This window comes from Vibrio sp. 2033 (assembly GCF_033339735.1).
On the sequence record NZ_JAWOVC010000006.1, the window covers coordinates 1 to 115,343 of the forward strand.

The following is a 115,343-nucleotide window of genomic DNA, read 5'->3' on the forward strand; positions in this document are numbered from 1 at the left end:
GAAGAACAGGCTTTGGGGTAATCACTTTTGGCAAAGAGGCTATTTTGTCGATAGTGTTGGAATCAATGAAGAAATAATACGCCGATATGTAAGACATCAAGAGAAGCAAGAGCGAGTAGAGCAGCAGCAATTGGCGCTGGACTAAACAAAGGCCCCCTTTTAGGGGGCTCACACAAAGCCACCTTCTTTAGAAGGTGGTAATTTACTATTATGTACCGTATTAAAAAGCGAGTGGGAAGAGCGACGCTTACTCATCTATTTGAGGATGAGAGTATTGCTGATATTCAGGTAACTCTTTTCTTAAATTACTAAATGTCGCCCATGCACTTTCTTTTGAAAGTTTGTTGATCAGCCAGTTTGGCAATAGACCTCCGGGGTCAGCAAACGCCTTGTATTCCACGAGTGTTGTATCGTTTGTGAGTTTTTGTAATTCCCAAGTCGCATCAACCGAGCGAATTCGAACATAACCATTTTGTTCAGCAAGATATGAGTCAGGTGCGCTTTTGATTTCTATGGTGAATCCCAGCTCATCGACCCAGTACTTTGAGTAGGTGACCATATCCCGATTTTTGGCAGGCCATGGTGCTTTAAACTGGGTGTAAACGATGTTCTCGGTGGCCGATATTTGATTTAAAACCCGGCTATGACTGGTATTGTCAATCCAGTTCGGGATATTGTCACTGTCTTCTAGTAGCGTTAAAAATGCACCATAGCTGGTGGGTGTGAACATCCGGGCACGGATCTCAACTAAACCGTCACTATGTTCTCGGGAGTAAATTGTGATTCCATTCTTGTCACTCTCGAACTGCCAGTTCTCGTTGGCGCTCGCGTCAGTACCAGCGGATATCAATGTGGCGAGTGTTAAGGCGCCAATTCTTAAATGCAACATCATGTTAGTATCCGCCAACTTTTCCTAAATTTAAGTTTATACTATTTGTTGTAGCTATAAGGACAATAGTATGTTTTTTGTTATTGTTCTGAAGGTTGCTCTGCACTGAAGCCACGTTGAATGTTGGTGAAGGTAAGCGATGCAAATATTACGATAACGATCGCTAGATGCCATGCTTGACTCAATCCAAGCTGCACCAGAGTTAAGCTGACCAATGAGGAGACGACCATTTGTCCACCACCAGACATTGCCGCTGCGGCACCTGCTTGCTTTTTATAAGGTTGCATTACCATCGCTTGTGCACAAGGTAGGGCAATACCATTACCCAAGATCATTAATAGCTGTCCTAGCATCAGAAATAGAGGCTCAACAGGGCAGAAAAATAACCATATTGCGGCAGCGAGGTGAAGAAATGGGGTGCAAAGCAGCATTTTTTTATTGCCAATAATTGGCCTTACTCGGTTACAAATCGTGGTACCACATAACATACCCAAAGCGGGAATGAGCGCCCACATCGCGTATTGAGCGGAGGTCATGCCAATTTGATCTTGCATGATAAATGGCATCACAGAGACTGTCGTAATCATTAAGCTGAAGTTTAACCAACTGATACTGGCGAAACTCATAAAGTAACGAGATGTAATTAAGCTCTTGTATTGGAGCAACATTTTTCGGGGTGACGGAATGACAGAACGTTTTGTGATGGTTTCTGTGAACTTAAAGGCGATGATTACCCAGGCCAGCGAGACATAGCCCAATAGAGAAATAAACACCATACTCCAACCGAAGTGGAAGTTGATAAAGCCGCCAATCACAGGTGCAATAAGTGGCGTGATTGAAGCCGCCATGGCGATGTAAGACATTGCCACTGGGAGTTCATCCCCGCTAAATCTATCTCGAGTCGACGCTCTCGCGAGTACCGCGCAGCATCCTGTACCTAACCCTTGTAAAAAGCGCCCCATCACCATCCCTGTAAATGTGTCACTGAAGAAAATAATCATCAGCAGACCAGACATCGCGATGAGTAAACCGGTAAGTAATACTCTTTTTCGTCCTAAAGCATCTGACACTGGCCCGTAGATAAATTGAGAGGGGCCAAAGCCGAGCAAATAAATACTCACAAGTAGTTGAGCTTGGTCGAGGGAGATGGAAAAGTCTTTTGCTATCCATGGCAAAGAGGGCATGACTAGCCCCATGCTCAACTGGCCAACGCTAATAATAAGACAGGCGAGTAGTATAGTATGAAAGTTGATTGGGCGACTCATGACGGGTCTCCATTCAAACAACTTTTTTGGCGTCGTGATCTTAAGCCACCTTCGTCATCCACTTCATTTAGCTTTGCTTTGACCCGCTTCACAGTCGATAGACTGACTTCGCATTGCTCTGCTACGTTTTGCAATGTGTAGCCTTCTAGCAGTAACGTTGCGATCTGTTGGTGTTTGGTTTTGTTTGCGGGGCGGCCGCGAAACTTCTGTTTCCATAATTCTGGCTGCTCTTTAATGGCCTGTCGCCCTTGCTCTGCGGCAAACAGGCGATGTTCAGTCTGCACTTTCCCATATCCAGATAACACTGTGAGTAGTGTTTGAGTTTGAACAGAACCTGGCTCAAAAGTTATTGATTCACATACGGTTTTCAATGTTACCCCTTTATCGAGTAGCATTTTTATCGTGTTCAATGCTTGACTAAAGTCGCGACCAAATGCGGTCAGCCACCAGAGCACAATCGTATCCCCAGCTCTGACGGAATCGAGCAGTCGTAAGAATGCCTCTCTCTCGGTTGGAGGCATGCAACCACGAACCTTATCCTCAAAATGCTGAGCTTCGGGCGCAAAAGCTTTTAGAGTATTAAGGTGCTCTTGGTAAGCTCGATTTTTTGGCGAATAACGAGTGTAAAGATACGTGGTCATAAGGATTATGAGCCTTTTTTTGTTTGGTTCATATAGTGTAATAGCTCATAAATATACATGGGTTCATTAATGCTTACAACACTAAATGAGCCGTTTGGGAGTCACAGGCAAATAAAAAAGCCAACCGAATGGCTGGCTATAGCTATTTAAGCTTTTGTTGTCTGGCGCTCGATTAACTTCACTGGCACCATCATTTTTACTAGGCTGCCGTTTTTCGTATTAATTTGATCAACAATGATCTTCACGCACTCGCGAGCGAGGCGACGGAAATCCTGGCGGAACGTGGTTAATTGATAGCTTAACCATTCTGTCTGAGGAATATTATCAAAACCAATGACTTGTAAGTCCTGAGGAATCCTCAACCCGCATTCTATACGGGCGATATCCATGACCGCCATCGCAAGGTTATCGGTTGCACAGAACACTGCTTCAGGCCGATTTTTGTCTGCCAGTATGGCACGGACTTTATCAAGTGAGCTCGCGTAGTCATAGCTGGCTTCAATGATGCGTGGCGTCTTGCCGGTTAGGTCTTCAAATTCAGAGCAGAAGCCGCTTTGGCGTTCGTCATTCGTAAAGGTTGGCACTTCTCCCGTCAAATAAACCGCGTTCTTCACGCCACTTTTGTGCAGAAGTTGCGCGGCTTGTTGGCCTGCTTCGTAGTTGTCACTGATAACGTAGCTACTCCTAGTACCTTCAACAACTCGTGCGTATTGAACAATTGGGATATTAAACTCTTCACATTCTTCATAAAGGGACTTATTGAAGGTTGCGGAAGCAGCAATGACACCATCGACGCGATACTGGAAGATATTTGGGATTGAGTGGCCCTCTTCTTCATCCACTTGCCATGGAATCAATACGGCAGAATAACCTTTTTTCTGTAACTCACTGGAAATTAACTGCAGTGTTTTCATATGGATAGGGTAATCCGCATCAGGAAACACCAAACCTATCAATTTCGATTCGTTTGTGGTCAGGCTACGTGCAAAGGCGTTAGGGCGGTAGTTAAGGGCTTTAGCCGCTTCAAAGACTTTTTGCTTGGTCTTTTCGGATACTGAGCTACCCGGAACAAACACGCGCGATACAGTAGATTGAGAGACGCCTGCCATCTTTGCCACATCTTTTGATGTGACTACGTGTTTAATTGATTTCATGAATAAAACTTAGTTGCCAGTAATTGAGGTCATAAGACTAGCATAAATAGGTACGTATTCATAAATGTTCTGACGGGGTATCCTAAGTAGAATAATGGCTTTGGAGTGTTAAAAAGCAAAATGTGGGTTAACCCATTCGATTTGCTTTGAGCTAGCACTAGATCTAGAGCGTAGATACTGTCCGTTTGTTGGACGTACAGTATCTACGTAAAGAACATTAATTTGCTTGTTTGACTGCAACTTTACGTTTCGGGGAGAGGAGTGAATACCCCATGTATCCGATGCAAGCGGTAGCGACAAGAATAGAGCAGCCACGCATAAAGTTAATCAGCATAGGAGCGTTGTCGGTAAACGCGTTGATCCCCCAAAGCATCACGATCGAGAATACAAACATCACTAGTAAGCCATAACATGGAGCATCGATTTTGCCGGGAACGACATACCAACCATCTTCCTTGATTGGTTTATTTAGACGAGCATATTCCGCTTGCTGGCCTTTCACTGTGTAAAGATGCATTTCATCTTGTTTACCCGTCAGGAGAAGGCTAGCAATGTAAGCGACAACGGCATTCACAAGGACGCCAATCACGCAATACCAAGGCCACGCAATATCGGTCGCAACGGCTACATACCAGATCACCAAGAAGCTAGCAGCAACGCCAATTAACAAGCCTTTTTCCGTAATGTGTTTTGAGTAGAAACCAAGGACGAACATACAGAAGCTCGCACCGACAAAGTAAGAGCCTGCCTTACTCAGCACTTCCAGTACCGAGCCTGTGCTGGTGGCAAACATGATCGCTGGAATGATGACCAAAATCGCCCACGCCACCGTGAAGAAACGCGATACCTTTAAGTAATGCTCTTCCGACTCGTTTTGCTTGTAGAAGCGTTTGTAAAAGTCAGCCACAGAAACGGTCGCCATTGAGTTAAATGCGGAATCGAGACTCGACATACTTGCCGCCAGAATCGCAGCGGCAATGATGCCCATCAAGCCTGGCATTCCATATTCACTCGCATAATGAAGAATGATGGTGTTGCCGTTTTCAAACTCTTTACCGTCGTAATAAGCGTTGAACAGGACGCCAAGCAAGATAAAGACAAAGTAAATAAAGAAGGCCACGTAGCCCATCATCAACATTGCCTTTTTCGCATCGCCCATGTTTTTCGCGGCCATACAACGTTGTACCATCATCTGGTTACCGCCATACACGGTGGTGTGGAACATCGTCATTGCGATAACGCCGGCCCATACAGTCGTTACTTGGCTTAGGTCAAAACTTGTTTGTAGGGCATCGGTCATTCCTTTCGCTTTGAGCTCTGCCATGACCTCCGTCATTGGAGCAGGCATGCCATTCCAAACGGCTTCAATGATGATGAATGCGCCAATAAATAAGATTACTGCTTGAATCACATCGGTCCAAATGACAGCCGCGATACCGCCCATTACGGTGTAGATAAGGGCAATTGCAGTGACGATCATGATGCAGTACATCACGTCGATACCAGTAATGAACTCTAAAATCATTGCTGTCGCGTAGAGTACGGCTGCCGAGCTCAATGCTTGTTTGATAAGGAAGATAAACGACAAAGTCAGTCGTGAAGCCTTACCGAAGCGTCGTTCTTGATACTCGTAGATGGAGGTTAAACCGTTGTTGTAGAAAAACGGCATAAACACAGCCACGATGAAGAAGATCACCAGCGGATAATTGAGGTGAATCGCGATAACCGACAGGCCTTCTTTGTAAGACCAAGCTGGCCCACCAAGGAAAGACATGGCACTCACGTAAGTACAAACGACAGAAATACCGATCGCCCACCAAGGGATGCTCTTATCACCCAAAGCGAATTGGCTAGCTGAAGTGACTCGCTTACCAATCACCGCACCCAGTACTAGCGTTAGGGCGATGTATCCCCCAAGGATGCTCCAGTTAAGTGCGCCAAACTCATGCATAATTAGGTCCTTCTAACTGTTCTTTCATTTGTGCAAACACGTCATAGCCAAGTTGCAGCAGGATATGAACGATGTCGATCGCCACCCAGTTTTCCTTCAGTAAATCGCCTTCGCGTCGCCAAATGTCCATAACGCGAAGTTCGATGTGTTTTCCGGTTGGGGCAAGACCGAGCCAGCCACTGTGACCAGTGTGAGAACCATGCATATGTGGCCAACCACCTGTGGATACGTAGTCATTTTTGGCCAAAAAATTGACCTCAATATCGACACTTCGATCTGGGAACGCAAACACAAATGGCGCTTGATGGTGGTTACGGAAACCTTTGATACCGCGCGTAGTACCAATACCAGCAGGGCCGTACCACATGAAGTCATTGTGCCAGTAGTTTTCTAAATCCATCGAGAAAAGATCTTTGCCATCAAAACGACCCAAGCAAGACAGCATATCTTCAACCAGCTGGGCGCTCTTTTCACTTTCTTCCAAAGACACAACAGATTGTTGAATACCGTTAGAAGTTGCAGGAGAAGGAACCAAGCCATCGTGACCTAAGCTTTTACGAAGAGGGTTGCAGCCTGCTTGATTCATCGCGTCGATGAAGTCTGGGATCATGTAAGATTCGGTGATTTGGTCGTTCTCCACACACACCATTTCGGTGTAACGCAAGTAGAGTGTTTTCCCTGTTGCTGGGATGCCAAACAGTGGTTGTTCAAATGTACCGATAAAGTAGCCGGTAGAGTTGTACCAAGTGCGGCCTTCGTATTCGCCGTGCATAACAATTATTGGTCGGCGCTCGGCGTCAGGCAAAGCATTAACAAGTGGTGAGAGGAAAGATTCGTGGGTTGCATCTGGGCCATTAAGATCGTTCACAGGGTGCGCCACGCACCATTTTACGTCAGGGTTCAAAGTTTGCAGAGCGGCCTGTTTTTGCTCGATGTCTGCGGCTTTGAAGTAGTTCTGGTAGAACTGTTCGATGATGTTGAGTGACATGTTGCTTCCTTACTGTCTGTGATTTTAATAAATAGTGTTTAGTCAGCCGTTAGCCTTGCTGAAGCAGGATTTGCTTCCAGATTGCGGTCTCGTCAAACAAAGTGAATTCGCGACGAAGACCCCAAGGGCCAAACTCAGCGTGGCTGATCCCCATGATGTAAACCTCTTTTCCTGAAGGCTTACCAAACATCCCATATCCCTCATGCTTACCGTGCAAAGACCATCGAATTGCCGCGCGTGGTGACATCATGTCGTCATCTCGGCCAATACGATGGTGAACGGTAAATTGAGCATTTGGGAAAGACGCACGAAGTGCCATCCAAAAATGATCGACTTCCGAGTGTGATAGGGCAGTTTGACCGCCAGTGTATTCGCCGATGCAAGCGCGGTCGTACTCTTTCGGTACTATTGAGAACTCGGCATTCATAAGGCTTCTGAGAATTGCTTCGTATCGCTGACCATATTCGTTGTCGTTGCCTACGCCCAAATAAGGTCCAGGAATGTCGACTTCAGGTGTGAACGGAAATGGGCTTGATTCCACGCCACCTTCAAATTCGATTTGTTGGCGTGCAAACTCTTCTGACGTCATGCCCAGTTGCTTCGCGATATCGGCTTGATCGCGAACCAACCATTCGTCATTGATTTGGTTATTGATAGCGTGGCAATCTGCGATAATACGGAAACGAAGTTTGCGGTTCGAGGCTTGCCCGTAGAAGCCGTTGCCACTGTGTGTTGCAGTAGAGATGATTCGATGAGAAGAAAGCATGCCTTGTTCCGGGGTGCCTGACCAAATGACGTCTTCGCCATATAGCGTGCGATCGGGAAACTCGGCCAGTGTCGCCATTGTTGCACTGATCACCCCTTCGTTTCCTTGAACGATAGAGAGTGGAGTACGCACAACAATGTCGGGAGAGTAGTAGTGTTCTAAGGTGTTTAAACCTCGGTCTTCCCAAATCTCTTTTGTGATACCAAGAATGTAGTCGGGAAAATCACGCCACTTTTCATCGAAGCCAACCATGGCCATAAATCACCTCCGTAATTGAATAATTATGTTTGAATTATGTTTTGATTACGTATTCAAAATATATCATGTTGCCATTTTGTCAACGGATTGTTTTTCGATTGTTTAAATAGCGTGCTGATGATCAGGTTTTTAACAATTGAGCGGAAAATAAACTAAAAAAGTACAGGAGAGATGGAAGCTATCTCTTATCGAGACGTGTTAATAAGAAAGGAGGTCAAAGTTTTTTGTATGAATTTCATAATATCTTATTGTTTTTTTAATCGCTTAATTTATTTTGATCTGTTTGAATGGAAACAAATGATTAAGCCAAAACTGATAATCATGCAGATCAAGGCACCCAAATAGACTTTATCGCTAATATTCAGCTATTTTGGTGTCAATTATCCTTATATCTTTCAAATTTTCCTTTTGCATACGAATGCTTAAAGGCTTTTTTATTAAATCGGAAGTAGATAACGAATAAGCCACTAGAAAGGTGTTTATCTAGTGGCTATAACAGTCATAAGCGCTCTATGAGTGCAACGATCAGGATAAAAGCGCAGGTAACGATAGCGAGATGGCAGGGATGAAGGTAATCAACATCAAGGCCACTATCATTGCACCAATCCAACCCATGATGGCTTTAGAGAGCGACTCTATCGGTACTTTGCCTACCTGACTTGCCATAAACAGGTTGGCACCCAGAGGAGGCGTAACAAAGCCAATGGCTAAGTTCACGATCATCACGATACCAAAATGAACTGGGTCCATGCCGAGTGCTGACGTAATGGGTAACAGAATTGGTGTGAGAATAACAATCGCTGCCAGCGTTTCCATAAAGGTACCGACGAGCAACAACAGGACATTGATGCAAAGCAGTATCAGAAGTTTGTTTTCGGTAATCGATAGAATGAACTGAGCGATCTCAGTCGGCAGACGCTCTAGCGTCAATATGCGGCCAAACGTCACGGACGCACCCACAATGACGAGCACTGCGCCAACTAACAGTGACGACTCTAGAATGATTTTCACAACTTGCGCTGGTTTGAGCTCTTTATAAACAAACATGCCAAAGAATAAGCCATAGAGCACGCCAATCGCTGCGGATTCGGTAGGCGTGAAGATACCGGAATAGATACCGCCGAGAATGATTACGGGTAGTAGCATTGCCCAACTGGCTTCTTTTAGTGCATCAAGACGCTCTGACCAAGTGGCTTTGCGTTCGTTACCTGTGTAGCCCCGCATTTTTGACACAATTAGACAATAGCCGATCAATACCATACCGACGACCAAGCCAGGAATGATGCCTGCCATGAACATTTTAGTTACCGAGACTTCAGCTGTGATCGCGTAGACGATCATCACCACAGAGGGTGGAATAATGACGCCAATTCCGCCGGAGGACGCGATTAAAGCACCTGCAAAGCTGCGGTCGTAGCCTTTCTTCACCATCGAAGGAATCATCGTCAGGCCGATAGCGGCAACAGTGGCAGACCCTGTACCAGAGATGGATGCGAAGAACATACACGCCACAATGGCCACGATACCAAGCCCGCCAGTAAAGTGGCCAAAGAAGACCTCCGCCACATGCAATAATCGTTTTGAGATCCCTCCTTGGCTCATAAGGTTACCTGCTAAGGTAAAAAGAACGACGGCGAGGAGAGGGAAGGAGTCGAGCCCTGTCACCAAGCCTTGTACTAAAAACTCGATGTTAAGGAATGGCAGGCTTAATATCGCGACCATACTGGCTGCCGCCAGAGCAATACCGACCGGAACGCCAATGAGCAGAAGCAGACCAAAGCTGCCAAACAAAAGTGCAGACGTCATGCGTTAAACTCCAATAGTCGGTTAGAAGTACGATACTTTGCTTTGATATGGCGATAGCGTTGGCGAGAAAAGCGAACTCGTTCATTGCTGGTGGAGCACGCGTTCACACGTTGATAAATGCTTGTCACTAGGCGCGCGCAGCTTAATAGTGCGCAAACTAAAACAGAGGCATACAAACACGCAATAGGAATTTCCATTGCGGGTGCAATCTGACCGAGTTGCAGGCTGCGGTTTATAACCTTAAATCCAAACCAGGCGACAGTTGCACTAAAGGCAAGGTAGATAAGATCAGAGACAATCAAACTGAATTGCGTCCAATTGCCCGGAAGTTTATCGATGAACACACGAATGCGGATGTGTCGATCATCTCGGATACAGTAGCTGATGCTCAGGTACATCGCCCATACGAATAAATAACGAGCCAGCTCTTCAGCCCACGCGATCGTTGCATCGAACAGGCGTAGGGCGATTTGCAAGCACAGTAAAGTTGTCATCGTTGAGATCGCGATAACGATAAGGGTTGGTTCTAGGTATTTGTCTAGTAAGCGAAACCACTTCATGTTCACCTCCAAAACGAGAAAGCACGACCTGTTGCCAGATCGTGCAAAAGAGTGGGAGTTATAGGCGTTCTATCTCGGCCATCACGTTGTCAAACAAGTCTTTACCCGTTTTACTGCGCAAGTCCTGGTACACGGCCGCATTCATTTTCTCTTTCATGATGCTGCGTACCTCGTCTGGGACGATGTTAACCGTCATGCCTTTTGCTTCGAGCTCTTTGATTACTTCTCGGTTTTGCTGCGCGGCGAGCTCACGCTGTTTTGCGATGGTTTCTTTGCTTACTTCACTGATCAGCGCTTGTTGTGCGGCCGGCAGTGAATCCCAAAACGATTTGTTCATGAACAACACGTAGTTGGTGTATATATGGTTAGTTAAAGAGAGATACTTTTGTGCCTCGTAAAAACGTTCGGCATAAATAGAGTAGATAGCACTTTCTTGAGCGTTAATCAGGCCTTGTTGTAACGAGGTGAAAATTTCTCCCCAAGACAGAGGTGTTGGCGCAGTACCAATAGATTTCCAAGCGCTTATTTGAGTGGGGTTAGATGCCGAGCGAATCTTTAGCCCTTTCAGGTCCTCAATACTATCAACTGGCTGTTTGTTGTTGGTCACGCTACGAAAGCCGACCTCCATAAAGCCAAGTCCATGAAAGCCTTTTGATTCCATAGCATTCAACAATGGTTGTCCGATCTTCTCACTGTCGAGCGCTTTGTGTGCTTGCTCTTCGCTATCAAAAAGGTAGAACACGTCGAGCACGTTAAACTCTGGGACGTAGGGAGAGAGTAAAACTGACGCACCAAACGTCATTTGTAAGTTGCCTTGCTGTACGAGTTCAGTCGTCTCACGCACATCGCCTAGTTGTCTTGCCGGATAGATTTCAACTTCTATCTCACCGTTTGAGCGAGCTTCCACTTCTTGTTCGAAATAGAGCATTGCTTTGTGTACGGGAGAGGTTTCTTGACTGTCATGAGCAAGACGAATAACACTGGTTGCAAACGTATTCATACTGCTAAATGCAAGCCCCAGTGCGGTAAGTGAAGTAAGGATTGCTTTCTTCATCGTTCTTCCTTGTTTCTGGTATGACATGCCATGGGCATTCGTTGGCAAGTCACACAACTTTTTATGTTTTTATAAATTAGTTGAGCAATTCATATCCATTTTGCATACGAATCCAAAATAAAACATTAAAGTAACAAGTCAATAACAAGATTGATGAATTGATGAGGTATTAAATAACGATTGGTGAAAATTTAATCGTGATCACAGAAAATGCCTTACTCGAAAGCAAGGCATTTTGTTTTATGAAGAATGAATAAAAATGGATTTATTAAATGGTGCTACTACGTTCGATCAAGGTGCCTTGCTCGAAAAGGTATTCGCCAGTTGCATCCAGGTTGCCGTTGATTCGATTCATCAAGTCTTCAACCGCTCGTTTAACAATTTTGTCGACTGGTTGAGCAATGGTGGTCAAATCATAGCTCGGCCATGCAGACATCGGAATGTTATCTACACCCATCACAGAGAAGTCTTGGGGGATCTTTGCTCCGGCTTGTCGCAAGCCATCCATCACACCCATGGCGAGGATGTCGTTTGCACAAAAAATTGCATCGGGTTTGCTAGTGTGCGACAAGATCGCTTTCGCCGCTTCTAAGCCTGCTTCAAAGCTGTACTTGGCTTGGATAAAGGTTGGTGACGGGGAGCCGAGTTCTTGCAATTTTGAAGAGAAACCCAGCCAACGCTCTTCACTGGTCATGGAGCCAGCATCGCCACTGATATAAGCACACTGTTTTGCGCCTTTCTGCGTTAAATACTCGGCTGCTTGTTGGCCCGCCAATCGGTTATCAATACCAGAGCTATTGGCATTAATACCCTCGGCGTAGCGGTTAATCAAGCTTAAATGAACGCCAAACTTTTCGCATTGGGCAAACGCGCGTGAGGTTAAACGGCTGGTGGCGATAACGAGTCCGTCCACTTGGTATTCAATGGCGCGTGAAATGGCGAGATCGAGGTCGTCCTTGTCGATAGGGCAAAGCACAACTTGTCCGCCTCGCTTTTGAATTTCGACAGCCAAAGCACGAGATTGCATGTCGTACATTGGGTTTGATTCGCTATCTAACGCAATCGCCACTAAGCCTGAACGATTCGAAATCAGACCTCGGGCGATGGCATTCGGTGTGTATCCGAGCTTAGCTGCGGCATCCATCACCATTTTGCGTTTCTTCTCGCTAATACTCGCAGTCGGGCTGAATGCTCTAGATACCGTCGATTGAGAGACGCCGAGCATCTTCGCGACGTCGATCGAAGTTACTTTCGCTTTAATGGTGATACTCCTTATTTAAGGCCATTGAACCTTCTCATACGTGCTGAGTGTATGGGCTAGGGGATTTCTGTGTCTAGAGCATTACATTGATAAGGCGTAAATATCAGAGAAAACTCAAGAATTCATCACATTTCTCTCTTGTTTGAAGCCATCAATGATCATTTTGTGTTCAGACCCAACACAAAAGAAGCTAACGCCGAGTTCACGCCATTCCCGAGCTTGTTGAGCCGTCGCGACAAACATGCCAACAGGTTTATTGGCGGCTCTGGCCGCTTCGATTACTCGCATACTTGCTTGTGCGACTTTCTCATCATGAACGCTATCAGCACCATAAGCGACAGTGAGATCAACTTGGCCAATGAAGAGCGCATCAATTCCTTCAACATTGGCAATCGCTTCAACATTTTCAACCCCTTGAGGGTCTTCAATTTGTGCAATGACAATCGTATTCGCACGGCTGTCTTTTAAGTGTTCAACCATGGGCTTAGTGGCGTATTGCGCTGCTCGACTGGAACCAGCATACCCTCGGCCACCTTCTCCGTAATGGCAGATTTTCGCCAGTTGCGTCGCTTGCTCAGCAGTACAAACATGGGGAATTTGTACACCCGCCGCGCCACAGTCAAGCGCGTTCAAAATGGTTGAAGGAGCGCTGTCTTGTACTCGTACCACGCACGCGAGGTCATTCGCTCTGGCCGCCATGATGCACAGATCAAGCGAGGAACGATCGAAAGGTGCGTGCTCTGCATCCAGTACCACAAAAGGCAACTCTGCCAGTGCCAATACCTCGATAATGTGAGGATGAGGGGTTTTAACAAATGTACCTAATAGCGTTTCTTTAGTCAGACGTTGCTTAAAATTGCTCATAATTCTCTCCTTTGCAAAGGTATGCAAAAACTAACATGTAGAAATATAAATGATGAGTAAAAATGATGTGATCTAAAACTCATTTTTGATTAAAAATTAAACTCAATCAAGGTGCTTATTACTTGATTTTATTTGTTTAAATTAATCAATACAAAGGCTTAAGGATTATTTTTGTGGTTTGTTGACTTAACTTGTCAAATGTTAATTAAGTGTTTAATCTGATTTTGCATTCGTATCCAAACGCATAAAAATAACCGTTCGTCAGCCTCAATGTTCAAGGAGAAACCCAATGGCACGCATTTTAAAAAACGGAATCACTGAAGAAGCATCAGCATCAAACGACGCAAAAGTGCGTCAGATTGTTGAAAACATTCTTGCTGATATTGAATCGAAAGGTGATAGCGCTGTACGTGAGTTGTCTGAAAAGTTTGATAACTGGTCGCCGGAGCAATTCCGCCTGTCAGAAGAGCAAATCCAAGCCTGTGTGGATGCGCTTGATGAATCGACTCGTCATGATATCGAGTTCGCTCAGCAACAAGTTCGAAAATTTGCTCAAATTCAACGTGACTCAATGAAAGACGTCGAAGTAGAAACCATGCCTGGTGTGGTACTGGGGCATAAAAATATTCCAGTCAACAGCGTGGGTTGTTACATCCCTGGCGGTAAATACCCATTGGTTGCATCCGCTCACATGAGTGTACTGACGGCGAAAGTCGCGGGCGTAAAACGTGTTATTGCTTGTGCACCACCGTTTAATGGCCAGCCGAATGTGGCGATTGTCGCTGCGATGGCAATGGCGGGTGCGGATGAAATCTATTGCTTCGGTGGTGTTCAGGCGGTAGGTGCAATGGCTCTGGGGACGGAGACTATTGCACCGGTCGATATGATTGTAGGGCCGGGTAACGCATTTGTGGCAGAGGCAAAACGTCAGTTGTTTGGTCGCGTCGGTATCGATTTGTTTGCAGGGCCAACGGAAACCTTGGTCATTGCTGATGAGAAAGGCTGTGACCCGGAATTGGCTGCGGCAGACTTGCTTGGTCAGGCTGAGCATGGTTACAACTCTCCCGCTGTATTGTTGACCAATAGCGAAACATTTGCGCAAGAAACCATCAAAGAGATCGAACGTCAGTTAACCATTCTCCCAACGGCTGAAGTTGCGGGTAAAGCGTGGGCAGATTACGGACAAGTTATTGTGTGTGATAGCTACGAAGAAATGGTGGAAGTGGCAGACGATATCGCTTCTGAACACGTGCAAGTGATGACGGAAGATCCTAAATACTTCCTAGATAACATGACCAACTACGGTGCCTTGTTCCTAGGTCGTGAAACCAACGTTTCTTACGGCGATAAATGTATTGGTACCAACCATACACTGCCAACGAAGAAAGCGGCGCGATACACCGGTGGTCTTTGGGTAGGTAAATTTATCAAGACCTGTACTTACCAGCGTGTAACGGAAGCTGCGTCGCTAAAAGTCGGTGAGTACTGCTCTCGCTTGTGTGCACTCGAAGGTTTTGCTGGCCACAAAGAGCAAGCGGATATTCGTGTGCGCCGTTACAAAGGCAAAGTGGAAGAGGCGTAATATGTCGAAACTTGCCTTAGTCACAGGCGGCAGTGGCGGACTGGGTGCCGCCATTTGTCGCAAGCTAGCTGAATCGGGATATCGCGTAATTCTGACTTACAACAGTAATCAGAAAGCGGCCGAGGATGTGCTTTCCTCGCTGCCACGTAACGAGCATCTAGCATTCAAATTGAACGTGGCAGATTCTAGTGCGATTGAACAGCTTAAACATCAAGTCAGTGAAATAAGCGACAAGCTGGATTTGTTGGTCAACTGTGCGGGGATGACGAAATTCGTCGCGCACTCTGATTTGCAAAGTTTAGATGACCAGCTGTTTGACCAAATTTTCCAAGTGAACGTCCGTGCGCCTTTTGCCATGGTTCGAGCGTTTGAGCCTTGGCTTAAGCAAGCCAATGGTTGTGTGGTGAACATTACTTCTATCGCGGCACAGACTGCGATGGGGAGCAACATTGCTTACTGTGCAAGTAAATCTGCCGCGGAGAACATGACCCGTTCTTTAGCTCGCGCTCTGTCTCCCGAGGTTCGAGTTCTGGCTGTTGCTCCAGGGCTTGTCGACACTGAGTTTGTCAAAGGCTTGGATGACGCATGGCGTAATCAACAAGAACAATCCACACCGCTTAAGCGTTTAGCCAATGATGAAGAAGTCGCTCAAGCCGTGTACGCCGCTGCAGATCTTCTGACCTTCTCGACAGGCAATACCATCGCGGTTGATGGTGGGCGACCTTTAGGTCTGTAACACACTTTAGGTTTGTAACTAACTTTAGGTTTGTAACTAACAATTCAAAGGCTAGGTCCAAACAAGGACAACAAGGATTTACAATGACTCTACAATCTAAAATGAATAATAACCTGGTCCGCTACATGGAACTGATTCCGGGTACGAGTGCGTTTATTGATGCGCGCACGCCAGGCAGTGATCTCAAAGATAACTTTTGCATTATCGGTGCTGGGGTGGCAGAGAGCAGTCGTCAGCATGTTCATATTCGCGATACGGCGGGCTTTAATATTGGTGCTGCAGGCCAACCGCCGGGCATCAAAAATTCGTTGCACTCTCATCGTACCGCTGAGCTTTTCTTGGTGTTCAAAGGTCAGTTCCGTTTTTATTGGGGGAACGATGGAGAGCATGAGGCGGTGTTGTCTCACGGTGACGTCATCTCGATTCCAACCAATCTCTTCCGTGGATTTGAAGTGGTTGGCCGCGATTACGGCTTTATGTTCTCGGTACTTGGCGGCGACGATTCAGGTGGCGGCGTTATTTGGCATCCAAACGTTATTAAAGACAGTCAAGGTTATGGTTTATACCTCAAAGCCGATGGCACACTCGTGGACACCATTAATGGCGACCCGGTGCCACAAGAATCAGAATTGATGCCGCTGCTTACCGAAGAAGAGCTCGCGACCTTCGATACCTACACCGCAGAAGAGATGATGCCATTTGTCGCTCTGCAAAAAGATTATCGTGAAATCAAAGGCGATTTCGGCGGAAGCAACGTGAAACAATACGCCTTAACGGGTCATCCTTTGGCGAGTTATGACTTCCAAGTAAAGAGTGAAGATGAAGTGAGCATCATGGCTTATGAGCTTTCTGAAGGTGGCTCGATTCCTCAACACTGCCGAGAAGAAAAACAAGTGCTTATCAACTTTGATGGCGATACTGAAGTGGTCCTCACGCATCAAGGCGAACAAGCGAGTGTTGTTTTAACGCGCGGTGATGTGCTGAATGTTCCAGAAGGTGCGTCTTATTCACTGACGAACTTGCGTGGTAATAGTTTGACGTATTGCATTCTTGGGTCTGATCAACCAAAGCCGCTGGCAGGAGAATAAAATGACGCAACCCACCTCGTTAGTTTGGCTACCCGGACTACTTTGTGATGGCACATTGTTTGAGGAAGTCAACCGAGCGTTGCCAAGTTGGGTTGAGCCTTCATGCCCGACGCTGGCCTCATTGCCGTCAATGGAACAGCTGGCGCAGAAAGTGTTGCAAGACGCACCGCAGGAGTTTGTCTTGGGTGGCCTATCAATGGGTGGGATTCTTGCCTTTGAGGTGTACCGTCAAGCGCCAAACAGAGTCAAAGGCTTGATCCTCATGGATACCAATGCAGCAGATGAAAAGCCAGAGGTGACACAAAAGCGTGATGCACTGGTTAGTCAGGCATTAAATGGTGAGTTTGAACGCATTACGCCTGACACTCTGATGCCTGTGCTGATTCATCCAAGCCGTTTGCAAGACAAAGCGTTAACTGAGCGTATAGAAGGCATGGCGGTCAATGTAGGTTTGGAGGCATTTGAAGCACATGCTAAAGCGTTAGCAACTCGCCCGGATGCTCGACCTTTATTGGCGGACATTCAAGCTCCTACGTTGGTGATAACAGGTAAAGAAGATAAGCTTTGTCCGCTAGACAATCATCTGCTTATGGAGCGATGCATGCCAAACGTCACGCTTCATGTTATCCCTGAGTGTGGGCATCTATCTACGCTTGAGCAGCCTTTAATTATTAGTGAAGTGATGACTACTTGGCTTCAAGATAACTTTGCTTAGTGTTGATAAGAACTTCATCACTCACCACCTTAAGGTTACTTGGGTATAGGTGGTGAGCGATGAGTATTATCAGAAGTAGTAGCGAATACCTGCCGCGAATTGATCATCACGGTTTTCGAATTTGCTGCCATCGTACTGATCTTTACCTAGGTCGAACTGGTATTCAGTCCAAACTAGGAATTTGTTCTTCTGGAAGTGGTATTCAAGACCAGGAATCAGCAAGTTACGCTCGTAGCCTTGTGTCTCGTCACCGCGATCTTCCATGTAGTTGTAGTTCAACGTTGGGCGTAGGCCGTTATCGAAGTGGTAGTAAGTGTAGATTTCGCCACCTAGGGTATCGAACATTACGTCCGTACCGCCTTGGCTCACTGCTTCCCAGTTTTCGCCAACGTGGAAAGTCGCACCTGCGTAGAAGCCACCGTTGCTGTAGTTTGCGCCCAATAGCATGATGCGCATGTTGTCGCCGTTTTCTACGCCAACCACGCTTGCGTCTAAATCAGCAACTTCATTTTGATGGTAAGCCGCACCCAGTGTTACGCCATCAACGGGTTTGTAAGTGATCGACGCACCCATGCCGTTTTTCAGTGAGGCTGTCGCATTGCCTGCTAGAGCAACATCTTCACGCGTGGTTTGGTAAGTAAAGCCGTAGCTCACTTTTTCATTGATTGAATTACGGTACGTAATTGAGTTTTCTGCACGACCAGCACCGGATGCGATACCCCAGTCAGCTAGGTTGTAAACACCTGAGCCACGAGTACCGAATACACGACCTAAATCGGTGTACCATGCTACGTCGTAGAAGGTAGACCACTGCTTAGTACCCGCAGCAATCTTGCCGTATTTTTCGTGATCAACACCTGCGTATAGCAAGCGGTCGTAAATGTTGTCGCCGTTCGCGCCAGAGTTGTAGCCCCATTCCGCGTGACCGAAACCAGTCCAGCCGTTATCCAGACCCATTTGGCCTTTCAAACCGAAACGTGAGCTGCCGCTGTTCCATTCGCCGTTGTCATCACCGCCACGGTCTTGGTAGCGAAGATCGAAACGGCCATCGATGGTTAGGCTGTCGCCAGCGTCATTAACAAAAGTGTGTGCAGCAAAGGCTGAGCTAGAAGTAAGCGCTGCTAAAATCACTGCAGAAAGGGTCGACTTTTTCATCATCAATCTCATTATTCAGGGCGCAGAAAGCCACCGTGCGTTCATGCCCGTTTTGAATAAGGGTTCTATCTTGAGGTTGTGCCCCATCCTTGAGGCACGAGTTGGGAGCATGTCACCTGAACCGAGAGGGGATTCAGGCAACATAAAGGCGGGTTGACAATCCGCCCCTAGGACTTCTTATAGAGAAGGGTTTAGGATCTGTTGAGTACGCTCGAACACGTCTAGACCTTGCTGTTTTAGCCAGTAAGGAAGGTCGATCAGTACCCAGTTCTCAGATAGCTTGTCGCCGTCACGGTAGTAAACGTCAACCACTTGCATGTCTGCACGTACTTCACCACCTGTCATACCTAGGAAACCACCGATTGGCGTGTTAGATAGGTTTGGCCAGCCGAAGAAACAAGAGAAGTTACCTTCTGCGAAACGACATACGTGGCCGTTAAACTTCTTGTCTTTCAGGTTGTTACGGAACGGCAATTGGTGCTGCTGTTGGTAACGAGGAATTGTGTAAGACGCACCGATACCACATGGACCGTACCAGATCATGTCTTTAGACCAGCTCTTCTCAAGAACTTCTGGTGGGCAACCCATAGCGCCGCTGTCGTTTAGTGCAGATAAGTCATCAACCATCTTGTTCACTAGTGCTAGTGTTGCTACGCCTTCTTCTGGTGCTGCGTCTTCGAACAGTAGACCGTCGTGGTTACGAGGACCAGGGTATACGAAGTGCTTACCTGTTGATGGTGGTAGTGGGTAACAACCCGCTTGGTCCATCGCGCCTAGAAGGTCTAGGAATAGGCCAGTCTTAGTGATCTTGCCGTTTTCAACACAGTTAAATTCTGCGTAACGGATGTTCATGATTTTGCCAGTTGGGCGCATGCCTAGGTATTCAGCGTCGAATAGACCCATGAAGTGACCCATGCTCATTACCCAGATTTCACCTGATGTTACTTCGTTCTCACCACCGATGAAGATGTCTTGACGACGCTGCATGCGAGTCATTGATTTCATCAAAGGAGCCCAGAAAACGTCAGCCGCTGCTTGAGCGCCTTGTTGTTCACGGAATGGGTAAACACCACGCCATAGGTAATCTTCTGAAGTGTGTGCTTTTAGTACTTCTGCCACGTTCTCGTGAGTTGCGTTTTCCATTGCGCTGAAGTATTCACGTACAACGCGTTTCGCTTCTTGATATTTAGACATAATAAACTCTCTTATTTGCTGTCGAGTCGGCTTTGGGAACAGGACTCGAAATTAAGTTTTTTCATCCGGCCGGGGAGCCAGCCGGAGTTTTTGAAATTCAGTTACGCTTTTGCTGCTTCGGCTTTTTTGCTCTTATCGAACACGCCGCCTTTTAGTGTCTCTGGCAGTGATAGCCATAGAAGACCAGCAAGGATCCATACGATTGGTGAACCCCACATTGCGGTTTGTAGGTCGGTACGCTCTTGGATGAAGATAAGTACCATTGGTGCCCACATACCGAGGATACGACCGCCGTGGAATAGCGCTGCGCCGTAGCTACGTAGGTGTGCTGGGAACAGTTCTGAGAAGTAACCACCCCATACCGCTGAAGAAGACAGACCGAAGTTGTAAATCAGACCAAGTAGAGCCAGCATGTTTAGGCCGCCAATCACCATGTCGCCAGGTGCAACAAAGAAGATTGAAACCATGATGCCCGCTAGGATGAAGCCAAATGCGTTCACCTTACGACCGAACTTGTCAGCTACCCAACCCCAGAACCACGCACCAAACAGTGAACCAAATGCTGAGATAGAGAAGATGAGACCGATGGTTGCACCGTCGAACATACGTACATCACGTAGGTATGTGGTTACGAAGCCACCAAAGAATTGGAAACCGTAGAAGTTAAGGCCAGCCAGTAATAGACACGTTAATGTGATCTTACGGTAAGGCTTGCTTAGCATTTCGCCCCAAGAGCCTTTTTTCGCTGGTGCATCTGATTCTTCTGCTTTTGCTTGCTCTTCTTCACCGTAAGCGATCACTTTGCTGTCGCTAGGTAGTACAAAGATCATGACCACAGCGGCTGCCAATGGTGGGATACCACCAACAAGCATTAGGCTTTCCCATGGTGCATCGATGCTTGCAATAAATGCTGCATACGCACCCATTACCATCAGTGCTACAGAGAACATAGAAGACGCGAATGCCGTCAACTTACCACGTACCGTTGGCGTAAATAGGCCGATCATTAGGCTTACTGCCACGGTGAAGTAACCACCCAGTGACAAACCAATGATGAAACGCATTGCTGCCCATGTTGTGTAGTCGGTGAACATCATATTGATGATCGTTGCGCCACCGTTTAGGGCTGTGATGGTAATAAGAGTGGATTTCTTACCAAATTTTGTTGCGAACCAAGCACAGCTCAATGCACCGATAAGTGCACCAACCGACTGCCATGTATAGAACTGGGCAGTGTCTGACAGGCTAATACCATCATACGCTTCAACGATGTATGGGCGTACGTAGTCAATAATTACAAAGTTATAACAATAGAAAAAGTAACCAACCAGTATCGCTAGATAGGCAGCTACCCTTTGAATCATAGGAACTTCGCTCATGTGTCTTTTGGCATTCATGACCGATAAACCTCTATTTCACTTAGGATTTGTTGCTATTCAAACTTAAAGAACACGATCTTATTGGGATCATCTTCGATTTCGTGTCGTGGTGAATCATAGTTTTTTTAAGGTCATTAGATCCGTGATCAATATCAATTTTAAAATGAATGCGTACCCAATTAGTGGTTTTTAGTGATGGGAGTCTCATTAAATCGGTCTTTTTGGCATTTTTGAATATATAACCGTCTATATTTGTGATTATAGTCACAGTTATGGCGGGATTATCGTTTAGATATGCTTTTTTAAAGTAATATCCAAGCACAAATAATTAGCACCCAGAATTATGGAAACCCTGAAATGGTTACGTACTCAAGTTTTGTGGTGATTGCGTTATACGTGTTAATCACCATATTAATCAGCTATTTAGTGAATAAGCGCTACAGCAATGGTGGCGACTTTTCTACGGGTGGAAAGCAATTTGGCTGGTTTACGGCGGGTGTTTCGATACTTGCGACTTACATTAGTGCGATGACGTTTGTAGGGATGCCTGGTTGGGTTTATAGCTCTGGCATGGAAGCGATGAGTATTCACCTTAACTATCCCATCGTTATCTTTTTCACCGTCATTTTCTTTGTGCCTGTCTTCTATAAGCTGGGTCTGACTTCGATTTATGAATACCTTGAGCACCGCTTTGGGGTGTATGCAAGAACCATCAACTCGATTGTGTTCATTGTGGTTCAATGTATCTCTGCGGGTGTGATTTTGTATGCCGTGGCGCTGATCTTAGTGCAAGTTCTGCCTATCAGTATTTCTGAAGCCATTATCTACATTAGTATTTTCACCGCTTGCTATACCTATGCGGGCGGAATTTCCACGGTTATCTGGACCGATATGTTGCAATCTGCAGTATTGGTAGCAGGCAGCATCGCTATCTTTGCCATTCTAATGACAGAGATTAATGCGGCAGATTACCTTTCTCGTAATCACCTGAATATCATCAACTTAGACTTTGATTTAGGCGTAGATACCACACTCTGGGCTGGCGTGGTTGCCGTGAGTTTTTTGCATTTGAGTGTGTACGGCACCAACCAATTGATCATCCAACGCACGTTAGCGACGAGATGTGAAAAGACGGCGCAGAAGTCAATGCTGTTGTGTGGTTACGGTGCGTTTTTTGTGTACTTATTCTTCGCGGTACTCGGTGTTCTTCTGAGTGTTTTCTATCAAGATCAATCGTTTGAAAACAGTAACGAAGTGATTTTGGATTTCGTTTTCAACCACACTAACCCAATTGTGGTTGGTTTGATCATTTCCGCATTGGCAGCGGCCGCAATGTCGACCTTGGACTCGACCTACAACTCAATGGCGACCGTCGCAACGTTTGATATCTACAAGCGTTTCGTTCGCAAGAGTGCCGATGATGAGCACTACGAAAAAGTCGCAAGAAAGATGAGTTTGCTCGCTGCGGCTATGGTGGTAGTGCCAGCTCTTCTGGCGGTATCGAATGAATCGGTACTCAAAACCATCGCTAGCCTGACTTCCATCTTTGTTGGTATCCGTCTTGGGTCATTCGTGCTTGGCTTATTCTGGGCAAAAGCCAATGAGAAAGGCGTGATCGTTGGCAGTATCATGAGTGTGATTGCGGTGTTTACTGCCATGTATCTCGACGTGGCTTGGCCGTGGTTCGCGCCAATTGGTACGTTTGTCTTCCTTTTGTTTGGTGTGTTAGTGAGCCGTCGTTGGGGCGCTGTGACTGCCGAGCAACAAATTTTTATCAATAATCAAAAACATCTTTTTGCAAAGCCAACCGCAAGCCATTACGGGCTGTTGGTGTTCGCCGTGGCGACCATCGCTGCTTGTATGGTTCTCCCTGATTGGCTTTATGCTGCATTGTCGTAATAGGTAAGTTTATGCTGTCCATCTTTGATATTTACAAGATTGGTGTGGGTCCTTCTAGCTCTCACACCAATGGTCCAATGATCGCGGGTTACCACTTCACTCGTTTGATTGAATCTAACTTGGCAAAAGTGGTTCGTATTCAAGTTGATTTATACGGTTCACTTTCGTTAACGGGGATTGGTCACCATACAGACCGTGCGACCATTTTGGGTCTGTTGGGTAACAAACCAGATACCATCAAAATCGCTTCTGCGAACAAAGCGATGCGCAAGGCGATTGAAGAGGGCATGATGTCTGTCGATGGCCGTCATGAAATCGAATTCAACTACAAAACGGACATGTTGTTCCATGAAGAGAACCTTCCTCTGCATGAGAATGGAATGACGATTACTGCGTTAGATGCGCACGGCAATCAGGTTGGGTTTGAAACTTACTACTCTATCGGTGGTGGTTTCATCGCAACGGCGGATGAACTGCAAAATGGCAGTGCGACTGCTCCCGTAGAAGTTGAGTTCCCATTCTCCAGTGCAGACGAAATGTTGGCACAGGCAGAGAAGAATGGCATGAGCCTTGGCGGCATGATTCTGAAAAACGAACAAGCGTTTCAGGATATGGAAGCCATCAATCAACGTGCAGAACAGATCTGGCGTGTGATGACGCGTTGCATGGAGCGTGGTTTCGAAACAGAAGGCATCTTGGATGGCGGCTTGAATGTGACCCGCCGTGCGCCTAACTTACTGAAGAAGCTTGAAGCAAATGAAGCAATCGAAAACGATCCGATGGAAATCATGGATTGGATTAACCTGTTTGCTTTTGCTGTGAGTGAAGAAAACGCGGCTGGTGGACAAGTCGTAACGTCGCCAACTAATGGTGCGGCGGGTGTGATTCCTGCGGTATTGATGTACTACCATCGCTTCATCAAAGAGCTTGATACTAAACAGCTTAAAGACTTCCTTGCTGTGTCCGGTGCGATTGGCATTTTGTACAAAACCAATGCGTCTATTTCGGGTGCCGAAGTAGGTTGTCAGGGTGAAGTCGGTGTTTCTTCTTCTATGGCGGCAGCTGGCTTGACCGCGCTACGTGGTGGCAGCAATGAGCAAATTTGTATTGCGGCTGAGATTGCCATGGAGCACTCACTAGGCATGACTTGTGACCCAATCGGTGGCTTAGTGCAAGTACCGTGTATTGAGCGTAATGCAATGGGCGCAATGAAAGCGATCAATGCATCTCGCATGGCATTAAAGCGTAATAGTAAATGTCTGATCTCGTTGGATAAGGTAATTGAAACCATGTACCAAACGGGCAAAGACATGAACAAGAAATACCGTGAGACGTCACTGGGTGGGTTAGCTTTGATTCACCTAGCGCCGCCTTGCGAATAATGAGTTAGGCACATCTAACCAACAAAAAAGCCGAAGCACTGAGATGCATCGGCTTTCCTTTTTTGGAGCGTTTATAACTTAGCTATGCGTTTGCTCACCTTTTGGTGTGCTTTGGTTTGGTTGATAGTGCAAAATCACCATCGAGGTGGGTGACAGCAAGACTTCGCCTTCAGCATGTCCTGGGTTGAGGTTACGTACGTTTGTATCACAGATCGTCACCCATTCTTGCTTTCGCTCATTGGGGAGCTTAAAGCGCGCTGTGGCGTTAGTTTGGTTGATGAGGTAAACCAGCTCTTGTCCTTCTTTACCGATACCAAGGTGAAGTGCGACAGAGCTTAAACGGTTCCAATCATCGTGCTCCATTAAGCGACCGTCTGTACGGCGCCAGAAAATACGGTTGTTATTGCGATTCTCGCCACTGAAAGCTCGGATAAATGGCACCATGTATTGATTTCGGTTGGCGACCATTTGTGACATCCATGCTTTGAAATGTTGCTTACGTTCTGTCTCTTCCCAGTTCAGCCAACTGGTTTCGTTATCTTGGCAATAGGCATTATTGTTACCGCCTTGGGTGTGAGACAGAACATCAGCAGTGAGAATGTGTGGGATACCGAAGGCAAACAGCAAGCTAGCAATAAGGTTGCGTTTTTGCTTCTCACGCGTGGCGATGATCATCAGATTTTCGGTCTCGCCTTCAACACCGTAGTTTTCTGAACGATTGTCACCGTGACCGTCGCGATTTTCTTCGCCATTGGCTTCGTTATGTTTGTGCTTGTAAGACACTAAATCTTGCAGTGTGAAGCCATCGTGATACGTGATGTAATTTACGGTGAGTTTGTATGGCCAGTTCGCTGCACTGTAAATGTCACGAGAGCCCATTAATCGAGTGGCAAACTCTTTTAAATAGCCTTGATCACCGCGCCAAAAACTGCGGGAAATATCACGCAGTTTGTCATTACATTCGTTCCAACCAAATGGAAAGTTACCCACTTGGTAGCCATTTGGACCAATATCCCAAGGTTCGGCAATCAATTTGGTTTCACGCAAAATTGGGTCTTGCGCAACGGCTTTAAAGAAAGCTGCTTCTGGGTTGTAATCATCGCCCTGTCGACCTAACGTTGCAGCCAAGTCAAAACGGAAGCCATCGACTTTAAATTCGCTAACCCAGTAGCGCAATGTATCCATCACAAGGTTTAAGGCTGGTTGGTAGGTGAGATCCACTGTATTTCCGCAGCCAGTGTAATTGGCGAAGTGGTTGCCATGTTTGATGTAAAAACAGGAATCGAGGGCCTTCAGGTTGAAAATTGTAGGCCCTTCACCACCTTCAGCAGTGTGGTTGTAAACCACGTCGAGAATCACTTCGATGCCGTTTTTATGCAATTCGCGAATTGTTGTTTTTAATTCCGTAACGGCGTCTTGTTCTGCGTAGCGCGGATCGGGCACCATAAAGAGATAAGGGTTGTATCCCCAATAATTGACCTTTTCCATCTCTAGTAGGTGAGGCTCATGCATGCATGCTGCGACAGGTAGCAATTGCAGCGTGTTGATGTTTTGTTGTTCGTAAAAGGCCAGCATTTCAGGTGATGCAAGACCTAAATAGCGCCCCCTCAGCTTGTCCTCAACCTCTGGGTGGCGTTGGGTAATCCCTTTGACGTGCGTCTCAAACAACACCATCTCTTCTCTGGGTATACGCGGGTGATCCGTGTTTTGCCAGTCAAAATCATCTTCGATAACGACGCACTTCGGCATATCGAAACTTTTGGCTGGAGAGTACGGAGGGTGATAGTGGAGGGCTTTATCTATTGATTTTGCGTACGGATCAGAAATTAACAGTGGCTCGTCCTTGTGGGAGACAAGATAACCGTATTTTTGCCCCGGCTTAATATCTGGAATAAAAGTATGACGTATGCCAGCGTATTCATTCGGTAAACCGTGAAGCTCGTAGCTGCCATCGTCTGCAAACAATGCCAGTTGAATGTCTTTTACGCCTGGAGCATGAATAGAGAAGTTACAGCCTTCTTTATTCAATGTTGCGCCCAGGGGGTAGGGGCGAGAGAGAAGTCGTGTCATCGGAGATACTTTATTTAATATTTATTGCTACCTTTAGGAAACTATAAGTTAAAAACTTTGTCTTACTAAGGTCAACCACCCTAAATATAAAAATATTCGTGTAATTTAATTACTTTATGTGACGGCTTAGAGTCAAAAATATGAAATGGCTATCACTTTGTAGCGGCTCAAAACCGAACAAACTTACTAATTCCTCCCTAGATTGGTGATCTGACTCGAAAAAACACCATTCGGTAAATTTTCTACTCCCTTCTCATCCCCCTTAAATTAGTTTAGGGCGGAGGAAGTCATCCTTGTACGCCTCGGGTAATCTCACAACTGTTGAAACAAACGGGGATTCGTTCCCATCTTACCTCTCTTTCTTTAGGTGTGTTTTTACTGCCTATATTCACCTAAAAGAGTGAGCAGGGAAGACAGAATTATAAATACCCTTAATGGAGTTAAGAATGAAAAAAGTAAGTGCAATTGCTGCTGCTGTAGCTGCAACTTTAGCTGCTGGTTCTGCATTCGCAGTGGATTTCCACGGTTACATGCGTGCTGGCGTTGGCGTGAACGCTGACGGTGGTCAACAATTAACATTCGAAAAGAACAAGATCGGTCGTCTAGGTAATGAAAGCGATATCTACGGCGAGATTCAACTAGGTAAAGAAGTTTACAACAACAACGGCAAAACGTTCTACGTAGACTCTATGGTTGCAATGACTTCTAACGGTTCAAACGACTGGGAAAGCACTTCTGCTAACTGTGGTTTGGATAACGGCGAAGTGAAATGTGTAGACGATGCACAATTCGCACTACGTCAGTTCAACGTTCAAGCTAAAGGCCTACTAAACTTTGCTCCTGAAGCAACGCTTTGGGCAGGTAAACGCTACTACCAACGTCACGACATTCATATCTCTGACTTCTACTACTGGAACATCTCTGGCGCGGGCGCTGGTGTTGAAGGTATCGAAGCTGGTCCTGGTAAAGTTTCTTTCGCTTGGGTTCGTAACGACCGCGGCGATATCGCAGACCCAGGCAACGATGGTGGCGCAACAAACGTAAACACTCTAGACGTACGTTACGCAGGTCTTCCTCTATGGGACAACGGTTCTCTAGAAATGGGCTTGAACTACGCAATTCTTAACGAAACTGACGCTGCGCCAAACGGCACTAAAGATGCGAAAAACGGTGTAATGTTCACAGCAGAATTGACGCAAGGTCTAGACGCTGGTTTCAACAAAACAGTGCTTCAGTACGGTACTGAAGGTTACTCAAAAACAATGGCATTCTACGGCGACGGTAGCTGGTACGGCGCAGAAGCTGACAACGGTGCATCTGGTTACCGCCTAATCAACTGGGGTGTAATCGGCATGGGCGACAGCTGGGAAATGGGTCACCAGTTAGTGTACGGTGTTGGTGAAGACATGTGGGCTGGCCAAGACAAGTGGGAAACAATGTCTGTTGTTGTTCGTCCAATGTACAAATGGGATGACAACCACAAAACTATCTTCGAAGCTGGTTACGCTATCGACGATAACGACGGCGAAGAAAACAAATACGGTAAGCTAACTGTTGCTCAAGCATGGTCTGCTGGCTCTAGCTTCTGGGCTCGTCCTGAAATCCGTGTTTACGCTTCTTACCTAACGGCTGACAAAGAAGACAACTCAAACACATTTGACAACGGTCGTTCAGACGATACGTTCCAGTTCGGTGTACAAGCTGAAGCTTGGTGGTAATCATCTAACCACTAAGTCCTAAATTGTCCTAGAATGATACAGCCAGAACTTATCTGGCTGTATTTATTTAAAAAACAATAAAGAGTCGAGGTAGACAGTAATGAAAAAATGGCTTGCTCCCGTACTGCTGGGCATGTTGGCTACTGGTTGTGCGTCTGTAGAACAAGTAGAGATGAGTCCAAAAGGTCAGCAACAAGTGATCACGCAATCGGGTGATATTCAATGGGTACCGCTTAACGTGCCTGTGGTTACTGAATTCGCTTTGACTGATAAAAGCCAAATGTTGTTGGATGGTAACAGTGCTGGCGCTATTGCAGCGTTTGCTCTTCCAGGTAACCGTGGCAGTCTCGATATCAAATTAGAGACATTCGTAAGTAAAGAACTTCAATTTTATGCTCCTAATGTCGCAGTGATGAACTCGGCAGGAGAAACCATTTACCAAGCAGATTTTTCAAAGTTTAAGTACGAACCAGCAAAACTGTTGGACAACGATAAATTCGTACTTGATCTCAATGTGATTCCAGACATGACAGGTAACGATCTGCATGTGTTGGTTTACACGACTTCCGCCGATCTAAAAGGAAGTACACAAGTTTTACACCCTGCAAAAGCCTTCGCCATGGCGCGCCACACTCAGCCGCCAGATATTGCAGACCCTCTAGCGAAACATAGCCCACTCGGTCAGTTCCGCTTTTCGGTATCCGCGAATGATATTGTGAATACTAAGATTGTTGCGAAAAACGACAACATTCCCCAAGGTACGGACCTTACTAGCTACTACTACAGCTCAATTGAAGCAGCAGTCGCAGCGAATGATATTCCGAAAGCGCTCACTTTGCTTGATGAAGCAAAAGAGCTGGGTATCGAAGGTGCACAACAAGTGTTTGTGAAAGCCGTAAATAGAAAATAATCAGATAAAAAAGGTCAGCGAAATGCTGACCTTTTTCATAGAAAATAAACCAATAAAAATACCCCTACATAGAGTTACCTTATTCACATAATTATTTTTATTACTTTGTTTTTTATATAGGTTGGATCAATAATTAATGGCAGTTCCTAACTTATTTTTTGTACTTAGGAAATAAACAAACTTCTCGAAGTGATTTAAATTCGCAATCTGACGATATTTATTTGGCGTTTGATATTTCCATTTTAATAACGATTAATATTTCTTTTAACCGTTGAGTTTATTTTGCTTTGGATATACTAAAAAGGAATTACGTGAAATGAACATGATGAAGACCTCTCTTGCTGCTGCCCTACTTGTTGCCTTAGTAGGTTGTCAATCGACGGCAGAACCTGAAGCGGCCACAGAGCCAGTTGTTAATATGTCTCAAGACGAAGTGGTTGCTTTCATGAAAGCGTGTGACAACCCAGACAGCACGGCGAAAGGACCTATTTCTAAACCACTATTTGTGGTGGGTACTTTTGCGGATTCCGATTGGAAACACGTGCCTCAGCGTCAATACACCTACAAAGGGAATAATTTCTACCAAGCCGTGGTTCAAGAAAAAGTAGGCTCCTACAAAATGCAGTATGCGACCGAATTATGGTTCCCACAATTTACCGCAAAAGGTAATCGAATGAACGTTGGTGAATTAACACCATTAACATTTGGTGGTTACGGTACGGATACTTCGGTTGATATTAAAGAAGATGGTAAATATGTATGGAGTCTTCAGTTTGAAGGAAAAGGCAAACCTGTTCATGTCATGGTAAATAAGTGCCAATAATATTCCATTCAATTATTTAAAATCTATTTTTATTTATTAACCCCTGCATGAAACACATGTCGGGGTTAATTTTATTACTCAAATTTCCGTAGTTTATTTGAGTAAGTTAGGGAGAATAAAATGCGTAATATCCTACGTAACCATCGCCTGTCTCGATCGTTGCTTGCGTTAAGTGTGATTGGTGCTTTATCTGCGTGTAATTCTTCTGGTGGTGGCGACACTAATAGTAGCACTCCGCTACCGGATACCAGTTATGCTTGCCAAGCCAATGTCATGGCGCAAAGTAACCAACTTCGTACTTATCAAATCATGGTAGAGAGTTTTGTAGATGGTGATGCGAGCATTGGTCACGGTACAGGTTATGGCACCAGCCATCATAACGGCGATTTGCAAGGAGTGATTGATTCACTCGATTACATCCAAGATTTAGGGATGAACGCGATTTGGTTGACGCCAGTTTTTGAATCGGAAGCGATAGCGGGCCAAGAACACTGGGCCGATCGTCTGGATGCCACGGGCTACTTTGCTACGGATTACTTCACCATTGATCCACGTTTTGGTGATTTAGAAACGGCGAGAACCTTGGTCGATGAAGCACACAAACGCGGTTTGTACGTGTTTTTTGATGGCGTATTTGGCCACCATAAGAATGGTTTGATCAAACCATCTCCCTCCGGTTTGTTGCCATCGGGATCGAGCAACCCCGTTGATTACCCAGCCAGTCTCGATTTCTACAAAGAAGTGGCAACGTATTGGATCAAAGAACTGAAGATTGACGGCTGGCGTTTAGATCAAGCCTATCAAGTTCCGACAGACGCTTGGACACAACTTCGTAAAGCCGTCGATGAAGCCTCACAAAGTGTGACGTACACCAATAGCAAAGGCGAACAAGTGAATCCGTTGGGTTACATGGTGGCAGAGATTTGGAAAGGGGAGTCTGAAATCGCGAATGAGGCGTATGGATCGAACAGCGATCCAGCATTGTGCTCTGCATTTGATTTTCCTATGCGATATCGCATCGTTGAAACTTTGGCCGTGAATGAGAGTGGCGTGGGTGGTCGCGGTGCGGATTGGTTAGACAACGGCTACAGCACACACAACCAATATCCAACACATGCGCAGCCGAATTTGATGATCGGCAACCATGATTTAGTGCGCTTTGGTGACTTGTTACAGCGCGGAAATTTAGCGGATGTGAATGATGTGGAATATTGGTTACGCCATAAAGCCGCATTTGCTTTCCAAGCGGCGTACACCGGGCCAATCACGTTGTACTACGGTGATGAAATCGGGGATCAAGTGGATGGTTTTGCCGCAAAAGAAGACAACAGCACCTGTGCCATTCAAGGCTTGTGCGATGATCACGTTGCGCGCAGCAGTGCGAAAATTGAAGGCGTGACGGCGACGCTTGATGCAAACCAAGCCGATCTCAAATCTTATGTGACATCGCTGATGACAATGCGCGATGCGCATCCTGCACTTTATCAAGGGTCACGCACGAATTTAGTTGCGAGTAACGGCAGTTATGTGGACTTGAAACAATCTGGTTCGGACAAAGTCTTGTTTGCGCTAAATACCTTAGAGAGCGCTAGAAGCGTCACTCTTACTCAGGAGAGTGTTGGTACTGGTGAGTTGGTGGATTTGCTCACGAATGAAAAAATTACTCCGAGCAATGGTCAATATCAGATTCTGATGTCGCCACTACAAGGACGATTCTTTGCGGTAAAACCTTAAGGAATTATCCAGAATTGATGCTCACCAGTTGAGCTGACCACAAGCTTTCTTATAAACAAGCCAAGTGTTGTTGCTGACCCCCATAGGCGCACACTTGGCTTTTTTCTGTCTGTTTTACTTTTCCCTTAATGGTTTTACGACGATGTAGCCAACAAGTTGCTTCGCTTTTTGTATTGGCGTTTGTTTTCAGCAGATGGATATTTGTGAGATAAGCTGCACATTAAAAAGTAAATTAACACTTGTGCAACGTAAAAATGTGACTGAAGAATTATTTATGCCCCACTAATATGTTTATCGTGTCTGGGATTTATATAACTAATGGAAAAGTATAATGAAATCCATAACGAACTCCCTCTGTCTCCTTGCTGCTGTTAGCTCTCCGTTTGCATATAGCCAAATTATCAACGGTGACTTTGAACAGTGGAATGGCAATGTACCTACGCAGTGGTCAGAGATTGACGCGGGCATTACAGTGTCGCCAAGCAGCGAGCAAATCAAATCGGGTGGTCTGGCTGCCCAGGTCGTCGTGAATACAGGTACCCAAAGCAACACCGACTTTTTGCAAACCATTAATGTGGAGCAAGGGAAAACCTATCCGTTTTCTGTCTCGGTTTATCATACCGAAGGAAATGTAAAAGCACGTCTGGTGGTTGATGGTTATCACAATTACTCGAACCCACAACAGATAAACCAGTGGCAAGAGCTCGCGCACAACTACACAGCGAGCTCGAACAAGACCATCAACGTCGGTTTGCGTTTTTACGATGAAGCCAGTTTTGATGGCTCAGAAGTTGTCTACGTCGATAATTTTCAACCGACTGAGACGAGTACACAACCTTCTGTAGAAAGTTGTAGTGATCACCAAGTGGTCTTGACTCTCACAACCGATAATTATGGTTCAGAAACTAGCTGGACGTTAAAAAACAACCAAGCTGAAGTACTGTTTTCTGGTCAGGGATATGAGTCAGCAATCACCATTGAAAAGAGCATGTGCTTAGCTGACGGTAACTACCAATTCACGATTCAAGACGAGTATGGTGACGGCATTTGTTGTGGCAGTGGCGCGGGGTCGTACACGCTGACTGAGGGAGATAAGACTCTTGCTTCTGGCGCTGAATTCTCGAAAAGTGAAACCACCGATTTTACGTTAGGTGACTCAACCACGACCCCACCAGTGGTTGATGGTTACTATCAAGCGGCATCTGGTAAGACGGGATACGCTCTAAAAACAGCGTTGTTTAACATTATCAATAATCACTCCAGCCGAGGCTATTCTGCGGTCTGGACCTTGGTAAAAGATGCCGATATTGATCGTTATTACGAAAATGATGGCTCTATTCTCGATATGTATTCTGAAAAGCCATCTGGTAGCGATACAGTAAGCTTTACCAAAGTCACAGACCAATGTGGCCAATACAAAACGGAAGGGGATTGCTACAACCGTGAGCACTCTTTTCCGAAAAGCTGGTTTGGCGGTAAGGTTGAGCCGATGAACTCAGACGGTCATCACTTGTTTGCGACTGATGGTTATGTAAACGCGAAGCGCAGTAATTGGCCATTTGGTGAAGTGGGCACCGCGACCTACGTGTCTAGTAATGGCTCTAAACTTGGCCAAGCAAGCACTAATCTGGGCTACTCCGGTACGGTGTTTGAGCCGATTGATGAGTTTAAGGGCGACTTCGCCCGTGCTTATTTCTACATGGCAACCCGCTATGAAAATGTTGTAGGTAACTGGGAAGGCAATTCAAGCAATGCGGATGCTGTCCTTGATGGTTCAAGTTCAACGGTTTTTGAACCTTGGATGTTAAACATGCTGAAACGTTGGCACAAAAATGATCCCGTTAGTGAAAAAGAACGAAACCGCAATCAACAAGTGTTTGATTTTCAGGGCAATCGTAATCCATTCATTGATCATCCTGAGTTTGTTGAACAGATTTGGGGAAACTAACACCTTTTTGATTTTGGTATCCACCATTTAGTGACGCCAACAAAACAAAGGGGAAGCGTGATGCTTCCCCTTTTTCATTACGGATGTTTTTAAATGAAATTAGTTTTTCGTTACCGTCACGATTGGCGCCGACTTGTCAGCCGCGTTGAAGTGGAAGTTGTAATTTCCTGCTTCTGCAATCGCAATTTTCAGGTTTGCACTACCGCCACCGACTTCCATCGTTAGCGCTTTACCAAGCTCAACACTGCCTTCGCCACCGAAGTTGGTGTCTGCTGCCCAGTCTGCGCTCGCAACTTTCATTTCGTAGTTGCCCGCCGCTAGGTCAATGTCTAGCGAATAAACGTCATTTGCAACATAGCTGAACTTCGCTGTTGAGTCTTGTGCTGGAGCATCCCATGTAGTGATAGTGCCACGTAAGTAAAGTGCTGTTTCACCGAATGTTGGTGCATCTGCTGATTTGGTCACTGACACGACCGGTTTTTCTACGCTTTCATCTTGAACATGCAGCGCGTTCAGAGTGAAGTTGTACTTACCTGTTTCAGCAACAGACAGCTTACAGTTACCTTCTGAACCTAAGTCTAGTGAACCAGAAGCTATATTCGCAATATCACAACCGATGTTTGGATTTGCCCAACCAGAGTCCGCGAATTTGAACTCGTGTTCACCAGCTTCAAGAACGCCAGTTACAGAGTACATACCGTTGCCAATAAAGGTCATCGCCCAATCACTGCTATCAGACCACTCGTTCATCGTGCCTTTCACGTAAACAACGGTTTCGCCGTAAGGAGGAATGCTCGATACGTCTTTGTTATCCGTGTTTACTGGTAGGCCAGCACCTTGTGCGCCGTTTTGTGGCTGCACGAATACCGCTGTTGTCAGTGCTGGTACTGTGAACGTTTCATTGGTGAAGCTTGCACCTTTGACGATGTCATCCGCAGAGTTTTGTTGAACTTCATGCAGTTCGAAACCAGTTGCGCCAGCAACTTTGAAAGATTTCTCAGTTGATGTTGAGTTCACAACGGCCACGACAGCATCGTAGTTCGAATCTAAATCGGCACCCGCTGATGTACCATCGTCGATAGACATCACAATCAAGCCTTCCACTTGGTCTTTCCCTACGTTGCGGAAGTCCACACGGTTCATCACTTCTTGCGCGGTATCTAGGCGGAACAGTTCGCTTGTGCTGCGGATTTTTAGTAGCTCTAGGAATTGTTGCTTAGTCAGCTCGATGTCGGTTGAATCTGGTTTCGCCGTGCTGTCACCAACGATGGTTTTGATCAGCTCCCAGTTTGCACCGTCTTTGTCTTCACGTGGTAGACCAACGTTCCAGTTATTGTCGCTTCCGTCGAAGAATACACGGTTGAACCAGTCACCAGAATCGTACGAGTCGCGCTGCATAGATTTAGAGCGCAATAGCTCAGAACCCATGTGGATAAATGGAATGCCTTGACCAAGCATCACCGTTGATAGGGACACAGACTGCATACGTGCACGCTCGGCAGATGAAGTGCCTGTCGCAATCTTGTAGGCGTTGTTATCCCACAATGTTTGGTTGTCGTGCTTAGACACGTAAGAGATGTTCTCTGATGGCACTTTTGTGTAGCCTGCAGGCGCACCATTGTAATCAACGTTCTTACCCAGTTTGGTTTCGCCTTTGTAATCAAGAAGGATGTAATCAGCCAAGTTACCAGCCATACCTAGACGAACCAGATCTTGGTTGTGTAAACGACCATTCACCGACTCTGCGTCAGTTTTGGTTTCTTCGTTAGGATAAGCGGCGTTACCAAAGCCTTGGTTAAAGCGAAGTGGGTGCTTACCTTCAGAATCTACACCGCCATCAAACGGGCTTCCGCCACGAACTGCGTCACGCAGACGATCAGAGAAAGTACCGATTTCTGTCCCCGCCATGTTGACTTGTGTCGCCTGATCGAAGCGAGCGTTTTGCGCGACTTCACCAAAGTCCCAACCTTCGCCGTAGAACAAGGTATTCGGGTCAATTTCACGGACTTTTTCAAGTGCGTAAACCATCACATCTTTCGGCTGGTGGCCCATAAGGTCAAAACGGAAACCATCGACTTTATAGTCATCCGCCCATACCATCAATGAGTCAACCATTAGTTTACCCATCATCAAGTTCTCGGTTGCGGTGTTATCACAACAGGTTGAGTTTTCGACGCCGCCAGTGTTGACGTTTAGGCGGTGGTAGTACCCAGGGACAATCTTATCCAGTACTGATTTTTCGTTCACACCAGATGCATTTGTGTGGTTGTACACGACGTCCATGACCAGTTTCAGATCCATTTTATGCGTCGCTTGAACCATTTCGCGGAACTCAAGAATACGCTTAGACCCGTTAGGATCGGTCGCATAACTGCCTTCTGGCACGGTGTAGTGGTAAGGGTCATAACCCCAGTTGAAGCTGTCTAGCATGCGAAGATCGTTCATCAACGCTTGTGCTTTGCCCGTTGTTGGGTCGTAGCTATTTAATACCTCTTCAATTACTTTGCCGTCATCTTCGGTCTCACAAATGGAGGCTTCTGGCTTGATGCCACAAAGTTTACCCACGGTGTCGGTGATATCGACTCGCTTGTCAGCGTCTTCATCCACGGTTGCAATATCAAACGCAGGCAGGATATGTAGCGTTGTTAGGCCAGCATCTTTTAAAGCTTGTAAGTGAGATACAGACTCACGCTCAGGTTCTGTAAGCGCCAGATATTTGCCATCAAGACTTGGTGTGCCTTTGCTGTCGTTAAAGCTGAAATCACGAATGTGTGACTCGTAAAGGACGTGGTCTTCGTCTTTTTTAACCGTTGGGCGTGCGTAGTTTTTCCAATCTTGAGGCATTAAGCTTGGATCATCTAAATCAACCACTTGCGAGTATCGTGAGTTCTTAGACAAGCTCATTGAATATGGGTCTGTTACCAAACGCGTTTCAACGACGCCAGTTGTTGGGTGGTATACCTTAACTTGGTAGCGATAATATTTGTTGACAACGTTGCTTTGTGCCTCAGAAACCCAGATACCTGTTGCTGGGTCTTCCGTCATGGCAACGGTCGCTTCTTCTGCTAAGTTTTCATCGTAGATTATCAGATCAACATCTTGGGCAGTTGGTGCCCATAGTTTGAAGGTTGCGGCACCGCCTTCCACAATCGCACCGAGTTCTTGACCGATCGCGTTACCTGCCTTGGAATCGGCAAACACCGCATCCAAAACGCCCGGTTTTTGCACTTCAGTTGCAGAAATGACGTCACCATTTGCGTTGTAAGCCACCATAACGATTTGTGACTTCAGGATCGTACGCAAGGTCGCGTCATCGACATCGATACCCGCAGCTTGAAGGCTAGCAAGGTGACGGAAGCGTGATTTCAGACCATCAGACAACTCACCAGCTTTTGTCAGCTCAACCGCTGTACCGCCAGAGATTTGCTTATCTTCATCCATTTTGATGTCATTGCTAAGGCTGTAGAACAGCTTCATGGAATCCGCACTGGTCGCCGCTTCCCATGCAATGGTGTTGGCGTCTAACCAATGGGCTTTTTGACCATCAATATCAACAGGGCGCTCTTCTATTGGCTCGTAGTAAAGTTCACTGCTGCCGTGGAAGCCAAACAAACCTTTCGATTCGCCGATTTTCGTCAACTCTACTTTTGAGTTTGCGCTGCCGAACGCTTTCTCATCACCTTTGTGCAGAATGAAGTTCATGCATTCGTGTGGGTCAGAGGCGTCTGGGTTTATTTTCAGTACGTAGTAAGCACCGTAGGTGTCGTTGATGCCATCGAATGGGTGTGGCGCAGACCAATCCGTTCCTGTTCCCGGAATGCCCATTGCGTCTAAATCTGTGCTGGTACAGCCCTCACCGTTCCATAGGTGCAAGCCCCAACCTTCGTAGTCGCTTGCTGTTGAAGCTGATGCTACGTCACGTTTGTAATAAATGACGACTTCGTTCTCTCCCGCAGGGTACAAGCCTGAGCCAGGGTTCGTCGTATCTTCGTTCGTGCTATCACTACCACAACCGCTGATTACCGCGACGGAAATCAAAGGCAGTACGGTTTTGGCAATTGTTGATAATTTAAATGTCTTATTGTCCACGTTTACAAATCCATTGTTATTGAATTGATATTGAGCTGCGCGCTGCCTTCGCTGACTCAATCATCAAGAAGGTTTTGCACACGCTAGAAAGGCAGATGCCAAAAAAGGAAATGTTCAATTAGATGCTAATACACTGAATCATCAGCAAAATGTGAGAGCAGGCAGTTAAGTTTTTTACAAGTGAAAATTTTCTGTCACAGTCGATTTTGTTCACAAATTAAATAATAAAACAGACGCATAGTGAGAGGTTCTGCACATCATTAAAATGTAAATTTTTATGGGATGAGTAAGGGGGGATGATAGGGGATGAGAATGTCTCAGCCCCAAAACCGTGATTAAGTTCTATAAAAATGAGGGCTATATTTTTCTTTTAAAAATAAGTTGCAGTGATGTTGAGTAAAATACCGCCATTAAGTATTCGCAAGCTTCAGATTTTCGCTAAGTGGTCGTTATATAATGAAGGTAGTCGGCATTACGTCGGCGCGTAATCATAAGATTTCCCTGAAAGGGAGTTGAATTGGGCCCTGAAACCAAAAGAGGCTATTTATGAGTAGTATGGGCATTGCCATTGCGGCAACTGGCCTTTCACTCGTCCTGATATTTGTGTGGATGATCTCGTTGTCGATGCGGAAACAGAGACTCGAGGCAGAGAGGAAAGCTCGCGAAGCCGCTTATCGAAAGGCGATGCATAAAGCGCGAGAGCAAGAGCGTAAAGAGCGAGAGTTCAAAGCAGAAACCGGGCATATCCCCACCATTTTATTTCTAGCGAAAGAAGCCGAAAAGGACAACATTCGTCAAGCGCTGTATTGGTATGATAAAGCCGCTAAACTGGACAATGTGACGGGGATGTACGGCATTGTTCGCTTAAGTGAACGCATGCGCGAAGATGTGATTTTAAAAGAGCAGGCAAACTTCTGGCGTACCGCAATTGCGGGAATGGAAGGGGATACCGAAGCGAAATTTTCGACGGGCAAGGCCTTGGTCTTTGGTCGAGGAACTGAAAAAAATATCCCAAAAGGTAACCAACTGATTGAAACTGCCGCCGAAGAAGGCTGCATTGATGCCATGATTTATATGGGGGAATGGCAGCTTTCACCAGACAATAGTGCAGGACGCAGTGCAGATGCGCTTTACTGGTTTATGAAAGCGGCGGAAAAAGACAGTGCGGATGGCAAAATCCAAGTCGGCTTATGTTACCTAAATGGCATTGGTACAGAAAAAAGCATGGTTAAAGGTTGCTACTGGCTGGAACGGGCCGCGGAAGGTGGCAGTGCTAAAGCGATGTATCATGCTGGCGAAGCGTGGAAGGATAAAGGTAAAACGGGTAATGCAATTGCTTACGTTTGGCTGTTTCTTGCTGCTAATATGGGCTACCAACCTGCACGTACGTTGCGTGATGAAGTGGCAACCAATATTGGTGTTGATGTTGTCGTTGGATTGCAGTCCATAGCGAAGCCGTTGCAAAGAAAGCTGGCCTCAGGAATGGTTAGAAAGCACTCTATTATTCGAGCCCTTAACAAAGTGTACAAACGCGAAGCGTATTTTCCTGCGGAAGAGGAGCTCAATGCGGTGTTGAATGATGAGAATAAAGACGCCTCCGAAGCTTGGGAGGAGACATCAACACTAGATTTTCAGCCTAAGATGACAACGGTAACAGCAGAAGACCAGGCAAGCACATCGCCTAACGAAAAAAAACTCTCTAAAGAGGCGCTCGATTTCACTCAAAACTTCCTTCAGCCATAACCTATCTTATCCAGAAGCCTCAAGATTGAGGCTTTTCTTTTGTCTTTAAAATGTTACGCCAAACCCAAGTCAGCTTAATGTATTTGAGGCTAGACATCCAATGACGTGAAAACTCATTTTCGACATTTGGAGGACGAAAGATGATAAGTCAACCTGTTAAAATCGGTGACGACACCGCCGTAGTCATTCCAAGCGTAATCCTGGCTCAGCTCGGGATAAGGGAAGGAGATACCCTAGAAATCGCACTGAATAAAGACAAAATGGAAATTAAGAAGATGGTGTTGAAAACCAACGCTCCAACTTACTCTGAAGATATTGAGGAGAATTGAGTTAGAGAATCTTGGTTTGTCGGATACACTACTGGTTTCGCAAAACTGGCGCTTGCCGCTGTCTTTGAACTATCGATAACTACAATAAGAGGTAAGGTACTATGCAAGGTATCCTCTCTATACAATCTCATGTTTCTTTTGGTCATGCTGGTAACAGCAGTGCTGTTTTCCCAATGCAACGCATGGGTTTCGAAGTATGGCCGATTCATACCGTTCAATTTTCTAACCACACGCAGTATCAAGAAGGCTGGACTGGGCGAGCGTTTGCGGCTGAAGACATCAGCGAGTTAGTTCGTGGACTTGGTAACATCGGCGCGCTGGAAAAGTGCCAAGCGGTATTGACGGGCTACCAAGGTAGCGCAGAGCAGTGCCTTGCTGTTGAAGATACCGTGACGAAAGTGAAGCAAGCGAACCCGAACGCACTTTACGTTTGCGACCCTGTGATGGGCGCGCCAGACAAAGGCTGCATTGTGGCTCCGGGCATTGCTGAAAATCTTCTAACGCGTTTGATGCCAATGGCGGACGTGATCGTTCCGAACCAATTCGAGCTAAGTCAATTTGCTGAGATGGAAATCCACTCACTAGACGATGCGATCACCGCATGCCAACGTGCGCTAGAGAAAGGTCCAAAAGTGGTGCTAGTTAAGCACCTTTACTGCCTAGAAAATGGCAGCTTTAACATGCTATTGGCTACGCAAGAAGGTATTTACCTTGCGAAGCGTCCTCAATTTGAGTTTGCTAAACAACCTGTTGGCGTGGGCGATCTTATTTCAGCTATCTTTACCGCGGGACTCTTAAAAGGCTGGTCTCCTAAACAAGCTTTCCAACATTGTCACGACGCGTGTTACGGTGTGTTGAGTGCAACGTACCATGCGGGTGAGTGGGAACTGCAAACTATTGCTGCGCAGCAAGAGTTTGTTGAACCAAGCAAACACTTCCTGATTGAAGAAGTGGCTTTGGTCACCGCGTAATTGAGCGCAATTAAACAAAAAAGGGGAGCCATCATCGGCTCCCCTTTCTATTTGTTCTGTCAGTCTTACTGAGCTTTTTGCTGCTCTGATTTACAAACTGCTGCCGTAAAGACAACGTCTGTTGAGCTGTTTAGCGCAGTTTCTGCAGAGTCTTGAATCACACCGATAATGAAGCCAACCGCTACAACCTGCATTGCTACGTCGTTTGAGATACCAAACAGGCCACACGCAAGTGGGATAAGTAGTAGAGAGCCACCTGCAACACCTGATGCGCCGCATGCAGAAACCGCAGCTACAATACTTAGAAGTAGCGCAGTCAGTAGATCAACTTCGATACCCATAGTGTGCACAGCTGCAAGCGTTAGCGTTGTGATAGTGATTGCAGCACCAGCCATGTTGATGGTCGCACCTAGAGGAATAGATACTGAGTATGTATCCTCGTCCAGTTTTAGCTTCTCACATAGTGCCATGTTTACTGGAATATTCGCCGCACTTGAACGAGTGAAGAACGCTGTTACACCACTTTCACGCAGACAACGGAATACAAGTGGGTAAGGGTTTTGTTTGGTTTTAACGAACACGATCGCCGGGTTTACAACGAGTGCGATGATCATCATTGCGCCAAGAAGAACCGCCAGAAGGTGTGCGTAGCTTGCTAGCGCGCTAAAGCCCGTTGTCGCAAACGTTGAAGCAACCAAGCCAAAGATACCAAATGGTGCAAGACGAATGATAAAGCGCACAATGTGAGACACGCTGTGGCTTAGATCTTCAAATACGGCCTTCGTTGTTGCCGATGCGTGGTGTAGTGCAAGACCCAGACCCACACCCCAAGCAAGAATGCCGATGTAGTTTGCTTCTACTAGTGCATTTACTGGGTTGTCGACCAGTTTAAACAACAATGTGCGTAGAATTTCAGCAATACCTTGAGGAGGCGTTGTACCTTCAGCGCCGGTGACAAGCGTTAAATTGGTCGGGAAAAGGAAGCTTAGAACCACTGCTGATAGCGCCGCGAAGAATGTACCCATCAGGTACAGTACAACGATTGGGCGCATGTAAGTGTGTTGGTTTTTCTTTTGGTTTGCAATTGAAGCGGCAACCAAAATAAACACAAGAATTGGCGCGATCGCTTTAAGCGCACCGACAAAAAGGCTACCAATTAATCCCGCGCTTTCGGCATGGCTTGGAGAAATTGTCGCGAGCAAAATACCAAAGACGATACCGACAAGGATCTGGACGACGAGGTTACCACGAGCATATCGGGCAACGAGGCTGTTGTGTTGCATACATCATTCCTGCAATTTTATGCCAGAGTGGCAGGGCAATAGTCCATCATTACACGGCGATAATGCCCTTATATTACAAGGGGTGAGCATTGCTTCTGGTCACTAAGACACATGATTATCAATTATCCTGTTTTTATAAATTCAGCCATTTTCTTGCTGAATATCACATATCTTAGCTTGGTAATATATTGTGTCTAGTTTTAGTTTGTTTTTGGATTAAATGTTTGCTCAATGTTATTTAAATAAGATTTTTATGTTGAAAATTATCATTAGTTATGAGTAATGGTTTTTAATAAAGTTGTTAAAAAGGAGACTTTCGTCTCCTTTGATTTTATTGACAACTCAAACGCAACAAATTAATAACTTTGTTGGCGCCTGCGCTTATCACTCATGGCATTGCGAGCAAGTTTACCGAATCGTCGACTTTGTGCTCGTTGCTCTGCCAAAGTCGCGCCGTTAAAGGCTTGTTCTCGCAATAGTTTTTGATAGTTATTGAAACGACGAACCTCCAGTTTGCCATTTGCAATCGCAGTTTGAACTGCGCAGCCTGGCTCAGTTTGGTGCTTACAATTGCCAAAGCGACAACGCTGAGCGAGCGCCTCAATGTCAGAAAACGCCTCACTGACCCCCGATTCACAATCTGCTAGTTGAAGCTCGCGCATTCCCGGAGTATCAATCAAGATGCCGCCATCAGGTAATAGATGGATAGAGCGCGATGTAGTTGTATGTCGACCTTTGCTATCGTCTTCACGAATATGCCCAGTTGCCTGTTCTTGTTGCCCGAGTAATGCATTAACAAGAGTTGATTTGCCAACGCCTGAAGAACCGATAAAAGCGAGGGTTTGTCCTTCTTGGCACCAGGTCATGAGTTTAGAAGCACTCTCTATTTCTAAGCCGTTGACTGTCTCTATAGCTAATAGAGGATCGAGCTTCTGTACTTGGCTTTTTAGTTCATCAGTATTGTCACACAAATCGGCTTTGGAAAGCACGATGACGGGTTCGACTTCGGCTTCATGAGCCAAGGCAAGATAACGTTCAATACGACTTAAATTGAAGTCGTCGTTAAGGGAACAGACGATAAACACTGTATCCACATTGGCTGCGATGAGTTGCTCTGCCACTTTGCTGCCAGCGGCTTTGCGGCTAAAGAGGCTCAAGCGATCCAGTAAGCGAACAAATTGCTGATCTTCATTTAAGATTACCCAGTCTCCGACGGTCATGTTGGGTAAAGAATGGTGGGCATTAAGATGAACTTGCCCAGTTTCTGTTGCCAATAAATAACCACTTCGGTGGTGCGCAATCACACGAGCAAAGATAGTGTTGTCGTAATCGTCTAATGTCAGTTGTTGCTGAAAAAATGGTTTCCAACCCAATTGTTTTAGAGGGTTTGAAGTTAAAACTAATGTGTCACAAAAAGTATGTGTTTGATTCATTATTGAATTATCCCAGACGCAACAAAGCGCCTTAATACAAATCGCATTAGGGTCTAATTCGGATAGAGTTGACCCCGGTGAAGACCGGGCAGAGAAGGGGAAGTTGTGGTTATGCCACAGAGTCGGTGCTGTTAGGGTTACCCTTGCGATGCCCAGTTAGTGTTATTCAATACAATCATCTTGTGTCCTCTTCGTTGGTTAATAAATAAGTGAGTTAATTAAGCCAAAAGAGTATAGCCGCCGTTTTTTAAAGAGGGTAGCTATACTGCAAAAATATTAACTTTGTTTTGTGATGCGCTCTTCCATAATTTGCGAATACGTGTTGGCTTTTAAGCCGTATATGATTTGGACATGACGATCATCCAATATCACGACGCCATGCGCGCCATGATTTTTGAGTGCGTTCTTATCGATGACGGACGTCGCTCTGAGGGTAAGACGCAGCCGAGTCGCACATGCACCAGTTTCTAGCAGGTTCTCTATGCCCCCAATGGCGTCAATGATCGTATCGACGTCTTGTTCGACATTGGGGTTGGTATGAGTTAGGAAATTGAAAAATTGCTTCAGCACTGACTTAACCGTCATTTGAAGAGCCTTCGGTCGTTAGTTTTGAAATGGCTTCAACAATCGGTGCCGGCGAGAGCGTATGCGGTACTTTAGTGATTAACGTGCCATCCGGCTTCAAGAAGTAAAAGTAAGAGCTATGATCCAGCGTGTACTTTAGTTCCGAGCCTTCCAATTCTGTCTTGCGGAAAATGACACCATAGTTGTGTGCCAAAGGTGTCGTTACATCAAGTGGTGCCGATAGGCCTTCAATCATTGGATGGAAGTAATGGGCATATTTTGCTGATGCATCGGCCTCATCACGCTCTGGGTCTAAAGAAATGAACATCGGGCGTAGTTGTGCTTTTTGCGCGTCGTCAATTTGATTCAGTGCTCCTGCCAGCATTGCAAGAGAAGTTGGGCAAACGTCTGGGCAGCGAGTAAAGCCAAAATAGACGACTCGGATGCGAGGGTCATTCACATCGAAGATATTGACGGCTTGGTTATTTTCCCCAAACAATACCGTTTGTTGAGAGGTGGAACTGTCCACTTGCTCTGGCTTCGTTTTCTGATTATCTAAATAGCTCTTTACGCCAAATCCGAGTGCGAAAGCAGCTACGAGAAATAGGGACCAATTGCGGCTCATAACGATTCCTTATCTTTGCATTTTTATAGCAGGGTAAACGGTATTCTCTCCATCACTGAGTTCACCAACCCAAGTCATTGCATCCTCCGTGCAAACCGGGAGAATGATGTCACCTTGATATTGGCCAGGAGCGATTTGCTTCAGTAAAAACTTAGGCTCACCCATCTCCATTTCTCTTCCTGAAAGACTTAGGATGAGTTGCTTAGCATCGCTTGTATGCCACTCAACATTTAGAGTGGTAGGAACCAAGGGTTGAGCAGTTTCTGAGTTTAGCGTCATCGTAACATTTTCTTGGACGCAAGAGGTTGTAGAGAGAAAGCAGTATTCATCTATTGACTTGCTTTGAGTGGAAGAAGAAAAGCTTTTTATTAGAGTCGGGGCATAAAATCCCGCGACTAATGCGGCTGAAACAGCGGCGATTTGTAACAGTTTCATTAAGGTTCAGCATTTATCACTTAACATTACGAGCATCGTAGCACAGATGCGCCGCTCGCCAACTCGTGACCTCGGTAAATTGTGCGTTATACCTCGGTGACCAGCTTCCTTATAACGCGACGGACTTTATTGCATCAAATACAGCAGAGTTTTCAATTGAGATGTTTTGTCCTTAGCCAATAAATAAAAACGGAGCCAATTGGCTCCGTTTTTATTTGGTTCAGTATGTGTTTGATACCAAAGTTATTTATCTGAGTCTGCGAATTTCTCTAGACCTAAAACCAGAGCAATGGCTGCAAGCATCATCACGACAGCAAGTACTAACTGAGAAGGTTGTGATGTCACGTGTTCAAATTCAAATGGTGATAGGTTGTGCTGTAGCAATGGCACTTGTTCGCCCTTCGAATTGGTGCGCCAAGTGATGGTTTCTTTCCATGGCCAAATCTTTGGCAACGTACCAATCATTAATCCAGTCAAAAACATCAGGGTGAAATCACGGAACTTGCGTAGTAACCACGACAATAAGTGAGAGAAGGACAGTAAACCGATCACGCAGCCAGACAAAAATAGCGCTAATGTATCGACTTGAAAACCTTTCACTGCGGCTAATACAGGAGCATACATGCCAATCAGCAGCAAAATAAAACTGCCAGAGATACCCGGCAAGATCATCGCACAAATCGCGATAGCTCCAGCGAATAAGGTGTTAATGGCCGTTGGTTCCATGTGTAAAGGTTTGAGCACAGTAATACTATAAGCAAACCCGACACCAACGAGCAGAATGACAAAGCGGACAAGATCGCGTTGCTCAACCTGACGAATAATGTGATACACAGAGACCAAAATCAGACCAAAGAAAAATGACCAAAGTGGGATCGGGTGTGTGTCAAGAAGCCAAGTAATCAACTTTGCTAGCGTTGCAATACTGGTGAAAATGCCGGCAAACAGAGCGATAAGGAAGAATCCGTTGATGTGATTAAACGCGGCTTTAACCCCTTCTTTTCGCCAGATAGAGAAAAGTGAGGGGTTAATGCGTCGAATGCTTTCAAGCAGCGTATCGTAAATACCAGTGATAAACGCGATGGTGCCGCCAGATACACCAGGTACAACATCTGCTGCACCCATGGCGATTCCCTTGAAGAAAGTAATTAAGTAGTTCATTGCTCTAATGCTAAGTCGTTTCGATGGCAGAGAGTATACAAACATTGCGATGAAAAAAGTATGAAATAGTGCTGTAACTACTTGGTTTTATATCCAATCTATTGCCTATCTTTATTACCCGCCAAGAGACAATGCCGCCGTAACGAGCTTTTAATGCTTGGTTTACATTTTTGAGATGATTAACTCTACTATCAATTATCAATCTTGGTTGCATTATGCAATTGCAATTTGCATTATTAAATTGCATTTTGATAATTTGCGCGTGAATAAATCCAGCTTATATGAGATCTTGTGCCCAAAAATAAGTCTTTGCATTTTGGCATGATTAATGCATAATACTGCTCGACCCTTCTTAAGCCGAGGGTCACCTAGCCAACTGACGTTGTTAGTGAATACAATTTGTTCACACTAAATATAAGCCAATCGCGATTATTGCGGTTGGCTATTTTTTTATATGAACAACGTTACTTACGTGCTTTGCAAATTGCACTTCTCTTTCTGTCAGTCATAAAAAAGGGCTGACGTGTTACGTCAACCCTTGTGTTTTACTTTACGTTTTAACCCGTTTATCTAGCAGTTCAGTATCCCATTAACTGTAGCAAATTTTCAGCTGTCACAATGGCTTCTTTACGATTAGCAATATTAAGCTTTTGGTACAGGTTGCGAATGTGGGTTTTAATTGTCGTACCTGCCACATCCAGCTCTTGTGCGATTTGCTCGTTACTAAAGCCTGAATAAATCAGCCCCAGAACCTGCCATTCGCGTTGTGTTAATGGGCTAGTACGTACTAGCTCTGGCACATTAGGGTGATTCACCAACTTTTCAATAAAGTCTTCATCAAAGTGAATCGACCGGCTACGTTGATTCGATGAAATGTCCTTCATTAACTGTTGAGCACGGTGACGCTCAAGATCGCCCAGTTCATGGCGGAGGCTCAACTTCTCCAGCAGACCGCCAATGGTTGCACCATCAATCAGGAAGTTTCCGACCATGCCAGTTTGGTTCGTCATTACTAATGCTTCTTTTAACAGAGCCTTGGCTTGCTCCTCATCTTTTTGGCGAGCAGAAAGGACTGCTTCAACCACTAAGTTGCGATTAGTATCTGTGATTAGGTTAGTGCGACGAGCTTCACCTTGGAGAAAATCTAACGCAGCACGAGCGTCGGTATATTGGCCTAAGTTAATGTGGGCGCGAGCAATGTTACGCCATTGCAATTGAGAAAAGTGGTTGCATGCCGATTCAGGACGAACCGCAGTGTTGAGCCATTCTTGCATTGCATCGGTATTCCCGCGCGCTTGCCAAAATAGAATCAACGATAGTGAAGCGTTTGCAGTCCAATCTACGTGATAAGTCGACTGTTTCATCAAGTGTTGGATGTGCTCAATGAATTTACCGGCTTTGTCTAATTCACCGCGTCCAATCGCAATACGCGCCAACATCGAATAGCTATGTAAGTGCTTGCTTGGTGAATGGTTTTCGAGAATTTGCAGACCTTTGTACGCGCATTCTTCCGCTTCATCAAGTCGGTTCCAGCACCAAAGTACTTGCGCGCGAATACGCAGCAAAAATTCATGAAGAGGAACATGCTGAAGCTGCTGATCTTCAATCAGACGGAATGCGGAATCTTGTAGTTCAAAGGCAGCTTGCACGTAACCTTGTGCAATTAAAATCTCGCTTTGCTGCAATATTGCCCATAACGCTTGGTGGTATACCTGATACTGACGAGCTAGCTTTTCAGTTTGTTGCATCATTGGCAAAGCACGGTCTAGTTTACCTAGCACGTGGTTAACTTCACCAACAACCGAAGTCGCCACAATTCGGCTACGGTAAATTGTGTTATCAAGTTGGCTAAGCGCTAACTCCGCTAATTCGAGAGCTTTTTCTGGCTGGTTACTGTTGATAGCCACTTGAGCAAGCAACGCGTTTGCTTGACCTTGATAATGAATATCTAACGCAATGTTACGCTTTTTGTGTTCCTCTTCCGCTTCTTCAAGCAGGTGGCCCACTTGGTTATAACGATGCTGACTTTGAGCCAACCATGCTCGGAGCATCGTAAGTTTTGGGTGGCTGAACAACAGATCATCGTCCAACTTGTTAATTGAGCTTTCCAGTGTGCTGAGTTCGCCTTGGTTAAACATCTTCCAGCCGAATTCGTTTAGGATCTCTACCACTAAGTCCTTATCATTCGATTTTTGTGCATGATGAATCGCTTGGTGTGGTGCTTTTTGTTGTAACCAAGCGATAGCAGCATTGCGGTGGAGATCTTTTTCTTGCTGAGGAATACGAGCTTGGCGCTCATGAGATAAAAACTCGCCAAATAAGTTATGGAACCGGAACCAGTTCTGTTCCCCTTCGAGCGGGTAAATGAATAAGCCGTAACGGTTAAGCGATTCAATCATTCCCAGTGCATCTTCGCGTTGGGTAAGGGCAAACACTAACTCATCATTGAAGTGGTCAAGCACGGATACTTGCATTAAAAAGTGACGAGTTTCGTGATCGAGTAAGTCAAACACTTCTTCGACCAAGTAATCCCACAAGTGCGCGTGATTGAACTGCGATACCGACTCTACAGTTTGTGCCAATGTGCGGTTTTGATGTTGGGCTTGTAATGCGATCAACTGCATCGCCGATGGCCAACCTTCAACATAGGTTCTTAGGCTGTTCGCCATGTCTTCATCAATACCATCGGCGATACGCTGGTTAAAGAAGCGAGTGGTTTCTTCGGTATCAAACGCCAACATCTCGTTGCCGATTTCGATCATTAAATCACGAACACGTAAGTTTGCAGTGCCCAGAGGCGGCGCTGCACGACTGGTTACCACAACGGTGAGGTTGTCTGGCATGTGCTTTAAGAAGAAACGCATGGATTCATGGATTTCATCATTCGTGATTAAATGGTAGTCATCAAGTACCACGTAGCACTCTTGATGAAAGTCAGCCATTTCAGCGAATACTTCGCTAAATAGGGAGCGTAAAGACGAGATCTGACGTTTTTCCGCCAGTTTTTGTGCGTTAGCGCAACTGAAGTTGGTGGCTTTGTTTAATGCTTGAAGCAGATAGTTTACAAAGCGAAAGCCGTCGTTATCGCTGTCATCAATGCTGTACCAACCGACGTTTGGCTTATCGGATAGCCACTGCGCTGCCATTGTTGTTTTTCCGTAACCTGCTGGGGATCGGAATAAAACCAATTTGTAGTAAGGCGCTTGCTGTAGTAAGTCCAACACTCGTGGGCGCACGATGGCATTGTGCAGGCGTCCTGGTCGAGTAAGCTTAGATGGAATCCACATTAGTAGTTATGTCCTTATTTGTGTATACCCAAATGACTGCAACGTGATCATTCTAGTAAAGCCCCCTTGAAAGCCGTCTTACTGAATGATGTCATCAGCATCAAAAACACTGTTTGAATGCCAGATAATGTCGCTACTGTTGGGGCTTGCGTCCGTCTGAAAAACCATTCCATACGGTCACTTAGATATAAAAGCTAGCGAAAACTAGAAATAACTCACATCGCCTAATTCTAGTTTGTATAAAAAGCGTACAATCCTGTGAGCTGAGTGGGATGTTACGACATCAGAAATGTTCGTTACTTTGATCCACTTCCTAATTCTCAAGGGTTGATGGATTTACCATCAACTACGCCCTTTATTTGTGATTGTCGTCACTTAAATATCGTTTGTTTCGTTAGCGTTAAGATCGCGTTGCACATAGATTACGAAAAGTTCTTCTACGCTGACCGAGTTAATGTGACCGATATTACAATTTTCACATCATCAGATGAGTGGACTATAAAAAGCGTCATGAACGGGTTTTAACCTTTCTCACATTCCATTGTGATCAAAATCACTAAGAACTGGAGCAAAGTTCACTTTGTTGAGATTTGGATCACTAACCTAGCAATGGTACCCCCTCTACGCCCTCAGCCCTCCTCCTTCAAAGGATGAGAATTAGGAGGATGTTTATTCACAGAGGTAAATGCACGATGTATGGCAGATGAATTACCAAAAGACGTGAGAATTTCGTAATGAAACCTACTCAACAAAAACAATTTGACAAGAAGTCGTTCCAAGAAAGCGTAAAGAAACACCTATCTGTAACTTACGCTCATACGATTGAAAACGCAGACAGCCGCGCATGGTACCTAGCAATGGGGCATGCTCTGGCTGAATTTACTACTCTAGATTTGCTTGCGACAGAAGAAGATCCACGCATTAAAAGTGCCAAAAGCGTTAACTACCTTTCGCTAGAATTCCTTATCGGTCGTTTGACTGGTAACAACCTAATCAGCATGGGTCTGTACGAACAAGTAACAGAAGCAATGGCTGAACTAGGTTACAACCTAACTGATCTGCTAGAAGAAGAGCGCGACCCATCATTGGGTAACGGTGGCCTTGGTCGTCTGGCTGCGTGTTTCATGGATTCATGTGCGGCACAAGAATTCCCAACTGTCGGCTATGGTTTACATTACGAATACGGTCTATTTAAACAGTCATTCAAAGATGGTCGCCAGCAAGAAGCACCTGACGCATGGCGCGGTGTAGAAGGTTACCCTTGGGAAATTGCGCGTCCAGAACTTGCGCAAGAGATCGGTTTCTACGGTCACGTTGAAGTGATTAACGAGAACGGTAAAGAGGTTCGCAAATGGGTACCAGGCATGACAGTAAGAGCAATGCCTTGGGATCTTCCAATTGTGGGTTACGAATCAGACACGGTTTACCCGCTACGTCTTTGGGAATGTCAGGCGATTGCACCATTCTCACTAGCAAGCTTTAACAATGGTGATTACTTCGAAGCTCAGCACGCACTGATCGACGCAGGTAACATCACCAAAGTGCTTTACCCGAACGACAACCACGAGAAAGGTAAAACACTGCGTCTGATGCAGCAGTACTTCCATTCAGCAGCGTCTGTACGCGACATCCTACGTCGCCACGAAGCAGCAGGCTACTCGCTAGCGGATCTACCTAAGCAAGAGACTATCCAGCTTAACGATACGCACCCAACGATTGCGATTCCTGAACTAATGCGCATCCTGATGGACGAAAAAGGTCTAACTTGGGAAGCGGCTTGGGAAATCAGCTCTAAGACATTCGCGTACACCAACCATACGCTACTTCCTGAAGCGCTAGAGACATGGCCAGAGTCGCTAATTCAGCACCTACTGCCGCGTCACATGGAGATCATTTACGAGATCAACCATCGCTTCCTACAAGACGTACGTGCAATGTGGCCGGGTGATGTCGCGAAGCAACAGAAGCTTTCTATCATCGAAGAAGGTTTCCACCGCATGGTTCGCATGGCAAACCTATGTGTAATCGGCTCTTACGCAGTAAACGGTGTAGCAGCACTTCATTCTGAATTGGTTAAGAAAGACCTATTCCCAGAGTTCCACGAAATGTACCCGACACGTCTACACAACGTAACGAACGGTATTACGCCACGTCGCTGGTTGAAGTTCTGTAACCCAGGTCTGTCTCAGCTTATCACTGAGAAAGTCGGCCCAGAATGGCCAGCGAAACTAGAGCAACTTGAAGGTATTGCGAAGTACGCCACTGACGCGACATTCCAAAAAGAATTCATGGCCGTGAAGAAAGAGAACAAAGAACGCCTAGCAACTTGGGTGAAAGAGAACATGGGTATCGAGCTCGATACTAATGCAATCTTCGATGTTCAAATCAAGCGTCTGCACGAGTACAAACGTCAGCATCTAGACTTGCTACACGTACTGTCTCTGTACCACCGTATTCTTAATGAACCAGGTTTTGAGTGTACGCCACGCGTTGTGTTCTTCGCAGCAAAAGCAGCACCGGGTTACCACCTAGCGAAAGAAATCATCTTCGCAATCAATAAGATTGCAGACAAGGTGAACAACGATCCTCGCATCGGTAACAAGCTGAAAGTGGTATTCATCCCTGACTACCGCGTGAGCATGGCTGAAATCATTATCCCTGCGGCTGACGTTTCTCAACAAATCTCGCTAGCGGGTAAAGAAGCATCAGGTACAGGTAACATGAAGATGGCGCTAAACGGTGCGCTAACTATCGGTACAATGGATGGTGCAAATGTTGAGATTCGTGAGGAAGTAGGCGATGAGAACATCTACATCTTCGGTCTAGATGTTGAAGGTGTGAAAGCGCTGAAAGCTCAAGGTTACAACCCATTTGATTACTACAATGCGGATCACCTACTCAAAGCGTCAATGGACTTGCTATTGGGTGAAGAGTTCACACCAGGTCAACCAGGCTTACTGCGTGCAACGTATGACAGCCTGCTAGACGGCGGTGACCCGTACTTATGTCTTGCGGACTTTGCATCTTACGTGAAAGCGCACGAAGACATGAGCGAACAATATAAAGATCAAGCTGGCTGGGCGAAGAAGGCCATTCTTAATACCGCCCTTGTTGGCAAGTTCACGTCAGACCGCTCAATCCGCGACTACGTGAACAATATCTGGAAACTTGAAGCGGTGAAACGCTAATAGAACCTAGTTAAGACCAAGGTAGCCAAGCGCTACCTTTGGTCATTTTCCAAAAGAAGTTATTGATAACAATAAAACCCTACATGGAAGGTGTTGGTATTACCTTCGGAGAAAGCGATGAAAGAACAAACAGCATTAAAGAAAGTCGCGGAAATGGCGAGATTGGCTGATAGCTATGTCAGTGCTTGGGGAGATGAGGCTAAAGTGTCTGAGGAGACGCTACGCCGCTTGCTCGCTTCGCTTGGCTACGATACTAGCAGTGATGAAAAACTACTGGCTTCTGCTGAAAAGAAACATAAAAAAGACGTACTAGCCCCTGTTCTTGTTTTACGCGACGGCGAACCAGTCGAAGTGGAACTAAACCTAGGTACGAGTGCTCGTGAGAGTGAATTCAGCTGGCGTTTAGAAACAGAACAAGGAGAGGTACTTGAAGGCTATCTTCAGTCCCAAATTGTTCGTGATGAGCGTGCTGAGGGTGGCCCTCTAGTGTTTGCATTGCCAAAGAACTTGGCTTGGGGTTATCACAAACTGATCATCAGTCGTAAGCGTCGTAAAACACCTTACGAGATGTCATTGATCATTACGCCGAAAGCGTGTTTCAAACAAGACGATCTAAACCAACACAAAAAGCTATGGGGTCCTAGTATCCAGCTTTACACACTGCGTACTCAGCATAACTGGGGCATCGGTGATTTTGGCGACCTAAAACAACTGGTGAGTGATATTGCCTCTCGTGGCGGTGACTTCATTGGCTTGAACCCGATTCACTCGCTGTTCCCTGCGAATCCAGAAGGGGCAAGCCCATACAGCCCGTCTTCTCGTCGTTGGTTGAACATCATGTACATCGACGTAAGCTCTGTACCTGAATTCGCGCTAAGTGCAGAAGCACAACAGCGTGTTGGTAGCGCAGAGTTCCAACAACGTCTACAAAAAGCGCGAGACTCTCATTGGGTGAATTACACCGAAGTTTCGCAACTAAAAATGAGCGTTCTTCCGCTGCTATTCAGTGAGTTTAAAGCTCGCCATTTAGACAAAAACACCGATCGCGCTCGTGCCTTCTTGGACTTTGTTGAAAAAGGCGGCGACAGCTTGCTACATCAAGCTGCATTCGATGCACTTCATGCTGATTTACATGCAGAAGATGCAAACATGTGGGGTTGGCCTGTATTCCCTGAGAAATACCGCACATTCGACGCAGCTGGTACTCAGAAGTACATCAAGGATAACCAAGATCGTGTTCACTTGTACATGTACCTGCAATGGATCGCAGACGATCAAATCAAAGAAGCGCAAGCGCTAGCCGAAGAAAAAGGCATGGCTGTGGGTTTGTACCGCGACCTTGCGGTGGGTGTTGCAGATTCAGGCAGCGAAACATGGGCTGACGAAGGCGCGCTAGTATTGGATGCAAGCATCGGTGCGCCACCAGATGTGCTTGGTCCACTAGGCCAAAACTGGGGTTTGCCTCCGCTTAACCCTCAGGTTTTAGAAGCGACTGGCTACGACGCTTACATCAAATTGCTACGTGCTAATATGAAGCATTGTGGTGCATTGCGTATCGACCACGTACTTGGCCTGCTTCGCCTTTGGTGGATTCCAAAAGGCGAGAAAGCGACAGAAGGCGCATACCTGTACTACCCAGTTGAAGACATGCTAGCAATCCTAGCGCTTGAGTCGCACCGTCATCAGTGTTCTGTGATTGGTGAAGACTTAGGTACTGTGCCAGATGAAATCGTCGATATCCTACGCGATGCAGGTGTGCACTCATACAAAGTATTCTTCTTCGAAACTTCGAAAGAAGACGGTGGGTTCATTTCTCCGAAGCACTACGCAGAGCAATCGATGGCGGCACTGTGTACGCATGACATGCCAACCCTCCGTGGTTTCTGGCACTGCGATGATTTGAAAATGGGTCGTGAGATTGGCCTTTACCCAGATGAAAAACAGTTGGAAGGCTTATTTGCTGATCGCTTGAAGTGCAAGCAAGGCATTCTAGACAGCGTTCGCTGGCATGGCTATTTGCCAGAAGGCATTGGTCATGATGCTCAGTACGTGCCAATGGATTCATACCTAAGCGAAGCGCTGCAACTGCACGTAGCCGCGGGTGACTCTGCACTGCTTAGTGTTCAGCTTGAAGACTGGCTAGAAATGGATCAACCGGTCAATATTCCTGGTACGGTGGATGAGTATCCAAACTGGCGTCGTAAATTGTCGATGAACCTAGATGAAATCTTCAGCCGTGAAGATGTGAATCGTATTTCTAAACGCCTTACTGAAGTTCGTGCACAGGCGAGTAAGTAAGATGCCTAGAGTGGCGTAGATGGACGAGCTGATTACCAATTTTGTTAGCTCAGAGGTACGAAAGTTCCGTCTAGGTCACTCATTCCTAAAACACAATCCGTTAGGATGAAGTACCGTTATTATGCCCGCGACAATAGCGGGCATTTTTGTATTTTGACGCCGTTTACGCAACGAACGTGAGAAGCGGAGTCTTTTTGTGAGTTCACAACGTTGGCTGTGGAGAAACCGATGTTTGATTCAGATCTCTGGTCTTGAAAAGGATGTTGGCTCTAGGGAGAAAGATTTGAAAACCACCAAAACCAAGAAAATAAAGAAACAACACGAACGCGCATACGAACTGCTTGCTGAGGCGGCTTACTCAGATCCATTTGCGGCGCTGGGTCCATTCATTGACGACGAAGCTTCGCTGAGAGTTTGGATGCCGGGCGCAAACAAGGTTGAACTACTTGTTAATGGTGAACCTCGCGTGGCGCTTGAGCGTGATGGCGACAGCGGTTTCATCTTAAAAGAGCAACGCGATTTACACCTGACCCACTACCGTTTAGCGGTCGATTGGAATGGTGTTGAACAAATTATTGATGACCCGTACCAGTATCACAATATCTACCAAGAGTACGAGCATCTGCATACGCCAAAAGACATGTATCACTACATGGGCGCACACTTTGTCACGCTAGAACGTGGCGGTGAAAACATCTCTGGTGTGCGTTTCCTTGTTTATGCACCACATGCATCGGCTGTTAGCCTTGTGGGTTGCTTCAACCAATGGGATGGCCGTCGTCATCCAATGCAACGCCTAGACTACGGTATCTGGGGCCTATTCATTCCTGGTCTGGAAGAAGGGGTACAATACAAATTTGAGCTCAAAGGGCCAAATGGGGAAGGGCTTCCTCATAAACAAGACCCTTGGGGTTTCTACTCTGAGCAATACCCATCGTTCGCGTCCATTACTTACGATCACAAGCGTTACCAATGGCAAGATGCGAAATGGCAAAATCGCGCAGTGACGCAAAAGCGTGATGAAGCGTTATCGTTTTACGAGCTGCATGCTGGGTCATGGAAGCGCAACGAGAAAGGTGATTTCCTGAACTACCGCGAACTTGCGGAGCAGTTGGTGCCATACCTTGTGGATATGGGCTACACCCACGTTGAGCTGATGCCTGTGTCTGAGCATCCATTCTATGGTTCATGGGGCTATCAACCTGTTGGCTTGTTTGCACCAACTAGCCGTTTTGGCTCACCTGATGATTTCAAATTCTTCGTGGATGCGTGTCACCAAGCTGGTATCGGTGTAGTGCTCGATTGGGTTCCTGCGCATTTCCCATCGGATGATCATGGTTTAGCGAACTTTGATGGTACGCCTCTGTTCCATGATCCAGATCCGCGTCGCGGTTGGCACCAAGACTGGAACTCCTACATTTACGATTTAGGCCGTGAACATGTGCGTCGCTTCCTTGTCTCGAATGCGCTGTACTGGTTTGAACAATTCCATATTGATGGTATTCGCGTGGACGCAGTCGCATCGATGCTTTACCTCGACTACTCACGTAGCCACGACCAGTGGGTACCAAACGTCGATGGTGGCAACGAAAACTACGACGCAATCGCAACCTTAAAATGGATGAACGAAGAAGTGTACAAGCACTTCCCGAATGCGATGACGATTGCGGAAGAGTCAACGGCGTTTCCGGGGGTGTCTGCGCCAACCTTTATGGGTGGTTTAGGTTTTGGCTTCAAGTGGAATATGGGGTGGATGCACGACAGTCTTTCATACATCAAAGAAGATCCTGTTCACCGCAAATACCACCACAATACCATCACCTTCCCGCTGGTTTATGCGCACAGCGAAAACTACGTCTTGTCTCTCTCTCACGATGAGGTGGTGTACGGAAAAGGCTCTATCCATAACAAGATGCCAGGTGATGAATGGCAGCAAACCGCAAACCTACGAGCATACTACGGTTATATGTATGGTCAACCGGGCAAAAAGCTGAACTTTATGGGCGCGGAAATTGGCCAAACGGCGGAGTGGAACCACGATGATCAGTTGCAATGGTTCTTACTGGAATATGAGCGTCATCAAGGTGTCCAAAAGCTGATGCGAGATTTGAACCACTTGTACCGAAATGAAGCGGCGATGCACGATCAAGATTGTGTTCCTGCTGGTTTTGAGTGGCGTCTACAAGACGAAGCGGATGCGAGCATCCTAGCGCACGAGCGTATTAGTAAAGAAGGTGAGCGTATTCTGATCATCACCAACTTTACGCCCGTACCACACGAGCGCTTTCGTTTAGGCGTTCCAAATGCAGGTCAATACGAACTGCTACTGAATACAGACGATAGCAAATACGGCGGCAGCGATTTTAAAGTGCTGACCAGTGTGAAAACGGAAAAAGTTGAAAGTGAATCACTGCCTCAATCACTTGAGCTTCGTTTGCCTCCACTTTCAACCGTGTTCTACAAGCTGCACAAATAATTTAGTCTAATCAAATTCTAAGCCCGTTTTACATTGTAAATCGGGCTTTTTTTGACCTATTTTTTACCTCTAAAACTTGTTGTTCTTGATTGAATCAGGCAAGCTCACGGGTTTGTTTATCATCAATCGCTAATGCATTGGGGAACTACACATGTTGAAAAGGCTTAAGTCATTTCTATTTAAAATGGTGTTGATATTGCTGATCGCCCCAGTCGTTTTGGTTGGTTTGGTGAAATATGTCGATCCACCAATATGGGGATGGAAGTTAAGCCGCATTGTTGCGCCACCAAAGAACTATCCAGACAATAGTCAACACGAATGGGTATCCTTGTCGCGCATTTCAAAAAATATGCAGTTAGCGGTGATTGCGACCGAAGATCAAAAATTCCCTCATCATTATGGTGTCGATTTCGAATCGCTATTCGACGTGATTTCCGAGGCTGGTGATAATGGTCCGTCGAGAGGCGCGAGCACCATTACCCAACAAGCCGCGAAAAATGTGTTTTTGTTTCCGTCTCACTCCTACGTTCGCAAGGCTTATGAGCTTTACTTTGCTTTGCTGATGGAGCTGATGTGGAGCAAAGAGCGCATTCTCGAAGTGTATCTAAATGTGGTTGAATTTGGTCCCGGTATTTACGGCGCTGAAGCGGCGGCGCAGAATTATTTTGGTGTCAGTGCAAAGCAACTCTCGAAGTGGCAAGCAGCGCGTTTAGCCGTGGTGTTGCCAAATCCATATCGAATCAAAGTCTATCCACAAAGTGATTACACTGCTCGCCGCACAAGATGGGCGATGAATCAAATGAGCAATCTTGGCAGCGTGCAACTTTAACTCCCTCAATCTATTGCGCTTAAATAGAACTACGCCCCTATATCAATAAAATGTGAAGCGTCACAAGCTTTAGGGCGTAGCCTTTCAGAATGATGTGCTCAGTTTTTCATCCATTTACTATTAGTGTGAATAAAAATACAACACGAATACTGCGCCTATGCGCAACCAATGGACTGAACGATGAAACTGAATCTGATTACGACTACCTTATTGCTTGCATCGGCAAGTGCCATCGCCGAGCCAAACATCACCATTTCGACCACGACCAACAGCCGTGACTTTCCTTTAAATGCAGAGCAGCCTTTGGTTGTGCCCTTAACCAAAGATGGATACACGCTCAAAATTACGGGTGTTGAAGGCGACTGTGTCGCGCCTGATGGCCAGAAGGTCAAATTCAATAAACCTATCGCGCTGAACTGCGGAAAGCCAACGGAACTGCCGTTAAAAATCCGCTTTACTGGCGATTACTCTTTTGCTTTTGATGCGGAAGCGAAAACACTGCGCTTCAAGCGTGAACCTAAGAAAGCCGCGAAGACAGAATTCAAACGCCCAATCCCACAAGTGCAATGTGAGGTTTATCAAGGCGGCGAAGTCACCATTGCGCTGGGTGACAGTTTCCCCGATGGCACCAAGTTGCGTGATGCTTACTCTGGGCAAATGGTCGAAGTAAAAGATCAGCAAGTATCGCTGACGCCAAGCAAAGATTCAGGCGGGTTGGTGCTACTAGAGCCAGTGAAGAAAACCAAAGAAGCAGTATCGTTTGATTATCGCAATGCCAACATTTACTTCGTGATGGTCGACCGTTTCAAGAATGCTGATACGAGCAATGACAACAGCTATGGACGCAAGAAAGACGGCAAAGAAGAGATCGGCACCTTCCACGGCGGTGATCTAAAAGGCGTGATCGAAAAGCTAGATTACATCAAGAGCCTAGGTACAGATGCGATTTGGTTGTCGCCAATCGTTGAACAAGTGCACGGCTTTGTTGGCGGCGGCGATAGCGGCTCATTCCCATTCTACGCTTACCACGGTTACTGGACGCGTGACTTTACCAAGATTGATGAGAACTTCGGTAACGAAGCTGATCTGAAAAAGCTGGTGGAAGAGGCACACAAACGTGGCCTTAAAGTCTTGATGGACGCAGTAATCAACCACACCGGTTACTCAACGTTAGCCGATTTGCAATTTGACGGTATTGAGGTGTTAAAACCAAACGCTGATTTACCGAATAAGTGGGGTGACTGGCAACCAAAAGCGGGTGAAAATTGGCATAGCTATCACCAGAATATTGATTACCAGAGTCCAAACTGGTCGAAATGGTGGGGCGGTGACTGGGTAAGAACAGGTCTACCGGGATACCCAGCTCCGGGCAGCAGTGATATCACTATGTCATTGGCGGGTTTACCTGACTTTATCACCGAATCAGACAAAGCCGTGAAGCCCGCGCAGTGGCTATTGGATAACCCTGGTACTCGCGTAGAGGCGCGCGACAATTACACCGTCTCGGACTACCTAATTGAGTGGCAAACTGATTGGGTGAAACGCTTTGGCATTGATGGTTACCGTGTCGATACGGTGAAGCACGTTGAAGGCGATGTGTGGAAACGCTTGAAAGAAGAGGCTTCAAGCAGTCTTGAGCAGTGGCGCAAAGAGAATGGTAAGTCAGGTCAGCCATTCTGGATGATGGGTGAAGTATGGGGACATACCGCATATCGCAGTCCTTACTTTGAAGATGGCTTTGATGCGTTGATTAACTTCGACATGCAGAAGAAGTTAGACAAAGGCGCGGCGTGTTTCAGCCAAATGGCAGACACCTACCAAAGTTACGCAGATACTATCGCCAATGAAAAAGACTTCAACCCAGTGAGCTACATGTCTTCTCACGATACCGAGCTGTTCTTCTCTCGCTTCAAAGATTACGGCATGCAGCGTAACTCCGCGAATGCACTGCTTCTGAGCCCTGGTGCTGTTCAGGTTTACTATGGTGATGAAGTTGGTCGTAACATTGGTCCTTACGCGGACGATTTCCACCAAGGCACTCGTTCTGACATGGTATGGAAGCTATCTGATGAGAAGCAAGCGCTGCTCAAACACTGGCAAACTCTTGGTCAGTTCCGTAAAGCGCACCCAGCGATTGGTGCGGGTCAGCATCAAGTAATTGAACAAGAAGGCGCGTACGTGTTCTCTCGCTCGCTTGGCAATGACAAAGTCGTTGTGGCGTTTGTGGGTCGCGACAAGTAGTTAGAACTTCGTTTTAAGCCTAGATAGAAAAAGCCCTTCCTTGAGTTATCAGGGAAGGGCTTTGTTGTATTAGTTCGCCAGTTCTTGGTCGATGACTTTTTCTAGCTCGTCAAACGGCACATAGCCAGGAATGACTTGATCATTAATGATCAAGGCGGGCGTGCCGCGTAAACCAAGTTGCGTGAAATACTGATAGTTTTTATCAAGCAACGCCTTGGTCTCTTTGTCGTCGACAAGCTGTGCTTCTGTCCCCGTTTTTTTCGCGATTTGATTTAAGGAACGTGCGTCATGTGCGCCCGGTTTTTTCACCAATAACTCATGCACTTGTTCGTACTTATCTCGCTGGTTTTGCCAAACATTTAATGCGTAACTTGCCGAGTTGTAGCCGTTTTTCTCGTATTGTTCTTTAAAAGAGACATTGAGGTTAAGCACTTTTACCTGCGGATATTCCTTACCAACTTTGACCAGCTCTCCTTCTAAACGTTTACAAAAAGGGCAGCTGTAGTCTGTTACGTTAATAATGGTTAACTCAGGGTTTTCAGCACCAAAAGAGGAATGTTTGCCATCACTTAGATATTGACGAACCTCCTTCAAGGTGTCGCCAAATGACTGTTGATACGCAATGTACTCTTGAAGGTTTTGGTGCAATGAATCAAGAATTTGAGGGTTTTCTTTTAGTATCTGAGTAACTTCCTCTAGCTTTTGTTCTGCGGTCTTTTCTGATGCGAAAGATACGGCAGGTACGATAGCCATCGTTAACGCCAAAAGTGTACGAGTGAATGTCATAATATTTCCTAAAACTTTTAAATTTCGTTGTTTGTTATGTGAAGTGAATAAAATATTTACAAAAGTCAGGCAGAAAGGTCTCTCGCCTTGCTGGCTTTATTCTCTAAATACGCAAAGTTTTAGGTGAACCCGATACTTTTCCGGTATCGGTTCTGTGTATTCCAGATAACGAATTGCTGTGGTTGTCATCGGCAGCGCCACAATCAAAGCAAATAGAAAAAATGGAATAAGAATATGATCAAACTGATGTTGGTACGCTTGAACCAGCTTTTCTGAAAGGTCGCAAGATGGTGATAAATTCACACTCTCATCTTGCTGACTCTGTATTTGGTGAGCCTTCGGGCAGCTTTTCGAGAAACCAGAATTTTGGCTTAAGCATATCATCACCACCCAAAGCACGAGGGCGAGTGTCCATTTGGCTATTTTATATTGTGAGCGTAACAATGGGTCGTATAGTCCTGTTAATTCTGGTTTATGCCGTTTACATATGACCGGGCCATCCTAACCTAAATTTCGTGGCTGAATGTTACTTTCGAGTTAATCGATATTGCCTCAATGCCAAAGTATGAAGTACGTCATGAATGTTGTAGAAAGCAATATTCGTCAGAATCATTTGTTGAGTTGATGAAGAAGTCGTGAGCTATCGACATAGATTAATATACCTAATTGTTAGCACAAATTTTTATTATCTTTCAATTGTGATTGGAATCATAAAACAAAACTTCATAACTGAGTCGCGATAATGTTCGGCAGGCGGATTGATTTTGATCATCTCTCTAGCACATTATTCAGGTGAACATATGTGTTAAGTTCCACATGTGTAGGTAATGTTATGAAAATTCCTGTTCAAACTGAGCGTAAAGTTACACTGGGGTGCTACGTTGCTCTGGCGTTTGCGGTTGTGTTCTTTTCTGGTCTGATGCAATCCAACGAATGGTACGGTGTATTCGACTTTACAACGCTTAATGGCTCTTTCGGTAAAGTGGCTTACGGCGTAACGGAAGGTGCGGATGGCGAGGTACAAGCTGCGACCACATCTTTCCGTGGTACTGGCGGTAGCGGTGCTCGTGACGGTTTCATTTTCGCACTTACTTTGATTCCAACCGTTATGTTCGCATTAGGTATGATCAACGTACTTGAGCACTACGGTGCACTTGAAGCAGCTCGTAAGCTTCTTACTCCTCTTCTACGTCCTCTAATGGGCATCCCTGGTAACTCTGGTCTGGCTTTAATTGCTTCTCTACAAAGTACCGATGCAGGTGCGGCAATGACGCGTCAGCTAAAAGACGAAGGTCACCTAACTAAGCGTGAAACGGACGTATTTACCATGTTCCAGTTCACTGCAGGTGCAACCATCGTGAACTTCTTCTCATCGGGTGCTGTGCTGTTCACACTGACGATGGCTGACGGCTCTCTAGCAGTAACGTCTTCTATTGGTTTAGCAGTTGTGGTGATGTTCGCATTTAAGATCATCGGCGCGAACCTGTTCCGTATCTACCTGAACATGACGGAAGGTAAAGAAGACAAGCAAGACCAAAACAAATCAGAGAACCTAAAAGAGGAGACGGCATAATGGGTGACGTTAAAGCGAAAAAACCAATGGTGACGGATATCTTCGTCGAGGGTGCTAAGAAAGGCTGGGTAATTGCGACTACCTCTACGGTGCCTAACGTATTGATGGCGTTCGTTATCATCAAAGCGCTTCAAATCACTGGCGCGTTGGATCTGATGGGCACGGTGTTTTCTCCAATCATGGCAGTGTTTGGTCTTCCGGGTGAAGCAGCAGCGGTATTGATCGGTGCTTGGATGTCGATGGGCGGTGCGGTTGGCGTAGTGATTACGCTGTTTGACCAAGGTATCCTGAACGGTACGCACATTGCGATTCTTGCGCCTGCTATCTACCTAATGGGCTCTCAAGTTCAGTACATGGGTCGTATCATGGGTCCAATTGGTACTGAAGGTCGTTACATCCCAGTTATGATTGCAATCTCAGTATTGAACGCGTTTGGCGCAATGCTGGTGATGAATCTGTTTGTCTAGGAGTGAGTCATGCAATTCTCTCTAAATGAATATCTAGAAGAGCTACGTCCGCTGATTAATGTGGATTGTGGCACTTACACGACTGATGGTATCGAGTTTATCGCTTCTCAATTTGAAGAGAAGTACCAAGCGATGTCAGGTTGGAGCGTAAAACGCATCGACTGTGGCAGAGCGGGCATCGGTCTTGAAGTTCGAAACAAGCCGGAAGCTGAGCAAATCGACGTAATGCTGATTGGTCACATGGATACCGTGTTCCCTGTGGGTACTGCTGAGCTTCGTCCAATGTCTCAAGATGCAGAGAAAGCCTACGGTCCGGGCGTCTCGGACATGAAATCTGGCTTGCTGAACATCGTATACGCGATGCGCAATCTAGACCAAGCGGTGTTGGATAAGTTGTCTATCGATATCTGCATGAACCCAGATGAAGAGACGGGCTCTCTGGACTCTGTGGATTGGATTCAATCAGTAGCGAAAAACGCTAAGAATGTGCTGGTTGCAGAAGCAGCACGTGCAGACGGTGGTTTAGTGAAAGCGCGCAAAGGCATGGCTCGCTACAAAATGACCTTTAATGGCGTTGCTGCTCACGCAGGTAACGAGCCAGAAAACGGCCGCAGCGCAATCACTGAGATGGCGAATTGGATTCTGGCTGTCAATGCAATGACCAACTTTGAATCTGGTACTACGCTGAACGTCGGCATTGTTTCTGGCGGCAACGGTGCGAACATCGTCCCTGAGCACGCGGAAGCGATCGTGGATGTGCGTTTCTGGAGCAATGAAGAATACGATGATGTCGACAGCAAGCTAAACGGCATGCTGGAAACACCATTCGTTGATGGCGTGAGCATTGAGTTGGTTCGTGAAGCGTATAAGCCTTCTATGGTGCCAAGCCCACAAACAGAAAGTTTAATGACATTAGTTGAAGAAGCGGCAAGTGAACTGGCTATCGACATCAACTGGAAAGAAGTGGGTGGCGGCTCTGATGCAAACAACACGGCGATTCTTGGCGTTCCAACTTTGGATGGTCTAGGGCCTATCGGTGCAGGCTTCCACAGTGATCAAGAGTACTTGTTGCTTAAGTCTATTGAACCACGTATCAAAATGCTGATGCGTGTACTGGAGAAGATTGTTCAATAAGGCATTCTGCTTTTAAAGCTTGGTTCCCAAAGCTTTCGGCTTCAACTTTTTGGTTTCCAAGACTTTTTTTTCAATGCAATAATCCCCGGACTTCGGTTTGGGGATTTTTCTATCTGTGTTTCACTTTACTATCATTTCTTGTTATTAATCTTGCGTTCAGGTTCGATTAATTAATATGTTGGACATAGTCATAAATTTCGGAGGCAACGATGACCACAACAATGTCTGTAAAATCGGCGCCGAAAGACGCCAAAGATCAAACGATACAAGCGCCAGATGAGAAAAACTTCTGGCGAAAAATGAAAGGGTCGGTTAAGAAAGCGGGTGAAGAAATTGCCGTAATGGGCATAAAATCATGGCTCGCGATGGCAGATTCCAACACCTCAGTTCGCCACAAGGCTATACTAGGTGGCGCGCTGGCTTACTTCGTCCTACCAACAGATATGGTGCCAGACGTACTAGCTGGCGTCGGTTTTACCGATGATATGGCGGCACTTACCTTAGCCGCGAACTCAGTCGGTAATGCCATCACTAAAGAACACGAAGCACAAGCCAGAGAAAAACTGAATTCGATGGCGGATTAGAAAGAGTATTTCTAGACGCGGAGAAAACAAAAGCCCCGATGTTTCCATCGGGGCTTTCTTTTAGACAGGACTATATAATTTCAGAATGGTAATCGTAGAACGATTTAGGCGTCAGCGCGTTTAAGATGCACTTCTTCTTCGGCTACGCCTGCCATTGGGTCGTTGAAGCGAGCTTCATCCAATGCACCTTCTGATTTCGCAACGATGACGGTCACAGCACTATCACCAGTGATATTTACCGCGGTACGAATCATATCAAGAAGACGGTCAACACCCATGATAAGTGCAATACCCTCTAGAGGCAGGCCTACTTGGTTCAATACCATTGCCAACATTACTAGACCCACACCAGGAACTCCTGCGGTACCGATAGACGCCAGAGTTGCCGTCATGATAACCATTAGGTAATCGCCCATAGTTAAATCAATATTGAAAGCTTGAGCAATAAACGCAGTTGCTACGCCTTGCATGATCGCCGTACCGTCCATGTTCACGGTTGCACCAAGTGGTACAGTGAACGATGATACACGGTTCTCAACACCCATGCGGTGCTTTGCTGTTTCCATTGTCACTGGAATCGTCGCGTTCGATGATGCTGTAGAAAAAGCAAACATGATCGCGTCTTCCATCTTGCGTAGGAACGTAATTGGGTTTAGACCAGTGAAACCTTTTAACATCAAGCTGTAAGTGACTAGACCGTGTAGGACAAGCGTACCAGCCAGTACTAAGAAGTACTCTGCCAGATTGACGATCGCGCCCAGACCAAGACCAGTGAATAGCTTCGCCATTAAGAAGAACACCCCATAAGGCGCCAAGTTCATCAAAATCGCGACCAGCTTCATGATCACTTCATTCAGATCAGAGAAGAATGCTGCGATGCGTTCGCCTGGTTTACCCGCTGCACTGATCGCGATACCGAATAGCACGGCGAACACGATAACTTGCAGAGTTTTACCTTCTGCCATTGCGCTGATTGGGTTGGTCGGGAACATATCGATGATCACCTGACCTAAAGATGGCGCTTCGGCTGATTTGAATGAACTTGCTGCCGTTAGATCTGCCCCTGCCCCTGGCTGGAATAGAGTACCCATAGTTAGAGCAAGCGTAATCGCGATAGCCGTTGTCGTAACGTAGAAAGCGAGGGTTTTACCGCCCATGCGACCCAGTGTAGAGAGGTCTTTGAGAGAGCTAGTACCACAAACTAACGAAACAAATACTAGCGGTACAACAAGCATTTTTAAGCTGGCAACGAAGATCTGTCCACCAACTTCGAATAATCCATTAACAATGTATGCGTCGACAAATCCGTTGTCGGCAAAAAGTGTGCGAATTGCAAATCCTGTCAAGATACCCGCAACCATACCTAAAATTACGCGGCTGGTAAGCGACATCGGTTTCTTGGTATTCATGAGAACACTCCTTATAGTTATGCACCTTGAGTTCACTTCAAAGCGGCGAGCAGATTAGCAGCGGAGTGAGAAAATACGAAAGAATAATCCTCTAAATGGTTAATAGATGTGAACTTTATCACTAATAAAAATGGAATTTTAACCAAATATTAACGAATTGGCTGGATAAAAAGTTTGTATTTTAACACTTTTATCGAATATACAACCGATAACAAAGAGGATTTACAATAAATTCTAATAAGAGATAGAGTGCATACTCTCTTTGAGTGGATGCATTTCTGCATAACTATTTAAGTTATATTCAGGCTAGCGGTCGCTTCTTTAGGGATAATTTAGTATTGAGTGTTCATCAGAGCCAACGAACCCTTTATGCTTTCATATTTGTCAACTCAATGATGGTTGGCAAGTGTAGTTAGTTGGAGGTGATCCCAGCTCCAATAACTTTGACTGGTATTTTTAATCCCTCCAACCCAATAGCATTGTTTCGCTCGTATTAAGCCTTCCAAACACTGCTTGCCAGCCTCAGTGATACGGACGCTTTGTTCCCACCAGTGCCTTTCACGTGACTCAATCGTGATCAAAGGTGTTTGACACTGTGCTAGAGGGAGGAGTAACGCGTAAAACATCACGTCTCCTAGGTAAGGAAGAGGTTCTAGTTGTTGATATTGCTCAAACCAATCTTTGATGGGAATTGAACGATTTTGCGAGCTCAAGACCTTTAGTGCGAGGTGTTGTGTCAAGCTCAATCCAGTTTGTGAATTAGGTAACTCTTGCAAATGGCGTTTAAGCACGTTGAATATATTGGGCAAGCAATCCAGGTTATGCTGCTGAATCAAATTAACTATGGAAATAGGTGTCGGTGATGTAATAGCGTGCCAACACCGTTTAGCCTGACTGAATAATTTTGCTGTCACAGGTTTACGGTATCGCCAACAAGAACGAATAGCTTCTTCAGGCAACTGCCCAAAGCCGATGAATCGTTCAGTGCCCGGGAACTGGTTCAACTCAATGATCTCTATCACTTTATTCTCTACATTCTCTAACTGTGTTAGAGCACGAATTAGCATCAATTGATCATAACTGTCATGTTCGACCCAAAAGACGATTCGTTCAAATACATCACTTTGCAACAGATCGAGGTTTGATTGTTCCAATGTGACTATATCTTGAACCGAGTCTTCACGCTTCATCACAGGCAGCAGAGTCTCTACGACATATTGGGCACGAATGGCAAGGAAGTTCTGCGGTGTTGCTGGTATGGGGCCAATACAAAGCGGATCGATCAGGGCTAAAAATGTCCCTTCAAATCCACTGGTTTTAAGCTGTTGTTGTATATCGTGACCGCAACGAACGTGTAGCGTTTTTACTTTCGCATCTAGGGGCGGTTTTTGTTGTTTGATGGCTAGTTTGTGCGCTTCTAGCTCTTCGACATGAGCTTTTAGTTTACTCCAACTGGATAAGCCAAGTTCTCTTGCGAGTGCATGTTGAACGTCAGCCAATTGAATTGTATTGGGAGCCAAAGATTCTGGTTTGGAGTGAAATCGCTTAACTAACTCCAACATGGCGTCATCGTATAGGCGGATAGCTTTGAGCCTTTTTTTAGCAATGGATTTTTGCTGATTGATATTGATCGAGAAGCTATTTGTAGAGTTCATATTTCACCTTTCTTATTTCTTCCACACTCGCCTATATAGAAGCAAAAAAGAAGGTAAAAACAGATTGTGCCTGCTAAACCAAGCAGGTGAGGATATTGCCGTGAACCGAGTTCTTTCCGCGAGTGTTGGGTGCTTTAGGCATGAGCAGAGTGATAGTAGGTGGTCGCTATCCTTCGTGCAACCTTTTGTGAGAGTGTAGCGTCACAAAATGGCCGTTTCTCTATATTTAGGGAGAATCAATAGCCGATAACACTAGCGATTCAACTCAATACCACTGTTGCTAGACTCGAGTTTCTACACTTTTGAGTAAAGTACGATAAAGCGCTTGAGTCGCAGGACCACTTTTGGCTCCTTTGGGCAAAGTGAGGTGCAGCGCAACTTGATATTGATGGGAGTGTTCGATCTCCAATACGTTAATTTTATCGCTCTTGCGGGTTGCGACTAAGTGCGCTGGTAGCCGACAAAATCCAGCGCCTTGCTCTACGGCGTGAAAAGCGTGGTCGAAGTTATCGACGGTAATACGCTGACGTGCGCGTAACCAACCCACATCTCTTTTCGTTTTGTCTGAATCACCTAAGTCACGGATGACAATTTGGCTGGTGGTTGCAAAATCGTCGATGGAAACATGCGGCTTTTTAGCGAGTGGATGGTGTGCTGCGATTACAGGTAGCATGGTTGTTACGCCAAATGCTTCGGCAGGGTAGTTGGTTATCGGTAAGTTGATGATTGCGATGTCAGCGAGCTCATTTACGACCATTTCGGTTGTTTTGCTCAGTGACGTTTCAACCACTTGAACGGAGGTCGTGTTGTTGTCCTCCAAAAATTGACTGAGTGGTGCATAAAGCCAACAAGGGTCACAAAGATGATCTATTGCGACCGTGATTTGAGATTCCACCCCACTTTTTAACTGCTCGCTGATGACTTCTAGTTCCCGCGCTTGTTCAAGCATGGATTGTGCACGACGCAGTATGGTTTTGCCGTGCTCTGTCAAACCCGCTTTGCGCCCTCGTACTTCGATAAGTTGAATACCAAGTTGGTCTTCTAACTTCCTCACCGAGTAGATCAATGTGGTATGGCTCTTGTTGAGCAGTAAAGCTGCGGATTGAATGCTGCCTTCTTGATTAATCGCTTGTAGCGTTTGCCATTGTTCTAAGGTCGTTTTTAGTCTCATGAGTCAATTTTTTAGACAGTTAATGGCGAAATTATGAACTTTTCTGTCAGTTTTATAAAGGTAATAATCTTGTCATCGAAAACGAGTCAATAAGAAGAGGAGACTCAAGATGGCGAAATTATTGCAAGTTGATTTTGAATTTCATGGTCCGTTTGGTGACGAGATGTCGAATGCTCTGGTCGACTTAGCTAAGTCGATTAACCAAGAGCCGGGCATGATTTGGAAAATCTGGACGGAAAGCGAAAAAGACAAACTCGGTGGCGGTATCTATCTTTTTGAAGATGAAGCCACGGCGCAAGCTTATCTCGAAATGCATGCCGCACGCTTACGAAAAATGGGCGTAGTCGAAGTACGAGGTCAAATTTTCGATATCAATGTGCCGTTAACGACGCTCAATCAAGGGCCTATTAGAGGATAAGGAGATGATGACCAACCGCACTTTTCTAACCGTTCATGGTGTCGTATATACGGTATTCGCTTTTGCGTTGTTTTTTGTACCAACCATAATGTGGCCGATGTATGGAGTACAAATTAACGACCAGTACGCGCTGTTTTTATCGCAGCATACTTCGATCTTTTTAGGTGGAATCGCAGCGGTGAGTTTGATGTTACGTAATGTGGAATCAGGGCATACTGCGAAACAGCTGTTTAAAGCATTATTGATTACTAATGGCTTAGGGGCAGTGATAACTACCTATGCCGGCATTATCGGAGTATTTGTCGGTTTTGGTTGGAGTGACCCAATATTCTTTGTCTTGCTTAGTTTGATTACGTACAAGCAATTAAGAGTGCAATAGAAAAAGCCCTGCTGTTTCTAGCAGGGCTTTGTCATATTTGGTTTAATTAGCGATCTAAATTCAACTTATGATTCGCTTTTGTACGCGTAGTTATAGTAGCCGTATCCATAGCCGTATGAGTTAGATGCTTTTTTCTCAACTGCATTGAGAATCACACCTTTAACTTCAACGCCTGATTGCTCGAAGCGACCTTGCGCGACTTCAATCTCCTTCAAAGTCGTTTGATCAAAACGAGCGACCATCAGAGTTGTTCCTGCAAGCGCGCCAACAATGCTTGGGTCGGTAACTGCGAGTACAGGCGGCGTATCGATGATGACTAGATCGTATTGTGCAGACATCTCGTCAACAAAGCTCTTGAAGCGAGGGTGCATAAGAAGTTCTGACGGATTTGGTGGTACTTGGCCGCGAGTCACAACATCTAAATTATCAATGGATGTAGATTTAATGATGTTGCTAAGGGATGTCTTACCGCTCAAGTAATCAGAAAGACCGTTGTCCCAGCGTAGACCGAAGCATTGCTGCAAATAACCTTTACGCATATCCGCATCAATAAGCAGCACTTTCTGACCGGTTTTCGCAGCGACGGCCGCAAAGTTGGTCGATACAAATGTTTTGCCGATAGATGGTGCAGGACCTGAAATCATAAGAACGTTATTCTTCGCTTCCATCATTGCAAAGTGCAAGCTAGTGCGAAGACTACGTAGAGCCTCAATGGAAAGATCGGCTGGGTTAGCTTCCGCTAGAAGGACTAGCTCATTGTTGCTGCCTTTGTTGCGCTTAAGCTTGTTTGCAAATTCCAGTTGTTGAATAGATTTTGGAACGCTTGCGTAAACTGGCATGCCAATCTGTTCAATTTGATCTGGTGTTTCCACACCACGGTGGAATGCTGCACGAATTAATACGAAAGCCACGCCTGCCATACCGCCAAGCAGTGTTGCTAGCACAACGATAAGCGCTTTTTTCGGCTTGATTGGCTTAGAGAAAGATTGAGCGTTATCTAAGATTCGAACGTTGCCAACTGTTCCGGCTTTAATAATGTTGAGCTCTTGAACCTTGTTCAATAGTTGGATGTAGATTTGTTGGTTTACTTCTACATCGCGTGTCATACGTAGAACTTCACGCTGTGTTTTCGGTAACTTTTGAACTTGTTTATTAAGACGTTCTTTCTCTTTTAGTAGTGTTTCACGTTTATCAAGTAGCGACTTATAAGCTGGGTGATCCTGTGTGAAGCGTTGGCTGATCTCACTTTCTTTGAATGTAAGCTCATTTAGCTGTGCTTCTAACTCAACCATTACTTTCAGCGTTGACTGAGCTTCAAGGCCTAAATCGATAGATTCATTTTCTTGACGGAATCGATTTAAAACGTCTTCAGAAGCGGTCAGTTTTGTTTTGATGTCTGGGAGGTGACCTTTCAAGAACTCGAGGCTTTGCTCTGCCTCTGCAGAATTTCTTTGAACGTTTTGTAAGAAGTAGTTTTGGCTAATGTCGTTCAAGATATCTTGAATCTTAGCGCGGTCTTCACCAGAGAAGCTTAAAGATATAATCCCGGTTTGCTTACCACGTTCGCTAATCGATAAGTTTTCTTGAAGTTTATTAATTGCATCTAATTTACTGATTTTGCTGACCGTGAATGAGTCACCAGTTTGAGCCACAAGTTCAGTCGCCAAAAATTGGTATCCATTCTTCTCAAGCAGTTCACCAACTTTACCTTCTAAAATGACGTTATTGTCATCTTCTAAGAGCCTGAACGTCTGTTTTTCAGAATCAATAACTTCAAGAGTTAAAGGAACGCCAACTGCGTAAGAAGGAGCATTAAATCGTGAAACGCTCAGACTGATTTGCTCACCTTGTAGTCGAGCTAGGCCTTTACCAATAATTGGCATGTAGTTTGGAGAAACGACAGTCGTTAAGTTGAACTTATCAACAGTACCGCCCAAGATCATACGAGATTTGATGATCTCTATTTCTGTTGTCGCTGATGATTCTGCTGAAAACAGCTCTCCCATATCACCAACCATCGCTGAAATACCACCTGAACTCTTACTTTCGATTTGGATAAGAGCGTCAGCTTTATAGATAGGTGTTGATAGAATGGCAACGCCGACGCCTATAATCGAAAATAGGACTACGGTACATAGAATGAGCCATTTGGCATCGAGAATGATCCCAAATAACTTTCCCAAATCGATCTCATCGTCGGCTTGACGTGATTGCTTAATAGTTTGTGTTGTCATTACTTTAACTTCTTAAATACCTTGCCATTGGCGTTTATTTAGCCTTGCGGCTTATAGTTTTTGAGACCACGCTTTTGCTGCTTTTTCTATAAGCGTATATGCATGTTCGAAAGCTTCTCTACTTTGTCTGTATGGATCAGGGATGTTTTGTTCATTTATCCACTGTCCAAACAGCATCGTTTTACCTCGTGCCTCAGGAGCGATTTTGGTTAAGGCTTCTAAATGACCTTTTTCCATAACCAATATCAGATCGTATTGAGCGCAAAGCTCAGGTGTTAATTGTCGTGCTTCGTGTCCATCTAAGCTTACGCTATGTTCGTTCGCGATAGTGGTTGCCATCTCGTCAGCAGCTTTTCCCGTTAGATGGCTCTTATCTACTGCGATTCCTGCTGATGCGACATGTTTGTTTGGTAGTAAAGACTGCAAAAGCCGCTCTCCTGTTGGAGAGCGGCAAATATTACCGACACAGACGACAAGAATATTAGAAAACAAATGCTTACCCTACTTTAAGTTGTATGCTTATGATCTCAACTGAATTGCTGGTTTCTTTATATTGCGCAATTGAGCTGAGTAGCTATCGATTACGTGCCGCAAGAGATAATTTTCTTGCGGCACGTTGTTTTACGGCCAAGTGCGTACTCGTAGTACACCTTCAGTTAGTTCATTAAAGCCGGAAATGGTTGGAACGAGCTGAGCAATCACACGATTCCAACGACTAACAGGTGCAGCCGTCACATAGACTATGTCGTAAGGGTTGAGATCAAACTCAGTACCAATCACCAAAGCAGAAGCGTCAGAAACATCTAGCTGATAAATGTCCGCCATTTTAGCTTCTTCTTTTGAACGTCTGATGACAAACACACCGGTAGCATCTGCGGAGATTTCACTGATACCACCAACGCTGCTAAGAGCCTCAGTAAGGCTCATGCCGCTACGATCAATTTTGAGTAATTTCGGATCGTTAACCTCGCCCATAACAAATACTTTTTGCGCATCGTTTCGAGGAATATGAACAATATCGCCAGGCTTTAGAAGGCGGTTTTGAGTTAAATCGCCTTGTTGCATCAGAGCATACAAAGAGACGTTTTCAACAACGCCATTGCGTGTCAGTGTCGCATTACGCCAATCAGCCTCGGCAGCCAGTCCGCCAGCTCTATTCACAGCATCTAGAAGTGTAAGGGGGATGTTTGTAATTGGTTGTTGTCCTGGCTTGTTAACTTCGCCAGTTACATAAGTCTTTTTAGAGCGAAATGCCGCAACGCTTACATCGACCTGTGGGCTCTCAATGTATTTTGCAAGGCGGCTTGCAATGTCTGCACGAATCTGACGTACGTTTTTGCCTTCAACATGTACGACACCTATGTAAGGGTAGAAGATCGTGCCATCCGAATGCACCCAGTTACCCGCTTCGGCTGAGCTTCGGTATGAGCCCGCTGGGATCGTTAGCTCTGGGTGATCCCAAATAGTGATATTTAGGATATCGCCAGGTCCTACTTCGTATTCATATTTTGCGATTTCAATATCTAACTCTGGGTTTGGTTTTGAAAAAGGGTCCACTGAATTTAAAGACGTTACGCGCTCCAAAGTTAAGGGATAAACGGTAACCTGAGACTCTATATCACTCGATTCAGTGCTCATTACTGTTTTGTCACTGACCGAAAGGTGGCTACCAGGCAAAGTACACCCTGTAAGAAGGATAGGAAGTACTGATATCCCCAAAAATTTATTAAATGTGTTCATTGGTTTATAACTACCGAAAGAAAGTTTGCCGACTGAAATTGATTCATTCTAATTGAACTGCATTTCATCAATATTGATGATTTACTGCAGTTTTAAGCCTTTAGAAAGCGAGTCCATTCAGAATTATTTGTGTAATAAACACTCCAAATGGCTGCTAGCGACTTAGAGCTCTTAGTTTCATTAATGAAGGTGTGAAAATCCGACCCACAAAAAATAGTCAACTATTATCCATCTGGTTGCAATAAAGGCAACAAGTTACTTGAAAAAATACTGACGAATACATGACAAAATTGTGTCTATTTAACGTTAATGAGATGAATGCATGATTTTGCACAAGCAAACAGGCAAGAATGTGAAAAAACTCATGCCAAAGTTGTATGCATCCTATTTACACTATATGCAACTGCCGTTATGCTTCCTGTTGCGGTCGGATATAACAACAAATATTGGAGCTAATTTTGAAAATCAAACTTTTAACGGCAAGTGTGGCAGCAGTCCTACTAGCAGGTTGTGGTAGTGACAGCGATCCTGAGGTAAAAAGATACTCAGTTCAGGCTTATGACCCAGCTGTTATCGGCATGAAAGTTCAAGCAGTATGTGGTGGTGAGACATACGACGCTATTGAAAATACAACAAACTATGAAGGTATGGTTGGTAAAGCGCGTTTTGAAAATATCAACGTTGTAAATGCGCCAGGTGATTGTGCTTTCGTATTAACGCACACAGAAGATAGTAAAGACGCGTCAAATGGTAAACCTATTACATCTGACTACAAAATCCCTCAAGGCCTAGCCCAGACGGATTCATTGGTAACAGGCTCTCCATTTACGACTTTGGTTGCTAACTCTTTAAAAGATGGTGAAGTATACTCTTCTGATATCGCTGAAAAAGTATTCGAGAATTTGGGTATCGATATCAATGCAAGTGGTAAAACAGTTGACGAAATCCTTCGTGATACAGAATCTGTAGTAGCAGGACTTGGTAGTGAGGGTGGTAACAGCGCACTTGCTACTCAGCTAGTTGCAACAGCAAACGTTGTATCAGATATCATCAAAGCGAACCCAACAGCTTCGCCTGAAGCTGTAGCTGTTGCTGCAAAAGCAATAACAGAAGATGTAATCGCGGCGAACCCAAATTATCCTGAGAATGATTCGGGTGATGTTATCTACGTAACGATTCCAGCTGAAGATACTCAGAAAGTTGTTGCTGATGTACAAGAGGCTATTGATAACGACACTCCACTAGAAGATATCGAACCTGAAGTACCACAAATCCCAGATGCGGAAGTCGGTGAGCCAATTGAACCTGAAGATCCACCGGGTCCAGGCACTGGCGCGACAGGCGGTAACTAAGCAAGTTTTTGCTGATAAATTCTAAAGGCCTCTTCAGAGGCCTTTTTTGATCCTATCGTATTGTAGTCATCACCTTTTAGTGAGCCCTTTTCTGTTTAAGTAAGGCAGGATGTGCGGACGTGATTCGCCAGCCAGTTTACTGGTGACTTCTTGCGACCAAGTACTCTGTTTTTGATTGCTCGAACGGTTTGCATAGTAGTTTTGCATGGTTTGGTCATACGTCTGAATATCATCCAAGTTTAGGTCTTGATACTGATTCTCATGCACCACGACATGCTTAGGTAGGCGAGGTTTTACTTCAGGGGCTTGATCTGGATGACCAAGACACATACCAAATAAAATGGCGGTATTTTTAGGTAAACCTAATAATTCGTCTACTTTTGGGGCATTGTTTCGTAAACCACCAATATACACGCCTCCTAGCCCCATCGACTCCGCCGCAAGCAAGCAATTTTGTGCCATGATCCCCGAGTCTACAGCGCCTATTAGTGTTAACTCGGTAAAATCAGCTTGAATATCTGGGTTGATACTGGCATGGCGCTGGTAATCAATACAAAACACCAAAAACTCAGCCGCGCTTTCAACGTACCCTTGATTTCCGGCATATTGAGCTAATAGCGTACGTTTTTCTTTGTCGGTCACGCGGATAATTGAAACGACTTGCAACATGCTTGATGAGGACGCCGCAAGGCCGGCTTGAAGAATGGCATCTAACTGTTCGCTCTCAATCGGTTGTGAGGTGAATTTTCGAATTGAGCGGTGATTGAGAATTGTTTGAATCGTGCTGTTCATGGTGACTTAACATCCCCTGTTACGTTAAAGGCTGAAGACTCACCTTAGCGACATTTGATGAGTCGGTAAACTATCTCAAAAGAAAAACAATGCTTGGCGCATAAGTGTGAAGACGATTCGAGATTACACCACTCGTTCTGTTTGAGAGCGTATATACTGTTTTTAGAATCAATAATTTAAATGCAGTGGAAAATATGAAAGAACTCATTGTTCATACAGTTACGGTGTTTATGGGCTTCTTTGCCATCATGAACCCTATCGCCAATATTCCCATCTTTTTGAGTTTAACTGCTGATGAAGATAAAGAAACCATCCGTTCCATTGCGCTCCGCTCGGTTTTTATTGCATTTATTATCATCGCGATATTTTCTATTGCCGGTAAGTTAATTTTTGATTTGTTTGGTATCACGCTTTATGCATTGCGAATAACAGGCGGCATTTTGGTGTTTTTGATAGGTTTTAACATGCTTCAAGGTGATTCGACGCATCAGAAAACCAAAGAGAAGGCGTATTCACCAGCTCAGCAACGGGCGGCATTGAGTATTGCAGTGTCTCCACTGGCGATGCCAATATTAGCTGGGCCTGGAACGATTGCTACCGCGATGAACTTTGCGACAGCGGGTGGTTTCGATCAAACCATTATTACTATCGTTTCTTTCGCTGTCCTCTGTGTGATCACCTATGTACTGTTTTTATTTGGAGACAAATTGGTCAAAGCGGTTGGACCAAGTGCTCTAAATGTTGTGACTAAAATGATGGGCTTAATTCTAGCGGTTATTGGTACTCAAATGTTCATTGATGGCGCGGGCGAAGCCTATAAAACGGTTTTCTCCTAGATTTCTCTTAGACCTTGCCACCTTGGTTAAGCCCGCAATTACATTTCTAACGGGTACGGATTTTTTGAACTTTAGTTTTCATTTTCTAAGAGAGAAATAAATAGACTTCACCTATTTCAATAATAAGAATATTCAATTGTTGTGATTGCACGAATTTCATTACTCTTTTGGCAAGGAGAATGGGGGATATATGGCAACAAAAGCAATTGTAGTAGAAGGTGGCGCGATGCGAGGCGTCTTCGCAAGCGGAGTGTTAGATGCGTTTTTAGAGCAGAGTTATAAACCGTTTGATTTTGCAATCGGTGTATCTGCTGGTGCATCAAATTTGATTGGGTATTTGACCGACTACCCACATCGCAGTATTAACGTCATTACTAAGCTGGCCACAAGCAAACGCTTTTTTGACCCAACTCGCTTCGTTAAAGGTGGGGACCTCATTGATGTGAAGTGGCTGTTTGAAGAATCTAATCGCTTGTATCCCGTCGATGAAAATAAACTGTTTAATGGCGTTCCTTTTCTCGCAGCGACAACAAATGTAGATACAGGGCAAGCAGATTACTATCGCGTGACACGTGATAATTTTCACCATGCGATTGAAGCGACAACAGCATTGCCGATTGCCTACAAGCATACCCCTTGTTTTTCTGGCGGTTGTTATACCGATGGTGGGGTCGCTGACTCTATACCAGTGCGTGAGGCTTATCGTCGAGGGGCTCGCGATATAACCGTAGTACTCTCTCACCCGCTGAATTATGCCAAAAAGCCAGTTAAGACCACATGGCTGATGAAGAAACTGTTTGCGGAGCACCCCAAAATGGCGGATGCGATGTTAAGACGTGCAGATAACTATAATCAATCATTAGAGTTTATTCGTAACCCTCCACCAGGAACACATGTTAGGGTAATTGCCCCACCAGATAATTTTCATGTTCAGCGCTTATCAATGCGACAATCCGTTTTACTAGAAGGGTATGAAATGGGGCTGATTGAGGGGCGAGCGCATCTCACTAGTTTATCTGGTGTTCATGGTTTAGACCGGGAAAATTGTCATTTTTGCGTTTGATTATAAAAGAGCCTCATAGTGAGGCTCTTTTGCGTAACGTTCAAAGGGTGATTTAGTTGACTTTATCCCAAGCCATCTCCCAGTGTGAACCTATTCCAGGCTCGTAATGGTTTGCGCTTTCTTTCCACTGCATACAGTAACCAGAGTATGGGAAAGGTTTACATTGATAAATGCCCCCGTCGCTGGCAAGCACTTTTGTGCCCGCCGTGTAGCTAGATAGTCCTTCAGGGAAGACAAAATCGTACTCACCAGATGGTGGTGGCGTTACTGGATCTTCTTTTAAGTGAAAGTCGAGCGTTTGCTGATCCACCAAGTTGCCATCTTTATCCTTAATACGTGTTACGAGCATATGGTGACCCGGCTCCGATTTACTTAAAGCGAGCGATATCGCTTCTACCGAGCCGTCTTTCATTTCGTTTGCCCAACTTGCAAGTGGTTCGCGATGGTGATTGTAAACGGTGAGTTCTGCATTTAAATCGCCTTCAGCAGTTAGTGTCAGATCCAACGTTGTCGGTGTTGACTCAATGATATATTCGTCTGCTAAGCCATCTACTGTGAGTGAGTATTCTGGAACAGGAGTTTCAATGTTATAGCCGATCTCTACTCGCTCAAGGCCGCTATTTGCTTGCAGATACACCGGATTAGTACCATAAACAGGAGTGAATTTATCCTCTGCATACTGCCCGGCTTGCAGTTTTGCTTGTTCTTGGTTTAGCTTAGTCGCGAGTGCGTAAGACCAGTTTTTCGCTTGGCCCATTGCTGCATCGGTAATTTCTAGTTTAGTTCTATACGCTATGTTTTCACCTGCTTGATCAAATACGCGCGTATAAACCGAATCCCCAATATTTAAATCCATTGTAGGAATAATTTGACCGCCTTGCTTCCAATCTGGAATAACGGGACTGTCACCATCAAATTTCACATCGATCACGTTATAAAATGAGGCTGCAGTGTCGCCAACATCCCATACTGCCAGAATGACATGGTATCCCTCGCGAGTAGGCACATTACATTGATGGCTTACCTGTTTCGGGGGTTGAACCATATTGCCGTTGACGACACAGAAAGGAGTTAGATCAAAAGAGTCTCGTGATAGTGAAGCGTTTGGGTTCCAATCAGGCTTGGTGATGTAATATTTCCAGTCGCGCGTCACGTGGTTAGCGGTAAATGTCCATTCAAAAGTTTGTGTACCTGCTTGAATAGTGCGTTTTACCCAACGGTCGGCAGTTTGCTCATCAAGGGCAGCTGCTAAAGCGGTTTCGGCACTCGCTATTTTACCATCGCGAGGCCCTGTTTCGGGAAAGCCATCAGGGCCTTCAACGCTTTGCGGTTCATATTGAATCGCACCGCAGTTATTATTTTTTTCGTTAGTATCTGGCGTTGGATACTTACATAGTGCCGAGCGACTTGCAGCGACACCACCATTGGTTTCTGATACATAACCGTGAGCCGCAGCACCTGAGCTAATGCTTGCAAGTGCTAACGCGAGTACGGATTTGGTTGGAAATGATTTCATCACATGTCCTCTGTTATGGCTGACAAACTAGTGTCACACCCCGGCGCATGCTGAGCATAAAGCAACGCTACAGAAATTGGACTTCTGTAACACTGCGTCATGGTAACCCCGCTATCATGAGCATTCTTTTAGATTTTTAAATGCAGACAGACCGGAAGCTTTGCGTCCCACCCTTTCGAATGGTTTGCCGAAATGTGATTGAGCAGCCAAAATTTAGCTTAAGAATTTACATGTGGAAAAGTAAACGTCACTGACATGGAATCCTGTTCTCAAATTGAAAGATAACGATATCTTAACCTCGTCAATATTGTGCAGTGTCGTCTTGCAAGGTATTGATTTTAATTTTGTTTTTATCTTTTTTATAGTCATGGTGAATGGGTGGAGGTTTGTTGGGGATAAGTGGAGAGGAATCGTGCTAAGGGTGGAAGAAGTTCTGTCTAAAGGGCGGAGTGTACCGCCCTTTGAATGGTGTTATTTCGGCATGATGACAGTATCAATCACGTGAATGACACCGTTTTTAGCTTTCACATCGGTTGCAATGACATTTGCATCGTTAACCATGACTTTATCGCCCATGGTTTTAATCATGACATCTTGCCCCTGAACCGTAGTCGCTTTGTCTAGCTTAACAACATCGGCAGCCATCACTTTCCCTGGGACGACGTGATAAGTCAAAACAGATACTAACTTGTCTTTGTTTTCCGGCATTAAGAGCATGTCGACTGTGCCGTCTGGCAGTTTTGCAAAAGCGTCATCCGTTGGTGCAAAAACAGTAAATGGGCCTTCCCCTTTGAGAGTGTCAACCAGGCCCGCTGCTTTCACCGCAGCAACAAGCGTATTGAAAGAGCCATTTTCAGCGGCAACGTCGACAATATCGGCTTTCATCATGCCATGCTCATGAGCCTTGACGGGCAGCATAAAAGATAACGTCGCCATCAGTGTCGCCGCGATAACTAAGATACGTTTGAACATAATGTGTTCCTTACTAGTTGAGGGTACAACGGGTTCCCTGGAGTGTGTTGGCATTTGTACGCATTGTGATTGAGAGATGATCATCGCGTCCTACTTTCTTTTGAGGGTCTAACATGTCGCGCAAGAATTCGTCTGCCTTCTTGTTTCACATCGGCTCGTTTCCGCCACGTCCATAAGCGCTCTCTTGCTGCCTTAGCTGCGTTGTCTGGTGTGATAATAGGTGCAAGGTAACGGCTATCTGGCTGCAACTGATACATGACAACTTCCATCTGGGTCATTGTCCAAGGCTCGAATAAAAGAGGGGGAGGAACCATTTGCAATTCAGGTACCCACTTGTAGATGAACGTGCCGTCAGGATCATGTTCTTGGGCTTGCTTGATCGGATTATAAATACGGATTGTGTTAGTCCCGGTTACTCCTGCTTGCATTTGGAATTGTGGGTAATGAATTCCGGGCTCAAAGTCGAGAAACAGTTGCGCTAAATGCGTTACACCTACTCGCCAATTCATGTTCATGTGGTGAGTAAGAAAGCTAACCAGCATGGCACGCATGCGAAAGTTAATGTAACCAGTGTGGTGCAAACAGCGCATGCAGGCATCAATCAAAGGTACGCCAGTATGCCCGGATTTCCATGCTGCTAACTTTTCTTCATCGAAAGTACTACTTTGTTTAATCAATGGTTCGTAAGCCCGATTAACGCAGTAAAACTCCATGTCGTATTCCGATTCGAATTTTTGGATGAAGTGACAGTGCCAATGAAGCCGTGAAGACAATGCAATTAAGCTGCGACGAAACCCAGCGACTTGCCAGTGTTTCAAAAGGTATTGATAAACTTCACGCAAGGATATGTTACCCCAAGCGAGATACGGAGAAAGTCGAGTACAGGCTGTGCGTGAGGCTGTGGGACTAGAAATGCTTCGATAGTAATCACGACCTCGACGATGAAAAAAGTCCTCTAGTGTTTTCCAAGCGAGCCGGCTTCCTCCCGTTTGCATTCCTTTGCATTTTGATAGCCAGGATGATGGTGGCGAAAACGAACAGCCGAGAGCTTCTGCATCCAATGAATGCAATAAGTCGGTTTGGAGCTCAATAGGGCTTATTGAGGCTCTCATGACAGAGTCCCAATGTTTGTCCCAACCTTGCCGGTTTTTTGCACCTCTGATAACAGCACCGTGTTCGAACTCAAACCAGTCGATGTTCTGCTTATACAGCCAAGCGGCAACTTGTTTGTCGCGCTCAAAGGTGCAGTTGAGTCCTATTTCTTGGTGAGAAAAAACAGCGTTGATTTGATATTGCGCTTGAATTGATTGGAAACATGCTAAGGCATCGTCAAACAGCACCGTGATTCGATGCCCATATGCTTTGAGCGTCTCATCCATGTCTTGCAGTGACTGCCAAACAAATCGCCAGTGGCGCTCAGAATAGTGTGGGTTGTTCAATAGCAATGGTTCAACAATATACAAAAGCACAGTTGGGTGCTTTGTTGATAATGCTTGAGTTAGTGGTTGATGGTCAGTCAGCCTTAAATCTCGTTTTAACCACACGACATTGATTGTTTGCATCGGAATCCTCTTTGTTTCCGATGTTGTACGCAAGTAAACCGAAGAAATCTCATCCAATGATCGGTTTTATTCTACAAAACGTAGAGGTAACTTTCAGGGAGGTGACACATGGCAATACCATTGAGTAAGTTACAAAAATACTTCTATGTAGACAAATTGGTCATTCATTCGCTTGATCTCGCATTGTACCAGGCATCTGTCGTGATTGATGGAGAAGCGCAATTTATCACTGATGACAACGGTATCTTTTTGAGGGCTCATTCCCTGATCGAGATGCAAAAGAAGTGCAGGAATATCAAAGCAAATAAGCAGGTTTTAGTACATCAAAGTGCTTATGATGAAATGGTGGGGCTACCCGAAGGCAAAAGAAACAATCAACTAGAGGTATTGGTGAGGGATACAAAATTGTACTGAAAGAGTATTGGTGCGCAGTAAAAGCGAGCCACCTTACGGCAGCTCGCTAAATATAAGGAGAGTTGGGCTTAGTCTTGTTTACGCTGCGCTTCTTTTTGCGCGTACTTAGCGGCACGTCGGGCTTCTCTTTGCTTGGCACTTTCACCACCAACATGCTGCTCGCCTCGCTGCTCTGCAAGAACAACTTGTTTTTCACGCTCGCGGAATCGAGCAATTTGTTCTTCTGAGTGTGTGCCGTGACATTTTGGACAGCTCACGCCTTGCTCGAACAATTCTGACTGTTTGTCTTCTTCAGTGATCGGTAGACGACAAGCGTTACATAAATCGTAATCTGCTTTTTCTAGCTGGTGGTTCACTGCAACACGACCGTCAAATACGTAACAATCGCCTTCCCACATGCTCTCTTCTTGAGGAACTTCTTCAAGATATTTAAGAATGCCGCCTTCTAGGTGGTAGACCTCATCAAAGCCCTGTTCTTTCATGTAAGCCGTTGATTTTTCGCAGCGGATACCACCGGTACAGAACATCGCAACTTTCTTGTGTTTTGCCGGGTCCATGTTTTCTTTTACATAGTCTGGGAATTCACGAAAGGTTTCAGTATTTGGGTTTACAGCGCCTTTGAATGTCCCGATCTCGATTTCGTAATCATTACGTGTATCGACAACAAACACTTCAGGATCAGCAATAAGATCGTTCCACTCTTGAGGTTTCACGTAAGTACCCACTACGTGGCGAGGGTCTATACCTTCAACACCTAATGTTACGATCTCTTTTTTCAGTTTCACTTTGGTGCGATTGAATGGCTGGGTCTCAGAATACGACTCTTTGTATACGGTGCCAGTCAAACGAGGTTCGTTGTTTAGCCACTCCAGTAGCGTATCAATACCTGCACGATCAGATGCAACAGTACCGTTGATACCTTCACTTGCCAGTAGTAATGTTCCGCGAATATGGTGTTTTTCCATCAACGCAAGTAATGGCTCGCGTAGCTCTTGATAGTTATTCAGCTCAACAAACTTGTACAGCGCACAAACTACATACTGACTCATGAGGTTTCCTTTAAAAATACAGGTGGTCAACGACCTTAAAATTTTAGCGGCACGAAGTATACCTGACTAAACTAGTCGGAAATACGGACAAATTATACGGATATTATGAGTAGGCGGGGCCTGGCGGTCTTTGATAGGGGGAGCATGTCCGCAGGTGAAGCCGCTATGTGTTCAAATTATAAGCATTAATTATAGTGGGTTAGGTAGGTTGGAGCCGATACTTTTGGTTTAAATTTATGCTGTTTTGGGCCCTTCAAAAAAGTTAGGCGCAAGAAGCACCAAGTAATCACCGGAGTCATTGACAAGGAAAGGACATGTCGCAGTTTTATACATGAGGTGGTGAGGGATAAAGGTTTAGGGACAAAGAGTGAATGACTGATCGCCATTGTTCATAAACCGCTATAAACGCCTTTTCATCAAATACTAAAAAGGCGTATTTCTAACGTCTGTCCTGCTTATTTCAACGCAGCTGCGGTCTGTTTACCCATGGCAATGAGCCTGTCGAGAATGCGTTCACCGTCGGCACGCAAACCGTTGTGCTCGTACTCGTTGGTGATCCACGCTTTTGAATTTGGGATTAACGCGAGCGTCTCTCGGCTGATATCCATTTCAACAAACATATCATCGGCGTAAACGGCGCAACTGACAGGCACTTTATTTTGAGCCAGTTGAGTTTGATCGTACAGCGCAGCCCAATCGTCTTTCGCGGCCAATATTTCTGCGGCGTCTTTTAGTGGTTTGAGGTTGACGTATTGGTCGAACATCCACGGGAAGACCATTTCCCCCGTAAAGTAAAATGGCTGGCCAGGTTCATAATTAAACTCTGTTCGGGTTTGGCGAACACGGTGCGCACTCCAATTCGACGCAAAGCCTTGGCAGTAAATCGATTCATGCAAAATGGCGTAGATCGGGTTGGTTTGGAAGTTTTGCTGCGCCAACATATCGTTCAAGAACTCATAGCGAAGTTGTGGTTTGCTGTTCACTTCAATCAACGCACTTTCTAGCCAATAGTAAGTCGGCAAGAAAGTATCACTCACACCAAAGTTGATGCCGATTTGTTGAAATTGCTCCACCGTGAAGCGTTGACCATTTGGTAGGTACTCTTCATTTTCCAGCAAGTGATTCGCAATGTTTTGGCAAAGTTGTTGCGCACTTGGAAATTGTTGGAAGAACGCTTGGTTTTTCTCCATGGTGCGTTTGAAGGTGGCTTCATACACATCGTCGGCATGACGCGAGACTGATGGCACGCCACCTGTGATGTAGCTTTGTAGCAAGCTGTCTGGGAACAAAGACAAATAGGTGAGGGAGCAAAACCCCCCAAAGCTTTGACCTAAGATCGCCCATTTTTCGACGCCAAATTGCTCACGAATGTATTCCGCGTCGCGCACGATGTTATCCGCTCGGAAGTGGCTCAAGTAGTCTGCTTGTTTTTCTGGCGTGAGGTGAGCAAGCGTCTGGTGATTAATTACGCTGCTGTTGCCCGTACCGCGCTGGTCGAGAAGCAAAACTCGGTACTCTTGCAGGGCGCGTTTTACCCAGCCATTATTGCCGTTTTGACGTGGAGAGGGAAAGCCAGGCCCGCCCTGAAAGTAAACCAACCAAGGTTTGGTCGATTCTTCATCGCCAACTAGGCAAACCGCACGGGCGAAGACTTCAATGGTGCCTTTGCTCGCGTCTTGGTAATCCAGAGGAACGGTAAAACCGTGGGGAGTGTAATGCAATCCTGCGTCGATAAATGATTGAGCGTTCATTGTTATCTTTATTTCCTTATTGAGGGGTAGCGCTACTTTACTGCGAATGGCGCGAAGAACCAACGCTATTTCCCAATTGCCTCTTCAGTTCTATACCTTGGTCAAATCAATGTAAGTTCAAGAAAATGAAACGATTAGCGACTGGTGCAACTGGTTGAGTGAGCTATGCTCAATAGAGTTGCGACAAAGTAAGAGCATGGAGGAAGTCGGATGAAAGTGTCACTGGCTCGATGGACAATTGTGACTTGTTTAATAAGCGTACCTACTTTTGCCGTTGTTACGCCCAACCCACCTCAGTTACAGGCAAAAGGCTACGTATTAATGGACTTTCAATCCGGTGCCATTATTGCCGAGCATAACGGGCGAGCAGGCCTTGCTCCGGCGAGTTTAACCAAGTTGATGACCGCTTATGTAGTTGGACAAGAAATCAAAGCGGGGCGTTTGAAATGGGATGATGTTGTCACCGTGAGCGAAAACGCGTGGTCGGCCAAGTTTCCCGGTTCTTCTAAAATGTTCATCAAACCGAAAGATGAAATTAGTGTTGCGAACTTAATGCGCGGCGTGATCATCCAATCAGGAAATGACGCGTGCGTTGCACTGGCTGAGCACGTTGCAGGCAGTGAACGCGGCTTTGTTGCCTTGATGAATGGTTGGGCGGAGAAATTAGGACTGCAAGACACCTATTTTGTAAACTCCCATGGTCTTGATAGTGATGGCATCCAAACCTCACCAACCGATATGGCAAAACTCATGCAGTCGATCATCAGCGATGTTCCTGATGTGTACGCGCTATACAGTGAGAAAGTCTTCAAGTGGAACGACATTACGCAGTACAACCGCAATAAGTTGTTGTGGGACAATTCCATTGATGTCGACGGGGGAAAAACCGGCTACACCAGCAATGCAGGATACAGCTTGGTGAGCTCGGCCAAAGAAGGAAGAATGCGCCTTATCTCGGTGGTGATGGGTACGCCAAGTAAACAGGCTCGGATCAGCCAATCGAAGAATCTACTCAGCTATGGTTTTCGTTTTTATGACACCAAGCAAGTTGCTAAGCAGGGCCAAGTTGAGTCTAAAGTTCGCGTTTGGAAGGGTAATGTCAATCAAGTTGAGGCGATCTTCGCTAAAGATGCCTATCTCACTCTGCCTCGTTCAATGACGGCTGGGCTTGATAAGAGTGTGGTGTTAAATGAACCGTTGATTGCGCCGATCGCGCAAGGAGATGAGATTGGTAAGGTCGTTTGGAAAAGCGATGACAGTACCGTGGCGAGTTATCCCTTGGTCAGCAGCCAAGCGGTAGAAGAGGGCTCGTGGTTTGGTCAGCTTTGGGACAGTCTGGTGCTGTGGGTGAAATCGTTCTTTAACTAGAATAAAAACGAGCAGAAGTGTCTTTCTGCATTCTTTTGTTGATGGCCGCCCAGCTAAACGTTGGGCGGTGTCTTTTTTAACGGTTTATTCCGACAAGGTGATGATTGGTAAATCGTCCCAAATCTTACTTTCATCCGATGCGCCACCGGAGAAGTTCCAAGGGCCTTTGTCTTGCTCTAGCGGACGGTAAGTTGCCGAAAGGCCGTCTAAGTCCCAAGTCGTCACATAGAATCGAATGCCATCCAGTGAATCAGGTCGACCCAGCGCGTCACTCGCAAAGTCCATCGAAATAGTGTTATTGGCTTTGTCTACTGTCACTGTTGGTGCTGGCGTGACCGCTTCTCCCCATGTCGTCGCATTTGCTCCTTTGGTGTTGTAAATCGAGCTTTGCCAGCCAAAAACAACCGCATTACGACTCCAGGTTCCGCTTGGCATAGAAGCGTTGATCTTCGGTAGCTCAGACAAGTTAGTTGCGGCTTCTTCAGGTAAATCCATAAAGATGGTGAAACCTACGTGGTCGAAGCCGTTTGGTGGCAACCAAGTGTCGGTGATGTTGTCCATGGTGAAGGTCAAACGTACGTTACTGCCAACGGTAAATACCTCAGCTTTGTTGATTGCGAGTTGGCTATTGTTTTTATCGAATGTTGGATCCGTTGGTAGCGAATAGTTACCGTTAGGACCGCCCATGCCATCTTGCGCATCACCCGCGTCATCAATAGTGTCGTCTGGCGTGTTTGACCAGCTTAAGTCCGACACAAAGTTAACATCTTCAATGCCAGCTTTTTTCTCAGTAGAATAAATCGCGAAGCGGTGTTGTTGTTCGCCAATTGCAAAGTGACGAGTCGACAGCGTGACACTAAACTGACCATCAGCGCCTGCAGTAATGGCTTGCGCTGTTTCTAAGTTACCATCGACGACAAGGTTCAACTTCTCGTTGGCGTTCGCACTACCCGCGATAACAATATCACCAGTGATGGTTTTTCCTTCCCAATCCTGCGCCAGTTGGATGTTGAGGTCTGGGGTATCTACCGATTGGGTATCGTTAGTTTTTGAGTAAATCACGGCAGATTTGGCTGGTAGCTCAAGGGTTACGTAACCGTTTTCATCTGCGATTAACTGCTCTGGAGCGTCTACCCAGTTCGACATGATTTGTTGTTTGAAGACGGTGCCACCAACTTGTTCTACATCGAGTTGGTTCATCAACATTGGAGAGTTAGATGTGTTCATTACCACTAAGACTTCGTCGTTATCCAAAGTGCGGGTAAAGGCGAACACACCTGCACCAGCTTTATCGCTGCCAATGACTTTCATTTCGCCGCGTGTCATGACTTTGTTTTCGGTACGTAACTTAGCAAGCTCTTGGATGAACAAGTACATCTCGCTGTTTTGGTCGAATGAATCTACGTAGTCGCCGTCTTCACGGTAACCGCCAGCAAACATCGCATCGCGCGCTGCTGGCATCGCTTGCTCTGTACCTTGGTAAATCACAGGAATACCGGGTACGCTCATCATGGTGATCAGAGCTTGCTTCATATCGTTGACACTGCCTTGCGATAGAAAACGCGGCATATCGTGGTTATCAATGAAGTTCGGCATGATGTATGGATTTGGGAACATCTCCATCATTTTCTCAAGACGAAAGCGTAGGTAATCGGTCGGTTGTCCTGCTGCAAACACGCGAGTCATGGTTGCTTGCAATGGGAAGTTCAACACCGAGGTTAACTGCTCCGGCGAGCCGCTTTCGCCGATGTAAGTCAGCATCTTCTCTTCGCCTTCGGTGTGGTAAGGCGTAGATGTTTCGAAGACTTCACCAAAGGTCAGGAAGTTATCGCGACCAGTATCAACCGCTTGAGTCATCACACCATCGTCGGCATGCAGGAAGTCGTTCCAGAAATCGTGCTCAACAAACTTCACCGTATCGATACGGAAACCGTCAACGCCCACTTCGCGAATCCATTTACGGTAGCTCTCTTTTAGATAAGCGCGTACTTCAGGATCGGATGTATTCAGGTCATCCAGATCCGACAGTTGCCAGGTTTTTTCTTGTACTGGGTCGTTATGGTCGGTGATGCTTGGCGTCCAGTGGTAGCTGCCTGTGCCGTCTGTTTTACACTCATTCATGTTGAGTGGGTACGGCAGCTCTTGCCCGGCAGGTAGTGCATTTTTTATCAAACGGAAACCTTGGCAAGGAAGGCTAGGATCGTAATTGTATGGGGCATCGTAAGTGAAGAAGTTACCAACATGGTTGGTCACGATGTCTTGAATCAAGAACATGTTACGAGCGTGCACTTCTCGCGCTAACGCTTGGTAGCTTTCCATGTCACCAAAGTGCTCATCCACTTTTTGGAAGTCACGCGCCCAGTAGCCGTGGTAGCCGCCGTAGTTTTGCTCTGCATCCCACCATTGGTTAGCAACTGGCGGAGTAATCCAGATCGATGTGGCACCGAGATCTTCGATGTAGCTTAACTTATCACTCACACCAACGAGGTCGCCGCCGCTGAATTTTTTATCCGACGTCGGATCGAATTCGTTTTGCTCTTGATCATTGAGAGCGCTGTCGCCGTCGTTAAAACGGTCGATCATCAGGAAGTAAATGATTTGATCTTGCCAATCAGGAGATGCCACGTGGCTGCCTGTATCGACTGGTGTGGTTTCGTCGCTTCCACAGCCAGAAAGGGCAAGAGCGATCGCGAAAGGAAGTATTTTTATTTTATTCATTGGGTTAGGTAGAGTTTCAAACACAGTTTTTGCCTCCGTTATGCAGCAATGCAGAAACGATAAAGCAAAGGTTTGAAATTGAGAGTGTCATTTTACGCCAAAAAAGACGTGAAATGATGTCACGAAGTGATGGTTTTGATCTGACCGACAGTTTTAATTGAGCGGTTGCACAATAGGATATTGTATCGGGTAATGCTCTTTCGCGAGCTCGTTGTCGGATTCATCATAAAGGCGGAAACGGCACTGCTTTGCAGTTTGAGTGAGCGATAATTGCAGCACCCAACAAGCATAATGTAGCGAGTGTTTGGTTAAGCGCATTGCGTGAGGTGTGGGATCATCATCGACGTAACAGTCAATCCTCGCAACGTTTTCAAGTCGGCATGCCAGTTCGATAAAGAGCGTGTATTGCGCCCCAATATTAATAAGCTGCCGAGTCGGGACAATGTATTCCGTTGCACCAATTAAAAGCCCCTTAGAAACCACATAGTCACGCTGGTGGTTATTCTCAATGTAACGTTCCCCATCGACTTCATAACAAAGGCGAAAGGTAAGGGGGTGCGCTACCGGAAGTTCGGTCGTTGCCCAGAGTTCGATGCCATGACTTAAAAAGCGCTCGAAGAAGGCTGGGTAGCGACGCCACGTGCCATCACGGTCACGGCATTCTACCGAGACCACTTTTTCAAACGCAATATTGTCCACTTCCATCCAGATTTTGCCGACAGGTTGGTCGATGTGGTTATCGTCGAAGGTATTGGCTTTGGCGTAGTATAAGCGGATTGGTTGTTGATTTAGTTGAGTTCGGTTATCCAAACATTGTTGGCGATATTGCATGGGTGAAAACGGATACCAACGACGAAAAGTGCGGTGAAAGTTCGAAGGTTCTTCATAACCAAGTTGATAGGCGATTTGCTGCGTTGTGAGTTGGGTGTCGGCAAGCAAAGTGAGTGCTTGCTTTCTTTTAGCGAAATCAACGCATTGAGAGTAGCTCATTTGCTTTTCTTGCAGTCGACGTTGCAAGGTGCGTTTGGAGACGCCCAGTTGCCTTGCCGCTTGCTCTAACTTGAGCGCGTAATTACTGTTTTTGATGAACAAGGCGTTCAAAACACTCAGCAATTCTGGCTGTTCAATTGGTTGGTGAGAAAGCAGCAAATAAACATGTTTCACCAGTTCAAACACGCTTGAACTGGTTTTAGAATCTCGCGTTTCCCCTAGAAAAATATCGACCGCGAGTGGATTGCTGGCTTGAACTTGTACTTGTACTTGTATTGATTCACTTAGCTCAAGCGTCTCCAACTGCATTTTGAGCAAGCCAAACACCGACTCCGCCCAATTTGGCATATCGGCTGTTCTGCATTCTACTTGCAGATGGATTTGGGCATCACCATGTTGAAATGTGACGTACAAACGGCGGTCGAATAATGAGACACTTTTACTCCACCAAAGCAGCCCTTCCTGGAGGTTAGGCGCTTCTTTCAACATCATGCATTGCAAGGCCACCAACTTCTCAATGTGCCAATATTCGCCGGCAATTCGAAGGTGATTGTGACCGAGCTTTTTGCACAGAAAGGATGTAATAACGTTATCTTGAGGCAGCATGAGTTGAGTTTGGTTGCGAGCAAACATGCATTATTGCCGAAAAGATGAAGAAATTCAGTGAGAACGCTCAAAGCCTTTCTTATCGTTTTATTTTCAAATTTATTTTGAAAATGTTTTTAATCGAAATCGGTTTTTCCCTTTATCTCATGAGGTTATGCTGTTACACAGCTTAAATTCATTAATTGGAGAACCTCATGGATATCGTACAAGCTGCAAAATCTCGTTACTCAACGAAAGTGTTTGACTCAACGCGCAAGCTATCTCAAGAAAAAATCGACGCAGTTAAAGAGCTGATTCGTTTTAGTCCATCGAGTGTGAACTCCCAGCCTTGGCATTTCATTCTGGCAAGCACAGAAGAAGGCAAACAGCGCATCGCTAAAGCGGCGCAAGAGAATTACGCGTTTAACGCGGCGAAGATTCTCAACGCTTCTCACGTATTGGTGTTTTGTGCGAAAACAGGCATTGATAACGACTACATTGAAGCGCTAATGGTGCAAGAAGAAAAAGATGGTCGATTCCCAACTGAAGAAGCGAAAGCGGCTGTACGCGGTGGTCGTAGCTACTTTGTGAACATGCACCGTTTTGATTTGAAAGATGCAAACCATTGGATGGAGAAACAAGTTTACCTCAACGTGGGTACGTTGCTGTTGGGTGCTTCGACGCTAGAAATTGATGCAGTACCAATTGAAGGGTTTGATCCAAAAGTGCTGGATGAAGAATTTGGCTTGCGTGAAAAAGGTTATACCAGTGTTGTGATCGTGCCGCTTGGCTACCACGCGGAAGATGACTTCAACGCGAAAACGCCAAAGTCTCGCTGGGACGCAGAAACCGTATTCACCGAGATCTAATTCGAGCTTACTTACAGGTGACGTAGAACCCCGTAATCAATATATAAATCGCAAAAGAGTGATAAAACGATGATCCACTTAGTCGCAGAAGTGAAAGCCTATCCAGATAGTAAGGATCAGGTGGTGAATTTGCTTGCTGGTTTACTAGAGCCAACTCGTAAAGAAGAAGGCTGTTGCCAATACGAGTTGTATCTCGACGAAAAAGTTGATGGCCTATTTATGTTCCAAGAAATCTGGGCGTCGCAAGAGGCCTTGGATAAGCATTTGCAAAGCCCGCATATGGCGACGTTTCTTGAAACATTGGAAGAGAACGATTGGGTTGAATATACCCAGATTCGTCCTCTTCGATTTATCGCCTAATGACAGAAGGTTGCCAGCACGTTGGCGCGTTGCTGGCAGCATTTTTGCTGGATAAAGTCGCGGAAAGTCCGAATCGTTGGCGTCAATAATCGACGATCGGCACATACCATGTAGAGCGGCACTGGGCCGCAATCCCACTCTGGTAACACTCTCACCAATCTTCCCTCGATTAAGTCTCGGCTAATGTCCATCAATGATTTATTCGCAATGCCTTTGCCTTTGATCGCTAACCGATGTGGCAAGTCACTATCGTTGCTCAACAAGTTACCGCTGACCACGATTTGTTCTTTCTCGCTGCCACGCGTGAGCGTCCATTTGTTGTAGACCGAATCCGCGACCATGTAGCACAAGCAGTTGTGTTGCGTTAAATCGGCAGGAGAGGCGAGTTCTGGATGTGTAGCTACGTACTCTGGCGATGCACATAATATCCGTTCGTTTGACCCACACAATGCCAATACGACCAGATTGGAGTCGGCCGGTTCGCCGTAGCGAATCGCAATATCGACAGGCTTGGTGTACATATCCGTCAAGCTATCGGACAGCTCTAGTTTGATGGAAACATTTGGGTAGAGATCGATGAACTCATCCACCCAATCGAGCAACATATTGCGACCAAAATCGGAGGGTGCAGTAATGTGCAACTGACCAGACAACTCCCCGCGCGCACTTGAGATCTGATCCAACCCCTCTTGCAATGTTGCCAACGCTTGCGTGGTTTTGTCTAAAAACAGTTCGCCCTCTGAGGTTAAACGCAGGCTTCGGGTGGAACGCACAAACAGTGGGAAACCGATTTGCCCTTCAAGACGCTTAATCGATGCGCTAATGGCGGCAGGTGTCATGTCCATGCTGTTAGCGGCTTTTGAAAAGCTGCCTTGGCGCGCGGTTTCGACAAAAATATTGAGGTCGTTGAGGGCTTTCATAATGAAAAGGGCTTTTAAGAAGTTTGGGCTACTATAGGGGAGAGTCGTAGGCCAATTCAAGGTTAAAACATTAGGTTGCACGGCGAGTTTGAGTTAGATTAGCGCGCAACTTCACTTTACCGGATCAATAGCATGAGCCAACAGCAGCCGAATAACCCACTTCACGGGTTGAGTTTAGAGAAAATCGTCACCCGACTAGTTGAACACTTTGGTTGGAATGGCATGTATGAGCGCGTTCGTGTGAACTGTTTCAAGAAAGATCCTTCAATCAAATCGTCGCTGAAGTTCCTGCGCAAAACGCAATGGGCGCGGGACAAAGTCGAAGCGCTGTACATCGAGACGTTCTGCTAACCGCTCTATGGTCTGCAGCAAGCGGTAAGTAGATTCTTAGTCTCGCTTTGGCTCGCTAGAATGACGCAGCTTTTCTTATCGCGTAGGTTGGAAGAGTCGCTCTACTGATACGTCTAAAGCGAGATTCCGAGTGACTCACTTAGGCTTGTCTGGAATCGCTTTTTTAGATGGTTTTGTAGAGCTCAGAGCCAAACTCGAACTGTTATTCTGAACCGAGAGGAACGAGCGTGATTCAGAATTTACCCTCAGATTGTATTGAGTTTATTCATGGTTCTATGGTCTGCAGCAAGCGGCAAGTAGATTCTTAGTCTCGCTAGAATGACGCAGCTTTTCTTATCGCGTAGGCTGGAAGAGTCGCTCTGCTGATACGTCTAAAGCGAGATTCCGAGTGACTCACTTAGGTTCTTCTGGAATCGCTTTTTTTGATGGTTTTGTAGAGCTCAGAGCCAAACTCGAACTGTCATTCTGAACAGCGAGGAACGAGCGTGATTCAGAATCTACTCTCAGATTGTATTGAGTTTATTCATGGCTTTATGGTCTGCTGCAAGCGGTAAGTAGATTCTTAGTCTCGCTATGGCTCGCTAGAATGACTCTAGTTTTCTTATTGCGTAAGTTGGAATGGTATCTCAGCATCATTCCCGATAGCGATGAAGGAGCGCTGTCGGGAACCTCGCCTTTAATCTCTCGTTTCTTGCTACTCCAAATGATGCGTACTACCCACGGTTCCTTCCAAGTCTAAAATCGACTGGCGAACGTGATCTGGAATCGCAGCTTTAACGTTGTTCTTAAAATCAAACATCACACCAGTGGCGGTCGCGATGGTCGCAATTTTACCCCACTTCTTACTCAGCACTTGGTACTCCATCGTGATGCGATCTTCTTGCATGTCGATTACGCGAGAACCGACTAATAGCGTGTCTGGGTAAGTAACAGGCAATTTGTAGCGGCATTGAGTCTCGCTCAGTACTGGCCCAATTTGCGAGGTCTGCAGGTCGACCAGCAGGTTAATTTTGTTGAAGTAATCTAAACGTGCGGTCTCGAAGTAGCGAAAATAGACCACGTTATTAACGTGTTGCAGAGCATCCATTTCACCCCATGCGACTTTTATCTCTGTGATAACGGGAAAGTCCTTTAACAGTGTGTCCATTTTTATTGCTCCTTTTTCATCTGCTTTGCCACAAATTGCGACGCGACTTATCACTTTGAGCATTTATTCTAGATGTAATCATTTAATATGTAATAAAATTGTTTTTAAAATGTGAAATGAAATAGTGGTTTGATTATGTAAACTAGAAACTTTACATAATCGAGTTGAAGGCGTAAGTTTAACTAAGAGTAACCAGATAGGAGGTGTCTCATGATTGAACTCAAAGGTTTCAACCTCGCAAGAGTTGAGAAACGCATTGATTGGACAGGTGAGCTGTTCAGTTTGAGAATATCTGGCGCGCCTCTTTCATTTAAAGCTGGCCAATTCACCAAGCTTGCTTTGCTTGATGATGAAGGTAAGCCGATCAGCCGTGCTTACTCTGTGGTTAATGCGCCAAGCGAGCAATTCGATTGGTTGGAATTTCTAATAGTAGCCGACCCTCAAGGACAACTTTCTCCACGGCTCCAAAAGCTTAAATCTGGTGATAGCATTTATGTCGGTGCCACCGCACATGGCGATTTAATCCATGACTCTATTCCTAAACAGGCTCATGACCTGTGGCTGCTATCTACAGGTACGGGGATTGGACCGTTTTTATCGCTGCTGGATGATATAAACTTACCGCCTCACAATGAGCGCATTGTGCTGGTTCATGCCGTTCGTTTCGAAAAAGATCTGGTTTATAAATACCTAATTGAACAGCTTCAGCAACGATATGAAGGCAGATTAAAGTATATACCGATAGTCAGCAGGGAAGTGGTTGACGGTAAATTACAAGGCCGAATTCCTGAACTCATCGAATCGGGTTTACTGTCCAACGCCGCTGATGCGCCATTCTCAGCTCAGCGTAGCTTTGTCATGATGTGTGGGAATCCACAAATGATCAAAGATACCGTGCCCGTTTTACAAGAGCTAGGCTTGGAAAAGTATCGCCATCAAACTGGGGGAAATATCATTTACGAACGTTACTGGTAGCGTTTTGTTAAATTGATACGGTTATGCTCAAGATGTAATGATTACTTTTGAGATATGACCGCGATTTAGTATGTCTTAGTTGAATATTATGTTGGCAATACCTAAACTGCGCTCACCATTGCGCGTCTGTACACTCAGTCATTCTCGCTTAACCAATTACATTGAGGTGACTGAAGTCCATGTATGCTTTTATCGCGAGCAAGCAACAGAGAATCATTGCTGGTTTTATCGACCTGCTCTTTACGATGGTGGTCGTGTTAATAATTGCATTGAGTATTAACTCTTTTCTTAACGACTTTCAGCTCTCTTTAGCAGATAACCTCACGCTTGTTCGTGAAACTCAGGCGTTTTACTTGCTTTCTTTACCAACGGTTTTAATGATCAACTGGAATGCATTGAGTCATGGGCAAACCATCGGTATGCGCATGATTGGTATTAAAGTTGTAATGAAAAATGATAGTAAGGCAACGAAAGTTACAGCAGGGTTAAGGCTTGTTATTAGCTACTTACTGGAGATGCTCATTCCGGGGATCCCGTTGGTAAATTTGGCATTGTTGTTCTTTCATCCGGAGCGACGTTTGTTGCATGACTTGATCGCCAATACTAAAGTTGTTCAAGTTTCCTAATTTTTGATCAAAAAAGCCACGTGAAGTGGCTTTTTTAATATCGATAAAGTTAACCAGATTTACTGTTGATTAACATATTTCTTAAAGCGAGCTTTGGTTTCTGCGTCTGCTTTTTGGTACCAGAAGTGCAGCATCTCTTCAGCTGTCGAATCCGCTTTAACCGCAGTTGCTCTCACTTGCTTCATATCCGCAGGAACCTTTGCAGGAAGCGTGACTGGCTGCATGGTCGCTGCGCCAGCAAAAGCCACGGCTGCTGCACCGCCAGCTTGGTTATAATCTTCGATTTCACGTACGTAATCACGACCGATTTGCATACCCGGTTTGAGCAACTTGTCCTGGTCAACCGCGATTGCGTTGCCAGAATCATCAACCAGTTTCCAATCTAAGTCTTTGATCTTTTCTTCCGCATCACGTAGGTTGCGGTATTCTGGCATTTGTAGAGTGAGTTTGGCATTGGTCGCGTCAAATCGTGTAACGATAACATCGCTTTCAACACTTAAACGGTCATTACCTTGGTTGAAGTAAGGGGCGAAACGAAATACGACTTGGTTAAGGCCATCAGGTAACGTCAGTGTTCTCTCAGAGGCGAAAAAACCACCCGAAAGATCTGCTTTTTCACCGTTAGCCGCTAATACTGAAACGTTGTCAGGAACACTCACGGTTACATCTGCGAATGCCATGCCACTCATTGCGAGAGCAAGCGCACAAGTTAAAGGCTTGATCAATTTCATTGTTTTTATCCTAAGCAAATTAGTGGTCATCGAGAGTGCATCGTTCATTGCCCGATTGCAACTCCCAAGTGTAATAAGTATGAAAATTTAACAAGAACGTCATTTTTATCGCATTTATTACGACGAAACTGTGATCCAAATAGAATCAAACCGCTGAAATTCAGCGGTTTGATATCATAAGTTATAGATTGAATTTCTTTCTAACTTATTGATTTATTATATGCCTGCGCCGTGTCCAGGTTCTGATTGGTCATCAGAAGCGTCTTGTTGGTCTGCCATTTCTTCTTGCTGTTGCGCTTTCTCAATGCTCAACCACCAAACAAATAACTCATACCAAATTGCTAGGATAACGGCACCTAAGAACAGACCAACGATGCCGTAGAAAAGCATACCACCGATGGCACCGAGCAGAATCACAGGCATTGGCACGTCGACGCCACGTCCCATTAACATTGGTTTGAACAGGTTTTCAGAAAGAGCCGCAACTACGACCCAAACAGTAAACATGGTTGCTGTTGAGGTGTCTTGGGTCATGTACATGAAGCCAATCACAGGTAGCACTGCGAGCAACGCCGGGAGCTGAGCGATACATAAAATCATTAGAAGCAGTGTGAGTAAACCTGCTGCCGGAACGCCAAATACGAAGAAACCAGCACCGATCAACAGTGCTTGAATCGCCGCTACACCGACTACGCCAAGCAGTACGCTTTTAATTGTCGCAGCGATAAGCGTGGTCCAGCTTTTTGCGTTTTCACCAGCGGTTCGAATCGCGATGGTTCTTAAGCCTGATGCTGCAGATTCAGAGTACGTCATGAAACCTGCTGCAATCGCAAGTGACAAGATTGAAAGCAGTAAACTTCCCAATACGCCCCCAAGTGTACCCAGTAAAGATGTGAGTCCTGCCTTTATTTGTGGCATAAAGGTTTGAATCGCTTGCTCAAGATTAGTAGCGAATAGGGTCCACACTTCGTAGAGCTTATCACCCACGATAGGCCATTCCGCTACGGAAGGTTTTGGCCCTGGTATTTTCACTTGTCCATTTTGTAGTACTTCAAGCGCGTGCGTTGCACCATCCACAATGGAGCCTGATACCATAACAAGTGGCGTGACAAGGAGGGCAATACCAAGTAAAGCAATGGTTGTGGCTGCCAGACCTCTGCGACCACCATATACACGCTGCAATTTTTGGGTAAGCGGCATTAAAGCGACGGCTATAATAGCGCCCCAAATAACCGGAAGGATGAAGGGTTTGATGATGTCGTACGTAAACATCAGCAAGACAAAGATCAAGCCAATGCGTATTGCCGATTCCACCATATTACTGATGAAAAGCTTACTGTCGATTTTTACCGATTGTTTATCCATTTTTGTTTACCTGATGATCAATGTTAGAACTGACGAGACTTGAAACAACAATCGCCATATAAAAAACACCTGTGATGGCCTCTAAATACACCACGACTTGAGCCAGTGGTGTTAGAGGACTAATGTCGCCATAACCGAGTGTGGTTAAGGTAACGAAACTGAAATACGCTGCATTGGAGAAGTTCTGCCCCCAAGAAATCGCTTCCATACCGGTAAAGGCTTTAGGCGAAAACTCAAGCAGAATGAGGTAGGCAATCGCCCACATCAGACCAAGCAGCAAGAAAAGCGCGATCGAGCCAATGACTTTGTTGCTGTTGACATGGCCGGTGAAAAGAATCTGTCTTGCGATGGATTTAAAAGTGCCGAAAAAGAACGCAAAGGTGAGGGCAAGCATCACCACATTCATCTCTCGGATGTCGAAAACGGTTTTGATCACAATCACAAGAACCCAAACACCAAACAGGCTGTAGAGGAAACGAGACCAGGTTTTGTCAAAGCGAAGGCTCGCAAAACAGACGATAAACGTCAGAACCGTGAAAGCCTGAAGTATGTGTTCAATCGTCCCTTCACCTACGACTTGTGCCATCGCACTCCCTAACAACAAAATCACTAGCGCTAAGGTTAGATAGAAGAAGTTGTTTTCTTCATTAATGTTTTTGAGGTTTTTACCAATGACCATGGCTCTTCTCTCTTAGTTATTGTTCACTTTCTGCGGATGACTCTCTCATCACCATGATGGACGCAGAAAGCCCGAATCGAAGATCAACATCTTCAGGAAGTTCTTGTAGGGAGATTCGCACCGGAATACGTTGTGCTAAGCGAATCCACTGAAAAACAGGGTTTACGTTTGGAAGAAGGTTGTAGCCGACCGTGCCGTCTTTGGGCGCAATACCCCAACCAATCGAGTCAACCGTCGCGTCAATTGGCGTGTCTGGGTGTGACATCAAAGTGACACGTGCTTGGCTGCCAGGTTCGATTTGCGCAAGTTGGTTTTCACGGAAGAAACCAAATACCCAAAAGCTGTTTTTGTCGATCAGTGCGAGCAGTGGTTGGTTTGCGACCGCTTGCGTACCGTTTCTAATATCGAGGTTAGATACAAAACCATCGACGGTCGCATAAACTTTGGTAAAGCTGAGGTTAAGGCGTGCTGATTTTAGTTGTTCTTCTGCAGATTTGATTTGCAGTAGCGATTCTTCGTAAGCGATTTCACGACGAATCAGATCCTTATGAGAAACTGCGCCACGGTCTTTGGCACGAATGTCTTTTAAGCGGTCATATTCGATTTTTTTACCGCGAGAGCTAACAATGGAGCGCTCCAGTGCTACTTCGGCTTGAGATAACGCAACCTGGTAAGTCGCAGGGTCGATTTCAAACAGTAAATCCCCCGTTTTTACTTCTTGGTTGTCTTGCACCGCGACATTTACAATTGGGCCTGATACGCGAGGAGCCACTTTGATGACGTTAGCACGCACTTGCCCATCTCGTGTCCATGGGTTATTAAAGTATTCCTCAAACTTTTGATAGCCGAGCCAAGCTGCGCCACCAAGAATGACAAGATTGAGTGCGATTACGAATAGTTTTTTCATCTTGTTTGGCACCTAAAATTGAATATAAAAGCTGTCGATGGCCACCACATAACCGACCATGATGGCAATAAACGTCAGAGACGGAAAAGCGATGAAGCGAGACAAACGTGTCTTGTTCAATATCATCACCGTTATCCACGTGGCCGTGACGGCGAGAAAGAGCACGAGTAGCGTAGGAGAAAAGTAAACGTCTCCCCAAGAGAGTTCATGAGGCATTACCGATCCTCCGTTTTGTTTTCATCACTGGTCTCAGCCGGAGTTTCGAGTCGCAAAGGCGGCAATACGCGGTTTTCTTCATTTAAATAACTTCCCCAGTCAGTGCGCTCTGTCATCTGCGTGGCAATCGATTCACTGATGAAAGGTTTGCCTGTTTGGGTTTGCCAGCCTCCACCGAGGGCTTTATAGAGTGCAACAACTTGGTTCGCAACATTACCTTTGATCGTTGCGTAGCTGTCTTCTGCGCGGGTCATTTTTTCTACCGAGTTAAGCAGACGTTCGAATGAAATTTGTCCGTTTTCGTACTGTGTCATGGATATGTTGAACGCACGAATAGAAGAGTTGACCGATTGCAAGCGTAAATCTTTTTGCTGCAAATACAGGTCATAAGCTTCGATTGCATTGGTGACTTCATTAACGGCTTGCAGTACCTTTTTGTTGTAGTTGGTCAGCGTTTCTTGGAAGCGAGCATCTTCGAAACGAATGTTATTTTTCACGCGTCCGTATTGGAAAATGTTCCAACTGAACGTTGGGCCAACCACCATGGTGAGCGAATCGCTAAAACTGAAACTGCTGCCATCGGGAACCGTACTGTCGATACCGATGGAACCGAACAACGAAAAGCTTGGGTACAGAGCGGTTTCTGCCACGCCAATCTGCGCACTTTGCGCGCGAGCTTGCATCTCAGAGACTTGCAAATCCGGACGTCGCATCACTAAGTTAGCATCCACTTGCGTATCCAAAAGCGGTGGACGTGGCACAATGGAACGCTCGTCGGTGCCCGATAGCGCCGATTTTCTGCCCGTCGATTTGAACTGGGCTTCGTACTCAGCGATTTGCTTGTGCATCCCATCCGACTGTAGCAGTCGATCTACTTCTTCTGGTAACAGACCCAGTAGCAAAGCCAACACAGTACGTGATTGCTTCATTGCCACTTCGAGGCTCGGTAACGCTGCTTTGGTGGTGTAGAGTTGGTTTTTAGCTTGTTGAACGTCCAATTCTGTAACGTTGCCAGAGTCGAACTGCACCTGTGTAATGCGGACGACACGCTCTTGAATCTCTATGTTGCGGCGAGACAGCAAAATACGTTCTTGGAATGTGCGATAGTTGATGTAATTGCGCGCCACTTCGGCGGTTATGGTGACCATGATGTCGTGATACGATGCGATGGATGCGTAGTAACCCGCTTCTGCCGACTCAATACCGCGAGCATACTTGCCCCAAACATCCATTTCCCAAGCAGCATCAAACGACAAAGTGGCGTTATTCACGCCCTGATCATTTACGTAGGCACGCGCTAGGTTTCCTGACACGGTTTGAACTTGTGGGTATTGCAAGCCAGTCGAAATACCAAGCAATGAACGTGCTTGGACAATTCGTAGCCCTGCGGCTTCTAAATCGAGGTTTTGTTTGCTCGCCAACTCAACCAGCTGATTAAGAGTCGAGTCATTAAATTGCTGCCACCATTGTTGTAGCTGTTGCTCTGATTGCTGCGTATCTTTGGCTGCTTTTTGCACCGACCAGTCACTTGGCAGTGGCGCCTGCTTTGGATGAACATAATCTGGTCCTACCGTGGTACACGCACTGAGTCCGAGCAAAGAAAGTATGGCGAGGCTTGGTTTGGTTAGTTTTGGAAGCATCATATCCCCACCTTTAAAAACGCTTCTGTTGTAAGTTCACCCAATCGATATCCTCGTAGGTTTGCTTGCAATGCTTGATTGCTTCGAACACGTTCCGTTTTAAATTCAGCAAGATATAAAAACCGGCTATCTCTGAATAAGCGTAGTCAGATAAATCCAACTCACTAAAAAAATCTTCCAGTTTATCTTCGAATGTTTGGTAATCTTGACTGTATTGGTCGAATACGGAGTCGAGTTCTTGTGTTGCTTGATGGCTGGCTAAAGCGCCCGCCATCAAAGGAATGATGGAATCGCGGTGCTGTTGGCGAAGCTGAGTAATTAGTGGATTGGTCATCAACTTTTTCTCGGCGGCCATTAAGATGTTGATGTGATTACTGAGTACATCACACGCTTTGCTAAACGCGCCAATCGCTTCTGGCGTGGTTTTATCAAAGTGTTTGTGGTTGATTTTCGAACCCCAGACTTTGAGCTTTTTCGATGAGACATTGAGTGTCACCAAGTGCAAGGCCCGTTTGAGCGGCGTAATAACCGAGCTGGACTGTTGTTGATAGGTAGTGAACAGCTCTCGGGTATGTCGGAAGTAGCGTTCTTTTATGGTCAAAAAGAGGTGTTCTGGTCGTGAGCTAAACGGGAAGTAGTGCGCGAAAATAATCATGAACACCACCATGTAGAACAACAGCATGATCGTCATGAGGATCCCGAAGTGATAAAACATGTTGTTGTCTAAACCAAGAACAAACAAGCCAATCATATAGAAAATCGTCACTGGCCCGTTAAACAGATAAAAGCCGATAAAGGTGTAGATAAAGATGAACAGGCCAAGTTCTAACCCGAGATCCAATTGCGGAAGAATGAAGACGTAAGAAGGCACCGCGAACAAGAAGCCGAAAGTGAACAGCACAAGCAACAAAATTGGGTGCACAGGCACGAACGACAGCAAAGACATAAACATGGTCGAGAAGACCACGAACGAGTAGCCGCCTGGTGGATTGAAATAAATCCAAATCAGTCCTGCAACCCAATAGGTAACAAAGGTTTTGACCGCAGTTTTAAAGTTTTCTGCGTCCCACCATAGAAACTTGCCTTTCGGTTTCGGCAGTGGCACGTCAAAGGAGACATTGTTCGTCACAGAGTCAATACAGCTAATGCTCTCCGCTAAACGCGACAAGTTTTGATGCATCAGTTCCAACAGGTGACCAAGCGTAAGCGCAGAGCCTTTCTCTAGGTGAGCTGCGTCTTCTAGCAACGCTTGGTTGTATTTGACTTTGAATTCCTGAGCACGAAAAGCGGGCTCTTTTTCGTCCCAGACTTGTTGGCAGGTATCAAATAGCGCGTCAATTTCCGCAACGGCTTGATCAAAGTTGCTGATGCTTTCACGGTCTTGCTGGTGGCTAAAGTGGCTGTGCGCCGCAACGGTCAATTGTTGCGTTACTTGCTTGTTCAAATGAACCGCCAAGCGCCACTCTTTCATGTAGGCCGACACGTCGCTGCATTCCACACTGACTGTGGCAAAACGCTGTTCGAGCGCATTTTGGGCGGCAAACATCTGTTCGATAAGAGAATCCACGCTAGGTTGTGGCTCTTCCGCTTCTGGATTTTCTTCGCCCTCTTCTTGAAGAGAGACTTGCCCTGCCGATTTTTGCTCGAAATTTTGCAAGATAGAGGTGAACAACGCGCGTTGTGCTTGGTTGAGTTGTTCGATGAGCTGTCTTAGGTTTTGTTCTGTTTTGGTCGGGAATAAGAAAGTCCCCACGAGTGTGTAAACCACCACCCCAAACACCGTCATATAGGCGCGGTCAACGCCATAAAGAAACGCACCTTCTGCGTCACCGCCATTGGACATCATCAGTGTCATCACGCCGGTCAGCATGAGTAGCGTTGGATCTTTTTGATAGGCATTACGGAAGTAAAAAATGAATGAGACCACAACCGACACGCTCAACATGTACAGCAAGCGGTCTTGAGCAAACAATCCCACCAGTAACAAGCCAACGACGGCGCCAACCAACGTACCGAACACGCGTAAGGTACCTTTGGCGAGGGATTCACGACGACTGCCTGTGGATGCAATCAGCATCACTGTGGTTGCGGCCGTCGATGCTTGCGGCCAACCCATGGCAAACGGGATCAGATAAGCCAGAGTCAGGCTAAGCGATACTTTAATAGCGAATTTTATTTTGTCGTTCATAGTGTCAAAGTTTGCTCAGGCTTATCGTTATAAGTTGATGAATTTCTTATGTGAATAATCAGAATCTTGTTCTGAATAAATTCGGGGGGCGGAATATAGCGGGTGAAAAAGTGTGCTTTGTAAACCCTTTGTCAAAACAAAAAGTGCGTATTTGGCTTGATCTCGTGCTAGCCCTTGGCGTTATTGGTGAAACGCCTAAAACGAGCAAATTCGCGATCTGTGATGATTCTCACTTTTGAAACAAAATCGCTGCATTGTGTGAGCCAATTCTCACCTTATATTCTTCGCCTGGTACCAAAGCAGACCACTTGTACCATCTGCAATGAGCTTTACTGCTTTAAAAAGCATAGATGATGAATGGGTACTTGAGAGGGAAAGTTATTACTTTTTATCGGCTTGCCGATTGTTCGTTTGTTTTTTTGGATCGAGATAAAAAAACCAAAGCGATGCCACCAAGAATGATGCCGCTGGTTAAAAGAATATGCAGTGAAAGAGGCTCGTGGAGTACGACGGTGCCGAGTAGCAAAGCAATGGCTGGCACGGAAAGTTGGCTGACGGCGGCTTGAAGCAAAGAGAGCTTACGCATTACTTGATACCAAAGCGTATAACCAAGGCCAGAGGCCATGGCACCAGATGCGATAGCGAGCAACACTCCGTTCCAAGAAAGGTGGATTGAGGACAAGATTAATGGCGAAAGGAGCACGCCAATTATTGATGCAGCGATGAATCCCCACGTGATGCCACTACTTGGAGAAGGCGCTTGTTTACCGAGCGCAGTAAACGCAGCCCAACAAACGCCAGAAATCAACATGAGAAGTGCAGAGCTAATATCGGGGCGAGTGGCAGATGGCAACATCAACCAAACAAATCCAACAATTGAAAGGCCGATACCGACGATTTCGAGAAACTGAAAGCGCTCACCTTGCAACCAATAGATCGCCAGTAATGTAAGTTGCACGGCACCAAACAAAAGCAAAGCACCAGTTCCTGTCGCCAGTTGTAAGTACGCGAAAGAGAAAAGGGCTGCGTAACCAAATAACGCCACGCCAGCAAAAAAGCGAAAGCGAGAAGTTGGTCGATCGGTTTTCCACTGACCTCTCACGACAAGCAATGCGATTAAGATAACAGCGCCAGATATCAATCGAACGAGCGTGAAGCTTCCTGCATCAATTAACCCTTCTGCCAAGGCAAGTCGGCACAATAATGAATTGGCAGCGAACGCCAGCATTGCAATAGCAGTGAGTAAGAAGGTCGACATCCTTGATCCTTAGCGTGTAAATGAACAGCTAGTGTAGATCCAAAAGAACATTTTTATTAGTTGATAAAGTGATTAGTTATAGCTATCAGAGCAAGAAAGTCATTAAAAATAACCAGAGAAAACCTGACCTTAGCCTGAGTCTTACTGTGGTTGGGAAGGTTGTTTGTACAATGACTTAATGGTGTTTTTCAACCATAGCAATTTGGGGGTGTACGCATTGCGTTTATGCCAAATCATGGTAAATGGAATCAGTAACTTGTCTTGTTGAGTTTTGTCTAACGGAATTGGCAAGCACACCAAATCGAGATGCAGCTTTTCTGTGTAACTTTTGCAATAGTGCGGCGCGGTGGTGATCATGTCATGCGTCGGCTGCGCTGCCATAAAAAGAGATTGCTCAAAGTTGGACATCGTCAGCCCGATAGAGCGCTGTAGCCCTAGTTCCGCTAATACTTCATCCAACGCCCAAGTTTCACTTTTTTCCCAAACAATATTGATGTGTTGGTAGCTCAGAAAGGTCTCGAGATTCCACTCTTGCTGTAATGCCGGATGATCTTTATGTAAATACACCATTGGCAGGTCATAAAATAGAATCTCAAAATCCAAGAAATACGGCAGAAGATCCAACGACTCTTTCGATCTCGGGTGACTCTCTCGGCCGGTAAAACCGATATCCGCCTCTCCTCGAATGATGGCGTCGATTGAATCGTAATCCCAGTTACTGGTTTTTACTTTCGCTTCAGGGTATCGCTGGTGGATAGCGACGATGAGTCTGTCCAGCACTGTGAGCACTAATGGCGACTCAATCGTGATATCAAAACGCACTCCTTTAGGCGTAATATCGCTGCGTTTTTCTGCAATTTGGCTGCCAATTTGCAGCCATTCTGCGAGATCTTGCTCCATGCTTTGTGCCAAAGGCGTTGGCGCAAGACCTTTAGGTGTTTTGACAAACAAAGGATCATCGAACCAATGACGAAGTTTGTTGAGCGACTTACTTACGGTAGAGGGCGTAACGTTCAGCTTTTTCGAGGCTTTCGAGACGCTTTGCTCTTGCAGCAATAATTGCAGAGTGAACAGTAAGTTTAAATCAAGTCGCGCTAGGGATTTCTTCATAATGGGTATCGTGAACAGGCTTTGGAATCAATAGTATTAGAGCAAGGCTGATTACGCTACCTAACACTAAGATAAACACCAACATATTCAGTGCACTAACGCCGATGAAACCCATAAACCAAATATAGAACGCGGAACTACAAACTTGAGCAATGCCCAGTAGTGAGCTCGCCACGCCAGCTTGTTGAGAGAATGGGCTGAGCGCTTGGCTCATGGCCACGCCAAAGCCACAAGCGAAGCCAGCGCAAATCAGCCCAAGTCCGAACACATAGTAAAAAGGCTGTCCATCATGGAAATGGGCTGCACTGAGCACGATGCCTGCACAAGCGAGCAATACTTGAGAGGTTATCATTAAGGTTCGCTGTTTAAAAATCCCCAATACCAATGGTGCCGAGAACGAAATCAACATACTGATCGTCGCAGTACCAGCCATGATGGAAGAATAGCCACCGCGATCAAAACCAAGCATGCTCATCACGACAATTGGTGAAGCGTTAACAAAGGTCAGAATGGTGGTCACTCCAAGTGCAGTAATGATCAGCCTACTGATAAAAAATCGCTCGAAGAAAGTCTCTTGATGGCTCTCTGGCGCTGTCTGTTCTTCACCTTGTTGGCTGGGTAGTGATTCCTTGAGAACAAAAATGGCCAATACACTGACGAGAATGCCCATTCCTGCCATTGTGGTAAACAAACTCGGCCAAGGAAATTTCAGCATAATCAAGTGACCAATCACGGGTGCGATCACTGGAATGATACAGGTGATGCCATTGAGCATCGACAATACTTTCGCGCGGCGTTCATCGTCTAACGTGTCGCGTAAAATCGCGAACGCAACGACATAGCAAGATCCAGCCCCGATGCCTTGGCAAAAGCGAGCAATCAAGAAAGTGTTTGGTTGCTCAGCCATCCCGCCGAGAAAAGACGCGAGCACGAAGATCATCGCGCCGACGACGGCAATAGGTTTTCGTCCCACAGAGTCTGCAATTTTCCCCGCGAATAACATGGTGGTAGCCATGCCAGCTAAATAGATCGAAAACGCAATATGCAACTGAGATTCACTGGCGTTGAGATCTGACGCAATTTGAGGCAAACCAACAAGGTACAAATCAATGGCAGTAGGGTAGAGTAAAACGAGTGCAAAACTACAAAGTAAAAAACGGGACATGGAAACCTCTCTATCGAATGGCGAGGATAATAGAGTGCTAAACGTTTGCCTGCGAGTGGGAAATACGACACTAGGTATTTCTATTTACGACATACCCTGTATGAATTGAGCATAAAAACAACAAGGAAGATTATGATTACCATTGAAAAGTATTCGCCTGAGCGACATGAACACACTTGCGAACTTAGCGTTCTAGAAGAGCAATCGCAGTTTACGGTCGCGGATGTGGGTGAAATGCTTACACGTCTTGAACCCACAGAGCTTCCGCATCTGATTTTGGCAGACGATGACGTGGTTGGCTTTTTTCTATTTGATGCTGCTTACAGCGAGAAATACGATTTTTGCCCGAAAAACAGTTTAGGCGTACGTGCTTTGCTGGTGGATCACCGTCATCAAGGCAAAGGCATCGCCAAGCAAGCCATTCAACAGTTTGCCGATTTCGCCAAACGCCATTATCCCGAGTTTGATGCGCTTTATCTCACTGTGAATTGCCGCAACATACCCGCTTATCAGTGCTATTTAAAATCAGGGTTTGAAGATACCAATGAGCTTTACCACGGCGGCCCCGTTGGACCGCAGCACATTATGAGACAACCGCTTTAGCTAGGAAAAAACAAGGATGGAAAGATGAGGATTGAAATCGACAATTTAGAACGGCCGCAAGTGATAGCGATGTTGGAAGGACATTTACAGGACATGTACGCCACGTCACCACCAGAAAGCGTGCATGCGTTAGATTTAGATAAGCTCAAAGCGCCAGAAGTGACATTTTGGACCGGATGGAAAGGTGAGCAACTGCTTGGGTGTGCGGCGATTAAAGGGTTGGATGACCAACACGCGGAGCTGAAATCCATGCGCACCACGCCTACGGCAAGAAACCAAGGTGTGGCATCTCAATTATTGATTCATGTGATTGAGCAAGCGAAGCAAAAAGGTTTGCAGCGCTTGAGTTTAGAAACGGGCTCGATGGAGTTTTTTAAACCAGCGCGCCTGTTGTATGAAAAGCATGGCTTTGTGTACTGCGAGCCGTTCGGGGATTACGAACTCGATCCGAACAGTCAATTCATGACCCTAGAACTGAGCTAGGGCCATGAATTTTTAGAAGCTAAATCCAATCGATTTAGAAATTCAGATTCAAGTTGATGGTTGGCGACAAGAGGCTTGAACGCTCGTCAGCCAATCGCTTTCTCTTCTCTTTCAGTCTCTTGGCATTATCTTTGTCTGGATTGCCATCAAGCTGATTATCGATGACCGAGATTTCAGTATCGATTTGTTGGATGCGTTGCTGGCGTTGATATTCTTGATGACCTAACTGGTAGTTCTCAATGAACTCTTTGCTGCTGCATACACCGTAATATTCTTTGCCTTCGATACCGACAGTGTACCCATTGTCTGGTGAGCAATATTGGATAGTGCCTTTATCAAAGCCTTCTTTCCATTTCGCTCGGTCGGGTGTCACACCCGCTTCACCACAGTCTTCGGTATAGCTATTGATAATGTTTGGATCGTTGCCATCTCGGCCATCTTGATAACCTACGTTGTACCAGTTTGCCGTTTTGCACTCATCCGGAGACATGCTGGCGCAACCTGAGAGCAAAGTCAGTAAAGCCAGGGGGATTAGCGCTCTTTTCATCAGTGACTGTCCTTTAAATAAAATCGAATTGATAACTTGAGTTTAAAATGAACACTGTTCATATCAATGGTTGAAATCATTGTATTCACAATTGTGGTGACTCATTAATCTAAGTGATAAATTTATTATGCTGAATAGAAGTGTGTTTGATTAGTATTATCCACGAACTGCGCCTTTGCTGCATCAATCCACTAGCCTTGGCCCCAAATTAAGTGATAATACCAACATAAAGATAAACACCGTCAATGAGGCTAAGACATTGAGCGAACAACCCACCGTCCTTATTATCGAGGATGAATCTGCTATCGCAGAGAACCTGATTCATGTATTAGAGATGGATGGCTACCACGCAGAGTGGTTTGCAACAGCAGGAGAGGGCTTAGCTTTTTTGCAGTACAACTCCGCAGCGTTACTTGTCTTAGACGTAGGCTTACCGGATGGCAATGGTTTTGAATTATGCAAAACCATCCGTGAGTTTTCTGATATTCCCATAATCTTTCTCACCGCAAGAAGCGATGAAATTGACCGCGTAGTCGGTTTGGAAATTGGCGCGGATGATTACGTGACTAAGCCATTTAGCCCGCGCGAAATGTTGGCTCGCATTAAACTTCGAATCAAAGCTAAAGCGCCAATGATGGAGCACAAACCAGAGCCTGTAGCTGTTCCAGAACAACCTCAATTTAGTCAAGATTTGGTAGCGCAGAACTTCGACTACGGTGTCGGTGGACAAATGCTTGGGTTAACTGCGGTGGAATTTAAGATCCTCGATAAGCTGATTTCCGTCTCTTCCAATGTATTGAGCCGAGAGCAGCTCATGGTCGCGGCAGACATGGCGCCAGAGGCTGCATACGAGCGCAATATCGATACCCACATCAAAGCCATTCGCCATAAGTTGAAGCCGTTTGAGATGTCTGAACGCATCTGTACCAAACGTGGCTTTGGTTACTTTTACTGCATTAAAGGTGAATGATGAATCGCTGGCCGAAGATCCCGCTTGGACTCAGACTGTTTTTTCTCTACTTCATCTTAGTCGGAATGACGGCTTACATGGTGAGCAAAACCGTTGTCCAAGAACTTAAGCCAACCGTGCGTCAAACCACTGAAGAGACGCTGGTGGATATGGCGAACTTGCTCGCGGTATTGGCAGAAGAGGACGTTGCAAACGGAAAGTTGTCTGAGAGTCGCTTCTCCAAACTGCTAGCGGCTTATGGGCAGCGAGAACCTCAAGCGCGCATTTGGGAAATTGGCAAAAAAGCGATTAATCATCGAATTTACATCACCGATAAACAAGGGATTGTGATTGCGGATTCTTGGCAGCAAGACGTTGGCAAAGACTACTCGCAATGGAATGATGTGTATCTCACGTTGCGCGGTCAATACGGCGCGCGCAGTACCATCGAAGACCCGAAAGATCCGCTTTCAACCGTCATGCACGTTGCTGCGCCCATCTACCACAAAGGCGAAATCATTGGCAGCGTGACGGTGGCAAAATCTAATCGCTCAGTACAACCCTTCATCGATCTTTCTAAACGCAATGTATTGTTTTGGATGGTGTGGATGAGTGGTTTAGTGCTATTGGCAGGGGCATTGTTTGCTTGGCGAATTCACTCGGCACTGAACAAGCTAGAAGACTACGCGACCAAAATGGGTGAGGGTGAAAAGGTCTCTAAGCCAACATTTCGTATCTTCTATGAGTACGGCACGCTAAGCGACGCATTGGAGAAAATGCGCAACCAACTCGACGGCAAACAATATGTGGAAGAGTACGTACAGACGCTGACTCATGAGCTGAAAAGTCCGTTATCAGCGATTAAAGGCGCGAGTGAAATATTGCAAATGCCATTGCCTGAAGAAAAGGTCACGCGCTTTGCTGGCAACATTGAGCGAGAAAGCGACCGCATGCAGTCATTGATTGATAAGTTGCTAGAACTTGCTCGTCTTGAAAAGCGCCCCGAGCTAGAACAAGTCGAAGCTATCTCGCTAAAACAAATGGTCAATGAAGTGGTTGAATCGGCGGATGCGCGTTTGAGTGCAAAGTCGGTGATTGCCAACATCCAAATTGATGACCACCAAGCCGTGCTTGGTGATGCCTTCTTACTGAAACAAGCCGTTTTTAACCTGATGGACAATGCGCTGGATTTTGTCCACTCTGAGGGATGCATTGAATGGAAAGCGGAGGTTACGAAAGAGAAGGTGTGCCTGTCGATTTTCAATTCAGGTCCTCACATTCCTGACTACGCGATGCCTCGTTTGACCGAGCGCTTCTACTCCCTCGCTCGGGAAAATGGCGTTAAGAGTACTGGGCTTGGGCTAAATTTTGTTGAGCAAGTGACCAAGCTGCACAAAGGTAAGTTGCAAGTCGAAAACGTCGATTCTGGTGTGAAAGTGACCTTGATTTTACCAACTCCATAGAAACTCCACATTAGCTCCATTCGTTCTCCAAATTGCTGATTTAGATTACTCCCATCAGCAAATGGAGAATGAAACATGAAAAAGATCCTCAATAACCAACTCGGCACGAAGTTCGCCTTCGTGCTGTTTTTGTTTGTTTTACTGCAAATCCCGCTTTCAATGGTCACAGGGCTGATCTCAGAACGCTCATATCGCCAAGATGAAGTCAGAAATGACATCGCACGCAGCAGCAGTGGCGAACAGCGCATCATTGGTCCATTCATCATGGTTAACTACACCGAAACCAGTTACCGAGATGACAAAGTACAGATTAAAGAGCGTCGTAAATTTCTTTTACCTAGCACTTTTGATATGAGCGCGAATCTGGACAGTTTTGAAAAGTACCGAGGCATTTACCGCGCGCGTTTATACAAAGCACAAGTGGCACTGAAAGGCACTTTTGATGCAGACGATCTCGCGGCGTTGCAGGGGCTTGATATTGAAAACATGAGTCTAGTGGTTGGCATTGAAGACAGCCGCGGATTGATTCGTTTGGATGACATGACCATGGCGAGTGCTGATATCGAAGTCGCACCGGGAACGGGGTTAAATCAGTTACCACAAGGCTTCCACAGTGATCTGACACTTGCAGACCTAAACGCAGAACAACCTTTGGCATTCGATCTTAACTTCTTGTTGCAAGGGATGGGTCAGCTTCAAGTCACACCAATCGGCAGTCAAACAACGGTTGAGCTCTCTTCAAAATGGGCGCATCCAAGCTTTATCGGTGATTACTTACCAGTGTCGTCAGAGGTATCTGAAGATGGATTTAACGCGCAATGGGCGAGCAATAACTTCTCTACCAATATCGCGCAGCTGTTCCAAAGCTGTTTGTCATCGAATCATGCGTGTCACGAGCTTGAACAGCGACAAATGGGCGTAGATTTGATTGACCCCGTTGATCACTATTTGAAGTCCCATCGAGCTGTGAACTATTCACTGTTGGTTATCACATTAGTGTTTGCGAGTTTCTTCTTGCTGGAGCTGTTCCAAGCGCGTCCGGTTCACCCAGTACAATACGGTTTTATTGGTCTGGCTTTAGCGCTTTTCTATCTATTGCTGATTTCGATGAGTGAACACCTCGGCTTTAACTGGGCGTATGTGGTGTCAGCAGTCGCATCGACGGGGCTTTTAAGTGTGTATGTGAGCGGTATGTTGAGCAACACCAAACACGGCGCGATATTCGGAGCGTGTTTACTTACTCTCTACGGATTACTGTTTGGCTTGCTACAAGCAGAAAGCTACGCATTGGTCATGGGTACATTACTGTGTTTCGCGATTCTGAGCTTCACTATGGTTATTACACGCAACATCGACTGGTACGCACGAAATAAGAAAGCAGCAGAAAGTGCAAAGGCGAATCATGAAGAGGTTTAAACGAGTCACTCTTACTGGTCAACCAAGCAATATGGTGGAAGAAACGTGCGCTATCCACCTGCGATTTTCGGTAAAAAATGGACTGAAAAGCTTGGTGTGTTTTATCGCATTGGTCGTTATTGCGCTCTATGTTCGAGACAGCTTTATTCGTCCGACAGTTGGTGATGTTCTCGTTGTGGTTTGGCTCTACTACTTTCTTGCAAGTATGTTCTCTATGCCCGTTAACTGGCTGGTTTCATTGGTGGTGTTGATTGCGTTTGCTGTCGAGTTGGGGCAATTGCTTCAGGTTGCAGCTTGGCTTGGTATCGAATCTTCATCGCCTCTGGCTGTAATTTTGGGCGCTACATTTGATTGGAAAGATCTGCTGGCTTACTGCATCGGAGGTCTACTGTGTTGGTGGATGGAAAAGAAATGAAAACCGAGATGAAAGCTATTGCGCTACCAGACCGACGTCGACATTCCAAACGAGGTATTCGTAAAAGGATCAAAATCAGTTTACTCAAGCGCGTGTACCTTTGGTCACTGACCAATAGAGAACTGCTGTAAACCTCACCTCTTTATATGAAATCAAAAGGGAATCTCAAACTCACCGGCGCACAGGGTGAGTTAAGATTCCCTTACTATTGACTAAGATATTGAGTTCTTACTATTAATTAGCTTTCAAATGAAAGTTTATCGCCGAACGTCTCTTTCCAGTCTTTATCGAACTGCTCAACCGCGGGTTTTACTGCTGGGTGAGCGAACATTTGTGCCGCCACATCGGTTGGCAATGTAATGGCTTCGATGCCTAGCTTCATCACTTCCATCGCTTGTTGAGTGTTCTTGAAACTGGCTACCAAAATCTTCGCTGGTAGTTGGTTCTGATCGAGCAACAATTGAAGATCCGCGACCACTTCAACACCGTTGCCGTTCATCGCATCAATGCGGTTTACGTAAGGTGCTAGGTAGTCTGCACCGCACAGTGCCGCTAGGAAACCTTGTTGAGCTGAATAGATAGCGGTAGCAAGAACCTGAATTCCCTCTTTTTTCATTAGCTTAATCGCTGCTAAGCCGGTTTCTGTTGCTGGCACTTTTACTACCATGTCGTAAGGCAATTCATTCAGTTGGCGTGCTTCTGCCACCATACCTTCGACGGTTGAACTCACGACTTGAGCGTGAAAGCGAGGTGTACCACCAAGTGCTTCTTGCATGCCTGCTAGGGTTTCATTCAGTCCCTGTTTTGACTTCGCCAAAATGCTTGGGTTTGTCGTCACGCCTTTTAGCGGTAGGCACTGGTTAAAGCGTTTTACTTCTGCCACATCAGCAGTATCTAAATAAAGTTCAATCATGGTTTCTACCTTAAACAAAATCTTCGTTTTGATGATGGGATCACTATAGATCTGACAATCGAACGAGATCTTGATTTTGATCAATTGAAATTTCATTTGAAGCTATAATAATTTCATTAAATGAAAGTTAAGTGAAACTTGTAAACGCTCAAATGAAGCTTTCAGTTAGAAAACAGAAAAGCTGTTCATAAGACTCAACGAGCAAAAGAAACGAATTAAGTAAATAGCGGTAGCACAGACCAAGAGGCAAGCAGAGATGTATTTCAATATTCAACGATTCTCTACCCATGATGGTGATGGCATTCGTTCCATTCTTTTTCTTAAAGGATGCAGCTTGTCTTGTCCTTGGTGTCAAAACCCAGAAAGCCGCAGCGAAAAGCATTCACTGTTGTTTGATCAGCGAAGCTGCATGGAAGATTGCCAGCTGTGCGTTTCTGCGTATCAAGCTACAACTCAAACCACGGCGGGTAATGAAACGGCGAGCGATGGTATTCAACGCATCGACAATCAAATCATCATCAATCGCAAAGCCATCAAAGAAGACCAACTGATCGCGCTGCGAGACGTCTGTCCTACGCAAGCACTGACTGTCTGCGGTGAAGAGGCGAAATCAGACATGCTGTTCGACACCTTAATGAAAGACAAACCTTTCTACGACCAAAGCCAAGGTGGCGTGACCTTCTCCGGTGGTGAGCCACTCATGCAAGCGGATTTGGTGGCAGAACTCGCGCAGCGTCTGCATGACAACCAAGTCTCGACTGCGATTGAATCGTGCATGCATGTGCCG

Annotated in this window: 98 protein-coding genes and 1 riboswitch (1 of these 99 running past the window's edge); of the genes, 44 read left to right on the plus strand and 54 right to left on the minus strand. The window is 45.7% G+C overall.

Annotation, left to right across the window (positions count from 1 at the left end; all coding sequences use genetic code 11):
- The coding region (locus R7P74_RS10150) for a transposase (protein WP_191116411.1) at positions 1-145 on the plus strand (145 nt) is incomplete at its 5' end.
- A gap of 102 nt (positions 146-247) precedes the next feature.
- Here R7P74_RS10150 and R7P74_RS10155 read toward each other — a convergent pair.
- From R7P74_RS10155 to R7P74_RS10210, 12 genes are all read right to left on the minus strand, one after another.
- Positions 248-892 (minus strand): START domain-containing protein, encoded by a 645-nt coding sequence (locus R7P74_RS10155; protein ID WP_318122828.1) that lies wholly within the window; start codon positions 890-892, stop codon positions 248-250.
- Between the two features lie 77 nt (positions 893-969).
- Positions 970-2,154 carry a multidrug effflux MFS transporter gene (locus tag R7P74_RS10160; protein WP_025768669.1) on the minus strand — a complete coding sequence of 395 codons (1,185 nt, stop codon included), beginning with the start codon at positions 2,152-2,154 and terminating at the stop codon, positions 970-972.
- A complete protein-coding gene (locus R7P74_RS10165) occupies positions 2,151-2,795 on the minus strand; it encodes a recombinase family protein (RefSeq protein WP_171344786.1) in 645 nt (214 codons plus the stop codon). The genes R7P74_RS10160 and R7P74_RS10165 overlap by 4 nt, the downstream gene beginning before the upstream one ends.
- A 146-nt stretch (positions 2,796-2,941) precedes the next feature.
- A complete protein-coding gene (locus R7P74_RS10170) occupies positions 2,942-3,949 on the minus strand; it encodes a LacI family DNA-binding transcriptional regulator (RefSeq protein ID WP_017820101.1) in 1,008 nt (335 codons plus the stop codon).
- A gap of 217 nt (positions 3,950-4,166) precedes the next feature.
- The gene (locus R7P74_RS10175) at positions 4,167-5,900 is read right to left on the minus strand and encodes a sodium:solute symporter family transporter (RefSeq protein WP_005374733.1); all 1,734 of its coding nucleotides are present in this window, start codon (positions 5,898-5,900) and stop codon (positions 4,167-4,169) included.
- On the minus strand, positions 5,893-6,888 hold the full coding sequence (locus tag R7P74_RS10180; RefSeq protein ID WP_256901191.1) for a nuclear transport factor 2 family protein: 996 nt from the start codon (positions 6,886-6,888) through the stop codon (positions 5,893-5,895). Before R7P74_RS10180 ends, R7P74_RS10175 begins: the two co-directional genes overlap by 8 nt.
- Before the next feature lie 49 nt (positions 6,889-6,937).
- Complete coding sequence (locus tag R7P74_RS10185; RefSeq protein ID WP_017820104.1) at positions 6,938-7,912, minus strand: nuclear transport factor 2 family protein; 975 nt, start codon at positions 7,910-7,912, stop codon at positions 6,938-6,940.
- 525 nt (positions 7,913-8,437) lie between these two features.
- Positions 8,438-9,718 carry a TRAP transporter large permease gene (locus R7P74_RS10190; protein ID WP_225473771.1) on the minus strand — a complete coding sequence of 427 codons (1,281 nt, stop codon included), beginning with the start codon at positions 9,716-9,718 and terminating at the stop codon, positions 8,438-8,440.
- A complete protein-coding gene (locus R7P74_RS10195) occupies positions 9,715-10,278 on the minus strand; it encodes a TRAP transporter small permease (protein WP_025768663.1) in 564 nt (187 codons plus the stop codon). The genes R7P74_RS10190 and R7P74_RS10195 overlap by 4 nt, the downstream gene beginning before the upstream one ends.
- Positions 10,279-10,336: 58 nt before the next feature.
- Complete coding sequence (locus tag R7P74_RS10200; protein ID WP_137282979.1) at positions 10,337-11,332, minus strand: TRAP transporter substrate-binding protein; 996 nt, start codon at positions 11,330-11,332, stop codon at positions 10,337-10,339.
- A 268-nt stretch (positions 11,333-11,600) separates the two neighbouring features.
- A complete protein-coding gene (locus R7P74_RS10205; protein ID WP_025768661.1) occupies positions 11,601-12,557 on the minus strand; it encodes a LacI family DNA-binding transcriptional regulator in 957 nt (318 codons plus the stop codon).
- Between the two features lie 150 nt (positions 12,558-12,707).
- Positions 12,708-13,457 (minus strand): HpcH/HpaI aldolase family protein, encoded by a 750-nt coding sequence (locus tag R7P74_RS10210; RefSeq protein WP_005374748.1) that lies wholly within the window; start codon positions 13,455-13,457, stop codon positions 12,708-12,710.
- Between the two features lie 289 nt (positions 13,458-13,746).
- Here R7P74_RS10210 and hisD point away from each other — a divergent pair, with 289 nt between their 5' ends.
- From hisD to R7P74_RS10230, 4 genes are all read left to right on the plus strand, one after another.
- A complete protein-coding gene (gene hisD / locus R7P74_RS10215; protein WP_318122829.1) occupies positions 13,747-15,039 on the plus strand; it encodes a histidinol dehydrogenase in 1,293 nt (430 codons plus the stop codon).
- A 1-nt stretch (position 15,040) separates the two neighbouring features.
- Positions 15,041-15,775: an SDR family NAD(P)-dependent oxidoreductase gene (locus R7P74_RS10220; protein WP_025768659.1), complete on the plus strand. Its 735-nt coding sequence runs from the start codon at positions 15,041-15,043 to the stop codon at positions 15,773-15,775.
- Between the two features lie 83 nt (positions 15,776-15,858).
- On the plus strand, positions 15,859-16,863 hold the full coding sequence (locus R7P74_RS10225; RefSeq protein WP_005374765.1) for a cupin: 1,005 nt from the start codon (positions 15,859-15,861) through the stop codon (positions 16,861-16,863).
- A gap of 1 nt (position 16,864) precedes the next feature.
- Positions 16,865-17,578 (plus strand): alpha/beta fold hydrolase, encoded by a 714-nt coding sequence (locus R7P74_RS10230; RefSeq protein ID WP_206970582.1) that lies wholly within the window; start codon positions 16,865-16,867, stop codon positions 17,576-17,578.
- 69 nt (positions 17,579-17,647) lie between these two features.
- Here R7P74_RS10230 and R7P74_RS10235 read toward each other — a convergent pair whose 3' ends face one another.
- The 3 genes from R7P74_RS10235 to R7P74_RS10245 form a co-directional block, all read right to left on the minus strand.
- Positions 17,648-18,733 carry a porin gene (locus tag R7P74_RS10235; RefSeq protein WP_009706550.1) on the minus strand — a complete coding sequence of 362 codons (1,086 nt, stop codon included), beginning with the start codon at positions 18,731-18,733 and terminating at the stop codon, positions 17,648-17,650.
- Positions 18,734-18,910: 177 nt separating this feature from the next.
- Positions 18,911-19,927 (minus strand): nuclear transport factor 2 family protein, encoded by a 1,017-nt coding sequence (locus tag R7P74_RS10240; protein ID WP_005374772.1) that lies wholly within the window; start codon positions 19,925-19,927, stop codon positions 18,911-18,913.
- Between the two features lie 101 nt (positions 19,928-20,028).
- Positions 20,029-21,324 carry an MFS transporter gene (locus R7P74_RS10245; protein WP_005374774.1) on the minus strand — a complete coding sequence of 432 codons (1,296 nt, stop codon included), beginning with the start codon at positions 21,322-21,324 and terminating at the stop codon, positions 20,029-20,031.
- Positions 21,325-21,663: 339 nt separating this feature from the next.
- Here R7P74_RS10245 and R7P74_RS10250 point away from each other — a divergent pair, with 339 nt between their 5' ends.
- Positions 21,664-23,205, plus strand: a complete 1,542-nt coding sequence (locus R7P74_RS10250) for a sodium:solute symporter (protein ID WP_017634478.1) — start codon at positions 21,664-21,666, stop codon at positions 23,203-23,205.
- 11 nt (positions 23,206-23,216) lie between these two features.
- Positions 23,217-24,587: an L-serine ammonia-lyase gene (locus R7P74_RS10255; protein ID WP_017634477.1), complete on the plus strand. Its 1,371-nt coding sequence runs from the start codon at positions 23,217-23,219 to the stop codon at positions 24,585-24,587.
- A 78-nt stretch (positions 24,588-24,665) separates the two neighbouring features.
- On the opposite strand, the gene glgX is transcribed toward R7P74_RS10255, so the two are convergent.
- Positions 24,666-26,657, minus strand: coding sequence for a glycogen debranching protein GlgX (gene glgX, locus R7P74_RS10260; RefSeq protein ID WP_256901186.1), 1,992 nt, complete (start codon positions 26,655-26,657; stop codon positions 24,666-24,668).
- Between the two features lie 446 nt (positions 26,658-27,103).
- Here glgX and R7P74_RS10265 point away from each other — a divergent pair, with 446 nt between their 5' ends.
- The 5 genes from R7P74_RS10265 to R7P74_RS10285 all read left to right on the plus strand — a co-directional run bounded on the left by R7P74_RS10265 (position 27,104) and on the right by R7P74_RS10285 (position 33,790).
- Complete coding sequence (locus R7P74_RS10265) at positions 27,104-28,375, plus strand: maltoporin (RefSeq protein WP_005374784.1); 1,272 nt, start codon at positions 27,104-27,106, stop codon at positions 28,373-28,375.
- Between the two features lie 100 nt (positions 28,376-28,475).
- On the plus strand, positions 28,476-29,285 hold the full coding sequence (locus R7P74_RS10270; protein WP_005374786.1) for a MalM family protein: 810 nt from the start codon (positions 28,476-28,478) through the stop codon (positions 29,283-29,285).
- A 316-nt stretch (positions 29,286-29,601) separates the two neighbouring features.
- Positions 29,602-30,108 carry a hypothetical protein gene (locus tag R7P74_RS10275; protein ID WP_017634473.1) on the plus strand — a complete coding sequence of 169 codons (507 nt, stop codon included), beginning with the start codon at positions 29,602-29,604 and terminating at the stop codon, positions 30,106-30,108.
- Positions 30,109-30,228: 120 nt separating this feature from the next.
- Complete coding sequence (locus R7P74_RS10280; protein ID WP_064354974.1) at positions 30,229-31,842, plus strand: alpha-amylase family glycosyl hydrolase; 1,614 nt, start codon at positions 30,229-30,231, stop codon at positions 31,840-31,842.
- A 331-nt stretch (positions 31,843-32,173) separates the two neighbouring features.
- Entirely contained in the window at positions 32,174-33,790 is a 1,617-nt protein-coding gene (locus R7P74_RS10285) for an endonuclease (protein ID WP_053307970.1), read from the plus strand.
- Positions 33,791-33,889: 99 nt separating this feature from the next.
- Here the strand turns inward: R7P74_RS10285 and pulA are convergent, their stop codons facing one another.
- Positions 33,890-37,879, minus strand: a complete 3,990-nt coding sequence (pulA, locus tag R7P74_RS10290; RefSeq protein ID WP_262634427.1) for a pullulanase-type alpha-1,6-glucosidase — start codon at positions 37,877-37,879, stop codon at positions 33,890-33,892.
- A 546-nt stretch (positions 37,880-38,425) separates the two neighbouring features.
- On the opposite strand from pulA, the gene R7P74_RS10295 reads away from it, so the two are divergent.
- From R7P74_RS10295 to pdxY, 3 genes are all read left to right on the plus strand, one after another.
- Positions 38,426-39,622, plus strand: coding sequence for a tetratricopeptide repeat protein (locus tag R7P74_RS10295; RefSeq protein ID WP_042522199.1), 1,197 nt, complete (start codon positions 38,426-38,428; stop codon positions 39,620-39,622).
- Positions 39,623-39,762: 140 nt separating this feature from the next.
- Positions 39,763-39,951 carry an AbrB/MazE/SpoVT family DNA-binding domain-containing protein gene (locus tag R7P74_RS10300; protein ID WP_005374817.1) on the plus strand — a complete coding sequence of 63 codons (189 nt, stop codon included), beginning with the start codon at positions 39,763-39,765 and terminating at the stop codon, positions 39,949-39,951.
- Between the two features lie 101 nt (positions 39,952-40,052).
- Positions 40,053-40,922 carry a pyridoxal kinase PdxY gene (pdxY, locus tag R7P74_RS10305; protein ID WP_136976802.1) on the plus strand — a complete coding sequence of 290 codons (870 nt, stop codon included), beginning with the start codon at positions 40,053-40,055 and terminating at the stop codon, positions 40,920-40,922.
- A 65-nt stretch (positions 40,923-40,987) separates the two neighbouring features.
- Here pdxY and sstT read toward each other — a convergent pair whose 3' ends face one another.
- The 7 genes from sstT to malT all read right to left on the minus strand — a co-directional run bounded on the left by sstT (position 40,988) and on the right by malT (position 49,710).
- Positions 40,988-42,205: a serine/threonine transporter SstT gene (sstT, locus tag R7P74_RS10310; RefSeq protein ID WP_318122830.1), complete on the minus strand. Its 1,218-nt coding sequence runs from the start codon at positions 42,203-42,205 to the stop codon at positions 40,988-40,990.
- A gap of 356 nt (positions 42,206-42,561) precedes the next feature.
- The gene (rsgA, locus tag R7P74_RS10315; protein WP_318122831.1) at positions 42,562-43,638 is read right to left on the minus strand and encodes a ribosome small subunit-dependent GTPase A; all 1,077 of its coding nucleotides are present in this window, start codon (positions 43,636-43,638) and stop codon (positions 42,562-42,564) included.
- A gap of 276 nt (positions 43,639-43,914) precedes the next feature.
- Entirely contained in the window at positions 43,915-44,223 is a 309-nt protein-coding gene (locus R7P74_RS10320) for a PTS transporter subunit EIIB (RefSeq protein WP_005384641.1), read from the minus strand.
- Positions 44,213-44,827, minus strand: coding sequence for an SCO family protein (locus tag R7P74_RS10325; protein ID WP_042522188.1), 615 nt, complete (start codon positions 44,825-44,827; stop codon positions 44,213-44,215). The genes R7P74_RS10320 and R7P74_RS10325 overlap by 11 nt, the downstream gene beginning before the upstream one ends.
- A 9-nt stretch (positions 44,828-44,836) precedes the next feature.
- The gene (locus R7P74_RS10330) at positions 44,837-45,262 is read right to left on the minus strand and encodes a hypothetical protein (RefSeq protein ID WP_025768641.1); all 426 of its coding nucleotides are present in this window, start codon (positions 45,260-45,262) and stop codon (positions 44,837-44,839) included.
- Positions 45,263-45,505: 243 nt separating this feature from the next.
- Complete coding sequence (locus tag R7P74_RS10335) at positions 45,506-46,423, minus strand: DUF368 domain-containing protein (protein ID WP_031778872.1); 918 nt, start codon at positions 46,421-46,423, stop codon at positions 45,506-45,508.
- Between the two features lie 578 nt (positions 46,424-47,001).
- Positions 47,002-49,710: an HTH-type transcriptional regulator MalT gene (gene malT / locus R7P74_RS10340; protein ID WP_005374834.1), complete on the minus strand. Its 2,709-nt coding sequence runs from the start codon at positions 49,708-49,710 to the stop codon at positions 47,002-47,004.
- Between the two features lie 734 nt (positions 49,711-50,444).
- Here malT and R7P74_RS10345 point away from each other — a divergent pair.
- From R7P74_RS10345 to R7P74_RS10365, 5 genes are all read left to right on the plus strand, one after another.
- Positions 50,445-52,898: a glycogen/starch/alpha-glucan phosphorylase gene (locus R7P74_RS10345; protein ID WP_053307964.1), complete on the plus strand. Its 2,454-nt coding sequence runs from the start codon at positions 50,445-50,447 to the stop codon at positions 52,896-52,898.
- Between the two features lie 117 nt (positions 52,899-53,015).
- Positions 53,016-55,196, plus strand: a complete 2,181-nt coding sequence (malQ, locus tag R7P74_RS10350) for a 4-alpha-glucanotransferase (protein WP_170889946.1) — start codon at positions 53,016-53,018, stop codon at positions 55,194-55,196.
- A 283-nt stretch (positions 55,197-55,479) separates the two neighbouring features.
- Positions 55,480-57,672, plus strand: a complete 2,193-nt coding sequence (gene glgB, locus R7P74_RS10355; protein ID WP_241782197.1) for a 1,4-alpha-glucan branching protein GlgB — start codon at positions 55,480-55,482, stop codon at positions 57,670-57,672.
- 151 nt (positions 57,673-57,823) lie between these two features.
- On the plus strand, positions 57,824-58,501 hold the full coding sequence (gene mtgA / locus R7P74_RS10360) for a monofunctional biosynthetic peptidoglycan transglycosylase (protein ID WP_062855380.1): 678 nt from the start codon (positions 57,824-57,826) through the stop codon (positions 58,499-58,501).
- Positions 58,502-58,681: 180 nt separating this feature from the next.
- Positions 58,682-60,742 (plus strand): alpha-amylase, encoded by a 2,061-nt coding sequence (locus R7P74_RS10365; RefSeq protein WP_080607903.1) that lies wholly within the window; start codon positions 58,682-58,684, stop codon positions 60,740-60,742.
- Positions 60,743-60,811: 69 nt separating this feature from the next.
- Here R7P74_RS10365 and R7P74_RS10370 read toward each other — a convergent pair whose 3' ends face one another.
- The gene (locus R7P74_RS10370; protein ID WP_005374842.1) at positions 60,812-61,528 is read right to left on the minus strand and encodes a DsbA family protein; all 717 of its coding nucleotides are present in this window, start codon (positions 61,526-61,528) and stop codon (positions 60,812-60,814) included.
- A gap of 96 nt (positions 61,529-61,624) precedes the next feature.
- The gene (locus R7P74_RS10375) at positions 61,625-61,912 is read right to left on the minus strand and encodes a hypothetical protein (RefSeq protein ID WP_049872671.1); all 288 of its coding nucleotides are present in this window, start codon (positions 61,910-61,912) and stop codon (positions 61,625-61,627) included.
- A gap of 448 nt (positions 61,913-62,360) precedes the next feature.
- On the opposite strand from R7P74_RS10375, the gene R7P74_RS10380 reads away from it, so the two are divergent.
- The 4 genes from R7P74_RS10380 (at position 62,361) to R7P74_RS10395 (ending at position 65,286) form a co-directional block, all read left to right on the plus strand.
- Positions 62,361-63,101 (plus strand): nucleoside recognition domain-containing protein, encoded by a 741-nt coding sequence (locus R7P74_RS10380; RefSeq protein WP_213891063.1) that lies wholly within the window; start codon positions 62,361-62,363, stop codon positions 63,099-63,101.
- A complete protein-coding gene (locus R7P74_RS10385) occupies positions 63,101-63,568 on the plus strand; it encodes a YjiG family protein (RefSeq protein ID WP_005374849.1) in 468 nt (155 codons plus the stop codon). The genes R7P74_RS10380 and R7P74_RS10385 overlap by 1 nt, the downstream gene beginning before the upstream one ends.
- A gap of 9 nt (positions 63,569-63,577) precedes the next feature.
- Entirely contained in the window at positions 63,578-64,702 is a 1,125-nt protein-coding gene (locus tag R7P74_RS10390) for a M20 family metallopeptidase (RefSeq protein ID WP_318122832.1), read from the plus strand.
- 209 nt (positions 64,703-64,911) lie between these two features.
- A complete protein-coding gene (locus tag R7P74_RS10395; RefSeq protein WP_225473747.1) occupies positions 64,912-65,286 on the plus strand; it encodes a YkvA family protein in 375 nt (124 codons plus the stop codon).
- A gap of 104 nt (positions 65,287-65,390) precedes the next feature.
- Here the strand turns inward: R7P74_RS10395 and R7P74_RS10400 are convergent, their stop codons facing one another.
- The 3 genes from R7P74_RS10400 to R7P74_RS10410 form a co-directional block, all read right to left on the minus strand.
- A complete protein-coding gene (locus tag R7P74_RS10400; protein WP_017820133.1) occupies positions 65,391-66,695 on the minus strand; it encodes a dicarboxylate/amino acid:cation symporter in 1,305 nt (434 codons plus the stop codon).
- 389 nt (positions 66,696-67,084) lie between these two features.
- On the minus strand, positions 67,085-68,350 hold the full coding sequence (locus tag R7P74_RS10405) for a DUF1835 domain-containing protein (RefSeq protein WP_085569412.1): 1,266 nt from the start codon (positions 68,348-68,350) through the stop codon (positions 67,085-67,087).
- Between the two features lie 280 nt (positions 68,351-68,630).
- The gene (locus R7P74_RS10410; protein ID WP_042521726.1) at positions 68,631-69,521 is read right to left on the minus strand and encodes a LysR family transcriptional regulator; all 891 of its coding nucleotides are present in this window, start codon (positions 69,519-69,521) and stop codon (positions 68,631-68,633) included.
- 109 nt (positions 69,522-69,630) lie between these two features.
- Here R7P74_RS10410 and R7P74_RS10415 point away from each other — a divergent pair, with 109 nt between their 5' ends.
- Together R7P74_RS10415 and R7P74_RS10420 are read left to right on the plus strand one after the other, a co-directional pair.
- On the plus strand, positions 69,631-69,939 hold the full coding sequence (locus tag R7P74_RS10415) for a monooxygenase (protein WP_005374871.1): 309 nt from the start codon (positions 69,631-69,633) through the stop codon (positions 69,937-69,939).
- Positions 69,940-69,946: 7 nt separating this feature from the next.
- Positions 69,947-70,318, plus strand: coding sequence for a hypothetical protein (locus R7P74_RS10420; protein WP_017634450.1), 372 nt, complete (start codon positions 69,947-69,949; stop codon positions 70,316-70,318).
- A 65-nt stretch (positions 70,319-70,383) separates the two neighbouring features.
- On the opposite strand, the gene R7P74_RS10425 is transcribed toward R7P74_RS10420, so the two are convergent.
- The 3 genes from R7P74_RS10425 to R7P74_RS10435 form a co-directional block, all read right to left on the minus strand.
- Complete coding sequence (locus R7P74_RS10425) at positions 70,384-72,552, minus strand: polysaccharide biosynthesis tyrosine autokinase (RefSeq protein ID WP_005374875.1); 2,169 nt, start codon at positions 72,550-72,552, stop codon at positions 70,384-70,386.
- Positions 72,553-72,603: 51 nt separating this feature from the next.
- On the minus strand, positions 72,604-73,044 hold the full coding sequence (locus tag R7P74_RS10430) for an arsenate reductase/protein-tyrosine-phosphatase family protein (protein WP_031780905.1): 441 nt from the start codon (positions 73,042-73,044) through the stop codon (positions 72,604-72,606).
- A gap of 129 nt (positions 73,045-73,173) precedes the next feature.
- Positions 73,174-74,292 carry a polysaccharide export protein gene (locus tag R7P74_RS10435; protein ID WP_017820139.1) on the minus strand — a complete coding sequence of 373 codons (1,119 nt, stop codon included), beginning with the start codon at positions 74,290-74,292 and terminating at the stop codon, positions 73,174-73,176.
- Between the two features lie 458 nt (positions 74,293-74,750).
- On the opposite strand from R7P74_RS10435, the gene R7P74_RS10440 reads away from it, so the two are divergent.
- Positions 74,751-75,644 (plus strand): hypothetical protein, encoded by an 894-nt coding sequence (locus tag R7P74_RS10440; protein WP_017820140.1) that lies wholly within the window; start codon positions 74,751-74,753, stop codon positions 75,642-75,644.
- 69 nt (positions 75,645-75,713) lie between these two features.
- Here R7P74_RS10440 and nfsA read toward each other — a convergent pair whose 3' ends face one another.
- Entirely contained in the window at positions 75,714-76,436 is a 723-nt protein-coding gene (gene nfsA / locus R7P74_RS10445) for an oxygen-insensitive NADPH nitroreductase (protein ID WP_149191710.1), read from the minus strand.
- Between the two features lie 194 nt (positions 76,437-76,630).
- Here nfsA and R7P74_RS10450 point away from each other — a divergent pair, with 194 nt between their 5' ends.
- Both R7P74_RS10450 and R7P74_RS10455 read left to right on the plus strand, forming a co-directional pair.
- Positions 76,631-77,272 carry a MarC family protein gene (locus R7P74_RS10450; protein WP_005374889.1) on the plus strand — a complete coding sequence of 214 codons (642 nt, stop codon included), beginning with the start codon at positions 76,631-76,633 and terminating at the stop codon, positions 77,270-77,272.
- A 190-nt stretch (positions 77,273-77,462) separates the two neighbouring features.
- Positions 77,463-78,335, plus strand: coding sequence for a patatin-like phospholipase family protein (locus R7P74_RS10455; RefSeq protein WP_017634445.1), 873 nt, complete (start codon positions 77,463-77,465; stop codon positions 78,333-78,335).
- Between the two features lie 52 nt (positions 78,336-78,387).
- Here R7P74_RS10455 and gbpA read toward each other — a convergent pair whose 3' ends face one another.
- From gbpA to R7P74_RS10470, 3 genes are all read right to left on the minus strand, one after another.
- On the minus strand, positions 78,388-79,851 hold the full coding sequence (gene gbpA, locus R7P74_RS10460; protein ID WP_225473745.1) for an N-acetylglucosamine-binding protein GbpA: 1,464 nt from the start codon (positions 79,849-79,851) through the stop codon (positions 78,388-78,390).
- A 98-nt stretch (positions 79,852-79,949) separates the two neighbouring features.
- Positions 79,950-80,050, minus strand: a riboswitch (cyclic di-GMP riboswitch).
- 272 nt (positions 80,051-80,322) lie between these two features.
- Positions 80,323-80,823, minus strand: coding sequence for a fasciclin domain-containing protein (locus R7P74_RS10465; RefSeq protein ID WP_005384595.1), 501 nt, complete (start codon positions 80,821-80,823; stop codon positions 80,323-80,325).
- A gap of 80 nt (positions 80,824-80,903) precedes the next feature.
- The gene (locus R7P74_RS10470; protein ID WP_225473742.1) at positions 80,904-82,385 is read right to left on the minus strand and encodes a cryptochrome/deoxyribodipyrimidine photo-lyase family protein; all 1,482 of its coding nucleotides are present in this window, start codon (positions 82,383-82,385) and stop codon (positions 80,904-80,906) included.
- Between the two features lie 108 nt (positions 82,386-82,493).
- On the opposite strand from R7P74_RS10470, the gene R7P74_RS10475 reads away from it, so the two are divergent.
- Positions 82,494-82,799: a DUF6482 family protein gene (locus tag R7P74_RS10475; RefSeq protein WP_136976810.1), complete on the plus strand. Its 306-nt coding sequence runs from the start codon at positions 82,494-82,496 to the stop codon at positions 82,797-82,799.
- A 68-nt stretch (positions 82,800-82,867) separates the two neighbouring features.
- Here the strand turns inward: R7P74_RS10475 and trhO are convergent, their stop codons facing one another.
- Both trhO and R7P74_RS10485 read right to left on the minus strand, forming a co-directional pair.
- Entirely contained in the window at positions 82,868-83,848 is a 981-nt protein-coding gene (gene trhO / locus R7P74_RS10480) for an oxygen-dependent tRNA uridine(34) hydroxylase TrhO (RefSeq protein ID WP_005374899.1), read from the minus strand.
- A gap of 455 nt (positions 83,849-84,303) precedes the next feature.
- Positions 84,304-85,599: an alpha/beta fold hydrolase gene (locus R7P74_RS10485; protein ID WP_225473741.1), complete on the minus strand. Its 1,296-nt coding sequence runs from the start codon at positions 85,597-85,599 to the stop codon at positions 84,304-84,306.
- A 210-nt stretch (positions 85,600-85,809) separates the two neighbouring features.
- Here R7P74_RS10485 and R7P74_RS10490 point away from each other — a divergent pair, with 210 nt between their 5' ends.
- On the plus strand, positions 85,810-86,967 hold the full coding sequence (locus tag R7P74_RS10490) for a D-alanyl-D-alanine carboxypeptidase family protein (RefSeq protein WP_077283423.1): 1,158 nt from the start codon (positions 85,810-85,812) through the stop codon (positions 86,965-86,967).
- Between the two features lie 84 nt (positions 86,968-87,051).
- Here R7P74_RS10490 and R7P74_RS10495 read toward each other — a convergent pair whose 3' ends face one another.
- Positions 87,052-89,709 carry an alpha-amylase family glycosyl hydrolase gene (locus R7P74_RS10495; protein WP_318122833.1) on the minus strand — a complete coding sequence of 886 codons (2,658 nt, stop codon included), beginning with the start codon at positions 89,707-89,709 and terminating at the stop codon, positions 87,052-87,054.
- A gap of 129 nt (positions 89,710-89,838) precedes the next feature.
- The gene (locus R7P74_RS10500) at positions 89,839-91,308 is read right to left on the minus strand and encodes a helix-turn-helix transcriptional regulator (protein ID WP_258669789.1); all 1,470 of its coding nucleotides are present in this window, start codon (positions 91,306-91,308) and stop codon (positions 89,839-89,841) included.
- Positions 91,309-91,475: 167 nt separating this feature from the next.
- On the opposite strand from R7P74_RS10500, the gene R7P74_RS10505 reads away from it, so the two are divergent.
- The gene (locus R7P74_RS10505) at positions 91,476-92,129 is read left to right on the plus strand and encodes an oxygen-insensitive NAD(P)H-dependent nitroreductase NfsB (RefSeq protein WP_017820149.1); all 654 of its coding nucleotides are present in this window, start codon (positions 91,476-91,478) and stop codon (positions 92,127-92,129) included.
- A gap of 69 nt (positions 92,130-92,198) precedes the next feature.
- Positions 92,199-92,489 (plus strand): putative quinol monooxygenase, encoded by a 291-nt coding sequence (locus R7P74_RS10510; RefSeq protein ID WP_005374925.1) that lies wholly within the window; start codon positions 92,199-92,201, stop codon positions 92,487-92,489.
- Here the strand turns inward: R7P74_RS10510 and R7P74_RS10515 are convergent.
- Positions 92,486-93,409, minus strand: a complete 924-nt coding sequence (locus R7P74_RS10515) for a LysR family transcriptional regulator (RefSeq protein ID WP_005374928.1) — start codon at positions 93,407-93,409, stop codon at positions 92,486-92,488. The genes R7P74_RS10510 and R7P74_RS10515 overlap by 4 nt on opposite strands.
- Positions 93,410-93,541: 132 nt before the next feature.
- Here R7P74_RS10515 and R7P74_RS10520 point away from each other — a divergent pair, with 132 nt between their 5' ends.
- The gene (locus R7P74_RS10520) at positions 93,542-93,760 is read left to right on the plus strand and encodes a VF530 family DNA-binding protein (protein ID WP_005374929.1); all 219 of its coding nucleotides are present in this window, start codon (positions 93,542-93,544) and stop codon (positions 93,758-93,760) included.
- A gap of 694 nt (positions 93,761-94,454) precedes the next feature.
- Here R7P74_RS10520 and R7P74_RS10525 read toward each other — a convergent pair.
- Positions 94,455-94,907, minus strand: coding sequence for an acyl-CoA thioesterase (locus tag R7P74_RS10525; RefSeq protein ID WP_005374933.1), 453 nt, complete (start codon positions 94,905-94,907; stop codon positions 94,455-94,457).
- Between the two features lie 210 nt (positions 94,908-95,117).
- On the opposite strand from R7P74_RS10525, the gene R7P74_RS10530 reads away from it, so the two are divergent.
- On the plus strand, positions 95,118-95,882 hold the full coding sequence (locus R7P74_RS10530) for a ferredoxin--NADP reductase (protein ID WP_005374935.1): 765 nt from the start codon (positions 95,118-95,120) through the stop codon (positions 95,880-95,882).
- A 179-nt stretch (positions 95,883-96,061) separates the two neighbouring features.
- Entirely contained in the window at positions 96,062-96,508 is a 447-nt protein-coding gene (locus tag R7P74_RS10535; protein WP_025768614.1) for an RDD family protein, read from the plus strand.
- A 59-nt stretch (positions 96,509-96,567) separates the two neighbouring features.
- Here the strand turns inward: R7P74_RS10535 and R7P74_RS10540 are convergent, their stop codons facing one another.
- The 10 genes from R7P74_RS10540 to R7P74_RS10585 form a co-directional block, all read right to left on the minus strand.
- On the minus strand, positions 96,568-97,239 hold the full coding sequence (locus R7P74_RS10540) for a DUF2057 domain-containing protein (RefSeq protein WP_130545736.1): 672 nt from the start codon (positions 97,237-97,239) through the stop codon (positions 96,568-96,570).
- A 216-nt stretch (positions 97,240-97,455) separates the two neighbouring features.
- Positions 97,456-98,604 (minus strand): AI-2E family transporter, encoded by a 1,149-nt coding sequence (locus R7P74_RS10545; protein WP_213866703.1) that lies wholly within the window; start codon positions 98,602-98,604, stop codon positions 97,456-97,458.
- Positions 98,597-99,283, minus strand: coding sequence for a potassium channel family protein (locus R7P74_RS10550; protein ID WP_213866704.1), 687 nt, complete (start codon positions 99,281-99,283; stop codon positions 98,597-98,599). The genes R7P74_RS10545 and R7P74_RS10550 overlap by 8 nt, the downstream gene beginning before the upstream one ends.
- A gap of 16 nt (positions 99,284-99,299) precedes the next feature.
- Entirely contained in the window at positions 99,300-100,190 is an 891-nt protein-coding gene (locus R7P74_RS10555) for an HlyD family secretion protein (protein WP_213866705.1), read from the minus strand.
- 12 nt (positions 100,191-100,202) lie between these two features.
- Positions 100,203-100,406: a DUF1656 domain-containing protein gene (locus R7P74_RS10560; RefSeq protein WP_005374946.1), complete on the minus strand. Its 204-nt coding sequence runs from the start codon at positions 100,404-100,406 to the stop codon at positions 100,203-100,205.
- A complete protein-coding gene (locus R7P74_RS10565) occupies positions 100,406-102,049 on the minus strand; it encodes a TolC family protein (protein WP_033906682.1) in 1,644 nt (547 codons plus the stop codon). Before R7P74_RS10565 ends, R7P74_RS10560 begins: the two co-directional genes overlap by 1 nt.
- A gap of 10 nt (positions 102,050-102,059) precedes the next feature.
- A complete protein-coding gene (locus R7P74_RS10570) occupies positions 102,060-104,234 on the minus strand; it encodes an FUSC family protein (protein WP_318122834.1) in 2,175 nt (724 codons plus the stop codon).
- Positions 104,235-104,622: 388 nt separating this feature from the next.
- Entirely contained in the window at positions 104,623-105,492 is an 870-nt protein-coding gene (locus tag R7P74_RS10575; protein WP_318122835.1) for a DMT family transporter, read from the minus strand.
- Positions 105,493-105,633: 141 nt separating this feature from the next.
- Positions 105,634-106,602: an HTH-type transcriptional regulator YidZ gene (yidZ, locus tag R7P74_RS10580; RefSeq protein ID WP_213903417.1), complete on the minus strand. Its 969-nt coding sequence runs from the start codon at positions 106,600-106,602 to the stop codon at positions 105,634-105,636.
- The gene (locus R7P74_RS10585) at positions 106,577-107,767 is read right to left on the minus strand and encodes an MFS transporter (RefSeq protein ID WP_213903418.1); all 1,191 of its coding nucleotides are present in this window, start codon (positions 107,765-107,767) and stop codon (positions 106,577-106,579) included. Before R7P74_RS10585 ends, yidZ begins: the two co-directional genes overlap by 26 nt.
- Positions 107,768-107,899: 132 nt before the next feature.
- Between R7P74_RS10585 and R7P74_RS10590 the strand changes: the two genes are divergently transcribed.
- A complete protein-coding gene (locus R7P74_RS10590) occupies positions 107,900-108,370 on the plus strand; it encodes a GNAT family N-acetyltransferase (RefSeq protein ID WP_017820545.1) in 471 nt (156 codons plus the stop codon).
- A 24-nt stretch (positions 108,371-108,394) separates the two neighbouring features.
- Entirely contained in the window at positions 108,395-108,853 is a 459-nt protein-coding gene (locus R7P74_RS10595; protein WP_213903419.1) for a GNAT family N-acetyltransferase, read from the plus strand.
- A 34-nt stretch (positions 108,854-108,887) separates the two neighbouring features.
- Here the strand turns inward: R7P74_RS10595 and R7P74_RS10600 are convergent, their stop codons facing one another.
- The gene (locus tag R7P74_RS10600) at positions 108,888-109,400 is read right to left on the minus strand and encodes a DUF2799 domain-containing protein (RefSeq protein ID WP_005374970.1); all 513 of its coding nucleotides are present in this window, start codon (positions 109,398-109,400) and stop codon (positions 108,888-108,890) included.
- A 259-nt stretch (positions 109,401-109,659) separates the two neighbouring features.
- Between R7P74_RS10600 and R7P74_RS10605 the strand changes: the two genes are divergently transcribed.
- The 5 genes from R7P74_RS10605 (at position 109,660) to R7P74_RS10625 (ending at position 113,774) form a co-directional block, all read left to right on the plus strand.
- A complete protein-coding gene (locus tag R7P74_RS10605; RefSeq protein WP_213903420.1) occupies positions 109,660-110,370 on the plus strand; it encodes a response regulator in 711 nt (236 codons plus the stop codon).
- Positions 110,370-111,812, plus strand: coding sequence for a two-component system sensor histidine kinase CreC (creC, locus tag R7P74_RS10610; RefSeq protein ID WP_138939526.1), 1,443 nt, complete (start codon positions 110,370-110,372; stop codon positions 111,810-111,812). The genes R7P74_RS10605 and creC overlap by 1 nt, the downstream gene beginning before the upstream one ends.
- Before the next feature lie 75 nt (positions 111,813-111,887).
- On the plus strand, positions 111,888-113,228 hold the full coding sequence (gene creD, locus R7P74_RS10615) for a cell envelope integrity protein CreD (protein ID WP_213903421.1): 1,341 nt from the start codon (positions 111,888-111,890) through the stop codon (positions 113,226-113,228).
- Positions 113,215-113,643, plus strand: coding sequence for a ribosomal maturation YjgA family protein (locus tag R7P74_RS10620; protein WP_213903422.1), 429 nt, complete (start codon positions 113,215-113,217; stop codon positions 113,641-113,643). The genes creD and R7P74_RS10620 overlap by 14 nt, the downstream gene beginning before the upstream one ends.
- Positions 113,640-113,774, plus strand: a complete 135-nt coding sequence (locus tag R7P74_RS10625; protein ID WP_281419932.1) for a hypothetical protein — start codon at positions 113,640-113,642, stop codon at positions 113,772-113,774. The genes R7P74_RS10620 and R7P74_RS10625 overlap by 4 nt, the downstream gene beginning before the upstream one ends.
- Before the next feature lie 107 nt (positions 113,775-113,881).
- Here the strand turns inward: R7P74_RS10625 and R7P74_RS10630 are convergent, their stop codons facing one another.
- Positions 113,882-114,556: a fructose-6-phosphate aldolase gene (locus R7P74_RS10630; RefSeq protein WP_213903423.1), complete on the minus strand. Its 675-nt coding sequence runs from the start codon at positions 114,554-114,556 to the stop codon at positions 113,882-113,884.
- A 256-nt stretch (positions 114,557-114,812) separates the two neighbouring features.
- Between R7P74_RS10630 and R7P74_RS10635 the strand changes: the two genes are divergently transcribed.
- Positions 114,813-115,343: the 5' portion of a glycyl-radical enzyme activating protein gene (locus R7P74_RS10635; protein ID WP_213903424.1), read on the plus strand. 411 nt of this gene lie beyond the right edge of the window; only the first 531 of its 942 coding nucleotides appear in the window; its start codon is at positions 114,813-114,815; its stop codon lies off the right edge, out of view.

Coding starts and splice junctions, on each gene's coding strand:
- R7P74_RS10475 (WP_136976810.1), top strand. CDS start 82,494: ATGGCAATACCATTGAGTAAGTTACAAAAATACTTCTATGTAGACAAA.
- R7P74_RS10155 (WP_318122828.1), bottom strand. CDS start 892: ATGATGTTGCATTTAAGAATTGGCGCCTTAACACTCGCCACATTGATA.
- R7P74_RS10295 (WP_042522199.1), top strand. CDS start 38,426: ATGAGTAGTATGGGCATTGCCATTGCGGCAACTGGCCTTTCACTCGTC.
- R7P74_RS10165 (WP_171344786.1), bottom strand. CDS start 2,795: ATGACCACGTATCTTTACACTCGTTATTCGCCAAAAAATCGAGCTTAC.
- R7P74_RS10195 (WP_025768663.1), bottom strand. CDS start 10,278: ATGAAGTGGTTTCGCTTACTAGACAAATACCTAGAACCAACCCTTATC.
- R7P74_RS10410 (WP_042521726.1), bottom strand. CDS start 69,521: ATGAGACTAAAAACGACCTTAGAACAATGGCAAACGCTACAAGCGATT.
- R7P74_RS10205 (WP_025768661.1), bottom strand. CDS start 12,557: ATGCTCGGCGTCTCTCAATCGACGGTATCTAGAGCATTCAGCCCGACT.
- gbpA (WP_225473745.1), bottom strand. CDS start 79,851: ATGAAATCATTTCCAACCAAATCCGTACTCGCGTTAGCACTTGCAAGC.
- nfsA (WP_149191710.1), bottom strand. CDS start 76,436: ATGAACAGCACGATTCAAACAATTCTCAATCACCGCTCAATTCGAAAA.
- R7P74_RS10520 (WP_005374929.1), top strand. CDS start 93,542: ATGAGCCAACAGCAGCCGAATAACCCACTTCACGGGTTGAGTTTAGAG.
- R7P74_RS10375 (WP_049872671.1), bottom strand. CDS start 61,912: ATGATATGCTTAAGCCAAAATTCTGGTTTCTCGAAAAGCTGCCCGAAG.
- R7P74_RS10275 (WP_017634473.1), top strand. CDS start 29,602: ATGAACATGATGAAGACCTCTCTTGCTGCTGCCCTACTTGTTGCCTTA.
- R7P74_RS10240 (WP_005374772.1), bottom strand. CDS start 19,927: ATGTCTAAATATCAAGAAGCGAAACGCGTTGTACGTGAATACTTCAGC.
- R7P74_RS10490 (WP_077283423.1), top strand. CDS start 85,810: ATGAAAGTGTCACTGGCTCGATGGACAATTGTGACTTGTTTAATAAGC.
- R7P74_RS10320 (WP_005384641.1), bottom strand. CDS start 44,223: ATGACGGTTAAGTCAGTGCTGAAGCAATTTTTCAATTTCCTAACTCAT.
- R7P74_RS10245 (WP_005374774.1), bottom strand. CDS start 21,324: ATGAATGCCAAAAGACACATGAGCGAAGTTCCTATGATTCAAAGGGTA.
- creD (WP_213903421.1), top strand. CDS start 111,888: ATGAAAAAGATCCTCAATAACCAACTCGGCACGAAGTTCGCCTTCGTG.
- R7P74_RS10280 (WP_064354974.1), top strand. CDS start 30,229: ATGCGTAATATCCTACGTAACCATCGCCTGTCTCGATCGTTGCTTGCG.
- mtgA (WP_062855380.1), top strand. CDS start 57,824: ATGTTGAAAAGGCTTAAGTCATTTCTATTTAAAATGGTGTTGATATTG.
- R7P74_RS10560 (WP_005374946.1), bottom strand. CDS start 100,406: ATGCCTCATGAACTCTCTTGGGGAGACGTTTACTTTTCTCCTACGCTA.
- R7P74_RS10210 (WP_005374748.1), bottom strand. CDS start 13,457: ATGAGCAATTTTAAGCAACGTCTGACTAAAGAAACGCTATTAGGTACA.
- malT (WP_005374834.1), bottom strand. CDS start 49,710: ATGTGGATTCCATCTAAGCTTACTCGACCAGGACGCCTGCACAATGCC.
- R7P74_RS10465 (WP_005384595.1), bottom strand. CDS start 80,823: ATGTTCAAACGTATCTTAGTTATCGCGGCGACACTGATGGCGACGTTA.
- R7P74_RS10420 (WP_017634450.1), top strand. CDS start 69,947: ATGACCAACCGCACTTTTCTAACCGTTCATGGTGTCGTATATACGGTA.
- R7P74_RS10550 (WP_213866704.1), bottom strand. CDS start 99,283: ATGGTCATTGGTAAAAACCTCAAAAACATTAATGAAGAAAACAACTTC.
- R7P74_RS10425 (WP_005374875.1), bottom strand. CDS start 72,552: ATGACAACACAAACTATTAAGCAATCACGTCAAGCCGACGATGAGATC.
- R7P74_RS10265 (WP_005374784.1), top strand. CDS start 27,104: ATGAAAAAAGTAAGTGCAATTGCTGCTGCTGTAGCTGCAACTTTAGCT.
- rsgA (WP_318122831.1), bottom strand. CDS start 43,638: ATGAATCAAACACATACTTTTTGTGACACATTAGTTTTAACTTCAAAC.
- R7P74_RS10540 (WP_130545736.1), bottom strand. CDS start 97,239: ATGAAATTGATCAAGCCTTTAACTTGTGCGCTTGCTCTCGCAATGAGT.
- R7P74_RS10595 (WP_213903419.1), top strand. CDS start 108,395: ATGAGGATTGAAATCGACAATTTAGAACGGCCGCAAGTGATAGCGATG.
- R7P74_RS10170 (WP_017820101.1), bottom strand. CDS start 3,949: ATGAAATCAATTAAACACGTAGTCACATCAAAAGATGTGGCAAAGATG.
- R7P74_RS10190 (WP_225473771.1), bottom strand. CDS start 9,718: ATGACGTCTGCACTTTTGTTTGGCAGCTTTGGTCTGCTTCTGCTCATT.
- R7P74_RS10385 (WP_005374849.1), top strand. CDS start 63,101: ATGGGTGACGTTAAAGCGAAAAAACCAATGGTGACGGATATCTTCGTC.
- malQ (WP_170889946.1), top strand. CDS start 53,016: ATGAAAGAACAAACAGCATTAAAGAAAGTCGCGGAAATGGCGAGATTG.
- R7P74_RS10515 (WP_005374928.1), bottom strand. CDS start 93,409: ATGAAAGCCCTCAACGACCTCAATATTTTTGTCGAAACCGCGCGCCAA.
- R7P74_RS10285 (WP_053307970.1), top strand. CDS start 32,174: ATGAAATCCATAACGAACTCCCTCTGTCTCCTTGCTGCTGTTAGCTCT.
- R7P74_RS10470 (WP_225473742.1), bottom strand. CDS start 82,385: ATGCAAACAATCAATGTCGTGTGGTTAAAACGAGATTTAAGGCTGACT.
- hisD (WP_318122829.1), top strand. CDS start 13,747: ATGGCACGCATTTTAAAAAACGGAATCACTGAAGAAGCATCAGCATCA.
- R7P74_RS10535 (WP_025768614.1), top strand. CDS start 96,062: ATGTATGCTTTTATCGCGAGCAAGCAACAGAGAATCATTGCTGGTTTT.
- R7P74_RS10185 (WP_017820104.1), bottom strand. CDS start 7,912: ATGGCCATGGTTGGCTTCGATGAAAAGTGGCGTGATTTTCCCGACTAC.
- R7P74_RS10435 (WP_017820139.1), bottom strand. CDS start 74,292: ATGAACACATTTAATAAATTTTTGGGGATATCAGTACTTCCTATCCTT.
- R7P74_RS10325 (WP_042522188.1), bottom strand. CDS start 44,827: ATGAGCCGCAATTGGTCCCTATTTCTCGTAGCTGCTTTCGCACTCGGA.
- R7P74_RS10255 (WP_017634477.1), top strand. CDS start 23,217: ATGCTGTCCATCTTTGATATTTACAAGATTGGTGTGGGTCCTTCTAGC.
- R7P74_RS10390 (WP_318122832.1), top strand. CDS start 63,578: ATGCAATTCTCTCTAAATGAATATCTAGAAGAGCTACGTCCGCTGATT.
- R7P74_RS10415 (WP_005374871.1), top strand. CDS start 69,631: ATGGCGAAATTATTGCAAGTTGATTTTGAATTTCATGGTCCGTTTGGT.
- R7P74_RS10630 (WP_213903423.1), bottom strand. CDS start 114,556: ATGATTGAACTTTATTTAGATACTGCTGATGTGGCAGAAGTAAAACGC.
- R7P74_RS10335 (WP_031778872.1), bottom strand. CDS start 46,423: ATGAACTACTTAATTACTTTCTTCAAGGGAATCGCCATGGGTGCAGCA.
- creC (WP_138939526.1), top strand. CDS start 110,370: ATGAATCGCTGGCCGAAGATCCCGCTTGGACTCAGACTGTTTTTTCTC.
- R7P74_RS10530 (WP_005374935.1), top strand. CDS start 95,118: ATGATTGAACTCAAAGGTTTCAACCTCGCAAGAGTTGAGAAACGCATT.
- R7P74_RS10345 (WP_053307964.1), top strand. CDS start 50,445: ATGAAACCTACTCAACAAAAACAATTTGACAAGAAGTCGTTCCAAGAA.
- pdxY (WP_136976802.1), top strand. CDS start 40,053: ATGCAAGGTATCCTCTCTATACAATCTCATGTTTCTTTTGGTCATGCT.
- R7P74_RS10620 (WP_213903422.1), top strand. CDS start 113,215: ATGAAGAGGTTTAAACGAGTCACTCTTACTGGTCAACCAAGCAATATG.
- R7P74_RS10250 (WP_017634478.1), top strand. CDS start 21,664: ATGGTTACGTACTCAAGTTTTGTGGTGATTGCGTTATACGTGTTAATC.
- R7P74_RS10220 (WP_025768659.1), top strand. CDS start 15,041: ATGTCGAAACTTGCCTTAGTCACAGGCGGCAGTGGCGGACTGGGTGCC.
- sstT (WP_318122830.1), bottom strand. CDS start 42,205: ATGCAACACAACAGCCTCGTTGCCCGATATGCTCGTGGTAACCTCGTC.
- R7P74_RS10175 (WP_005374733.1), bottom strand. CDS start 5,900: ATGCATGAGTTTGGCGCACTTAACTGGAGCATCCTTGGGGGATACATC.
- R7P74_RS10585 (WP_213903418.1), bottom strand. CDS start 107,767: ATGTCCCGTTTTTTACTTTGTAGTTTTGCACTCGTTTTACTCTACCCT.
- R7P74_RS10485 (WP_225473741.1), bottom strand. CDS start 85,599: ATGAACGCTCAATCATTTATCGACGCAGGATTGCATTACACTCCCCAC.
- R7P74_RS10565 (WP_033906682.1), bottom strand. CDS start 102,049: ATGATGCTTCCAAAACTAACCAAACCAAGCCTCGCCATACTTTCTTTG.
- R7P74_RS10450 (WP_005374889.1), top strand. CDS start 76,631: ATGAAAGAACTCATTGTTCATACAGTTACGGTGTTTATGGGCTTCTTT.
- R7P74_RS10600 (WP_005374970.1), bottom strand. CDS start 109,400: ATGAAAAGAGCGCTAATCCCCCTGGCTTTACTGACTTTGCTCTCAGGT.
- R7P74_RS10270 (WP_005374786.1), top strand. CDS start 28,476: ATGAAAAAATGGCTTGCTCCCGTACTGCTGGGCATGTTGGCTACTGGT.
- R7P74_RS10570 (WP_318122834.1), bottom strand. CDS start 104,234: ATGAACGACAAAATAAAATTCGCTATTAAAGTATCGCTTAGCCTGACT.
- R7P74_RS10200 (WP_137282979.1), bottom strand. CDS start 11,332: ATGAAGAAAGCAATCCTTACTTCACTTACCGCACTGGGGCTTGCATTT.
- yidZ (WP_213903417.1), bottom strand. CDS start 106,602: ATGAAGAAATCCCTAGCGCGACTTGATTTAAACTTACTGTTCACTCTG.
- R7P74_RS10510 (WP_005374925.1), top strand. CDS start 92,199: ATGATCCACTTAGTCGCAGAAGTGAAAGCCTATCCAGATAGTAAGGAT.
- R7P74_RS10545 (WP_213866703.1), bottom strand. CDS start 98,604: ATGGATAAACAATCGGTAAAAATCGACAGTAAGCTTTTCATCAGTAAT.
- R7P74_RS10370 (WP_005374842.1), bottom strand. CDS start 61,528: ATGACATTCACTCGTACACTTTTGGCGTTAACGATGGCTATCGTACCT.
- R7P74_RS10365 (WP_080607903.1), top strand. CDS start 58,682: ATGAAACTGAATCTGATTACGACTACCTTATTGCTTGCATCGGCAAGT.
- R7P74_RS10395 (WP_225473747.1), top strand. CDS start 64,912: ATGACCACAACAATGTCTGTAAAATCGGCGCCGAAAGACGCCAAAGAT.
- R7P74_RS10180 (WP_256901191.1), bottom strand. CDS start 6,888: ATGTCACTCAACATCATCGAACAGTTCTACCAGAACTACTTCAAAGCC.
- R7P74_RS10405 (WP_085569412.1), bottom strand. CDS start 68,350: ATGAACTCTACAAATAGCTTCTCGATCAATATCAATCAGCAAAAATCC.
- trhO (WP_005374899.1), bottom strand. CDS start 83,848: ATGAGTCAGTATGTAGTTTGTGCGCTGTACAAGTTTGTTGAGCTGAAT.
- R7P74_RS10555 (WP_213866705.1), bottom strand. CDS start 100,190: ATGAAAAAACTATTCGTAATCGCACTCAATCTTGTCATTCTTGGTGGC.
- R7P74_RS10500 (WP_258669789.1), bottom strand. CDS start 91,308: ATGTTTGCTCGCAACCAAACTCAACTCATGCTGCCTCAAGATAACGTT.
- R7P74_RS10300 (WP_005374817.1), top strand. CDS start 39,763: ATGATAAGTCAACCTGTTAAAATCGGTGACGACACCGCCGTAGTCATT.
- glgX (WP_256901186.1), bottom strand. CDS start 26,657: ATGACACGACTTCTCTCTCGCCCCTACCCCCTGGGCGCAACATTGAAT.
- R7P74_RS10330 (WP_025768641.1), bottom strand. CDS start 45,262: ATGAAACTGTTACAAATCGCCGCTGTTTCAGCCGCATTAGTCGCGGGA.
- R7P74_RS10455 (WP_017634445.1), top strand. CDS start 77,463: ATGGCAACAAAAGCAATTGTAGTAGAAGGTGGCGCGATGCGAGGCGTC.
- R7P74_RS10400 (WP_017820133.1), bottom strand. CDS start 66,695: ATGAATACCAAGAAACCGATGTCGCTTACCAGCCGCGTAATTTTAGGT.
- R7P74_RS10380 (WP_213891063.1), top strand. CDS start 62,361: ATGAAAATTCCTGTTCAAACTGAGCGTAAAGTTACACTGGGGTGCTAC.
- R7P74_RS10625 (WP_281419932.1), top strand. CDS start 113,640: ATGAAAACCGAGATGAAAGCTATTGCGCTACCAGACCGACGTCGACAT.
- R7P74_RS10160 (WP_025768669.1), bottom strand. CDS start 2,154: ATGAGTCGCCCAATCAACTTTCATACTATACTACTCGCCTGTCTTATT.
- R7P74_RS10225 (WP_005374765.1), top strand. CDS start 15,859: ATGACTCTACAATCTAAAATGAATAATAACCTGGTCCGCTACATGGAA.
- R7P74_RS10590 (WP_017820545.1), top strand. CDS start 107,900: ATGATTACCATTGAAAAGTATTCGCCTGAGCGACATGAACACACTTGC.
- R7P74_RS10230 (WP_206970582.1), top strand. CDS start 16,865: ATGACGCAACCCACCTCGTTAGTTTGGCTACCCGGACTACTTTGTGAT.
- R7P74_RS10525 (WP_005374933.1), bottom strand. CDS start 94,907: ATGGACACACTGTTAAAGGACTTTCCCGTTATCACAGAGATAAAAGTC.
- R7P74_RS10575 (WP_318122835.1), bottom strand. CDS start 105,492: ATGTCGACCTTCTTACTCACTGCTATTGCAATGCTGGCGTTCGCTGCC.
- R7P74_RS10505 (WP_017820149.1), top strand. CDS start 91,476: ATGGATATCGTACAAGCTGCAAAATCTCGTTACTCAACGAAAGTGTTT.
- R7P74_RS10235 (WP_009706550.1), bottom strand. CDS start 18,733: ATGAAAAAGTCGACCCTTTCTGCAGTGATTTTAGCAGCGCTTACTTCT.